Below are 87,338 nucleotides of genomic sequence, written 5' to 3' on the forward strand. Positions count from 1 at the left end.
CGCCAGCGCGGTGCCCAGCGCGGCGTAGGCGACGGTGACCAGCGCCGACGTCGCCAGGAGGCCCAGGAACCCCGCGTCGACGGCGGGGGCGAGCGCGGCCGCGGCGAACCGGCCGAACTGCGCCGTCCCGCCGGGGTTGACCACCTCGCCGGTGAACAACCCGGCGCCGGCCAGTGACCACACGAGCACCGCGGCCGAGCCCAGCGCCCAGGCCCAGCGGCGGCGGTCCCGCCGCAGCCGCGGCGCGGCCGGCCGCACGGGCCGGTCGAGGAGGGTCGTCACGCCGCTGCCCCGTACAGCTCGGCCAGGTCGGCGGGGGACAGGGCCGCGGTGGGCCGGTCGAGCACCACCCGTCCGCCGGCCAGGCCGACCACCCGGTCGCAGTGCCGCAGCACCAGCCCGGGGTCGTGCAGGGCGGCGACCAGTGCGCCGCCGCGGTCGCGCGCCAGTTCGCCCAGCAGCGCCAGCGCCCGGTCGGCGAGCACCGGGTCGAGGGCGGACGCCGGCTCGTCGGCGAGGACGAGGTCGGGCTGCTGGACGAGCAGCCGGGCGATCGCCACCCGCTGCCGCTGGCCGCCGGAGAGGCGCTCGGTGCGCTCGAAGACGCGGTCGGCCAGCCCGACCCGCTCGAGCGCGGCGACGACGTCCGCGACGCCCTGCGGCCGGACCAGCGACCACGCCGCGCGGGCCGCCGACCAGTGGGCCAGCCGCCCGGCGTTCACGTTGTGCACCACCCGCAGCGGACCGACGAGCTCCAGGTGCTGGTGCACGGTGCCGATCCGCGCGCGCAGCCGCCGGCCGGAGTGCGCGGCGGGGTCGGCGTCCAGCACCCGTACCTCGCCCGCCGTCGGCGTCACCGACCCGTTGGCCAGCCCCAGCAGCGTCGACTTCCCCGCGCCGGAGGCGCCGACGAGGGCGACCCGCTCGCCGGGGCCGACCGTGAGGTCGACCCCGGCCAGCGCCGTCGTCCCGCCGAACCGGACCTCGACGCCGGAGAGCCGCAGGACGGCGGTCAGCTGACCAGCCCGAGGTCGCGGCCGATCTCCTCGATCTGGTCGTAGTTGCCGGCCTCGGTCGGGATGAAGGAGCCCGCGCCGAACAGCTCCAGCACCTCGGCGTCGTCCGGGTCGTCGGCCGACAGCCCGGTGAGGTAGCCGGTCAGCCGGTCGCGGAGGTCGTCGGCGCCGAGCCGCTGCGCGGCGCGCGGGCCGAGCAGCCAGTGGTAGTCGTGGTACGGCGGCGTCTCGGTGTACAGGACGACGGCCGGGTCGACGGCGCCCTCCTGCGACCGCGACGTCCAGACCTGCTCGTTCAGCACGCCGGCCTGGTAGCTGCCCGAGGCGACCAGCTCCAGGGTGGCGTCGTGGGAGCCGGAGAAGCCGGGCCCGCCGGGGAAGCCCTGCGGGTCGACGCCGGCCCCGCGGAGGAAGTACGCCGGCATGAGGCGGCCGGAGGTCGAGGTCTCGCTGCCGTAGGTGAACCGCAGCGGCGCCAGCGCGGCGAGGTCGTCGGCCGGGGCGAGGCCGGTGCCGGCGTTGACGACGAACACCGAGGTGAACCGCTCGTCGATGTCGCGCTGCGCGATCGGCTCGGCGCCGGGGGTCTGCAGCCGGGCCTGGACGCCGGTGAGCCCGCCGAACCAGACGAGGTCCAGGTCGCCGGTGCGGAACAGGGAGACCGCCGCGCCGTAGTCGGTGACCGGGTGGTACTCCACGTCGAGGTCCAGCGCGGCCGACATCGAGTCGGCGACGGTGCCGTAGAGGCGCTGGAGGAGCTCGGGGTCCTGGTCGGGGATGGCGCCGATGCGCAGGGGACCGGCCTCGGCGGGGGTGGACGCCGCCACGGGGGAGGAGCGGCTGCAGCCGGTGACCGCGGCGGCCAGCGCGACGCCGGCACCGGCCAGCAGGGTGCGGCGGGAGAGCGGGGGGAGGAGGGACTGGGACTCGAGGACACCCGACCGGGCGACGCGACGGGTGCTCACTACGTCCTCGAGCAGGGGGTGGGGGCGGGCACGGGACACCTCCGGGGGAGGGGGCGGGGACGCCCCATCCTGCACTGCCGGCAGGTCGGGTTCCTGTCGCCCGCCTCGCCCCGGACCCGCTCCCGGACCGGCCGGTCACGTTCTGGGCACGGTGGCCGGGTCGGGCGCGCGGAGTCCCCCACGGGCGTGCTTACTGTGAGCCCGGCAATGCGCCGGCCGGTACCGGCCGGCCGCACGACGACCGCGCCCCGCGGCGACCGGGTCGGCCGCCGGGGGCGGCGCTCGACGCGGGTCCCGTGGGCCCGGTGCGGTGGTCGTGCACGACGAGGGGAGAGACATGCGCGCCAAGCTCCACACCGCCGCCGTCGCGACCGCGGCGGTCTTCGTCCTCGCCTCCTGCGGCTCCGGCGGGGAGGGCGGCGGGTCCGCCGCGTCCGGCGACCTCGCCGGCGAGGGCAGCGGCGACTCCTGCACCATCGAGGGCGAGGTGCCCATCGGGGCCGTCCTCAGCCTGACCGGCGCGGCGGCGAGCTACGGCGAGTCGCAGCAGCGCGGCCTGGAACTGGCCGCCGCGCAGCTCGCCGAGAAGGGCGGGGTCACCTACGACCTGCGGATCGAGGACGACCAGACCGACCCGCGCCAGGGCATCACCGTCTTCGACCAGTTCGTCTCCGACGACGTGAGCCTGATCATCGGGCCGACGCTGTCCAACGCCGCCGTGCAGGCCGACCCGATCGCCCAGGAGGCCGGGGTGCCGGTGCTCGGGATCTCGAACACCGCCGCGGGCATCACCGACATCGGCGACTACGTCTTCCGGAACTCCCTCACCGAGCAGGCGGTCATCCCGCAGACCATCGCCAAGGCCACGGAGGAGTTCGGGCTGCAGAACGTGGTCGTGATGTACAGCAACGACGACGCGTTCACCGAGTCCGGCTACGAGGCCTTCGCGGCCGCGCTGGAGGACGAGGGCGTCGGGGTCGCCGAGACGATCACCTTCTCCAAGTCCGACACCGACTTCCGCGCCCTCCTGACCCAGGCCCAGGCCAGCAACCCCGACGCGCTGGTGGTGTCCGCGCTGATCGAGGCCGCGGTCCCGCTGGTGACCCAGGCCCGGGAGATGGGCATCGACGTGCCGATCATCGGCGGCAACGGGTTCAACAACCCGCGGCTGATGGCCGACGCCGGCGAGGCGGCCGAGGGCGTGGTCGTGGGCGCGGCGTGGAACTCCGCGTCGCAGAACCCGGAGAACACCGCCTTCCTCGAGGCCTTCCACGCGGAGTACGGCACCCAGCCCGACCAGTTCGCCGCGCAGGCGTTCGCCGGCCTGATGCTCGTCGACCAGGCCGTGCGCGCCAACTGCGCGGCCGACCGCGAGAGCATCAAGGAGGCGCTCGGCCAGCTGGAGGGCGTCCCCACCGTGCTCGGCGAGTTCTCCATCGACGAGAACCGCGACGCGGTCCACCCGGCGGTCGTGCAGGTCGTCCGGGACGGCGCGTTCGCCGTCCTGGAGTGACCCGGCAGTCGTCCCCGGCCGGGTGACCCGGCCGGGGGCACTCGGCACCTCCCGCGCGGGGGCCCGTCCCCGGGTCCCCGCGCCGGGCCCCCGCGACCCGGGGCCCGCACTCACGACCAGACAGGAACGGCTGTGCAGCAGCTCCTCAACGGCATCTTCATCGGATCGATCTACGCGCTGTTCGCCATCGGTTTCACACTGGTCTTCGGCATCCTCGACCGGCTGAACCTGGCCCACCCCGCGGTGTTCGCCGCGTCGGCCTTCGTCGGCATCGAGCTGGTGGAGCGGGGCGGGCTGTCCCTGTGGGCGGCGCTGCCGATCGTGTTCGTCTTCGGCGCCGTCCTCGGCCTGCTCATCGAGCGGCTGGCCTTCCGCCCCCTCAAGGGCAGGGCTGACGCCCACTTCGCCGGGCTGATCTCCTCCATCGCCCTGGCCGGCATGGTCGTCGCCCTGCTGCAGTGGCGGTACGGCCCGGACACCCGCCGGTTCCCGGCCGGGTCGTTCCCCGACACGCGCTTCGAGGTGGCCGGCGCCCAGGTGACGCTCGTGCAGGTGGTCATCCTGGCCGTCTCGCTCGCCCTGATGGTCGCGCTGACCTACATGGTCACCAGGACCCGGCTGGGCCGTGGCATGCGCGCCGTCGCGGAGAACCCGACGGCGGCCCGCGTGCTGGGCGTCAACGTCGACCGGATCACCGCGGTCACGTTCGCGATCTCCTCGGCGCTGGGGGCGGTCGCCGGCGTGCTGTTCGCCATCAACGTGAACACCGCGCAGCTCGGCATGGGCTCGGCCATCGAGCTCAAGGGGCTGGCCGTGATCATCGTCGGGGGCATGGGATCGCTGCCCGGCGCGCTCATCGGCGGCCTGGTCCTCGGGCTCGCCGAGGTGTTCGCCGTCCAGTACATCGGCTCGTCCTGGCGCGACGTGATCGCCTTCGGACTGCTGTTCCTCATCCTGCTGCTGCGACCCCAGGGCCTGCTCGGCGCCCGAAGGGTCCGGGAGGTCTGATGCTCGCCGAGTACGCGACCACCCTCACCTTCATCGCCCTCGGGGCGATCTTCGCCTACTCCTTCTACGCGGTCCTCATCGCCGGGCAGCTGAGCCTCGGTCAGGCCGGGTTCGCGTCCGTGGCGGCGTTCACCGCCGTCACCCTCGCCCCCAGCGGGGACGACGTCGGCGACGTACCGGCGCTGCTGGTCGCGGTCGCGATCGGCATGGCGGTCGGCGCCCTCGCCGCCGTCGTGCTGGGCCTGCCGACGATGCACCTGCGCGGGGTCTTCCTGGCCATCGCCACGCTCGGGTTCGCCGAGGCGGTGCGGGTCGTGCTGCTCAACCAGGAGTGGACCGGCGGCGCCCAGGGGCTCGGGGTGCCGCGCATCCTGACCGTCGGGATGGCGTGGACCGCGCTGGCCGTCGTCGCCTACTGGTTCTGGCGGATGGGCCGCTCCCGCTATGGCCGGGCGCTCGAGGCGATCCGTGAGGACGAGCTCGCCGCCCGGTCCATGGGCATCGACGTGGGCCGCCACCGGCTCGCCGCCTTCACCACCGCCGGCGCGGTGGCCGGCCTGTACGGCGTCCTGTTCGCCTACTACGTGCGGCTCATCGCGCCGGGCGACTTCGACTTCTCCGCCGCGGTGGAGGGCCTGGTCACCGCCGTGGTCGGTGGCTCCACGATGTTCCTCGGCCCGCTGCTGGGCAGCGGGTTCCAGACGATGGTCCCCGAGATCCAGCGGGCCGTCGGGGTCGAGGCGGGGTGGATCCGTCCCTTCCTGGCCAGCCTGCTGCTGCTCGTGGTGATCCTCTTCCTGCCGGGTGGGCTGGCCAGCCTGATCCCGCGCCGCACCCGCATGCCGTCGCCGGCCGCCGGCGGCGAGGACGGCGGGACGTCGCACCTCGCCGTCCGCCGCCACCCCGCCCCGGGGGAGACGGTGGTCTCCCTCTCCGGGCTGGGCAAGGAGTACGGCGGGGTGCACGCCGTCCGGGACGTCGACCTGGACATCGGCAGCGGCGAGGTCGTGGGGCTCATCGGCCCCAACGGCGCGGGCAAGACCACCCTGGTCAACATGATCAGCGGCCTGGTGCCGCCCACCTCGGGCTCCGCCACGGTGCTGGGCGTCCCGGTCGGGCGCACCCCGGTGCACCGGGTCGCCGCGGCCGGGGTGAGCCGGACGTTCCAGCACTCCAAGCTGTTCAACCGCCTCTCGGCGCTGGAGAACGTGCTGGTGGGGGCGCACCTGGTCAGCCGGCCCACCTTCCTGCGCCGCCTGTTGTGGCTGCCCTCGGCCCGGCGCGACGAGCGGGCCTCCCTGGAGCACGCGGCCCGGTGCCTGCAGCGGGTGGGGCTGGGGGAGCTCGCCGGCAACCGGGCGTCGTCCCTGTCCTACGGCGACCAGCGGCGACTGGAGATCGCCCGCGCGCTCGCCTCGGACCCCTCCCTGCTGATCCTCGACGAGCCGGCCGCCGGCATGAACCACGTCGAGGCGGCGGGCCTGTCGGACCTGATCCGCTCCCTGGCCGAGGGCGGGCTGACGATCCTGTTCATCGAGCACAACGTCGGGATGGTCCTGGAGACCTGCACCCGGGTGGTCGTGCTCGACTTCGGTCAGGTCATCGCCAGCGGCTCACCGGCGGAGATCGCGGCCGACCCCGCCGTCATCGAGGCGTACCTCGGCACGGCGGAGGACGAGCCGGTCACCGGGTCCATCGCCGAGGGCACCCTCCCCGACCCCACCGGCGGCGACGCCGACGCGGGGCCGCCCGCCGCCGTCACCAACGTCGACCCCGGCGCGGCCGGCACGCTCGACCCACCCGACACCACCCCGAGGAACGCGACATGAGCGACCCCGTCCTCCACGTGGAGGACCTCCGCGTCAGCTACGGCCGGGTCGAGGCCGTCCGGGGCGTCTCCTTCACCGCCGACCGGGGCTCCCTGGTCACGCTGGTCGGGGCCAACGGCGCCGGGAAGTCCTCGGTCATCAACGCCGTGTCCGGGATCCTGCGCCCGGCGGGCGGGCGGATCACGTTCGAGGGCCGCGACGTCACCCGCACCCCGGCGCACCAGCTGGTCGGCCGGGGGCTGGTGCAGGTGCCCGAGGGCCGGCAGATCCTGGCCACGCTGACCATCGAGGAGAACCTGCAGATGGGGGCGTGGCACACCGGCGGTACCGCGCAGCGCGCCATCGACGCGGTGTACGACCGCTTCCCGGTGCTGGCGCAGCGGCGCGCCCTGCCGGCCGGCTCGCTCTCCGGCGGCGAGCAGCAGATGCTCGCCATCGCACGGGCCCTGGTGGCCGCGCCGACGGTCATGCTGATGGACGAGCCCTCGATGGGCCTGGCTCCCAAGATCGTCGACGAGGTCTTCCGGGTGATCGAGGAGATCCGGGCGTCGGGCACCACGGTCGTGCTCGTGGAGCAGAACGCCCGGCGGGCGCTGCGCGCGGCCGACCACGGCTACGTGCTGCAGAGCGGGCAGGTCGTGCACTCGGGTGCGGCGGACCAGCTGCTGGCCGACGAGCGCATCGTGCAGGCCTACCTCGGGGTCGAGGCCCGCCCCGAGCAGCGGTGACGCCGGGGTCCCGCCCCGAGCCTGCGTCCCCGGGGGCCCGCCCCGAGCAGCGGTGACGCCGGGGTCCCGCCCCGAGCCTGCGAGGGGTGGGGAGGACGGGGTCTCCCTCGGCTCTCGGCCCCGTCCCGGGGCCCGCCCCGAGCCTGTGAGGGGTGGGGAGGACGGGGTCTCCCTCGGCTCTCGGCCCCGTCCCGGGGCCCGCCCCGAGCCTGCGAGGGGTGGGGAGGACGGGGTCCTTCTAGGGTCACCCCCGTGACGGACTGCCTCTTCTGCCGCATGGTCGCCGGCGAGGTCCCGGCCACGGTCGTGCACGAGACCGACCGGACCCTCGCCTTCCGGGACATCAACCCGCAGGCGCCGACGCACGTGCTGGTGATCCCCAAGGACCACCACCCCACCGTGGCCGCGCTCGCCGGGGCCGACCCCGAGCTGCTGGCCGCGGTCGTCGGGGCCGCGCACGCGGTGGCGGTGCAGGAGGGGCTGGCCACGGAGCACGACGTCGAGCCCGGCTACCGGGTGGTCACCAACACCGGCCCGGCGGCGGGGCAGACGGTGCACCACGTCCACCTGCACGTCCTCGGCGGCCGGCACCTCACCTGGCCGCCCGGCTGAGGTCCGCCCCCTCCGGGTGAGGACGTGGACCCCGACGCTGCACCGGCGCGCCCCGCGCGCCGATGCCCGTGGCGTGACCGATGACGACCCGGGGGCCCTGGCCGACGCCGAGCTGCACACGATCGTGCGGCTGGCCGCCGCCCTGCTCGAGGCGCCCTGCGCGACGGCGAACATCCTCGGGGTCGAGGAGCAGTGCCAGCTGGCCACCCACGGCTTCGTCGGCGGCTCCTCCCCGCGCACCGAGTCCCTGTGTCACCAGACCCGCGGGCTGACCGAGGGGGTGTTCGCCTGCGCCGACCTGCGCGAGGACCCCCGGTTCGCCACCAACCCGTGGGTGGACGGCCGCCGCGGCCACGTCCGCGGGTACGCGAGCGCCCCGCTGCGGGTGGACGGCGCCGTGATCGGCACGCTGTGCGTCTTCGACCCGGAGCCGCACGAGTTCAGCGCGCTGGACCTGCGGCGGCTGGCCGACCTCGCCGAGGTCGTCGTCGCACTGCTCGAGCGTGTCCGGCAGAGCCGCCTGGTCGGCGAGCTGGCCGCCCAGCTGGCCCGTGCCCGGGCGTTCGACCAGGCGCTCCTGGACGCCCTGCCCGTCGGGGTGGTGGCGGCGGACGCCGAGGGGCGGTTGCAGCTGGTCAACCGGGTCAGCCGCTCGTGGCACGGGGCCGCCGGTCCGGAGGACGTGCTGGGCGCGGGCGTCGCCCGGCACCTCGGCCTGTACGGCCCCGACGCGACCACCCTCCTGCGGGACGAGGAGCTGCCGCTGACCAGGGTGCTGCGGGGCGAGTCGGTGGGGGAGGTGGAGGTGGTCGCCGCGGCGGGGAGCGGACCCGGCCGCCGACTGTCCGTGACCGGTGCCCCCATCCACGGTCCGGACGGCGAACTGCTCGGTGGCGTCGTGACGATGGCCGACATCACCCGCCAGCGACAGCTCGAGGACCAGCTGCGTGCCGAGGCCTTGCACGACACGCTCACCGGCCTGCCGCACCGCGGGCTGCTGGTGGACCGGGTGCGCCACGGCCTGCAGGGGTCGGTGCGCTCGGGGACCCCGGTGGCGGTCCTGTTCTGCGACCTCGACGGGTTCAAGGCGGTCAACGACTCGTGGGGTCACGCGGCCGGTGACGCGGTGCTGCGCGAGACCGCCCGGCGGTTGCAGACCGCGGTGCGACCCGGTGACACGGTGGGCCGGCTGGGCGGGGACGAGTTCCTCGTCGTCTGCCCCGACGTGCCGACCGAGGCGGCCGCCGCCGTGGTGGCCGAGCGCATCGAGCGCGCGGTGGGCGCGCCGCTGGTGGTCGACGGTGGCCCGGCCGGCGGGGTCGAGGTGCGCGTCGGCGTCAGTGTCGGGGCTGCGCTGTCCCGTCCCGGGGACGCGCCGGAGACCCTGCTGACCCGCGCCGACGAGGCGATGTACCGGGTCAAGCGCGACCACCACCTGCGCGTCGTCGGCTGACCCGCGGGAGGGCCGGGTGGCCGTTTCCGGCCCTCGGCGACAGGGTGGCGCCATGACCGAGCCCGTGCGCATCGAGCGGGATGGCGACGTCGCCGTCGTCGTCCTGGACAACCCGCCGCTGAACCTCTTCGACGCCCCGGTCTTCGACGCGATCGAGCGGGTCGCCGGCGAGCTGGTCACGCTCACCGACCCCGGCGACCCCGGCCGGGCCCGCGCGGTGCTCGTCGAGGCCCGGGGGAAGGTCGTCTCCGGCGGTGTGGACGTCACGTTCTTCCGCGACATCGCCGAGGGGCCGGAGCCCACCGAGCGGGGCGCCGAGCTCTGGCGCCGCCTGCTGCGGGTGGCGCAGACCGTGGAGGACCTCCCGGTGCCGACGGTCTTCGCCGCGCACGGGCTGACCCTGACCGCCGCCTTCGAGCTGGCGCTGGCCTGCGACGTGCTGCTGGCCGCGGAGCGGGCGTCGTTCGGGCTGGTCGAGATCGTCGTCGGGCTGACCCCCTCGATGGGCGGGCCGCAGCGCCTGGCCGAGCGCGCCGGGCCGGCCCGCGCGAAGGAGCTGGTCTTCACCGGCGAGCGCTACCCGGCCGCGGTGCTGGAACGGTGGGGCGTGGTCAACCGGGTGCTCCCCGACGACGGGTTCGCCGAGGCCGCGCGCGCCTACGCCCGGCAGGTCGCCGCGGGGCCGACCGTCGCGCACGCGGCCACCAAGACGCTGGTCGCCACCGCCGTCCGCCGGGGCGCCCGGGCCGCCGACGACCTGGTCCCCGAGGTGTCGGGGGCGCTGTTCGGCACCGAGGACCTGCGCGGCGCCGTGCGCTCCTTCCTGACCGAGGGGCCGGGCAGGGCCACGTACTCGGGCCGGTGACCTGCGCCTCGACCGGCGGTTCACGGGGTGCCGCGCGGGTAGACTCGCAGTGTCCGCACCCCCTCCGCAGGAAGGCAGGGTCGAGGGTTCTTGCCCGACTCCTCCTCGAACGTCCCCGCGCCCGGAGCCCTCACGTCCCGTGAGGCCTCGGCGCAGGCCGCAGCGGCGGACGGCCATCTCGGTACGCCCGCCCCGTCCGCCACCGGCCTCGCGGGCGTCCCCGCTGCCGTGCGGACCACGATCACCGTCCCCGAATCCGTCTCCATGGTGGCCCTGCTGGGGTCGGCCGACGAGCTGCTCCGGCTGGTCGAGGACGAGGTCGACACCGACGTCCACGTGCGCGGCAACGAGATCGCCGTGACCGGCCAGCCGGCCGACAACGCCTTCGCCGTCGCCGTGTTCGACGAGCTGATCGCCCTGCTGGGCACCGGCCAGGCGCTGCGGCCGGACTCGGTGCGCCGGGTCATCGGCATGCTGCGCGCCGGCGGCGCCGAGCGCCCGGCCGACGTGCTCAGCCTCGACATCATCAGCCGCCGCGGGCGCACGATCCGGCCCAAGACGCTGAACCAGAAGCGCTACGTGGACGCCATCGACGCGCACACCGTCGTCTTCGGCATCGGCCCGGCCGGCACCGGCAAGACCTACCTGGCCATGGCCAAGGCCGTGCAGGCGCTGCAGACCAAGCAGGTCAACCGGATCATCCTCACCCGCCCCGCGGTGGAGGCCGGCGAGCGGCTGGGCTACCTGCCCGGCACGCTGTCGGAGAAGATCGACCCCTACCTGCGGCCGCTGTACGACGCGCTGCACGACATGGTCGACCCCGAGTCGATCCCGCGGCTGATGCAGTCCGGCACGATCGAGGTCGCCCCGCTGGCCTACATGCGCGGGCGCACGCTCAACGACGCGTTCGTCATCCTCGACGAGGCGCAGAACACCACCGCCGAGCAGATGAAGATGTTCCTCACCCGGCTCGGCTTCGGCTCCAAGATCGTCGTCACCGGCGACGTCACCCAGGTGGACCTGCCCGGCGGCGCGCAGAGCGGGCTGAAGATCGTCCGCGAGATCCTCGACGGGATCGAGGACGTGCACTTCGCCAACCTGACCAGCTCCGACGTCGTCCGTCACCGGCTGGTCGGCGACATCGTCGACGCCTACGAGCGCTGGGACGCCGCCCACCAGCAGAACCGCCCGGCCACGGGCCAGGCGCCGGTGCGCCCGACGCGGCCGCGCCGGCAGGGGAGCTGATCGCGGTGCCCGTCGAGGTCGCCAACGAGTCCGAGATCGCCGTCGACGAGTCCTCCCTCGCCGCGGTCTGCACCTACGTGCTCGGCGAGATGGGGGTCAACCCCATGGCCGAGCTGTCGGTGCTGTGCGTCGACCCGGACTACATGAGCACGCTGCACGAGCGCTGGATGGGGGAGAAGGGGCCGACCGACGTCCTCGCCTTCCCCATGGACGAGCTGGACACCGGCCGCCCCGACGAGCCCGAACCGGGCCCGGCGCTGCTCGGCGACGTCGTGCTGTGCCCGTCGGTCGCCATCCGGCAGGCCCGCGCGGCCGGGCACACGATGGACGACGAGCTGCTCCTGCTCGCCACGCACGGCGTGCTGCACCTGCTCGGCTACGACCACATGGAGCCCGAGGAGGAGAAGGAGATGTTCGGCCTGCAGTCCTCCCTGCTCGAGGGCTGGCGCTCCGCGCCGCGGGCGCCGATGACCGGTGAGGCCGTCGAGCGGGGGCCGGGCCCCCGATGAGCTCCGGCGAGATCACCCTGCTGGTGATCGCCGTCTGCCTCATCCCGCTCGCCGGTGCCTTCGGCGCCATGGACGCCGCCCTCCAGCGGGTCTCCCGGGCCCGGGTCGAGGAGCTGCGGCGCGACGGCGTCAAGCGGGCCGCGGTCCTCGAGGACGTCGTCGGCGAGCGGGCTCGGCACGTCTCGCTGCTCCTGCTGCTGCGGATCGCCTGCGAGATGGTCGCCGCCGTCCTGGGCACCGTCGTGCTCTACCGGATGTGGGGCGGCGGCTGGCAGACGGTGCTCACCGCGGCCGGCGTCATGACCGTCGTCAGCTACGTGCTCGTCGGCGTCGGCCCGCGCACCCTGGGCCGCCAGCACGCCTACGGCTTCGCGCTGCGCACCGCGGGCGTCATCCGGCTGCTGGGGCGGCTGCTCGGGCCGGTGGCCACGCTGCTGATCCTCGTCGGCAACATGATCACCCCCGGCCGCGGCTACCGCGACGGGCCGTTCTCCTCCGAGGTCGAGCTGCGCGAGCTGGTCGACATGGCCGAGGAGCGCGGCGTCGTGGAGTCCGGCGAGCGCAACATGATCCACTCGGTGTTCGAGCTGGGCGACACCATCGCCCGCGAGGTCATGGTGCCGCGCACCGACGTGGTCTGGATCGAGCGCAGCAAGACCGTCCGCCAGGCGTTGGCGCTGGCGCTGCGCAGCGGGTTCAGCCGGCTGCCGGTCATCGGCGAGAACGTCGACGACGTCGTGGGCGTGGTCTACCTCAAGGACCTCGTCCGCCGGTCCCAGGGCGTCCACGACCCGAAGAACGGCCCGCGCGTCGAGGAGCTGATGCGCCCGCCCACGTTCGTGCCGGAGTCCAAGCCCGTCGACGAGCTGCTCCGCGACATGCAGGCCCAGCGCATCCACATCGCGATCGTGGTCGACGAGTACGGCGGCTTCGCCGGCCTGGTGACCATCGAGGACATCCTCGAGGAGATCGTCGGCGAGATCGCCGACGAGCACGACGCCGTCCAGCGACCGCCGGTGGAGCACCTGGCCGACGGCTCGGTGCGGATCACCGCCCGGCTGCCGGTCGGCGACCTCGCCGAGCTGTTCGACGTCGAGCTCCCCGAGGACGACGACGTGGAGACCGTCGGCGGGCTGCTCGCCCGGGAGCTGGGCCTGGTCCCGATCGAGGGCTCGGCCGCGGAGGTCGCCGGGCTGCGGCTGGTCGCCGAGAGCACGGGGGGACGCCGGAACCGGATCGACACCCTCCTGGTCTGCCGGGCCGCCGAGCCCGACACCGAGGACACCCCCGAGTCGGGAGCCACCCGGGCGGACGTGCCGGCCGCCGTGGAAAGCTGACCCGTCGTGATCGATCTGCAGCCCGAGGACGCCAAGCTCGTCACCCTCGCCCGCTCCGCCCGCGGCCGCACCGGCGCGCCCGAGGGAGCGGCCGTGCGTGACACCGACGGCCGCACCTACGTGGCCGCCTCGGTCGTCCTCCCGTCGCTGGAGCTCTCGGCGCTGCAGGCCGCCGTCGCCGCCGCCGTCTCCAGCGGCGTCGAGGGGCTCGAGGCCGCGGCGGTGGTGTCGGGCGCCGCGGCGGTCGAGGAGGCCGGGCTGGCCGCGGTGCGCGACCTCACGCCGTCCGCGCCGGTGTTCCTGGCCGGGCCCGACGGCGCCGTCCGCACCACCGCCTGAGGCCGCACGGCCGGGGCGCCGGGCCGGGTCAGCCCAGCGGCACGCCCAGGGCCCCGGCGAAGGCCGCGGGGTCGCGGACCCACACGGTGAACGCCTTGTCCTCGCCGCCGGCCAGGTGCCGGACGGCGACCCGCGTCCGCCCGGGCCACCACCCGCCCCGCGACCGCGCCTTCGGCCAGCCCTCGGGCGGGGTGCCGCGGCGGACCTCGCGCACCAGGCTGCGGGGCACCACGTGCAGCGACGACGTCCGCCGCAGCCCGGCGACGTCGAAGGAGAGCCCGGAGTCGGAGACGGTCAGCCGGGCGGTGGACAGCACGACGACGGCGCCGCCGAGCACCAGCGCCAGCGGCAGCTCGCCGAGCACCGCCGACGTCCCGCCGGTCCAGGCGAACAGCGCCAGCCAGGCGGCGACGAACAGCGCCGCGGTGAGCAGCAGCCAGGGCCGGGGCGGGTCGTACTGCCAGTAGTGCAGCGGCGCCGGGGTGACCGTCGCCGACCGCCGCGGGCCACGGGCGGGGAAGAAGCCGTACGCCGCGACCTGGGTCGCGTGCCGCTCCTGCTCCCGCAGCGCCCGCACCACCGGGGTCTCGTCCCGCTCCCGCCTCCGACCAGCCACCCCGGCATCCTCCCAGGTCGCCCCGGGCTCGTTCCCCGCGCTCCGGAGGTGCCGCAGGACCCGCGGAGCACCGGCAACACCCCGGGAGCGGCGACCGAGCGGGGGTGTCGGGCCCCGGTGGGAGACTGGACGGCGTGAGCACACCGGACCAGCCGTACCGCAGCGGCTTCGCCTGTCTGGTGGGCCGCCCCAACGCCGGCAAGACCACGCTCACCAACGCGCTGGTCGGCGAGAAGGTCGGCATCGTCAGCAACCGTCCCCAGACCACCCGGCACGCCATCCGCGGCGTCGTCCACCGCCCCGGTGGGCAGCTGGTGCTGGTCGACACCCCCGGCCTGCACAAGCCCAAGAGCCTGCTCGGCCGCCGGCTCAACGACGTCGTCCGCGACACCCTGTCCGAGGTCGACGTCGTCGTGTTCTGCGTGCCGGCCGACCAGCCCGTCGGCACCGGCGACCGGTTCATCGCCCGGCAGCTGCGCGAGGTGGCGGCGCCGGTCGTCGTGGTGGTCACCAAGACCGACGTGGCGAGCAAGAAGCAGGTCGCCGAGCAGCTCGTGGCCGCCAGCGCGCTGGTCGAGGCCGCCGAGGTCGTGCCGGTGAGCGCGGTGGCCGGTGACCAGGTCGAGCTGCTGGAGGACCTCCTGGTCGGCCTGCTGCCCGAGGGGCCGCCGCTGTACCCCGAGGAGCAGACCACCGACGAGGACGTCGAGCGGCAGCTCGCCGAGCTCGTGCGGGAGGCGGCGCTGGAGAAGGTCTTCCAGGAGGTGCCGCACTCCCTCGCGGTCACGATCGAGGAGATGACCCGCCGCCCCGACCCCAAGCGGCCGGACGGCGAGCTGGTCGAGGTGCACGCGCTGCTGCACTGCGAGCGCCCCAGCCAGAAGCCGATGCTGCTCGGCCGCGGCGGGGAGATCATCAAGGCGATCGGCACCGAGGCCCGCCAGGGCATGGAGACCCTGCTCGGCGCCCGGGTGCACCTGGACCTGCACGTCACCGTGCTCGGGGAGTGGCAGGACGACCCCAAGAAGCTCAACCGGCTCGGCTACTGACGTGTCCACCACACCGAAGGCGCTGTACCGGGACGAGGGCGTCGTCCTGCGCACGCAGAAGCTGGGCGAGGCCGACCGGATCGTCACGGTGCTCACCCGCCGCCACGGCAAGGTGCGCGCGGTGGCCAAGGGGGTGCGCCGCACCAAGAGCAAGTTCGGCGCCCGGCTCGAGCCGTTCACCCACGTCGACCTGCAGCTCTACACCGGCCGGAACCTCGACATCGTCAGCCAGGCCGAGACGATCCGCTCCTACGGCCAGCCGATCGCCGGCGACTACCCCGCCTACACCGCCGGCGCCGCGGTCCTGGAGACCGCCGACCGGCTCACCGCGGAGGAGCGGGAGCCGTCGCTGCGGCTGTTCCTCCTCGTCATCGGCGCGCTGCGCTCGCTGGCCGAGCACGCCCACCCCGCCGGTCTGGTGCTCGACGCGTTCCTGCTGCGGGCGATGTCGGTGGCCGGCTGGGAGCCGGCGCTGACCGGCTGCGCCCGCTGCGGCGAGGAGGGGCCACACCGGCACTTCTCCGTGCCGGCCGGTGGCACCGTCTGCCCGCCCTGCCGCCCGGCCGGCTCGGCGATGCCCAACCCGGTCACCATCGAGCTGCTCGAAGCGCTGCTGACCGGCGACTGGGACGCCGCCGAGGCCAGCCAGGGCCCCACCCGGCGGGAGGGCAGCGGCCTGGTGGCCGCGCTGCTGCAGTGGCACCTGGAGCGGGGGCTGCGGTCCCTGCCGCTGGTGGACCGGTCCGAGTCGACGCCCCGGGAAGTGGGTCTGCTGCGTGAGGCGTGAGGTCAAGGCCCCCAACCCGCACCCCTCCGGGGCCCGGCCGCCGCAGATCCCGGCCGGGAAGGTACCCGGCCACGTCGCGATCGTCATGGACGGCAACGGGCGGTGGGCCAAGCAGCGGGGCCTGCCGCGCACCGCCGGGCACGAGGCGGGGGAGTCCTCCCTGTTCGACTGCGTCGAGGGCGCGATCGAGCTCGGCATCACCGCGATCAGCGCCTACGCCTTCTCCACCGAGAACTGGCGGCGCAGCCCGGAGGAGGTCCGCTTCCTCATGGGCTTCAACCGCGACGTCATCCGCCGCCGCCGCGACGAGATGCACGAGCTCGGGGTGCGGGTGCGGTGGGCCGGACGCCGTCCCCGGCTGTGGCGCAGCGTCATCAAGGAGCTCGAGGTCGCCGAGGAGCTCACCCGGGACAACGACGTCCTGACGCTGACCATGTGCGTCAACTACGGGGGACGCGCGGAGATCGCCGACGCCGCCGCGGCGATCGCCCGTGAGGCCGCCGCCGGCCGGCTGGACCCGGACAAGGTCGACGAGCGGACCGTCGCCCGGTTCCTCGACGAGCCCGACATGCCCGACGTGGACCTGTTCGTGCGCAGCTCCGGGGAGAACCGCACCAGCAACTTCCTGCTGTGGCAGTCGGCCTACGCCGAGTTCGTCTTCCTCGACACCCTCTGGCCGGACTTCGACCGGCGGCACCTGTGGGCCGCCTGCGAGGAGTACGCCTCCCGGCAGCGCCGCTTCGGCACCGCGTAGGGGGCGGCGTGTTCGCGGTGACCCGGCTGCGGGTGTCGGAGGGGGACGCCGGCGCCCTGACCGCCGACGTCGGTGCCCTGCTGGCCGCCTTCGCCGCGCGGCCCGGCTTCCGGGACGGTGAGCTGGGCCGCTGCGCCGACGACCCGGGCCTGTGGGCGCTGGTGACCCGCTGGGACGGCGTCGGCGCCTACCGCCGCGCGCTCTCCGCCGCCGAGGTCAAGATCGCCGGGGCGCCGGTGTGGGTGCACGCCCTGGACGAGCCCGGGGTCTACCTGCCCGGCGAGGACGCCGGCCGCCCGGCCTGACCCGGTCCGCGGGAGCTCGTGCTCTGCCCACCGTGGTGGGCAGAGCACGAGCGTCCGCAGGAGGACACCTCCGGCGGTGCCGGGCGGCTCCGCGCGGGCAACTACCGTGGACGGGTCAACCCGCCGACCGCCAGCCGGATGGAGCCTCTCGCCGTGAGCGACAGCACCGCCAAGCACGACCCCGCCCGCCTCGACAAGGTGGTCAACCTCTGCAAGCGACGGGGCTTCGTGTTCCCGTCGGGCGAGATCTACGGCGGCACCCGCTCCGCCTGGGACTACGGGCCCCTGGGCGTCGAGCTCAAGGAGAACATCAAGAAGCAGTGGTGGCGCACCGTCGTCCAGAGCCGCGACGACATCGTCGGCCTGGACTCCTCGGTGATCCTGCCCCGCCAGACCTGGGTGGCCTCCGGTCACGTCGGCGTCTTCACCGACCCGCTGACGGAGTGCCAGAGCTGCCACAAGCGGTTCCGCGCCGACCACCTCGAGGAGGAGTTCGAGGCGCGCAAGGGCCGGGCGCCGGAGAACGGCCTGGCCGACATCTCCTGCCCGAACTGCGGCACGAAGGGCGCGTGGACCGAGCCGCGCGACTTCAACATGATGCTCAAGACCTACCTCGGCCCGGTCGAGGACGAGTCCGGGCTGCACTACCTGCGCCCGGAGACCGCGCAGGGCATCTTCGTGAACTTCGCCAACGTCATGGGCGCCGCGCGCAAGAAGCCGCCGTTCGGCATCGGGCAGATCGGCAAGTCCTTCCGCAACGAGATCACCCCGGGCAACTTCATCTTCCGCACCCGCGAGTTCGAGCAGATGGAGATGGAGTTCTTCGTCGAGCCGGGCACCGACGAGCAGTGGCACCAGTACTGGATCGACGAGCGCACCCGCTGGTACACCGACCTGGGCATCGACCCGGACAACCTGCGGCACTACGAGCACCCCAAGGAGAAGCTGTCCCACTACTCGACGCGCACCGTCGACATCGAGTACCGCTTCGGCTTCCAGGGCTCGGAGTGGGGTGAGCTCGAGGGCATCGCCAACCGCACCGACTTCGACCTGAAGACGCACTCGGAGCACTCCGGCGCCGACCTCACCTACTTCGACCAGGCCAGCAACACCCGCTGGACGCCGTACGTCATCGAGCCCGCGGCCGGCCTCACCCGCTCGCTCATGGCCTTCCTCATCGAGGCCTACACCGAGGACGAGGCGCCCAACGCCAAGGGCGGCGTGGACACCCGCACCGTCCTGCGGCTGGACCCGCGGCTGGCCCCGGTCAAGGCCGCCGTCCTGCCGCTGTCGCGCAACGCCGACCTCTCGCCCAAGGCGCGCGACCTCGCCGCGACGCTGCGGAAGAGCTGGAACGTCGACTTCGACGACGCCGGCGCGATCGGCCGCCGGTACCGCCGGCAGGACGAGATCGGGACGCCGTTCTGCCTCACCGTCGACTTCGACACCCTCACCGACGACGCGGTGACCGTCCGCGAGCGGGACTCGATGAGCCAGGAGCGGATCGCCCTCGACCAGGTCGAGGGCTACCTCAAGGCCAAGCTGCCGGTCTGCTGAGCCCCGGACCCCGCGCTGGGCGGGTGCGCGGCCGCCCGGTTCCTGCCCCGGGAACCGGGCGGCAGCGCACCAGCCCGCGCCGGTGCCCCGCCCTCACCGGTGGCGCGGGACACGCCGGCCCGCCGCCTACCCTGGGAACGTGACCAGCACGCTCCAGCCGGCGACGGCGCCCCCGCCGCTGCGCCTGGGTGCGCTCACCGTCGACCCCGCGGTGGTGCTCGCGCCGATGGCCGGCATCACCAACCCGGCGTTCCGCACGCTGTGCCGCGAGTTCGGCGCCGGCCTCTACGTCTGCGAGATGATCACCACGCGGGCGCTGGTGGAGCGCAACGAGAAGACGTTGGCCATGGTGCGGGCCACCCCCGACGAGAAGGACGCGTTCTCCGTCCAGCTCTACGGTGTCGACCCCGCGACCGTGGGCCGCGCCGTGGAGATGCTCGTCGACGAGGGCGTGGCCGGCACCCGCCCCGCGCACGTCGACCTGAACTTCGGCTGCCCGGTGCCCAAGGTGACCCGCAAGGGCGGCGGGTCGGCGCTGCCGTGGCGCCGGGTCCTGTTCCGCGACATCGTCCGGGCCGCGGTCGCCGCCGCCGGGGACGTGCCGGTCACCGTCAAGACCCGCATCGGCATCGACGCCGACCACGTCACCTACCTCGACGCCGGCCGGATCGCCCAGGACGAGGGCGCCGCGGCGATCACCCTGCACGGGCGCACCGCCGACCAGCTCTACAGCGGCACCGCCGACTGGGCGCCCATCGCCCGGCTGGTGGAGGCCGTCGACATCCCGGTGCTGGGCAACGGCGACGTCTGGGAGGCCGACGACGCCCTGCGCATGGTCGCCGAGACCGGCTGCGCCGGCGTCGTCATCGGGCGGGGCTGCCTGGGCCGCCCGTGGCTGTTCGGCGACCTGGCCGCGGCCTTCGCCGGGCAGCCGCGACGGGCGCTGCCGACCCTGCGCGAGGTCGCCGCCGTCATGCACCGGCACGCCGCGCTGCTGTCGGAGGAGCAGGGCGAGCTGCACGGCTGCACCGACTTCCGCAAGCACGTCGCCTGGTACCTCAAGGGGTTCTCCGTCGGCTCGGACGTCCGGCGGTCGCTGGCCATGGTCAGCTCCCTCGACGAGCTCGCCGAGCTGCTCGCCGGCATCCCCGACCAGCCGTACCCGACCGCCGTCCTCGGCGGGCCACGCGGGCGGACCAGCCCACCCCGCCCGGTGGCGCTGCCCGAGGGCTGGCTGGCCGACCGTGACGACCCCCGGCCCCCGGCCGGGGCAGAACTGATGGTGAGTGGCGGATGAGCCAGACCGAGGGTCCCTACCTCTACGACGACGGCCCCGAGGCGCTGCACACCGGCACCCCCCGCGGGGCGCGCGGGCTGATCCTGGCCGTCCTCGGCGGCACCGTGCTGGTCGCCGTCGCCATGGCCGTCGGCCTGCCGCTGGTGAAGGGCACCCCCGACGAGCAGGCGCGGCAGGTGACCGGCGTCTTCCTCGACGCGCTGGCCGACGGCGACGTCGAGACCGCCCACCAGCTGCTGTGCGAGGAGGAGCGGGCCCGCGTGCCGGCCGGCGAGGTGGCGGCCGAGTACGCCCCGGCCGGCGACGGCGAGATCACCGGCACCTCCGCGGCCGACGTCGACGGCGCGCCCGTGCAGCGCGTGCAGATCGGCTGGGCCGACGGCAGCACCTCGACGGTGACCGTCATCAGCGAGGACGGCCCGCGGGTGTGCGGGGTCGCCGCCGGCTGACCCGCGCCGGGCCCGCGGGTCCGCCGTCGACGTCCGGAGCCCGCCTCCTCCGGTCGTGTGCCGATCGTCACAGGAGACTGGTGCCCGCCCTCCGCGTGGGCCAGGATCGCCCTCCACGGCCTCGACATGACGTATGAGACGTCTATGTCCGGGGACCGTTGCTCGTCGGGGTGGGAGCACCCTGGCGCGCCACCATCCCGGCACGCGGATCGCAGCCGGCGGACGAGCGCGGAGGTGCACGGTGGGCGGATCGGGGCACACGACCTGGGTCTACGACTTCAGCGAGGGCAACAAGGACCAGAAGGACCTCCTCGGCGGCAAGGGCGCCAACCTGGCCGAGATGACCAACCTCGGGCTGCCGGTGCCACCCGGGTTCACCATCACCACCGACGCCTGCCGCTACTACCTCGAGCACGGCAGCACCCCGCCGGAGCTGGCCGACCAGGTGACCGAGCACCTCACGGCGCTGGAGAAGGCGATGGGCAAGACCCTCGGCGACCCGGCCGACCCGCTGCTGGTGTCGGTGCGCTCCGGGGCGGCGGCGTCCATGCCCGGGATGATGGAGACCGTCCTCAACGTCGGGCTCAACGACGACTCGGTCCGCGGGCTGGCCGCCCAGTCCGGCAGCGAGCGCTTCGCCTGGGACTCCTACCGCCGGCTGATCCAGATGTTCGGCAAGACCGTGCTCGGCATCGACGGCGAGCTGTTCGAGCACGCCCTCGACGAGGTCAAGCGCGAGCAGGGCACCGACTCCGACCTCGACCTGGACGCCGCGCACCTGGAGGACGTCGTCGGCCGGTTCAAGGCGATCGTCGCCGAGCAGTGCGGCCGCGACTTCCCGATGGACCCGCGCGAGCAGCTGGACCTCGCCATCACCGCCGTCTTCGACTCGTGGAACTCCGACCGGGCGATCCTCTACCGCCGCCGCGAGCGCATCCCGAGCGACGCCGGCACCGCCGTCAACGTCTGCTCGATGGTGTTCGGCAACCTCGGCCCCGACTCGGGCACCGGGGTGGCGTTCACCCGCGACCCGTCCAGCGGCGCGCAGGGCGTGTACGGCGACTACCTGCAGAACGCGCAGGGGGAGGACGTCGTCGCGGGCATCCGCAACACCGTGCCGCTGCCGGAGCTGGAGCGGATCGACGAGGGCGCCTACCGCGAGCTCATGGAGATCATGGCCCGCCTGGAGTCGCACTACCGCGACCTGTGCGACATCGAGTTCACCGTCGAGCGCAACAAGTTGTGGATGCTGCAGACCCGCGTGGGCAAGCGGACGGCGGCCGCGGCGTTCGTCATCGCCACCCAGCTGGTCGACGAGGGCCTCATCGACATGGACGAGGCGGTCCGGCGGGTGACCGGCGACCAGCTGGCCCAGCTGATGTTCCCGCGCTTCGTCTCCGGCGGGGACGCCCAGCAGCTCACCCAGGGCATGAACGCCTCCCCGGGCGCAGCCGTCGGCCGGGCGGTCTTCTCCTCGGAGACCGCCGTCGAGTGGGCTGACCGGGGGGAGAAGGTGGTGCTGGTCCGGCGGGAGACCAACCCCGACGACCTCTCCGGGATGATCGCCGCCGAGGGCGTGCTCACCAGCCGGGGCGGCAGGACCTCGCACGCCGCCGTCGTCGCCCGGGGCATGGGCAAGACCTGCGTCTGCGGCGCCGAGGAGCTGCAGGTCGACACCACGGCGCGGCGGTTCACCGCACCGGACGGCACGCAGGTCAGCGAGGGCGACGTCATCTCCATCGACGGCTCCACCGGCCGGGTGTGGCTCGGCGAGGTGCCGGTCGAGCCGTCCTCGGTGGTCCGCTACTTCGAGGGCGAGATCGACCCCGACTCCGCCGACGCCGACGACCTCGTGCGCAGCGTGCACCGGATCCTGACCCACGCCGACGCGCGCCGGCGGATGGACGTGCGCACCAACGCCGACACACCGGAGGACTCCGCCCGCGCGCGGCGCTTCGGCGCGCACGGCACTGGCCTGTGCCGCACCGAGCACATGTTCCTCGGCGACCGCCGGCAGCTGGTGGAGAAGCTGATCCTGGCCGAGGACGACGCGGGCAAGCAGGAGGCCCTCGACGCGCTCGCGCCGCTGCAGAAGCAGGACTTCCTGGAGATCTTCGCGGCGATGGACGGGCTGCCGGTGACCGTCCGCCTGCTCGACCCGCCGCTGCACGAGTTCCTGCCCGACCTGACCGACCTGTCGGTGCGGGTGGCCGTCGCCGAGGCCCAGGGGCACCCCGACGAGGCCAACCTGCGGCTGCTCACCGCCGTCCGCCGGCTGCACGAGCAGAACCCCATGCTCGGGCTGCGCGGCGTCCGGCTGGGGCTGGTCGTCCCCGGCCTGTTCGCGATGCAGGTCCGGGCCATCGCCGAGGCGGCCTGCGAGCGCCGGGCGGCCGGCGGCGACCCGCGACCGGAGATCATGATCCCGCTGGTGGGGGCCGTGCAGGAGCTGGAGGCGATCCGCGAGGAGTCCGAGCAGGTGCTGGCCGCGGTGTTCGAGGAGTGCGGCCTGGAGCTCGACGTCCTCATCGGCACGATGATCGAGGTGCCACGGGCCGCGCTGACCGCCGAGGAGATCGCCCGGTCGGCCGAGTTCTTCTCCTTCGGCACTAACGACCTCACCCAGATGACCTGGGGCTTCTCCCGGGACGACGTCGAGGCGGCGTTCTTCCACGCCTACCTGGACAAGGGGATCTTCGGGGTCTCGCCGTTCGAGTCGCTGGACCGGCCCGGCGTCGGCCGGCTGGTGGAGATCGGCGTCGAGGGCGGGCGCCGGGCCCGGCCGGACCTCAAGCTCGGCGTCTGCGGCGAGCACGGCGGCGACCCCGAGTCGGTGCACTTCTTCCACCAGGTCGGGCTGGACTACGTCTCCTGCTCGCCGTTCCGCGTACCCGTGGCCCGCCTCGAGGCCGGTCGCGCCGCACTGGGGGCCGAGCGCACCGGCTCCTGAACGGGGTGGGCCGACGCACGGTCCCCATCCCCCTCACCCGGACGGCCCCGCGTGGTACCCATGACGCGTGGCGGTGCGTGCGGGGAGCCTGGTGGGCCGGGTGGTCGGCGCCGCCGTCCTGGCGTTCTTCCTGCTCGTCGTCTCCACCGCGACCGCGATCTGGTGGACGGCGCGGCAGGACTCCCGGCCGGCGTCGGACGCGATCGTCGTGCTCGGGTCGGCGCAGTACAACGGGGTCCCGTCGTCGATCTTCGAGGCCCGGCTCGAGCACGCGCTGCGGCTGTACGAGGCCGGCGTCGCCCCGGTGGTCGTGACCGTCGGCGGCCGGGCCGCCGGCGACCAGTTCACCGAGGCCGAGGCCGGCGCCGACTACCTGGCCGACTCCGGCGTCCCCGCCGACGCGCTGCTGCCGGTGCAGGAGGGCGTGGACACGCTGGAGAGCATGCGCGCGGTCGGCGCGGCGTTCGACGAGCGCGGCTGGAGCTCCGCGGTCCTGGTGACCGACCCGTGGCACGCCATGCGGGCCGAGCGGATGGCCGAGGACGCCGGCATCACCGCCGACAGCTCGCCGACCCGGCAGGGCCCGGCGGTGCAGACACGCACCACCCAGTTCCGCTACATCCTGCGTGAGACGGCGGCCTACCTGCTCTACCGCGCGACCGGCGAGAGCGTCGCCGGCGCGCCCGGGATCGGCTGAGGAGTAACCGTGCTGGAACTCGGGAAGGCCGGCTCGGCCGGGGTCGAGAAGGGCGTGCTGCCCGTGCTGCGCGACGGCGTCGTCGTCGCGACGCTGCGGGCCTCGAACTGGAAGGAGGCGGCCACGGCCGTCGTCGGCGACCGCGAGTGGGTGCTCGCCAAGCGCAAGAGGGAACTGACCGGCCGCTGGGCGGCCGACCCCGAGGACGCCGCGCGCCTGCGGGCGCGGCAGACGTCGTTCTGGAAGGGCACCTGGACGGCCGACCTGGAGGGGACGCCGGTGCAGGCCGAGGTGGTGTCCCGCTGGAAGGGCGGGCACCGGTACCGCGTCGACGGCCGGGTCGTCGCCGAGGCCGGGACGACGGGCGGCTGGTCACCGCGCCCGACGCTGACCCCCGACGAGTCGCTGACGCTGGACCACCAGGTCTTCCTGCTGTGGCTCGGCCTGGTGATGGCCCGCCGCGACCAGGCCGCGACGACCGCCGCGGTCACCGGCGGCGCCGTGGCGGGAGGCAGCTGATGGCCGGCCGGGGACGCATCCGGGCCGCGGACATCGCGCTGGTCCGCGAGCGCAGCAAGATCGACGAGATCGTCGGCGAGCACCTGCAGCTCAAGCGCGCCGGGGGCGGCAGCCTCAAGGGGCTGTGCCCGTTCCACGACGAGAAGTCGCCGTCCTTCCACGTCACCCCGTCGAGAAATCTCTACCACTGCCTGGCGGGCGAGACCGGCGTCCTGACCGAGGACGGGGTCGTCCCGATCCGCGAGTTGGCGGGGAGGACGGTCCGGGTCCTCAACGGTGACGGCGGCTGGGTCGAGGCACCGTTCCGGTCGTACGGCGTCCAGCGGCTGATGGCCGTGACGCTGACCCGCAACGGCCGGACCAAGGTCATCCACGCGACCGACGAGCACCGCTGGTTCGTCCCCTCGGGGAGGCTGCGGCAGGACCGGCGGGAGAAGCTCACCAGGGACCTGTTCCCGGGCGACCAGTTGTCGCCGTCGTTCCCGATGAGCCGGGTGCTGAACCCGGCGACGAAGCCCTCACCGTTCGGCATCGCGCGAGGTCTGGTCTACGGGGACGGAACGCGAGCCGGGGCCGGTTCCATCGCCGTCCTGTACGGGGAGAAGGACGGTGAACTCGCGTCCTACTTCGAGGGCTGCCGCTCGTGGTCGGACGAGCGGGGCACGCGGTACTACGGACTGCCGGCCTACTTCAAGGACGAGCGCCCCTCACTCGACGAGGACGCGTCGTACCTGCTCGGCTGGCTGGCCGGCTACTTCGCTGCCGACGGGTGCGTCGCGGAGGACGGCGACGCGGTCCTCAACTCGGCGCGCGCCGACGACCTCGAGTACGTCCGCACGCTGTGCACGCGACTCGGGATCGGTACCTACGGGGTGGCCAAGCAGAACCGCCTCGGCATCGACGGCGTCATGAGCGACATCTACAACGTCCGCTTCATGACCAAGGGACTGCCGGATTCCTTCTTCCTCCTCAGCCAGCACCGTGAGCGGATCCTCGCCAACCGCAAGGAGTACGAGCGCAAGCGGTGGGTCGTCCGGTCGGTCGAGTGGTCGGACCGCGTCGAGGAGGTCTACTGCGCCGAGGTGCCCGGCACCCACGCCTTCACACTCGAGGACAACATCCTCACCGGGAACTGCTTCGGCTGCGGGGTCGGCGGGGACGTCATCTCCTTCATCCAGCAGATCGACCACCTGTCCTTCACCGAGGCCGTCGAGCTGCTGGCCGGGCGGGCCAACGTCGAGCTGCACTACGAGGACGACGGCGGCCGGCCCACCGGGGCGCCGTCGCGGGAGCAGGCCGGGCAGCGGGCGCGGCTGGTCGCGGCGAACACCGCGGCGGCGGCCTTCTACGCCGAGCAGCTGGGCACGCCGGAGGCGGCGCCGGCCCGGCAGTTCCTCGCCGACCGCGGCTTCGACCGGCAGGTGGCGCTGGACTTCGGCTGCGGCTACGCCCCCGGCGGCTGGGACACCCTCACCCGCCACCTGCGCGGCAAGGGCTACACCCAGCAGGAGCTGGTGACCGCGGGGCTGGCCAAGGAGTCCTCCCGCGGCACGCTCATCGACCGGTTCCACCGCCGGCTGGTCTGGCCGATCCGCGACATCACCGGCGACGTCATCGGTTTCGGCGCCCGCAAGCTGATGGACGACGACCAGGGGCCGAAGTACCTCAACACCCCGGAGACCCCGCTCTACAAGAAGAGCACCGTCCTCTACGGCGTCGACCGCGCCAAGCGCGACATCGCCCGCAGGTCCCAGGCGGTCGTGGTCGAGGGCTACACCGACGTGATGGCCTGCCACCTCGCCGGCGTCACCACCGCCGTCGCCTCCTGCGGCACCGCGTTCGGGCCCGAGCACATCGGCGTGCTGCGCCGGCTGCTCATGGACCAGGACGAGTTCCGCGGCGAGGTCATCTACACCTTCGACGGCGACGCGGCCGGGCAGAACGCGGCGATGAAGACCTTCGCCGAGGACCAGCGCTTCGTCGGCCAGACGTTCGTCGCCGTGGAGCCCGACGGCCGCGACCCGTGCGAGCTGCGCCAGGCGCACGGGGACGCCGCCGTGCGGGACCTCGTGGCCCGGCGGACGCCGCTGATCGCCTTCGTCCTCAAGACGACGCTGGCCGGGTACGACCTGGACACCGTCGAGGGCCGGGTGGCGGCGCTGGAGAAGACCGTTCCGCTGGTCGCGCAGATCAAGGACCACGCGCTGCGGCCGGCCTACGCCCGCCAGCTGGCCGGGATGATCGGCAACACCGACGAGGCCGAGGTGCTGGAGCGGGTGCGCCGGCTGACGGGCGAGGGGGCGGCGCCGCAGCGGCCCCGGGGCCCACGGACGCCCAGGCGGTCGCCGGACGACATCGCCGTCGCGGTGGAGCGGGAGGCGGTGAAGACGGCGCTGCAGGTGCCCGAGCTCGCCGGCCCGGCGTTCGACGCGATCCCGGTCGAGGCCTACACCGACCCCGACCACGCGGCGGTGGCCGCGGCGGTCGCCGGCGCCGGGGGAGCGGCGGCCACCCGCGTCACCGGCCCGGCCTGGCTGGACGAGGTCGCCGCGCACTGCACCAGCGAGAGCGCCCGGGCCCAGCTCACCGCGCTCGCCGTCGAGCCGCTGCGCTCGGCGCACGAGGCGGACGCCGCCTACGTGAGCGCGGTGCTCGCCCGGCTGGAGGAGATGCACACGGTGCGGCAGGTGACCGCGCTCAAGGGCCGGCTGCAGCGGATGAACCCGGTGGAGGCCGCCGACGAGTACATGAAGGCGTTCAGCCAGCTCATGGCGCTCGAGCAGCAGGCGATCTCGCTGCGGCAGCGGGCGATGGGCGGGCTGGCCCAGTGACCCTCGTGGACCGCGTGCGGCGGCGGTTCGCCCGGCCGCCGGAGCCGGTCCGCGCCGTGGTGCTGGCCTCCGCCGACACCGACGAGCGGGTGCTCGCCTGGGGCGTGCTGGTGCGCGAGGAGGGCTGGCTGGTCGCGACGTCCCGGGGCCTGCGCCGGGTGCCGGCCGACCTGCCCCTGCCCGAGGCCGGGGGGATCGGCGTCCTCCCGTGGCACGAGGTCGCCTCGGCCCGGTGGACGGCGACCGGTGACGGCGGGGGGCGCTTCGAGGTCACCGCGCTCACCGAGGTGGAACCCGGCGTGCAGGCGCGGCTGCCGGTGGAGCGGTACGCGCTCGTCGACGCGGGGGAGCTGCCGGCCGTCGTCCGCCGGCGGGTGGACCAGACGGTGGTCGCCAGCCGCCGGGCGCCGCTGCCCGGCCGGGGCGAGGTCGTCCTGGTCGCCCGGCGGGTGCCTGGTCAGGCCGCCCGCGAGTGGACGGTCGTCTTCGACGACGACGCCGACCGCAGCGACCCGGTCGCGCGGGAGGCCGCGCGGCGGAAGCTGGCCGAGGTCGTCGCCGCCGACCAGGTGGGCTGACTCAGCGCGGCGGGGGCACCGGCCCCGGCGCGGTGGGGCCGGTCGGGCGCTCGGGCCCGCTGTCGCGGCCCATGCGGGCCTTGACCGAGTTGACGACCGCGTCGGCGCGGGCCTGGGCCATGCCGGCCACGCCCTGCAGCTGCGGGTTGTCCTTGGCGTTCGCCCACGCCTTGCGGATCTGCTCGTAACGCTCGCGCCCGGCCTTGGAGCCGAGCACGTACCCGGCACCGAAGCCGGCGAGGAAGGACAGCTTCGCCACGGGGGACCTCCTGCTGACTGGGGAAGCGGGTGATCACCGTAGCCGTGGACGGGTGTGACGCGCGACGCGAAGGCCCCTGCGCGGGGCACCGGACGGCGTCGGGTACTCTCGATCCTGCGCGCGGGTCCGCCCGCCCATCCCCCGTAGCTCAATTGGCAGAGCATGCGACTGTTAATCGCAGGGTTATTGGTTCGAGTCCAATCGGGGGAGCAACGCCGCAGGTCAGCGGCTTCCCGTGGTCGGTGAGCACCCCCGACCACCTGCACCCCCCACGTCCCTCCCGGGCACGGTCAGCCCGCGCAGCACGGGGCTGGGACGGCTAGGGTCGCCTGCGTGCACGTGCCGGACGGCCTGGTCGCGGTCGTGAAGCGGGACTGCCCGACCTGTGTCCTGGTCGAGCCGGTGCTGCGCGAGTTGGGCGCCGCGGTGTGGTGCCAGGACGACCCGGACTGGTTCGACCACGACGACACCGACCTCGAGGTGTCCTACCGGCTGGACGTCGAGACCGTCCCCACCCTGCTGCGGGTCGAGGAGGGGGTGGAGACCGCCCGCGTGGTGGGCTGGAGCCGCGAGCAGTGGGAGGCGCTGACCGGCGTCGCCGGGCTCGGAGCGGACCTGCCCGAGCACCGGCCGGGCTGCGGGTCGCTGTCGGTGGACCCGACCCGGGTCGACGCGCTGGAGGCGCGGTACGGGGCCACCCGGTTGGCCAGCCGCCGGGTGGAGCTGGCCGACCTGGAGGACGAGCACGAGGCGCTGTTCGACCGCGGCTGGACCGACGGCCTGCCGGTCGTGCCCCCGACCCCCGAGCGCGTGCTGCGGATGCTGCGGGGCACGACCCGCGATCCCGGTGAGGTGGTGGCGGTCGTCCCGCCGGACCTGGTCGAGTGCACCGTGGAGAAGGTCGCGGTCAACGCGGTCATGGCCGGCTGCCTGCCCGAGTACCTGCCGGTCGTCCTGGCGGCGCTCGAGGCGGCGTGCGCCGACGAGTTCGCGCTGCACGGCGTGCTCGCCACCACCTACTTCGCGGGGCCGGTCGTCGTCGTCAACGGGCCGGTCGCCGCGCGGATCGGCATGAACAGCGGGGTCAACGCCCTCGGCCAGGGCAACCGGGCCAACGCCACGATCGGTCGGGCGCTGCAGCTGGTGGTGCGCAACGTCGGGGGCGGCCGTCCCGGGGAGGTCGACCGGGCGACCCTGGGCAACCCGGGCAAGGTCACCTTCTGCTTCGCCGAGCGCGAGCACGACAGCCCGTTCGCCCCGCTGGCGGCCGAGCGGGGGGTGCCCGGCAGCGCGGTCACCGTCTTCGCCGGCTCCGGGGTGCAGCCCGTGGTGGACCAGCTCAGCCGGGACCCCGAGTCGCTGGCCCGCACCTTCGCGGCGTGCCTGCGGGTCAACGCCCACCCCAAGCTGGCGATGGGCTTCGACGCGATGCTCGTCGTCTCCCCGGAGCACGGGCGGGTGTTCCGCGAGGCCGGCTGGGACCGGCCCCGGCTGCTGGCCGAGCTGGACGGGTTGCTGCGACTGCCGGCCGGTGAGCTGGTGCGGGGCGCCGGCGGCATGGCCGAGGGCCTGCCGCCCGGCGTCGCCGCGGACGAGCTGCCGAAGTTCCGGCCGGGCGGGCTGCTGGTCGTCTCCGCCGGCGGCGACGCCGGGCTGTTCAGTGCGATCGTCGGTGGTTGGGTGGCCGGGGAGACGGGCAGCGTCCCTGTGACACGGGAGGTACGGGCGTGACGACGGTCCTCGATCCCACCGGTGAACGCCAGGCGCCGGTCCGGGCGCCGCTGCCGCGGCCGTCCTCGCTGCGGGGCCGCACGGTCGGGCTGCTCGACATCAGCAAGGCCCGGGGGGACGTCGTCCTGGACCGGCTCGAGCAGCTGCTCGCCGACGAGGGCGCGACGGTGCGGCGCTACCGCAAGCCGACCTTCGCGCGGACCGCCCCGGTGGACCTGCGGCAGGAGATCACCGAGCAGTGCGAGGTGGTCATCGAGGCCCTGGCCGACTAGGGCTCGTGCACGTCGTGCAGTGTGCACGACATCGCCGACCTCGAGCGCCGGGGCGTGGTCGCGGTCTTCCTCGCCAGCCGGGCGTTCGACGAGGCCGCCCGGCTGCAGGGCGCGGCGCTCGGTTTCCCCGCGCCGTACGTGCTGGTCCCACACCCGGTCCAGGACCGCACGGACGACGAGCTGCGCCGGGTCGCCGAGGAGGCCTTCCCGGCCGTGCTGGCCGCGGTCACCGCGACGGCCTAGCCCGCGCCGACCGACTGCCGAGAGCCCCTGGTGCGACCTCCCCGTGCTCCCGGCGCGGACCGCCGCGGCTCCGCGGTCGGGCCACGGGTCCTCCTCCCGGTGCTGGTGCTGGCCGCCGCCGTGGCCCAGGGCTTCGGGCGCTTCGGATACGCACTCCTGCTGCCGGCCGTCACCGCCGACCTCGTGCACTCCTACGTCGTCGCCGGCCTGCTCGGCACGCTGAACCTCACCGCGTACCTGGCGGGGACGCTCCTGGTCAGCCTCACCGCCGGCCGCATGGCGCCGGCGACCTCGGTGCGCGCGGGTCTGCTGTGCACCACGGCCGGGCTGACGGTCCTCTCCCTCGCGCCGTCGGTGCCGGCCCTGGTGGCGGGCATGGTCCTGGCGGGGTTCGGCGGGGCGCTGATCTGGGTGCCCGCCCCGGGCATCGCCGGGTCCGCCGTCCGCGTGTCGCGCCGGGGCCTGGCCATCGGGATCACCGGCAGCGGGGTGGGCCTCGGGGTGGTGGCGAGCAGTGGTCTCACCGCCCTCGTGCACGCCGTCGGGGACCCGGGTGCGTGGCGCCCGGTGTGGGGCATCCAGGCGGTGCTGGCGGCGCTGGTGGCGGCCGCGGCGCTGCGGTGGCTGCGTCCGCCGGTCGTCCCGGCCGCCGGGCCGGTCCGCATCTCGGCGCTGCGCGCGGTCCCGGGCTGGGTGGGCTCGACCCTCTCCTACGGCGGGTACGGCCTCGCGATCTCGGTCTACATGACCTTCCTGGTCACCGCGTACGAGGACGACGCCGGCTTCGGCACCGGCCACGCCTCCGCGGTGTTCGCGCTGGCGGGGGTGTGCATCGTGTTCGGCGGGGTGGTGGTCGGCCGCTGGTCGGACAGCGTGGGACGGCGGGCGGCCATGACGTGGGCCTACGTGGGGATGACCGTGGCGATCCTGCTGGTCCCGCTCGGCGGCGAGCCCTGGGCCGTCCTCTCCGCGCTCCTGTTCGGCCTGGCGCTGTCCGGGGCCCCGGCCGTGCTGGCCGCCCACCTGGCCGACCGGCTCGACCCCCGGCAGTTCGCCGCCGCCTTCGGCGCCGTCACCCTCGTCTTCGGCGCGGCCCAGCTGGTGGGGCCCCAGCTCGGCGGGTGGATCGCCGACCGGACGGGCAGCTTCACGGCGGCGTTCCTGGTCGCCGCCGCGGCCGCGCTCGTCGCGGCCTGCGCGTCGGCCACCCTGCCCCGGCGGGGCGCTCCCCGGCCCACCCCGGACGGGGGGACGCCGCCGCCGTCGGGCCCGGAGCGGCGTCCCTGACCGGGAGCCGACCCCGTCCTCCGGACGCGTTCCGGTGGAACACTCCCCGCATGCCCGAGCCCTACACGGCCGTGGGCCTCGTCCCCGCGGTGCGCGGCATCCGCACCCGTGCCGACATCGGCCGCAACCTCGAGCACATCGCGCAGCTGTTCAAGGCCGCGTCCTGGCTGTCCAGCCTCGACCTGCCGGTGCGGCTCGTCGCGATCCCCGAGGGCGGCCTGCAGGCGTTCAACGACGAGGTGCTCGACCTGGACCACGTGACCTTCGCCCGGGACTGCGCCATCGACATCCCGGGCCCGGAGACGGAGTTCCTCGGCGAGCTGGCCCGCACCTACGACACCTTCGTCATGGCGCAGGCCAAGGCCCGGCACGAGGCGTTCCCCGACCGGTTCTTCAACGTCGGGTTCGTGCTGGACCGGCAGGGGGAGATCGTCCTCAGGCACCACAAGCTGACCACGCTGTACCCGGTGGAGCACTCGATGACCCCGCACGACGTGTTCGACCGCTGGGTGGAGCTGTACGGCCTGACCCTCGACGCCTTCTTCCCGGTGGCCGACACCGAGATCGGCCGGCTCGGGGTCCTCATGGCGAACGAGGGCTCCTACCCCGAGAACGCCCGCGGGCTGGCCATGAACGGCGCCGAGGTCGTCTACCGGGCGTCCTACCCCCACCCGCACACGGGCAACGAGTTCTTCGAGATCCAGAGCCGGGCGCGCGCCCTGGACAACAACTTCTACGTGGTGGCCCCCAACCTGGCCACCTACCACCTGTACCCGGAGTCGCAGGACGCGATCGACACCTTCGGCGGGCGGTCGATGGTGATCGACTACAAGGGTCGGGTCGTCGGTCAGCACCTGTACGGGGCCGGGTCCTCCTACGTCGCCGGCACCATCGACATCGACGCGCTCCGGCACTTCCGCACCCACGCGCAGTGGGACAACTGGGCCAAGGACCTCCGCACCGAGCTCTACCAGCTGGTCTACCGCGACTCGGTCTACCCGCCGAACCTCTACGCCGACCGGGCGCCGTTCACCCACGCGGAGTTCCGCGAGCAGGTGATCGACAAGCAGATCCAGCTGATGGTGGAGCGCGGCGTGTGGGTGGGCCCGGACCGGCGGGGCTGAGGACAGCCCCGCCGGGCGTCACTTGACCAGGGCGCCGGCGTCCACCGGCAGCGGCACGCCGGTGATGTACCGGGCGTCGTCGGACACCAGGAACACCAGTGCGCGGCTGATGTCGATCGGCTGGACCCACGGGATCGGCAGGGTGTGCATGGCCTGCGACCGCGGCTCGAAGTCCGCCCGGGTGGGGTTCGGGACGTCGGGGACGAAGACCTTCATCGTCTCGTCGTTCATGATCATGTCGGTCTCGACCTGGGTGGGGTGGATGCTGTTCACCCGGATCCGCTCCGGCCCGTACTCCACGGCGAGGGTGCGCATCAGGCCGACCACGCCGTGCTTGGCGGACACGTAGTGGGAGATGTGCGAGTAGGCCTGGAGGCCGGCCGCGGAGCTGGTGAGCACGATGGCGCCGCCCTGGCCGCCGGCGATGATGTGCGGGATCGCGGCCTTGCAGGTCTGCCAGACGCCGGTGAGGTTGACGTCGATCATCTGCTGCCAGACGTCCAGCGGCAGCTCGTGGGAGGCGTGCGGCAGCGAGCCGATCCCGGCGTTGGCGGCCACGATGTCCAGCCGGCCGAGCTGGGCCACCCCGTCGTCGACCGCGGCGGAGAGGGCGTCGTAGTCGCGGACGTCGGCCTTGGCCGCCACGATCCGGCGGTCCAGTGCCTCCACCTCCCGGACGGTCTCCTGCAGCTTCTCCCAGGTGCCCGTCGGGTAGGGCATCCCCGGGACCTGCTCGCAGACGTCGACGGCGATGACGTCGGCGCCCTCCCGGGCGAGCTCGATCGCGTGGCTGCGCCCCTGTCCCTGCGCTGCTCCGGTGACGAACGCGACCTTGCCCTCGAGCCTGCCCATGACGTCTCCCCTCGCCGGTGCGGTTGTGGCGCCCGTCACCCTAGGGGCAGGCCGCCGGTCGTCGCCCGGGAACCGGGCCCGCGCCGCCTGCGAGCACGGTGGTCGTGCCCAGGGTGAGGACGCCGACCACGTCCAGCCGGGGGACCGCAGCGCGGTGGGCGCACCGTCGAGGGCGAGGGCGCTGCAGGAGCTCGGACCGGCGGTGGCCTCCTATGACGCCGTGGTGGTCAGCGCCGCCTCGGGCACCGTCGCCGGCTCGGGCCGGCGCCACGGCCGGACGACGGTCAGGACCAGCACGACCATGAGCGCGCTCGCCGCCACCATCGTCGCGGCCATGACCGTCCCGGTGGTCCCCGCCAGCGAGGCGAGCGGCGGCAGGACCGCCCCGGCGCCGAACACCATCATGCCGAGCAGGGCCGAGGCGGCCCCTGCCGCCGACCCGTGCGGGGTGAGCGCCAGCGCGGTGCTGTTGGCACCCACGCCGCTGAGGCAGGCGACGACGAGGAACAGCGGCACGAGCACCGCGACCAGCTCCCCGCTGAGCGCGCCGGCGAGCAGCGCGGCCGACGCGGTGAGCACGAGCAGCACTGACGCCACGAGCAGCCGGGCCGGGCCCAGGCGCATGACCAGCGCCCCGTTGAGCTGGCCGCCCAGCACCAGGCCCACGGCGTTGGCCGCGAACACCAGGGAGAAGCCCTGTGCGCTGAGGCCGTGCTCCTCCTGCAGCACGAACGAGCTCATCGAGATGTAGGTGAACAGCACGCTGCCCTGCAGCGCGTTGACCGCGAGGTGGCCGGCGAAGGTGCGGTCGGTGAGCAGTCCGCCCATCTGGCGCAGCTGCGCCCCGACCCCGGCGGTGTGCCGCATCACGGCGGGGAGGGTCTCGGGCAGCGCCGCCCGCGAGCCGAGCAGGATGACCGCCCCCACCACCGCCAGGGCCACGAACAGCCCCCGCCAGTCGGCGAACCGCAGGATCTGCGCGCCGAGCACCGGCGCGATGACCGGCGCCAGGCCGAAGACCAGCACCAGGTGGGAGAAGACGCGGGCGGCCTGCCTGCCGTCGAACAGGTCACGGACCACGGCCCGCGCGATGACGATGCCCGCGCCGCCGGCCAGGCCCTGGACGAGGCGCAGGGTCAGCAGCAGCCAGATCGAGGGGGCCAACGCGCACAGCGCCGAGGTCAGCACGAACAGCGCCACCCCGACCAGCAGCGGGCGGCGGCGGCCCAGCCGGTCGCTGAGCGGACCGGTGACCAGCTGCCCCAGGGCCAGGCCGACCAGGCAGGTGGCCATGGTGGCCTGGGCCAGGGACGGAGAGGTGCGCAGCGCCCCGGCCATGTCCGGCAGGCCCGGCAGGTAGAGATCGGTCGCGAGCGGGCCGAAGGCGGTCAGCGCGCCGAGGACCAGGTAGAGGCGGCGGGGGGTCCGCGGCTGCGCCATGGGGCTCCTGACGTCGGTCGGGTCGTTGCTCCGGCCAACGGTTCCCCATCCGCGGGGGTCCGGCGAGGACGTCGTCCCGGGGTGCGGAACGGGGGTTGCCCAGCAGCGCGGACCGGTCCACGGAACGGCACGCGGGTGTTGTCCAGATCACTCCCGTGGCGGTGTCCTGGCGCCCCCCGACACCCCCGGAGGTGCGCGACGCCGGAGTGACGGGCTCGTCCAGCCATCCCGAACACCCAGGTTCCCGCCTGACGCCCGCCACCGGAGCGCGGAGCAGCGTCAGCTACCACAGGAGTACTCATGGCTTCCACTGCGGCGCGACGACGTTCATGGGTCGTCGTCGGCTCCTCCACCTTCGCGTTGACCCTGTCGGTCAACACGCTGGTCCTCGCCCCGTTCGGCATCATGATCACGCCGATCAGCGAGGACTTCGGCTGGTCGCGGTCCACGGTCACCGGTGCGCTGAGCCTCTACGCCCTCACGGCCGCGCTGGTCATGCCCTTCATGGGCGGGCTGCTGGACAGGTACGGCTTCCGCAAGGTGGTCATCTCCGGCGCCCTCATCAGCGGCGTCCTGCTGAGCGTGCTGTCCTTCGCGCCACCGTCGATCGGCATCTGGTTCGTCCTCATGGCCATCCTCGGCGTCACGACGACACCGCAGAACGGCGTGCCGTACTACAAGCTCGCCTCCCAGTGGCTGGACGGCCGCCGGGGCCTGGCCATGGGCATCATCGGGACCGGCGGCGCCATCGGCGGCGCCCTGGTGCCCCAGTACGTCGGCGTGCTGCTCGACAACTTCGACTGGCAGCTGACCTTCCTCGGCCTCGGCGTGCTGCTGGTCATCGTCGTGGTGCCGGTCGCCGCCACCCTGCTGCGTGAGCCGCGCCGCGAGGAGATCCCGGACCTGGGCGTGCGCCACGAGGGCGGCATCCTGCCGGGGCTGAGCTGGCGCGAGGCCGTGCGCACCCGGCAGTTCTGGCAGCTGTTCGTCGTCGTGCTCCTGGTCGGCTCGGCCATCCCGGGCGTGATCGTGCAGATGGCCCCCCTCCTGATGGACCGCGGCGCCACCACCTCGCAGGTGATCGGCGTGGTGTCGGCCATGGGCATCGCGACGCTGGTCGGCCGGCTGCTCGGCGGGTTCCTGCTCGACCGCTTCTTCGCCCCGCTCGTGGCCGGCTTCGTCTTCGCGATGCCGATCGTGGGCTTCCTGCTCATCGCCAACGGCGGGTTCGGCCTCGCGGTGGTCGGCGCCCTGCTGGTCGGGGCGGCGCTCGGCGGTGAGGGCGACCTGGTCTCCTACATGACCTCGCGCTACATGGGCGTCCGGTTCTTCGGCCAGATCTACGGCATCTTCATGGCCGTGCTGGCCCTGGGTTACTCGGTGGGCCCGATCGCCTTCGCCGCGGTGTACGACGCGACCGGCTCCTACAACCCGGCGCTGCTGGCCTTCGGCATCGGGCTGGCCGCCTCGGTCGCCCTGGTGCTCGGGATCGGCAAGTACCGCTACCCGCCGGTCGACGAGCAGGTCGACGCCACGGACGACGCCACGGACGAGGACGACCAGGGGGTGCTCACCGCCCCGGTGGCGTAGCCGTCTGCCGTCCCTCCGTCCCCGTGCCGCCCGGCGTCCCGCCGGGCGGCACGGGGCGCTTTGTGACCCTCGCAGCCGTCGGTTGGATCGAGACGTACGCCACCCCACAGACCACAGGGAGCCGCCGACATGGCCGTCGAGTTGACCGACGAGGGCACGAGCCGCTACGTGCAGACCCGCAGCTGGAAGATCCACTACAACGAGGCCGGCGAGGGCCACCCGGTGGTCCTGCTGCACGGCAGCGGCCCCGGCGCCACCGGCTGGAGCAACTTCCGGCCCAACATCGGCCCGCTGTCCGAGGGCTTCCGGGTGCTGGCGATGGACGCCCCCGGCTGGGGCCGCTCCGACGCCGCGACGCCGGACGTCTACGACCACCCCAACGCGGTGCTCGAGTTCATGGACGCCCTCGGCATCGAGAAGGCGGCGCTGGTCGGCAACTCGATGGGCGGCATGACCGCGCTGACCTTCGCCGCCCGGTACCCCGAGCGGATCAGCCACCTGATCACCATGGGGCCGGGCAGCTTCTTCTCCATCCCCACCCTCTTCGGCGCCGGCGACGGCCCCACCGAGGGGCTGAAGGTCCTGGCCCAGGGCTACCACGACCCCTCGCCGGCGACGATCAAGCGGCTGGTCGAGATCATGACCTTCTCGCCGGAGTTCGCGACCGACGAGCTGGCCCGGGTCCGCTCCGACGCCGCCACCTCCCGCCCGGACCACCTGGCCAACTGGATCACCGGCATGGCCGGCGGCGGCCCGGTGCGCACCATGGCCACCCCCGAGCAGGTCGCCGGCATCGCGACGCCGGCCCTGCTCATCCACGGCCGCGACGACCGCGTGGTGCACTTCGAGCACTCGCTGCGGCTGGTCTCGATGATCAGGAACTCGCGGCTGGTGCTGCTCAACCAGTGCGGGCACTGGGCGCAGATCGAGCACGCCGCCGAGTTCAACCGGCTGGTCGCCGACTTCGTCACCAACGCCTGACGGCGCCGTGAAGCTCGTCTCCTTCGCGCCCGCGGGGACCCCCGGGACGGCCGACGCCGTCCCGGGGGTCCTCGCGGCCGACGACCGCGCCGTCGTCCGCCTGCCGTTCGCCTCGGTGCTCGAGGTGCTGGACCGGTGGGACGAGGTGGCCCCCCGGCTGGCGGAGCTCGCCACCGCGGGGGACGCCGTCCCGCTGGCCGAGGTGCGGCTCACCGCCCCGGTGCCCCGGCCCCGGACGCTGACCGCCGTCGGCCTCAACTACCGCGACCACGCCGCCGAGACCGGTGCCGCGGTACCGGCCGAGCCGATGTTCTTCCTGCTGCACCCGGCCTCGGTCACCGGCCCGGACGAGACCGTCGTCCTGCCGGCGGAGTCACGCGCCGTCGACTACGAGGGCGAGCTCGGCGTCGTCATCGGCCGCGTCGGCGCCCACATCCCGATCGAGCAGGCCGCCGACCACATCGCCGGCTACACCATCTGCAACGACCTCTCCGCGCGCGACGTCCAGCGCCGCATGGGCCAGTGGGGGGCGGCGAAGTCCTTCCCCGGCTTCAGCCCGTGCGGCCCCTGGCTGGTGACCGCCGACGAGGTCGGCGACCCGCAGGCCCTGGGCATCGCCACCACGGTCGACGGGCGCACGCTGCAGAAGTCCACGACCGCCGAGATGGTCTTCTCCTGCGCCGAGCTGGTGAGCCGGATCAGCGCGGTCTGGCCGCTGCAACCCGGTGACCTGATCGCCACCGGGACGCCCGCCGGGGTCGGCATCGGCCGCACGCCACCGGTCCTGCTCGCCGACGGCGACGTGGTGGAGGTGACGATCGAGCGGCTGGGCACCCTGCGCACCACCCTGCGCGCCGCTCCCTGAGCAGCCCGTGCCCGCGCCCGGCACGACCCGCCCCCCGGACGACGACGGCCGCCCTCCCCGCCCGCGCGGGGAGGGCGGCCGTCGCCGTGCCCGCGGTGCGGTCCGCACGCTCTGCGCGTCGGCGGCGCGCGCCTGGACCGCCCGTTCCAGCAGGCGGCACCGCTGCCTTTGTCCCCGCAGTGACCGCCGACACGATCGGGAGCGTCGGTCGCCTTGGCCGTCACCACCCGGATCGGAGGACGAGAGATGCACGAGGTCCAGGAGCGTGTCGAGGAGATCGCCGACTACCTCGAGTCGCACGCCGCGGAGGCGGAGCAGGAGGGACGCCTGCCGGCGGAGACGGCGGACAAGCTCCGCGAGGCCGGGGTGATCCGCATGCTGCAGCCCAAGGACTACGGCGGCTTCGAGTCCACCCCCGACGAGTTCTTCGCGGCCGTGATGGCCGTCGGGGCGCGCAACCCCGCCGCCGGCTGGGTCTCCGGCGTCGTCGGCGTCCACCCCTGGCAGCTGGGCCAGTTCCCGGTGAAGCTGCAGGACGAGTTGTGGGGCCAGGATCCCGACACCTGGATCGCCTCCCCGTACGCGCCGATGGGCCGGGCCAAGCCGGTCGAGGGCGGCTTCGAGTTCACCGGCCGCTGGCCGTTCTCCTCGGGCACGGACAACTGCGACTGGATCATCCTCGGCGGCCTGCTCACCGACCAGGACGGGAACATCGCCAACCCCACGCCGCGGCACTTCGTCCTGCCGCGCGAGGACTACACCATCCACCACGACTCCTGGGACGTCGTGGGCCTGCGCGGCACCGGCTCCAAGGACGTGTCGGTCCACGGCGCCTTCGTGCCCGAGTACCGGGTCGGCCTGCTGGAGAAGTTCGACCACGGCGTCCAGGCCCGCGAGGTCGGCCGGGAGAACCCGCTCTACACGATCCCGTTCGGCTCGATCTTCCCCGCGGCCATCAACGCCGGGACCCTCGGCATGGCCGAGGGCGCGCTGGCCGCCTTCGTCAACTACACCCGCAACCGCAAGACCGTCCACGGTGCGGCGACGAGCACCGACCCCGCCCAGCTCTCCGCGCTCGGCGAGGCGTCGGCCGACATCGCCGCCAGCCGGGTGCACTTCCTCGACGACTGGAAGCGGGTCATGGACGTCGTCGAGCGGGGGGAGACGCTCAGCGACGAGTTCCGCCTGGAACTGCGCCGCAACGGGGTGCGCGCGGTGCGCCGCGCCGTCGACGCCGTCGACCGGCTCTTCGCCCACTCCGGGGGCGGCTCGCTGCGGCTGAGCCAGCCGATGCAGCGCTTCTGGCGGGACTGCCACGCCGGGCTCGTGCACATCTGCAACGTCGCCGACCCGGTGTACCAGGCCTTCGGGCTGAAGACCTTCGGCCACGAGCCGGAGCGCCAGGGCTGGTGACGCGACCCGCCTCCGCGGCCGTGGACCGGCCGCGGAGGCGGTGTACACGGGGGATGGGGAGATCGGGAGGGGACGCGTGAGGGTCGGCCGGGGACGCCGTCGACGGGACACGGCCGGTGCGCCGCGGTCGGCCTGGGCCGTGCTCGCGGTCGTCTTCGTGGCGACGGTGCTGATGTCGCTGTCGGGCACGATGCTCACCATCGCCCTGCCCGCGGTGGTCGACGACCTGCAGGCCAGCACGGTGGAGGCCACCTGGATCTTGCTGGGCTACATGCTGGTCAACACCTCGCTGCTGGTCGTCATGGGCCAGGTCGCCGACTCCGTCGACCGGCGCCGGATGTTCCTCGCCGGGCTGGCCCTCTACACCGCCGCCAGCGCCGGCCTCGGGTCGGCGCCGACCGCCGAGGTGTTCCTGGCGCTGCGGGCGCTGCAGGGCGTGGCCGCCGCCGTGCTGCTGTGCAACGCGGTCACCATCCTCGCCGCGGTCTTCCCCCGGCACCTGCTCAACCGGGCCATGGGGGTCTACCTCGCCGGCTTCTCCGTCGCCCAGGTGGCCGGCCCCAGCCTCGGCGGCCTGGTGACGACGTGGTTCGGCTGGCGGTGGCTGTTCTGGGCCACCGTGCCGATCGGCGTGGCCGCCCTCGCCGGCGGGTGGCGGCTGCTGCGCACCATCCCGGCCGCCCCGCTCGGCACCGGGCGGGTGGACGTCGTCGGCAACGCCATCGTGCTGGTCGGGCTGGCCGCCCTGCTGCTGGGCCTGTCCACGGCCAGCCGCGAGGGGTGGACCGACCCGGTCGTGGTCGGCGGCATCGCCGCGTTCGCCGTCCTGTTCCCGGTCTTCCTGCTCGTCGAGCGCCGCGCCACTCGGCCGGCCATCGACCTGGCGCTGTTCCGTGTCCGGTCGTTCTCCCTGTCCCTGGCCGCCGGGTTCCTGCTGGCCATGCCGCGGATGACCGTCGTGATCGTCATGGGCCTGTACTTCCAGGGGGTGCAGGGCGACACCGCGCTGCGCGCCGCGATCGAGGTGACCCCGCTGGCCGTGGGGCTGACCGTGGGGGCGCTGGTCGCCGACGGGCTCACCCGCTGGGTGGACGAGCGCCGGCTGGTGGTCGCCTCGGCCGTGGTCTGCGTGGCCGGGATGGGCGGGCTGGTGTGGGCGGTCGCCGTCGGGGGCCCGTCGCTGCCGGTGCTGGTGACCCTGGGCCTGATCGGCCTGGGCAACGGCGTCCTGCACCCGCTGAACTCGACCATGCTCATGCGCAGCGCCCCCCTGGAGCGCACCGGGGGGGTCAACGCAATCCGCGTGATGGCCCAGTCGGGGGGCATGACGCTGTCCACTGCCGTGGCCGTGACTGTGGTGGTCGGCGGCGTCTCGGCGGCCACCGCCGACCTGTTCTTCGCCGGCCAGGGGAGCGCCCTCACCGCCGGCCAGTTCGCCGACCTCACCGGCGGCTTCGTCGCGGCCCTCGGCGTCCTCACCGGGATGCTCGTCCTGGGCCTGGTCATCGCCGTCGTCCAGCTGCGGACGCCGGTGGGTCCGGCCCCCGATCCCGCCCCCGGCGCCGGCCCCGTCCCCGATCCGCCGCCGGCGACTCGCGCCGCCGGTGCCCCGCTGACGACCGCGCCCGGTCCCCGGTGACCCGGGTCTCCGGCGAGCGCGTCGACGGGGACGCGGCGGAGCCCTCGGCCGGGGCGGTCGAGCCCCCGGCCGGGGCGGGGGAGGGCGACGACGCCGCGCTGACCCTCGCGCGCACCGGTCCGCCGGTCGAGCCCCCGCCCGTGCCGCCGGCGCCGCGCGGGCTGCGGCACGCCCTGCGTGCCTTCCGCCACCGCGACTACGCGATCTTCTGGTGCGGGGCGCTGGTGTCCAACACCGGCGGCTGGCTGTCCAACCTCACTGTCCCCTATGTGCTGTACCAGCTGACCGGCAGCGCCTTCTGGGTCGGGCTGGCCTCGGTCGCGCAGTTCGCCCCCGGCCTGCTACTGGGCCCGCTCGGCGGGGCGCTGGCCGACCGGCACGACCGGCGGCGGGTGCTGCTGGTGACCCAGAGCTGCATGGCGATGGCCGCGCTGCTGCTGTGGGGCGCCTGGGCCGGCGGCCTGCGCGACCCGGTGCTCGTGCTCGCCCTGCTGGCCGTGGCCGGCTCGCTGGTCGGGGTCAACATGCCCAGCTGGCAGTCGTTCGTGAACGACCTGGTGCCCCGCGAGGACCTCGTCTCGGCCGTCACGCTCAACTCCCTGCAGTTCAACGCGGCGCGCTCGCTGGGGCCGGGGATCGCCGGCGTGCTGCTGGCCGCCTTCGGGCCGGCGTGGGCGTTCCTGCTCAACGGGCTGTCGTTCACCTTCGTGCTCACCGCGCTGGCCGTCGTCCGGCCGGCGCGGCGGGCGGGGCCGCGGCCACCGCGCGAGCCGGTGCTGCGCGCCTTCCGCGCCGCGATCCGCTACACCCGCGGGCAGCCGGGCATCCTCGTCGGCTTCCTCGTCACGGTGGTCGTAGCGGTGCTGGGCAACCCGGTCTTCCAGTTCACCGTCGTCTTCGCCGAGGACGAGCTGGGGGTGGGCCCGGTCGGCCTCGGCCTGCTCAACGTCGCCTTCGGCGTGGGGGCGGTGCTGGCCGCGCCGCTGATCTCGGGAGGACGGCGGAGCACCGCCGCGGGCACCGTGCGGTGGGGGCTGCTGGCCTACGGCCTGGCCGTCGTCGCCTTCGGGCTGGCCCCCACCTTCCCGGTGGCGCTCGTCGCCCTCGTCGTGGTCGGCGGGGCGTTCCTCGCCGTCATCTCGGCGGTCAACACCTCGGTGCAGATGATGGTCGACGACGCCGTCCGGGGTCGGGTGCTCGCGCTGCGGATCATGGTCTTCACCGGCACCACCCCGGTGGGCGCGCTGCTGCAGGGCTGGGTCGCCGACCTCGTGGGCCCCCGCCCGACCGTCGTGGGCGCCGGCGTGCTGCTCCTGGTGGCCTTCGCCGTCCTCGCGCGGTGGCGCGGCCGGCTGCGGCTGGCCCGCCTCGACGACCAGCGCGAGGACCGCGTCCCAGAGCCCGCCTGACCGCCGTCCCGGGCTCTGCCCGACAGCCCGTCGCGGGGCCCCGCCCGGCCGCCCGTCCGGGGTGGGCGTTCCGCAGCGTGGCACCGCTTCGTTCCGTCGTCCGGCGGCGGCGGCCACGCTGCAGGCACCGACAGCACCCCACGAGACGAGGAGACCGACGTGCCCCAGGACCTGACGGCGGAGGCCACGAGCCGCACGGTGCAGACGCCCAGCGGCAAGATCCACTACAACGAGGCCGGCGAGGGCCACCCGATCCTCATGCTGCACGGCAGCGGCCCGGGCGCGACCGGCTGGAGCAACTTCGGGCCCAACATGAAGGCGCTTGCCGACGACTTCCGCGTGATCGCCGCGGACATGCCCGGCTGGGGCCAGTCCGACGCCGTCACCGCGGACGAGCGCGACCACGTGACCGCCGCCCTGCACCTGCTGGACGCCCTGGGCATCGAGAAGGCGGCCTTCGTCGGCAACTCGATGGGCGGCGCCACCACCCTGCGCTTCGCGACCGAGCACCCCGACCGCATGTCCCACCTGATCACCATGGGCGCCGGCTCACCGGGCCCGGTGCTGTTCCAGCCCGGTGACGGCCCCACCGAGGGCCTGAAGATCCTGCAGAAGGGCTACCGCGACCCCTCGCCGGAGGTCATGCGCGAGCTGGTCGACATCATGACCTTCGACCCCGCGTTCGCCAGCGACGAGCTGGTCGCCCAGCGCTCCGAGGCGGCCCGGTCGCGGCCGGACCACCTGGCCAACTTCATCGCCGGCATGGGCGGCCCGCGCCCCTGGGTCGACCCCGCGGCGCTGGTCCGGGTCCGCATCCCCGCGCTGCTCTTCCACGGCCGCGACGACCGGGTCGTGCACTACGAGCACTCCCTGAAGCTGGTCGCGCTCATCCCGGACGCGCGGCTGGTGCTGCTCAACCGCTGCGGCCACTGGGCCCAACTCGAGCACGCCACCGAGTTCAACCGGCTCGTCCGGGACTTCGTCCTGAACCGCTGACCGCCCATCCCACTCCCCGGCACGCGTTCCTGGACCCCTCCCGGGGACCTGCGGAGCATCCGTGCCGGACCCACCCCACATCACCCGAAGAGATCCCGGAGGGAACGCCATGGCCGAAGTCGTCGGCTTGGGATACGCGATCGTCGAGGCGCGTGACCTCGGCGCGTGGAAGGAGTTCGCCTGCGACCTGCTCGGCCTGCAGGCCGTCGTCGCCACCGAGGAGCGCCTGCTCCTGCGGATGGACGACAAGGCCTACCGGGTCGACGTGCGCCGCGGCGACGCCGACGCGGTCACCGTGCTCGGCTGGGAGGTCAAGGGCCCGGAGGAACTCGAGGAGCTGGCCGCCTCGCTGGAGGAGCACGGCTTCGCGGTCAAGCGCGGCGACGCCACGCTGGCCCGGGAGCGGCAGGTCAGCGGGATCGTCTCCTTCGACGACCCGGAGGGGCTGCGGCTGGAGCTGTTCTACGGCCTCAAGAAGGACAAGGAGCGCTTCGTCTCGCCGACCGGGGCGCGCTTCGTCACCGGCACGGGCGGCCTGGGCCACGCGTTCCAGATGGTCCACGACAACGACGCCTACACGAAGCTGTACCTGGACGTCCTGGGCTTCAAGCTGAGCGACTACATCGACTTCGGCCCGGACACGTACGGCACCTTCACCCACGCCAACCCGCGGCACCACTCGTTCGCGTGGGCGCCGATCCCGTTCCTGCCGCAGGGCGTCGGGCACCTCATGTTCGAGGTCGACGAGCTCGACATCGTCGGGCGGGCGTGGGACGAGGTGCAGGCCGGGGCGGCGCCCATCGCCTCGACCTTCGGCAAGCACTCCAACGACGAGATGCTGTCGTTCTACGTGAAGACGCCCTCGGGCTTCCAGGTCGAGTACGGCTACGGCGGCAAGCTCATCGACGACGCCACCTGGACGCCGTCCCGGTACGACGTCCCGAGCTACTGGGGCCACAAGAAGACCGACCCCAACGAGCCCGACGTCTGAGCCGACCCGGTCCACCCGAGATGACCCCGCTGCGGAGCACGGCCCCGGCCGGCTCCGCAGCGGCGTCCCGGGGGTGTGCACGGACCACCCCGCGCACGCGAGGAGGGCCGGGCCCGCAGGTGCGGACCCGGCCCTCCTGGGCGGTTGGCGTGCTGGGGCGGCTCAGGCGGCCTGGGCGGCGGTGTACTCGGCGGCGATCCGGGCCGCGGCGCGACGGACGTGCGCGGCGTTGACGCTCGGGTTGAAGCGGGTGGTCGAGCCGGACACCGAGATGGCGGCCACGGCCCGCCCGTCGACGAGGATCGGCGCCGCGACGCAGGTCAGCCCCAGCGCGGCCTCCTCGCGGTCGAAGGCGATGCCGGTGGTCCGCACCCGGCCGAGCTCGTGGAGGAAGCGGCCGGGCTCGGCGATGGAGTACGGGGTCCGGCGCTCGAGGCCGGCGGAGACCACGCGGCGGACGGTGTCGGGGTCCCGGTAGGCGAGCACCGCCTTGCCCAGGCCCACGCAGGCGGCCGGCATGCGGCTGCCGACGGAGGTGGGGGTCTGGACGGCGCGGAGACCGTGGATCTTCTCCAGGTACACCACGTCGACGCCCTCCAGGACGCCCAGGTGCACCACGTTGCCGGTGCTCACGTACAGCTCGCTGAGGTAGGGCAGGGCGAGGTCGCGCAGCCCGCGGGGCCGGCAGTGGTGCACCCGGTTGCCCAGCTCGAACAGCCGCCAGCCGAGGCGGTAGTCGGTGCCGGTGCGCTCCACGTAGCCACCCTGCTCCAGGTAGGCCAGCAGCCGGAACGCGGTCGACTTCGGGACGCCGGCCCGGCGGGCCAGCTCGCTGACCCCCAGGCTCGGCCCGGCCAGCCGGAAGGCGTCGAGCAGCTGCAGGGCCTTGCTCACCGACGTGGGTGCTCCGGCGCGGTCGGTGCCGCCGGGCCCGGGCCCGACGGGGGACGGCGGGGCGGCGGGGGAGGCGACCTCGGCGGTGAGGGTCATGGCGGAGCCCTTCTGTCGGGGGTACCGGGACCGGTGGGTGATCGCTGTGATCGCGATCACCGGAGACGCCCTCACTGTAGTGATCGGTACAGAGAACGGAAGGGTCATCCGGCACTCGATCGGGTTCCGCTTCTCCGGCCCGCGGCTGACCTGCGCGTCGGCCGACGCCCGGTGGGCCGCCGTGCCGCGGAGTGGAACGCCGTGATGGCCACGGCCGCCCGTCTGGCCTCGGATGCGGGGGCACGGCAGACCGAGGAGGAGCCCATGACGAGCACGATCGCCACCCTGCCCCGCCGGCGGCTGGGCACCAGCAACATCACGGTGTCGGTGTGCGGGCTGGGCGGCAACGTCTTCGGCCCGCCCCGGCTCGACGCAGCCGGCACCCGCGAGGTCCTGGCCGCCGCGCTCGACCTCGGCGTGGACCTCGTCGACACCGCCGACGTGTACGGCCAGGGGCAGTCGGAGAGCCTGGTCGGCCAGGCGCTCGGCACCCGCCGCGACCGGATGGTCATCGCGACCAAGTTCAACCTGCGGCAGCTCGAGGGCGCCTCGGTCGCCGCCCACGTCCGCCGGTCGGCCGAGGCCAGCCTGCGCCGCCTGGGCACCGACCGCATCGACCTCTACCAGCTGCACGCCCCCCGCGACGGGGTGGACACCGCCGAACTCGTCGACGTCCTCGACGACCTGGTGCGCGAGGGCAAGGTGCGGGCCCTGGGGATCTGCAACGCCAGCGCGTGGCGGCTCAGCGATGCCGCCCACCTGGCCGGTGCCCGCGGCCGCCGGACCTTCGCCACCGTGCAGGACTACTACCACCTGCTCGCCCGCGGGCTGGAGGCCGAGGTGCTGCCCTACGCGCAGCGCACCGGCGTCGGCGTGCTGCCCTACCACCCGCTGGCCGGCGGGTTCCTCAGTGGCAAGTACCGCCTCGGTGCCCCGCGCCCGGCCGGCACCCGCGGCGCGGCGGGCAGCGGCATCGTCGACACGATGGACACCCCGGCCAACCACACGGCCCTCGACCGGCTGCGCGGCGTCGCCGACCGGTTGGGCCGCCCGCTCAGCGAGCTGGCCCTGGCCTGGCTGGCCGGCCGCCCCGGCGTCACCTCGGTCATCGCCGGGGTCAGCAGCGTCGAGCAGCTGCGGTCCAACGTCGCCGGCTGCAGCTGGCAGCTCGACCCCGCCGTCGTGGCCGAGCTGGACGAGGTCACCGCCCCCGGCGGGGTGTGGAGCCCCGAGCGGCTGCCGTACGCGGCCGCGCGGCCGGCCGCCTCCTGAGCGCCGTCCCGGACAGCGGCACGCGCCCCGTGCCCGGCGGCTCCGCGGTGCCGAGACTCGGGGCATGACGCTGATCCAGGACGTCGACCCGGCGCGCTTCCGGACGACCCTCGGGCACCACCCGACCGGTGTCGTGCTCGTCACCGCGATCGACGCGGCCGGGGAGCCGGTCGGCATGGTCGTCGGCTCGTTCGCCTCCGTGTCGCTGGACCCGCCGCTGGTCGCGTTCCTGCCCACCCGAGGGTCCGCGCGCTTCGCGCGGCTGCGCACCGCCTCGTCGTTCTGTGTCAACGTGCTGGCGCACGACCAGGACGACCTGTGCCGGGCCTTCGCGACCAAGGGCGCCGACGGCTTCCCGGGTGTCGCCTGGACGCCGTCCCCGTCCGGCGCTCCGGTCCTGGCCGGCGTCGTCGCCTGGGTGGACTGCACCGTCGAGTCGGTCACCGACGCCGGTGACCACCACCTCGTGATGGGCCGGGTGCGGGACCTCGACGTGGTCAACCCGGTTCCGCCGCTGCTGTTCTTCCAGGGCGGGTTCGGCCGGTTCGCCCCGCTGTGACCGCGCCGGCGGCGCCGGGTCAGCAGCCGTCCGCGGCCGCCTCCGTGACCACCGCCGCCACCGTGCCGACGAGCAGGTCGACCAGCTCGGCGGGGTCCCACGGCTCGTCGATCTGTGTCGCCAGGAAGTAGCCGTCGGTGGTGGCGATGAGGAACCGGGCCAGCGTGCGCGCCAACTCGGGGTGGCGGGCCCGCACGTCGTCGCCGAGCCCGTCGCTGAACCAGGCGGTGATGCTCCCCTCCACCTCGACCCGGATCCGCAGGTAGCGGGTGCGGGCGGCCGGCTCGGTCGCCCGGTTCTCCAGCGTGATCATCTGACCGATGCGGAGGAAGTCCGGCGCGTCGGCCAGGCTGCGCACGGAGCGGTCCAGCATGTACCGCAGCCGGTCGGGCAGGGTGTCGCCCGGGGTGGACGGCGACCAGTCCGGCTGGCCGGCCATCCACTGCTCGAAGCTGTGCGCGACCACCTCGGCGAGCAGCTCGTCCTTGTCCTTGAAGAACCAGTAGACCGAGCTGACCGGCAGGCCGGAGCGCTGGGTGACCTTGGAGATCGTGGTGCCTTCGTAGCCGGCCTCGGCGGCGATCGCGGCCGCCGCGGCGAGGATCCGCTCGCGGGACCCCTCGGCCTGCGCCGAGCGCGGGGGGCGGGTCACGCCGGCACCGGCAGGGCGCGGGTGACCGCGGCGTGCACCCCGCTCGCGAGCACGTCGACGATCGCGTCCCGGTCCCAGCTCGGGTCGGCGCGCAGCGCGATGAACATGCCGTCCATGGCGGCCAGCAGGAAGCGGACCAGGCGGGCGGGTAGCCGCGGGTCGGCCGCGAGCGCCTCGGCCGGCAGCAGCGCCTCCCACGCGCGCACGTTGAGTTCGCGGGTCTCGCGGCGCACCTCGAGGAAACGCCGGCGGGCGGCGGGCTCGGCGACCCGCTCCTCCAGGGAGAGCATCAGCCCGAGCCGCCAGAACTCCGGCGAGGCGGCGAGCGCCTGGGCCCCCGCGTGCACCCGGGAGCGCAGCCGCTCGCGCAGGTCGGCCGGCCCCTCGGTGCTCCGCAGCGGCGGCATCGACGCCCGCCACTGGCGGTAGCTGAACTCCAGGGCCTCGGCCAGCAGCTCGTCCTTGCTGCCGAAGTGCCAGTAGATCGAGCTGGCGGGCAGCCCGGCGCGCTCGGTGACCAGGCCGAGGCTGGTGCCGTCGTACCCGCGTTCGGCCGCGATGGCCAGGGTGGCCTCGAGGATCCGCCGGCGTGACTCCTCGCCCTGGCGGTGCCGGCGATCGGTCTTCCTCGGCATGTACTCCCCGTTCGGCGTCCCCGGTCCCGTGCGGACCGGCCCGAGCACGATCATCCCGCGCGCGGGCCGTCGGTGACCCGACCGCCGCCGCGGTCAGCCGAGGACGGCGTCCCCGGTGCCCGTGTAGTCGTGACCCATGCGGTCGCGCTTGGTGCGCAGGTACCGGACGTTGTGGGGCGTCTCGACCACCGGCAGCGCGACCCGGCCGACGATGTCGAGGCCGTAGCCGTCGAGCCCGCCGTACTTGGCCGGGTTGTTGGTGATCAGCCGCAGCCGCCGGACGCCGAGGTCGCCGAGGATCTGCGCGCCGACGCCGTAGCTGCGGGAGTCCACCGGCAGGCCCTGGACGGTGTTGGCGTCGACGGTGTCCAGGCCGGCCTCCTGGAGGGCGTAGGCGCGGATCTTGTGGCCGAGACCGATGCCCCGCCCCTCGTGGCCGCGCAGGTAGACCACCGCGCCGGCGCCCTCGGCGGCGATCTCGGCCAGCGCCTGCTCCAGCTGCGCGCCGCAGTCGCAGCGCAGCGAGCCGAGGATGTCGCCGGTGAGGCACTCGCTGTGCACCCGCACCAGTGCGCCGCGCTCGCTCTGGCCCGCCGCCGCGACGTCCCCCATGACGAGGGCGAGGTGCTCGGTGCCGTCGAGGACGCTGCGGTAGGCGACGGCGCGGAAGGTGCCGAACTCGGTCGGCATCGACGCGGTCGCCACCATCTCCACGAGCTGCTCGGTGGCCCGCCGGTGACGGACCAGGTCGGCGATGTCGAGGACGACGAGGTCGTGCTCCTCGGCGAAGGCGCGCAGGTCGGCGCCGCTGCGCATGGTGCCGTCGTCGGCGGTGATCTCGCCGATGACGCCGACGCCGGACAGCCCGGCCATCGTGAGCAGGTCGACGGTGGCCTCGGTGTGGCCGGCCCGCACCAGGACGCCGCCCGCGCGGGCCCGCAGCGGGAAGACGTGGCCGGGCCGGCGCAGCTCGGCCGGGCCGGTGGCGGGGTCGGCCAGGGCCCGGAAGGTGCGCGTGCGGTCGGCGGCGGAGACCCCCGTGCCGGTGTGCACCGAGTCCACCGTGACGGTGAACGCGGTGCCGTGGGCGTCGGTGTTGTCGGTGACCATCGCCGGGAGCCGCAGCTCGTCGGCGCGCGCGGCGGGCATGGGGGCGCACACGATGCCCGTGCTGTGCCGCACGAGGAACGCCATCTGCTCCTCGGTGACCAGCTCGGCCGCCGCGACGAGGTCGCCCTCGTTCTCCCGGTCGGCGTCGTCGACCACGACCACCATGCGGCCCTCGGCGAGCGCGGCGACGGCGCGCTGCACCGCGGCCGCGGGCATCTGACGCCGGGAGCCAGGGGTACGGGATGCGGTCATGGGGGTCCTTCCGCGGACGGGCGTCGTGGTTCCTGCAGCGATCGCTACGGACGACGGGAACACACAGTGGCGTGGGCCACAAGGGCGTGCGGCGATGCGTCCCGTCCAGTGGACCGGTGGGGTCCGGGACGGTCACCCCCGCCTTCCGCGTGCCGGAAGTCGCCGTCGGATCCGGGGCCGGGGTCCGGGCGCGGGGCCGAGCGGCGCCGGCGGTCCACGGACCGGAACGACCGGATAGGCCCCGGCGCGTGCGGGCGTCATGGTCGGGGTCCCACCGGCTCGTACCGAGGACAGTGATGACACAGGCAACCACCCCACCCGACGTGGCGCGCACCCACCGGGCGGCCGTCGCCGAGGCCGCCGAGCGGCTGGAGGTCGCCGCGCGCACCGGCGTCCCGTGCCGGCCGGTGCGCGACCTGATCGGCACCGACGACGTCGAGCTGGCGTACGCGGTCCAGCAGCGGCTCACCCAGCGCCGGCTGGCCTCCGGTGCCCGCGTCGTGGGCCGCAAGATCGGGCTCACCTCGCCCGCGGTCCAGCGCCAGCTCGGCGTGGACCGTCCCGACTTCGGCGTCCTGTTCGACGACATGGACGTCTCGGCCCTCGCCGCGGTGCCCCCCGGCCGGCTGCTGCAGCCCAGGACGGAGGCGGAGATCGCCTTCGTCCTGGGCGCCGACCTCGACGAGGGTCCGCTGGACGCCGACCAGGTGCGTGGTGCGGTCGCCTACGCCACCGCCGCCCTGGAGATCGTCGACAGCCGGGTCGCCGGCTGGGACATCACCTTCGGTGACACCGTGGCCGACAACGCCTCCAGCGGGCTGTTCGTGCTGGCCCGGGAGCGGGTGTCGCTCGAGGAGTTCGAGCCGGTCGCGGTGGGCATGCGGATGACCCTCGACGGGGAGGTCGTCTCGGAGGGCACCGGCGCGGCCTGCCTGGGCGACCCGCTCAACGCCCTGGCCTGGCTGGCGCGCACCGCGGTGGAGGTCGGCGACCCGCTGCGCGCGGGCCAGGTGGTGCTCTCCGGGGCGCTGGGCCCGATGGTGGCCACCCCGCCCGGGTCGGTGGTGACCGCCGAGATCAGCACGCTGGGCACCGTGACGGCGACGTTCGCGCGCGAGGGGGAGCAGTGACGACGAAGGTGGCGATCATCGGGTCGGGCAACATCGGCACCGACCTGATGATCAAGGTGATCCGGCACTCCGACGTGCTGGAGATGGGGGCGATGGTCGGCATCGACCCCGACTCCGACGGCCTCGCCCGGGCGCGGCGGATGAAGGTGCCCACCACGTCCGACGGCGTCGACGGGCTCATCGCGATGGACGGCTTCGACGACATCGGGATCGTCTTCGACGCCACCTCGGCCAAGGCGCACGTCGCCAACGCGGCGAAGCTGGCGCCGTACGGGAAGAGGCTGGTCGACCTGACCCCGGCGGCGATCGGCCCGTACGTGGTGCCGCCGGTGAACCTCGATGCGCACCTGGCCGAGGACGCGATGAACGTGAACATGGTGACCTGCGGCGGGCAGGCCACCATCCCGATGGTGGCCGCAGTGGCGGCGGTGACCCCGGTGCCGTACGCGGAGATCGTCGCCTCCATCGCGTCGAAGTCGGCCGGGCCGGGGACGCGGGCCAACATCGACGAGTTCACCGAGACCACCGCGCAGGCCATCGAGGCCGTGGGTGGGGCCGGTCGCGGCAAGGCCGTCATCGTGCTCAACCCGGCCGAGCCGCCGCTGATCATGCGGGACACGGTGTTCTGCCTGATCGGCGACGCCGACCACGACGCCATCCGCGCGTCGGTGGCGGAGATGGCCAAGACGGTGGCCGAGTACGTGCCCGGTTACCGGCTCAAGCAGGAGGTGCAGTTCACCCCGGTCCCCGACGGGGAGCCGGTGCACACCCTGCTGCCCGAGGGCGCGCCTCCGGTGACGACGAAGGTGACGGTGTTCCTCGAGGTCGAGGGCGCCGCGCACTACCTGCCGGCCTACGCCGGCAACCTCGACATCATGACCTCGGCGGCCCTGCGGGTCGGCGAGCGTCTCGCGACCCGCACCCCCGCGCAGGTGACCGCATGAACGCTCCGAACCCGCCCCGGCTCTACGTCCAGGACGTCACCCTGCGGGACGGCATGCACGCCGTCCGGCACCGCATCAGCCCCGCCGACGTCGGCCGCATCGTCGCCGCCCTCGACGCCGCGGGCGTGGACGCGATCGAGGTCGCCCACGGCGACGGGCTGGCCGGCGGCAGCCTCAACTACGGCCCCGGCTCGAACACCGACTGGGAGTGGATCGAGGCCGCCGCCGAGCACTGCCGGCGCGCCGTGCTGACCACCCTGCTGCTGCCCGGCATCGGCACCATCGCCGAGCTCGAGCACGCCTACTCCCTCGGGGTCCGGTCGATCCGGATCGCCACGCACTGCACCGAGGCCGACGTCGCCGCCCAGCACATCGCCACCGCCCGCGAGATCGGCATGGACGTGTCGGGCTTCCTCATGCTCAGCCACATGGCCCCGGCCGCCGAGCTCGCGCGGCAGGCCAAGCTCATGGAGTCCTACGGCGCGCACTGCGTCTACGTCACCGATTCCGGCGGCCGGCTGACCATGGACGGCGTCCGGGAGCGGATCCGCGCCTACCGCGACGTGCTCGACCCCGGCACCCAGCTGGGCATCCACGCCCACCAGAACCTCTCCCTGGCGGTGGCCAACTCCGTGGTCGCGGTGGAGGAGGGTGTCACCCGGGTGGACGCCTCCCTGGCCGGGCACGGCGCCGGTGCGGGCAACTGCCCGATCGAGCCGTTCATCGCGGTGGCCGACCTGCAGGAGTGGGAGCACGGCTGCGACCTGTTCGCCCTGCAGGACGCCGCCGACGACCTCGTCCGGCCGCTGCAGGACCGGCCCGTGCAGGTCGACCGGGAGACCCTCACCCTGGGCTACGCCGGGGTCTACTCCAGCTTCCTGCGGCACGCCGAGGCGGCGTCGAAGCAGTACGGCATCGACGTGCGGGCGATCCTGCTGGAGGTCGGCCGCCGCCGGCTGGTGGGCGGGCAGGAGGACATGATCGTCGACATCGCCCTCGACCTGGTGGCGGCGCGGCGGGCGGCCTGAGGGCGCGGCTCCCGCGAAGGCGACGGCGGTCCCACGGTCACGACCGTGGGGCCGCCCTCCGCCGGGGCCGGCGCGGCCTCAGCGGCGCGGCAGGCCGACCGGGACGTCGCCGCCCCGGGGCGCCGGCGTGTGCCGGTGCACGTCGGCGCTGTGCTGGACCGTCCGCCACTGGCCCGGTGCCCAGGCCCTCAGCAGCAGCCCCTCCCCGGACAGCGCGACCAGGGCCCCGCCGTCGGTCGTCAGCAGCTCCGCCTCCACGGTCTCGTCCGCGCCGCTCGCCATCTGCACCGTCCACACCGGCATCCCGCACTCCTCGGGGAAGAGGCGCCCCCTGCAGCGCCCGATGGGGAACCCAAGCCGGACCGGAGAGCACGCGTCAACCACGAGTGGGCGCGCCATGGCTGTCGGTAGTCGGAACGACATAGGCCGGAACTGCGCCCGAGCAGCGGGGGAGCCCCGTCAGCGGAGGCCGGCGCCCACCTTCTGCGCGGCGGCGGTCACGGCGCGCCCGATCCGCTCGACGTCGGCGCCCTCGTCGACGAAGACCACCGCGAGCGCGGCACGGGCTCCGCCGTCGGGACCCAGCACCGGCGCGGCGATCGACCGCATCCCGGGGATCACCTCCCCGTGAGAGCTGGCCCAGCCGACCCGGCGCGCCTCGGTCAGCGCGGCCCGGTCCCCCGGGGACGGCGGGTCGGGCATGAGCAGGGCCAGCCCCGGTGCCCCCCGGCCCACGGGGTGGCGGGTGCCTGGGCGGTAGACGACGTGCGCGGTCGTGTCCTGCGGCTCGACGCTGGTCACGGTGACGGCCTCGTCCCCGGTGCGGACCACCACGAAGGCGGTCATGCCGAGCTCGGCGACGAGCTCGCCCAGCCGCGGGAGGGCGGCGGTCTGGAGGTCGGTCCGGACGCCGCGGGCCAGGCCCGCGACGCCCAGGCCCAGCCAGTAGTGCCCGGCGGCGTCCCGCTCGACGAGCTGGTGGTCCTCCAGCGTCCGGAGCAGCCGGTAGGCGATCGACCGGTGCAGGCCCAGGGCCTGGCCGATGTCGGCGATCGGCTGGGGGGTGCCCACGGCGGCGAGGTGCTCGAGGACCCGGATCCCGCGGTCCAACGTCTGCGACTGGGGCGCGCCCCCGCCGTCCTCTGCCGCCATCGCCGTCCTCCCGGGTCGCCGGTCGTCCACCCTACGGTCGCCCCATCGGCAGCGGCGGAGGCATGGGACCCGGTGGGACCGGCCCCCGGCCGGGGCTGGTCCGGCTCCGCGAGGTGCGACAGTGTGGCTCCCCCCGATCGGCCGGATGACGTGCGTGACCCCGACACAGGAGGAACCCCGACATGGCATTCGACTTCACGGGCCGGACGGCTCTCGTGACCGGCGCGGCGTCGGGCATCGGCAGGGCCGTCGCGCTGCAGCTCGCCGCGGGCGGGGCGAGCATCGTCGCGAGCGACCTGTCGCAGGACGGCGCGGACCGGCTCGTCGAGCGGATCGTCTCCGACGGCGGCCAGGCGGTCGCGGCGGTCGGCGACGTGGGCGATCCCCGGCAGGTGGAGAGCGCGGTCGCCCTCGCGGTGGGGGAGTTCGGCGGACTGCACCTCGCCTTCAACAACGCCGGGATCGGCGGCCCGCGGGGTGACGTCGCCGACATCGACATCGACGGCTACCGCACGCTCATGGCAGTCAACCTCGACTCGGTGTTCTTCGGGCTCAAGTACGAGATCCCCCCGATGCTCGAGGCAGGCGGCGGAGCGATCGTCAACATGTCGTCGATCCTCGGGCTCGTCGGCACCCCGGCGGCCCTGCCGTACGTCGCCGCGAAGCACGGCGTCGCGGGCATGACGAAGGCGGCGGCACTCGGCTACGCCGCTCACGGCATCCGGATCAACTCCGTCCACCCGGGCTACATCGAGACCCCGCTGCTGCGGGCGTTGCCCGCCGAGGCGTACGACGCCCTGGCGGGACGGCACCCGATCGGCAGGCTCGGCACCTCGCAGGAGGTGGCGGAGGTCGTCACGTTCCTGCTGTCGGATGGCGCTGCGTTCGTCACGGGAGCGCAGTACGCCGTCGACGGCGGCTACACGGCGCAGTGACGGCCGGGCACGGCCGGAACGACGCGGCGGCGCCCAGGCACCCGGAGGTGCCTGGGCGCCCAGGCCCGCGGTCGGCCTCAGCCGTCGACCACCTGGGGGACGGCGACCGACGCGAGGCCGGTCACGCCGGACTCCAGCCCGTACCCGGACTCCTCGACCCCGCCCAGGGGGGCCGTCGAGTGCACGCCGCCGTGGGCGTCGACCCAGACGGTGCCGGCCTCGAGCCGGGCCGCCACTCGTACGTGGTCGGTCCGGTGCCACTCGATGCGGTGGGGTGGGGGGAGCTCACGGCGCCGGCTCGATCCGGCCGGACACCTCGCCGAAGCCGATGCGGGTGCCGTCGGGGCCGGGTGCGGTGGCGGTGATGGTGACCTCGTCGCCGTCCTCGAGGAAGGTGCGGGTCGTCCCGTCGGCCAGGGTCAGCGGCTCGGTGCCGCCCCAGGACAGCTCGATGAACGAACCGCGCTGGTCGGGGTCGGGGCCGGAGACGGTGCCCGAGGCGTAGAGGTCGCCGGTGCGCAGGGACGCGCCGTTCACCGTCATGTGCGCGAGCTGCTGGGCGGGGGTCCAGTACATGAGGTCGAACGGCGGGCAGGACACCAGCTGGCCGTTGAGCCGGACCTCGAGGGTGAGGTCCAGGCCCCACGGGCAGCCGCTGTCGTCGAGGTAGGGCAGCAGCGGCACGTCCCGGGCCGGGGCGGCGACCCGCGCGGCCTCCAGCGCGGCCAGCGGCACCACCCACGGGGAGACCGAGGTGAGGAAGGACTTGCCGAGAAAGGGGCCCAGCGGCACGTACTCCCAGGCCTGCAGGTCGCGGGCGGACCAGTCGTTGACCAGGCAGACGCCGAACACGTGGTCGGCGACGGCGGTGAGCGGCACGGGCCGGCCCAGGTCGGAGGGGGTGCCGACGACGAAGCCCACCTCTGCCTCGATGTCCAGCCGCTGCGACGGGCCGAAGGTGGGTGCCGCATCGGTGGGGGCCTTGCGCTGGCCGTTGGGCCGCACGACCGGGGTGCCGGAGACGGCGACCGTGCCGGCGCGGCCGTGGTAGCCGATCGGCAGGTGCTGCCAGTTCGGCGTCAGCGGCGGGGAGTCCGGGCGGAACATCCTCCCCAGGTTCTCCGCGTGGTGCCGGGAGCTGTAGAAGTCGACGTAGTCGGCGACCTCGACCGGCAGGTGCAGCGTCACCTCCGACCGCGGCACCAGGTGCGGCTCCACCCTGGCCCGGTGCGCCGCGGCGGTGAACCAGTCGGTCAGCTGCGCCCGCAGGTCCGCCCACGCCCGCGGCCCGCGCGCCATGAACGCGTTGAGCGAGCCGGTCGCGTGCCCGTCGTCCCCCGTGGCGGCGGCGAGGTCGAGGACGTGCTCGCCGATCGCGACCCCGGTGCGCGGTGCGGTGCCGGGGGTGGAGAAGACGCCGTAGGGCAGGGCGTGGACGCCGAAGCCGGTGCCGGGCGGGAGGTCGAGCCAGGTCATGCCGAGGGTCCCCGGCCGGACCAGGTCCAGGCGTAGGTGCCGTCGTCGGTGGCGGTGCCGGCCTCGCCGAGGTCCAGGGGGCGGAAGGTGTCGACCATGACGGCGGTCTCGTCGAAGAACTCGACGCCCAGGGAGCGCTCGACCGCGCCGGGCTGGGGGCCGTGGGAGTGCCCGCCGGGGTGCAGGCTGATCGAGCCGCGCCCGATGCCCGAGCCCTTGCGGGCCTCGTAGTCGCCGTCGACGTAGAACATGACCTCGTCGGAGTCGACGTTGGAGTGGTAGTAGGGCACCGGCACCGCCAGCGGGTGGTAGTCGACCTTGCGGGGCACGAAGTTGCAGATCACGAAGCCGGTGCCCTCGAACACCTGGTGCACCGGTGGGGGCTGGTGCACCCGGCCGGTGATCGGCTCGAAGTCGGCGATGTTGAAGGCGTAGGGGTAGAGGTGCCCGTCCCAGCCGATGACGTCGAAGGGGTGCTCGGGCACGACGTGGACGGTGCCGGCCAGCCCGCCGGGGCCGGGTCCGCGGTGCTTGACGTAGACCTCCACGTCCGTGCCGTCCTGCAGGAGGGGTTCGGCCGGTGCGCGCAGGTCGCGCTCGCAGTAGGGGGCGTGCTCGAGGAACTGCCCGTACCGGCTCAGGTAGCGGCGGGGTGGGGCGATGTGGCTGTTGGCCTCGATGGCGTAGGTGCGCAGCGGCTCGGTCCCGGTGGGGATCCAGCGGTGGGTGGTGGTGCGCGGGATGACCACGTAGTCCCCGGCGCCCACCTCCAGTGCGCCGAAGACGGTCTCCACCGTGGCGGTGCCGCGTTCGAGGTAGACGCACTCGTCGCCGGTGGCGTTGCGGTAGTACGGGCTGGTGAGGCTGGAGACGGCGTAGGAGATGCGGACGTCGGCGTTGCCCAGCACCAGCCGCCGGCCGGTGACCGGATCGGTGGCCTTGTGCTCCTGGTCGGGGAACAGGTCGTGCAGCCTCAGGTGCCGGGGCACCAGCGGGCTGTTGGGGGTGAGGGTCTGGTCGGGCAGCTGCCAGGGCCGGGCGTCGACGATCGCCGAGGGGATGCCGCGGTGGTAGAGCAGGGCGGAGTCCGAGGAGAAGCCCTCCTCACCGACCAGCTCTTCGGAGTACAGGCCGCCGTCGGGACGCCGGTGCTGGGTGTGCCGCTTGGGCGGGACACTGCCCACCCGCCGGTAGAACGCCATCTGATGCACCTCTCGTGGTCCTGAGGGCCTTTGTGGCCACTGTGGCCGCCCGCGGGGTGGCCACAGTGGCCACGAAGGCCGGGGAGTCGGGTCGGGTCACGCCGGGACGGGGCTGGGGACGGGGCGGGCGAGCAGCCGGGCCACGGCGCGGGTGACGTCGGCGGCGGAGGTGAGGACGGCGGCGACGTGGCCGTCGGGCCGCAGCACCCAGATCTCGTCGGGCCGGACGCCGAGTGCCTCGCGCAGCGTCGGCCCGCGGTCCAGGTCGCGGACGCGGTGCACCGCCAGCGGCAGACGAGGACCTCCCTGCCCCCCGCCACTCGCGAGCTGGCGACGGGACCCTGCACGGAGGTCCTCGGGCAGGGTGGGTGCGTCGGCGTCGTCCCCCACGAGCACGGTGACGCCCTCCCGGGCGAGCTGGCGCAGCCGGACGAGGTCCGGGCGGCCCGGCACGGTGACCGGGCAGTCGGGCACCAGGACGCCGGGCGCGGGGACCGGCACGTCGCCGCGGGCCGGACGGCCCGGGAACGGCCGGCGCTGGTCGGGGGTGGTGAGTGGAGAGTCGACGTACCAGAACGGCTCGGCCAGCCGGCCGGAGTCCACCTGCGCCCGGGCCGCCGGGTCGGTCGCGGCCCGCTCCAGGACGTCGCGCCGGTGCCGGGCCTCGGCCTCACTGCCGGGCACCAGGAACCGCATGGTGGCCCCGGTGACCTCGATGTTCTCCACGGCCGCGGCGTGCCGCTCGGCGTGGTAGCTGTCCAGCAGCGACTCCGGCGCCCACCCGTGCAGGACGAAGGCGATCTTCCAGGCCGCGTTCTCGGCGTCGAGCACCCCGGAGTTCAGGCCGCGGGCGCCGAAGGGGGAGACCAGGTGCGCGGCGTCGCCGGCGACGAGCACGCGGCCGACCCGCATGCGGTCGACCACCCGGGAGTGGAAGCGGTAGACCGACTTCCAGACGACCTCGTAGGGCCGGTCGCCGATGACCTGACGGATCCGCCGGTCCAGCGAGCCCGCGGCCTCCTCCGCGGCGAGGTCGAAGTCCGGCGGCACCTGCCAGTCGATGCGGAACGTGGAGTCCGGGCAGGGGTGGATGAGCACCTGGCGGCCGGGGTTCCACACCGGGTCGAAGTAGAACCGCCGCTCGGTCTCCCAGCCCGGGAGGTCGGTGCGGATGTCGCAGATGAGGAAGTGGTCGTCGAACGACTCGCCCTCGAAGGTGAGCCCGAGGGCCGAGCGCAGCTCGTCGCTGCGCGGGCCGGCGCAGGCGACGACGTAGGAGCCGCGCACCCGCTGCTCGCCGTCCGCCGTCGCGCAGGTGAGGGTCACGCCGTCGGTGTCCTGGTCGACGCCGACCACCCGCGCGCCCCAGCGCACCTCGACCAGCGGCTCCGCGGCGATCCGCGCGTCGAGCAGCCGCTCGGTCTCGCACTGCGAGATGTTCACGAACGGCGGGAACGGGGACCTGCCACGGTCGGCGAACCGGAAGCTGAACAGCTCGGTGTCGCGGTGGAAGGTGCGGGCTGTGGTCCAGGTGACGCCGCGACGGGCGACCTCGGCGCCGACGCCGACGGCGTCCCACACGTCGAGGACGTCGCGCTGCTGGCAGATCGCCTTGCTGCCGACCGCGTCGCGCTCCGGCCGGGCGTCCAGGACGACGACCCGCAGCCCCCAGCGGGCCAGCAGCAGGGCGGCGGTCTGCCCGACCGGGCCGGCGCCGACGACCAGCACGGGGAGGTCGGAGGTCATCGGGGGGCTCATCCCTGCAGCTCGTCCCAGACCTGGCGGTCACGCTCGGCGGTCCAGATGACGGGACGCTCGATGCCGGAGCACTCGTCCCACAGCCGCTGGACGTCGAAGGGCAGGCAGTGCTCGAAGATCGGCCACCTGCCGTACTTCGGGGCCAGGGCGGTGTGGGTGGCGTCGAAGGCCTGCTTGAGGGTGCCGCCGGCGCGGTGCACGTCGCCGACGGTGCGCTGCATGGTGAGCAGGAAGTCGCGGGTCTGCTCGATGGCGGCGTCCACCTCGTCGCGGCCGCGGGCGATGGCGCCGCGCCCACCGATGAGCTGCTGCGCGCCGAGGGCCTTGACCTTGTCGAGGGTGTCGGCGGCCCAGTCGAAGTGGAACGCGTCGCCGGTGTAGAGCGCGGCCTGGGACTCGACCAGGTCGCCGGCGAAGAGGATCTCGTGCTTGGGGATCCAGGCCACGATGTCGCCCTCGGTGTGCCCGCGGCCGAGGAACTCCAGGACCAGCTCGCCGCGGTCGCCGCCCAGTTCGATGGTGAGCTTGTCGCGGAAGGTCATCGTGGGCCAGGTCAGGCCCGGGATGGACTCCGGCTCCTCGAACAGCCGCGGCATCCGGCCGTACTCGCTCTCCCAGTCCTGCTGGCCGCGCTCGGCGATGAGGTGCCTGGTCTGCTCGGAGCTGACGATGATCTCGGCGTCGAACGCGCTGGCGCCCAGCACCCGGACGGCGTGGTAGTGGCTGAGCACCAGGTAGCGGACCGGCTTGTCGGTGTGCTCGCGCAGCCTGGCCAGCCAGCGCCGGGCGGCCACCGGGGTGGCCAGCGCCTCGAAGCAGACGAGGAAGTCCTCGCCCTCGATCGCGCCGACGTTGGGGTCGCCCTCCGCGGTCAGCGCGTACACGCCGTCGGCGAGCACCTCGAGGGTCTGCTCCTTCACGCCCAGGTCGGCGGAGGAGGCGAAGGGCTTCGCGGCCATGGTCGGTCTCCCGAGGATCGGTACTGTCCGATAAACGAATACTGAGTTCTGCTACCGGTCCAAACCGTACGCGGGTGTGGTCGGCGACACAACCCTGCCGAGGGGAGACGACGGCGCCCGGGGCCGCCGGCGGAGTCCTCGGCGACCCCGGGCGCCCGAGCGGTCAGGCGGGTGCGGGCGCCACGTCGGGGCAGCCGGCGCCGGGCGTGGTCAGGGGCGGTGTCCCAGCTCGCCAGCGGCCTCCGGGTGCTCGCGCAGGTACTGCTCGTGGGCCTCGGCCACGCGCAGGTTGTTGCCCCGGGTCTCCCCGGCGATGGTCACCGCGGCGAACGAGACGACGCAGAGCGCCATGATGTAGAGGCCGATCGACCCGGACCAGCCGGTCATCTGGATCAGCAGCTCGGCGATCATCGGGGCGAAGGCGCCGCCGAGGATCGCGCCCAGGGCGTAGCCGATGGAGATCCCCGAGTACCGGACGGCGACCGGGAACATCTCCGCGTACATGGCCGACATCGGGCCGTACGACAGGCCCAGGCCGACGGTCAGCACCAGCAGGGCGATGCCGTAGAGCCAGATGTCGCCGGTGTCGATCAGCAGGAACAGCGGGATCATCCAGACGAAGACCAGCGCGTAGCCGATCTGGAAGGTGCGCACCCGGCCGATCCGGTCGGACAGCGTCCCGCCGTAGAGGGTGAAGACCAGCCAGCCGAACGAGGCCAGCGTGGTCGCCAGCAGCACCGACGTGCGCGCCATCCCCAGCGCCGTGGTCGCGTAGGCGATGAAGAAGGCGATCAGCAGGTACCCCGCGGCGTTGTTCGCCACGAAGATCAGCGCGGTGAGCACGACCTCCTTGGTGTTCTTCCGGAACAGGTCCCGCAGCGGCGCCGAGGACTCCTTCCTCCGCAGCCGCATCTCCGAGAAGACCGGGCTCTCGTCTACCGCCCGCCGGATCAGGTAGCCGATGACGATCAGCACGACCGACAGCAGGAACGGGATGCGCCAGCCCCAGGACGTGAACTGCTCGGGGGTCGTGACCGTGGAGACCAGGTAGAGCACGCCGGTCGCGAGGATCATCCCGATCGGGACGCCGATCTGCGGGTAGGCGCCGAACAGGCCGCGCCGGTTGACCGGCGCGTGCTCGACCGACATCAGGGCCGCGCCGCCCCACTCGCCGCCCGCGGAGAAGCCCTGGAGGACCCGCAGGAGGATGAGCGCCGCCGGGGCGGCCAGGCCGATCTGCCCGTAGGTGGGCAGCAGGCCGATGAGTGCCGTCGAGGCGCCCATCAGCAGCAGCGTGAAGACCAGCATCCGCTTGCGGCCGAGCCGGTCGCCGAACCGGCCGGCGACGATCGCGCCCAGCGGTCGGAACAGGAAGCTGATGCCGATGGTGGCAAGGGAGAGGACGGTGGCCAGGCCCGGGGAGTCCTCGCTGAGCGGTGAGAGGAACAGCGGCGCCAGGACCAGCCCCGCGGCCTGGGCGTAGATGAAGAAGTCGTACCACTCGATGGTGGTCCCGGCGAGGGTGCCCGCGAGGACCTTGCGCTCCTCGGGCGTCATCTTCTCCCGCGGTCGCCGTGCGGTGTCGGTCGTCGCCATGTCGCCGTCCCCCTGGTGCTCGATACTGACCGAGCGGTCAGTTATTTCGCGCGGAACTGTAGCGGCGGTGTGGTCCAGCACACAACGATGCGTTGCCGAACTAAGGGTCGGGCGGTGCCGGCAGGCGGTGGCTCCCGCCGCGCCGACGCCTCCACCCGGCCTGGCCCGGGGGAGCGGCCCGCCGGCCGATCCGGGCCTCGAGGGCCTCCTCGGAGAGCACGACCTGGACCGTCGTGCCGTGGCCGAGCTGCCGGCCGCCGGCGTCGACGGCGGTGCACGCGCAGGTGAGCCGGTTGCCGCGCACCTCGACGCAGCGGGCGGTCACCCGGATCGGGTCACCCACCCAGGCCGGGCCCAGGTGCTCCACCGTCACCGACCGCCCGATGCCGGCCTCGCCGGGGTCGAGGTGGCGCAGCAGCAGCTTGCGCCCGGCCTCCTCGAAGTGCTTGGCCATCGTGTAGGTCGCGTAGACCGGGTGTACGGGGCCCAGCTCGTCGAACCGGACGGTCATCTCCGGTGTCACGACGACGTCGAGCTCCGCGGCGGCCCCGACGGCGACGGGTCTCACGCCGGCACCCAGCGGGCCGGGCGCTTCTCGCGGAAGGCGGCGATCCCCTCCTGCCCCTCGTCGCTGGCGAAGAACCGGGCGGACAGTGCCAGCAGCTCGGGGAACCGCTCGCCCGGCGAGCCCGACCGGGCGCGCAGCAGGCGCTTGGTCTCGGCCAGGGCCAGCGGCGCGCCCCGGCCGAGGGCGTCCACCTGGGCGGCCACGCAGGCGTCGACCTCGCCCTCCGCGACCACCAGGTCCACCAGGCCGCCGGCCAGCGCCGTCGCGGCCTCGAACACCTCACCGGTCAGCATCAGCCGGTGGGCGACGTTGGGCAGCATCCGCGGCAGGCACACCGCGGAGATGACCGCCGGCACGACGCCGACCCGGACCTCGGTGAACGCGAACGTCGCCGAGGTCGCGGCGACCACGACGTCGCAGGCTGCCAGCAGGCCGACGCCGCCGGCCCGGGCCGGCCCGCGGACGGTCGCCACCACGGGCTTCGGGAACTCCCAGATCGTCTCCAGCAGCGCCGGGAACTCGTTGACGCCCTGGTCCGCCGCGGCCCCTCCGGCGGCCTCGGCCAGGTCCATGCCCGAGCAGAACACCCGGCCGGTGTGGTCGAGCACGACGACCCGGACGGCGTCGTCGGCCCGCGCGTCGGTGAGGGCGGTCCGCAGCTGGGCCCGCATCGGCCGGGACAGCGCGTTGCGGTTGGCGGGGGAGTCGAGGATCAGGGTGGCGACGCCGCCGGCGACCTCGACGCGCAGCACCTGCTCGGCGCTCACGCGTCGAAGTCCACGGTGACGGTCTCCGACAGCGGCACCGACTGGCAGGTGAGCACGTAGCCGGCCTCGACCTCCTCGGGCTCGAGGGCGTAGTTGCGCCGCATCTGCACCTCGCCCTCGGTGACCCGTGCCCGGCAGGTGCCGCACACCCCGCCCTTGCAGGCGAAGGGCAGGTCGCCGCGCACCTTCTGCGCCGAGTCGAGGACCGGCACGTCGCGGGGGAGGGCCAGGGTGGTGGTCCGCCCGTCGAGGACGACGGTCACCTCGCTGCTCGGTCCGGTGACGGTCTCCTCGTCACCGCGGACCGGCTCCGGTGGGACGTCGTCGACGTAGAACAGCTCCTGGTGCACCTTCTCGGCCGGGACGCCGAGCTCGGCCAGGAGCTCCCGGGCGTCGCCCACCATCCCGTGCGGGCCGCACAGCCACCAGTGGTCGACGTGCTCGGCGTCCACCAGGTTGTCGACGAGGGTCCGCAGCCGCGCCCGGTCGAGCCGGCCGCTGGTCACCTCGGCGTCCCGGGGTTCGCGGGAGAGGACGTGCACCAGCTGCAGCCGGGTGCCGTAGCGGTCCTTCAGGTCGGCGAGCTCGTCGGCGAACATGACCGTGTTGGTGCGCCGGTTGCCGTAGAAGACGGTGACCGTGGACTCCCCGTCGCGCAGCACGCTGGCGGCCAGCGAGAGCGCCGGGGTGATCCCGGAGCCGGCGACGACGAAGACGTGGTCGGCGGGCACCGAGAGGTCGGCGGTGAAGGTGCCCGACGGCGGCAGCACCTCGATCCGGTCGCCCGGGCGCACCGAGTGCACCAGGTAGGAGGAGAAGAACCCGCCGGGCACCTCCCGGACGCCGACCCGCGGCGGGGCGCCGACCGGGGCGCAGATCGAGTAGGACCGGCGCTCGTCGCGGTCGCCGTCCACCCGGCGCAGGGTGAGCGCCTGGCCGGGCTTGAACGCGTAGTCCTCGGCCAGCTCCGGGGGCACGTCGAAGGTCACCGCGACGGCGTCGTCGGTGAGCTGCTCGACGCGGGCGACCGTCAGCGGGTGGAACTGCGGCCTGCGCCGCGCGGGGGCCTCGGCGGTGGTCACTCAGATCTCCTTGACGTGCTCGAACGGCTCCCGGCAGCTGCGGCAGCGGCGCAGGGCCTTGCAGGCGGTGGCGCTGAACTCGCTGAGCTCCTCGGTGTCGGACGAGCCGCACACCGGGCAGGCCGCGGTGCGGCGGGTCGGCCCCAGCTGCAGCGGCACAGGCCCGGCGGGCCGGGCGGGCGCCCTCCCCGGAGGGGCGATGCCGCCGGCGGCGAGCTTGCGGCGGCCCTCCTCGCTGATCCAGTCGGTGCTCCACGCGGGGGAGAGCACGGTGCGGACCTCGACCTCGGGGAAGCCGGCCCGGTGCAGCGCGTGCAGCAGGTCGGCGCGCATCGTGCCCATCGCCGGGCAGCCGGTGTACGTCGGGGTGAGCTCGACGACGACGGTGCCGTCCTCGACCCTGACGTCGCGGAGGACGCCGAGGTCGGCGAGGGTCAGCATCGGCAGCTCGGGGTCGGTCACCGTCCCGGCCACAGAACGAGCCCGGTCGACCGAGGGGCCATTGTGGCCACTCCGGCCGCCCGCCGAGGGGCCTTCGTGGCCACTTCGGCCCGGCGGGGTGGTCGTGGGCGCGGTCACCAGGTGGCCGCCGGGTGCCGGCGGGCCAGGCCCTGCAGCGTGGCGAGCAGCCCGGGCAGCTCCGCGGTGTGCTTGCCGGTACGGCCCCGGGGGGCCGCGTCGGCCGGCCAGTCCGGCACCCGCAGCGTCGCCCGGTCGAGCACCTGGGTGAGGACGTCGCGGACCTCGTCGCGGACGTCGGCCGGGTCGACGGCCACGCCGGCCGCGGTGAGGCGGGCCTCGAGCTCGGTGGCGGTGAACACCTCGTCCAGCAGCGGCCAGACGGCGTCGGCGCCGGCCTGCGCGCGGCGGTGCGACTCCTCGGTGCCGTCGCCGAGCCGCAGCACCCAGCGGGCGGCGTGGTCGCGGTGGTAGGCGAGCTCGTTGACGCCCTTGGCCGCGATGGCGGCGACCACCGGGTCCCGCGACTCCCGCAGCCGGCTGAAGACCGCGAGCCGCACGGTGGCGGCCACGAGCAGCCGCACCATCGTCTGCGCGAAGTCACCGTTCGGGGCCTCGACCAGGTCGGTGTTGCGGAACTCGTCGGGGTCGCGGAAGTAGGCCAGGGCGTCCTCGTCGGGGATGGTCCCCGTGGCCCTCTCCCGCGAGCGGCCGAGCACGCCCACCGACCCGGCGCGGGCCAGCAGCAGCCGGGCCTGGCCGAGCAGGTCGAGGGCGACGTTGGCGATCGCCACCTCCTCCTCGAGCTCCGGCGCGGCGGTGATCCACTGGGTCAGCCGCTGGGCCAGCACCAGGGCGTCGTCGCCCAGCATGAGGCAGTACCACCCGAGGTCGGCCGGGTCGATGCCGTCGGGGACGGTGGTGTCGACGCCGGCCAGCGGCTCGTCGAACCCGGTGCCGAACGCCCAGTGCCCGTGGTCGTCACCGGCGTTGGCCAGTGAGTCGTAGACCGTCTCTTCGTGCGCCACGCAACGGCTCCTTGCCTGGATGACGGATGGTGGCGGCCCCCTCCCGGGGCCCCGACGCCGCGAGGGACGAGCGGGGGTGGGGAGGGAGGGGCCTCCTACATGTGGGGGACGTCCTCGGGGATCTCGTAGAACGTCGGGTGGCGGTAGACCTTGTCGCCGCTCGGGGCGAACATCGGGTCCTTCTCGTCGGGGCTGGACGCGGTGATGTCGGCGGCCTTGACCACCCAGATGCTCACGCCCTCGTTGCGGCGGGTGTACAGGTCGCGGGCGGCGTGCACGGCCATCTCGTCGTCCGGGGCGTGCAGCGAACCCACGTGCACGTGGTTGATGCCGCGCTTGCCGCGCACGAACACCTCGTAGAGCGGCCAGTCCCGCCGGCTGACCGCCGGCCTCGGCTCGACCGGCACCTCGGGCCCGGTGGGGACGGCGCCGTGGCCGCCCTCGCTGGTGACGTCGGTGGTGCTCACGCGGCCGCTCCCTCGTGCTTGGCGGCGTAGGCGGTGGCGGCCTCCCGGACCCAGGCGTTGTCGTCCCGGGCGGCGCGGCGGCGGGCGATGCGCTCGGCGTTGGCCGGGCCGTTGCCGCTGATGACCCGCTTGAACTCGTCCCAGTCGATGGCGCCGAACCGGTAGTGGCCGCGTTCCTCGTCCCAGGCCAGCTCCGGGTCGGGCAGGGTGACGCCGAGGAACTCCGCCTGCGGCACGCTCATGTCGACGTAGCGCTGGCGCAGCTCGTCGTTGCTGTGCCGCTTGATGCCCCACGCCATCGACTGGGCGGAGTTGGGGCTGTCGTCGTCCGGCGGGCCGAACATCATCAGCGACGGCCACCACCACCGGTCGACGGCGTCCTGGACCATCGCCCGCTGCTCGTCGGTGCCGCGCATCATCGTCATCAGCAGCTCGTAGCCCTGCCGCTGGTGGAAGGACTCCTCCTTGCAGATGCGGATCATCGCCCGCGCGTAGGGGCCGTAGGAGGAGCGGCACAGCGGCACCTGGTTGCAGATCGCCGCGCCGTCGACCAGCCAGCCGATGACACCGACGTCGGCGTAGGTGAGCGTCGGGTAGTTGAAGATGGAGCTGTACTTCTGGCGGCCCTCGATGAGCTTGTCGGTGAGGTCGGCCCGGTCGGCGCCGAGGGTCTCCGCGGCGGAGTACAGGTACATGCCGTGCCCGGCCTCGTCCTGCACCTTGGCCAGCAGGATCGCCTTGCGCCGCAGGCTCGGCGCCGCGAGGAGCCAGTCGCCCTCCGGCTGCATGCCGATGATCTCCGAGTGCGCGTGCTGCGCGATCTGCCGGATGAGCGTCTTGCGGTAGCCCTCGGGCATCCAGTCGCGCGGCTCGATCCGGTGCTCGGCGGCGATCGTGGCGTCGAAGTGCTCCTGCAGCGCGGTCTCGTCAGGGGCGGGCCGTTCCAGGGTGGGTGCCGACATCTCGTTCCCTCGGGTGCGACGCAAGCCAATTACTGACCGGACGGTCGGTAATGAGTCTGCCCGACGGTGAGCGCGGACACAAGCCCGCGCCGCCAGTTCGACCGGAGGGGCTTGACACCGGACCCGTCGAGGGGTTGGTTACCTGACCATCCGGTCGGTATTTCGCTGTCGTGCGGCCCCGACCACCCGGCGACGACGCTCACGACCCACGGAGGCTCCCGCCAATGACCGCCACCAGCGAGACGACCCGGCGCCTCGGGTCGGCGCCCGACCCGGACCTGCTCGACCCCGCCGAGCGCATGGGGGTCGACGAGCTGCGCGCGCTGCAACTCGACCGGCTGCGGTGGAGCCTGCGGCACGCCTACGACAACGTGCCGCACTACCGGCGGGCCTTCGACGCGGCGGGGGTGCATCCCGACGACTGCCGCGACCTGGCCGACCTCGCCCGGTTCCCCACCACCAGCAAGGCCGACCTGCGCGACAACTACCCGTTCGGCATGTTCGCCGTCCCGCAGGAGCAGGTGCGGAGGGTGCACGCCTCCTCCGGCACGACCGGCCGGCCCACCGTCGTCGGCTACACCGAGGGGGACATCGACGTCTGGGCCACGGCCATGGCCCGCTCGATCCGCGCGGCCGGCGGGCGGCCCGGCGACAAGCTGCACAACGCCTACGGCTACGGGTTGTTCACCGGCGGGCTCGGCGCGCACTACGGGGCGGAGAAGCTGGGCTGCACCGTCATCCCCGTCTCCGGCGGCATGACCCCGCGGCAGGTGCAGCTGATCACCGACTTCGAGCCGCGGATCATCATGGTCACGCCGTCCTACATGCTCACCGTCATCGACGAGTTCGAGAAGCAGGGCATCGACCCGAGGACCAGCTCGCTGCAGATCGGCATCTTCGGCGCGGAGCCCTGGACCGAGCAGATGCGCCACGAGATGGAGGAGCGGGCCGGCATCCACGCCGTCGACATCTACGGGCTCTCGGAGGTCATGGGGCCCGGCGTCGCGCAGGAGTGCGTGGAGACCAAGGACGGCCTGCACGTCTGGGAGGACTTCTTCTACCCCGAGGTCATCGACCCGCTGACCGGGGAGGTGCTGCCCGAGGGGGAGCAGGGGGAGCTGGTGTTCACCTCGCTGACCAAGCAGGCCATGCCGGTCATCCGCTACCGCACCCGCGACCTCACCCGGTTGCTGCCGGGGACCGCCCGCCCCGGCATGCGCCGGATGGAGAAGATCACCGGCCGCACCGACGACATGATCATCCTGCGTGGGGTGAACCTCTTCCCGACCCAGATCGAGGAGGTCGTGCTGCGCACACCCGACCTGTCGCCGCACTTCGCCCTCGAGCTGGTCACCCGCGGCCGGATGGACCACCTGGTCTGCCGGGTCGAGGCCCGGCCCGACTGCCCGGCCGAGCGCCGCCCCGCGGCGGCCGCCGAGGTGGCGAAGGGCGTGAAGGACGTCGTGGGCACCAGCATCGAGGTGCTCGTCGTCGACCCCGAGACGCTGCCGCGCTCGGTGGGCAAGCTCAAGCGGCTCACCGACAACCGGGAGCGTGCATGACCTCCACGGCGGATCCGGCCCGGGTCCGGCGCGGCCGGCCCGGCCACTCGCTCGACACGCTGCTGGACACCGCGGTCGCGGTCTTCAACGAGCGCGGCTACGACGCGACGAGCATGGACGAGCTGGCCACCCGGCTGGGCATCACCAAGTCGGCGATCTACCACCACGTGTCGAGCAAGGTCGAGCTGCTGCGGCTGGCCCTCGACCGGGCCCTGGACGCCCTGTTCGCCGTCACGGAGGAGCCCGGTGCGACCACCGGCGCGGCGATCGACCGGCTCGAGCACGTCGTCCGGGGGTCGGTCCGGGTGCTCACCGCGGAGCTGCCCTTCGTCACCCTGCTGCTGCGGGTGCGCGGCAACTCCCCGGTCGAGCAGGAGGCGGTGCAGCGACGTCGCCAGTTCGACCGGATCGTCACCGACCTCGTCCGCGCGGCGGAGGAGGAGGGTGACGTCCGTCCCGACGTGGACCCCGCCGTCACCAGCCGGCTGCTGTTCGGCGCCGTCAACTCCCTCACCGAGTGGTACCGGCCGGACGGCGACCTGTCCGCCGACGCCGTCGCCGACGCCCTCGTCACCACGACCTTCCACGGCCTGCGCGCCAGGCCGTCCTGATCCACCCCGGTGCACCCGTGACCGCCCGCCTGCCTGACAGCCACCTCACCGGGCGGTGGTACGCCGACCACGGCGGGGTCCGCTGGGACGCCGTCGTCGTCGACACCGAGGGCGGGCCGGGGCGACCCACGACGTCCTGAGGATGGTCGCCCGGACTGGCCGCCGTCGGCCGGACCGTGCCGCTCACCCGCGGAGCTCGGCGTTGAGCCGCGCGGCCTGGCGCGTCAGGTGCTCGCGCTCGGGGAGGTCGGGCGCCGCGCGGGCGGCCTCGGCGTAGAGCCGGGCCGCGAGCACCCGGTCCCCGCTCCGCTCGTGCAGGTACGCGGCGGCGGCGGCGTACCGGGGCAGGGCGGGGTCGAGCTCGGCGAGGGCGGCCAGGCCGGCCCGCGGGCCGTCGGCCTCGCCGACCGCGACGGCCCGGTTGAGGCGGGCGACCGGGCTGTCGGTGAGCCGCACCAGCTCGTCGTACCACTCGACGATCTGCACCCAGTCGGTCTCCTCCGCGGTGCGGGCGTCGGCGTGGAGGGCGGCGATGGCGGCCTGGGCCTGGAACTCGCCCAGCCGGTCGCGGGCGAGCGCTGCCTGCAGCACGTCGACGCCCTCGGCGACCAGGCGGGTGTCCCACCGGGTGCGGTCCTGCTCGGCGAGGGGCACCAGGCTGCCGTCGGGGCGGGTCCGCGCCGGGCGCCGTGCGTGGTGCAGCAGCATCAGCGCGAGCAGTCCGTCGACCTCCGCGGAGTCGGTCCGGGCCGCCAGCTGGCGGGTGAGCCGGATCGCCTCGCCGGCGAGGTCGACGTCGCCCGAGTAGCCCTCGTTGAAGACCAGGTAGAGCACCCGCAGCACGGTTGCGACGTCCCCGGGCCGGTCGAGGCGGACGCCGGCGACGGTCCGCTTGGCCCGGCTGATGCGCTGGGCCATGGTCGCCTCCGGCACGAGGTAGGCCTGCGCGATTTGCCGCGTGGTCAGGCCACCGACCGCGCGCAGGGTGAGCGCGACCGCCGAGGCCGGGGAGAGGGAGGGGTGGGCGCACAGGGAGTAGAGCTGGAGCGTGTCGTCCACCTCCCCACCCGGCCCGGGCGCCGGCTCGGCGTCGACGAGCACCTCGCGCCGCCGCCGGGAGGTCTCGGCGCGGGCGGCGTCGAGGAACCGGCGCCAGGCGACGGCCACCAGCCACGCCTTCGGGTCCCGCGGCGGGTCGTCCGGCCACACGCGCACGGCCTCGACCAGGGCCTCCTGCACGGCGTCCTCGGCCGCCGCGAAGTCGGCCCCGCGGCGGCCGAGGACCCCGATCACGGTGGGGATGAGGGCCCGCAGCAGGGCGTCGTCCACCGGGCGTCACTCCGTGATGGTCGGCGGCGCGGCCAGGAACGGGCGCACCTCCAGCCACTCGTGGATCGGCTCGCCGCCCGCCCCCGGGGCCGCGGACAGCTCACCGGCCAGCTCGATCGCCCGCTCTCGCGTCTCGACGTCGATGACCATCCAGCCGGCGATCAGGTCCTTGGTCTCCGCGAACGGGCCGTCGGTGACCGGCGGCCGCCCGCCGCCCTCGGAGCGGACCCACACGCCCTCCGGGGAGAGGGCCTGCCCGTCGACGAACTCACCGGTGCGCTCCAGTCGAGCGGCGAAGTCCTGCATGTACCGGACGTGCGCGGTGACCTCCTCCGGCGTCCACTGGTCCATCGGCACGTCGTTGACCGCCGCCGGCGCGCCCCGGTAGTGCTTGAGCAGCAGGTACTTGGCCATGTCGTCCTCCTGGTGGGGTACGGCCCATCGTGGCCGTGTGCACTGCGGGGACGGAGCCGCGTGCCGGTTCTCGACACCCCGCCGTCGACTTCCTCCGTGGACCGCGCCCGCTACGCCGTCCAGGAGATCGGCAGGCGCTTCACGCCGCGCTGGAAGTTCGACCGGAGCAGGGCCGGCGGTCCGTCGAGCCGCAGGTCGGAGGTCCGCCGCAGCAGCTCCCCGAACAGCGCCCGCATCTGCACCCGTGCCAGCTGGCCGCCGAGGCAGAAGTGCGGGCCGTGGCCGAAGGACAGGTGCGGGTTGGGCGCCCGCCGGACGTCGAAGGCGTCCGGGTCGGGGAACACCGCCTCGTCCCGGTTGGCCGAGGTGAAGGAGACGACCACCTTGTCCCCGGCCCGGATGCGGACGCCGGCGAGGTCGACGTCGACCGTCGCGGTGCGGCGGAACACCATCACCGGCGTCCACCACCGCAGCATCTCGTCGACCGCGCCGGGCAGCAGCGACGGGTCGGCGCGCAGCGCGGCCAGCGCGTCCGGGTGCTGCAGCAGGGCGATGAGCCCGCCCGGCAGGCCGTTGCGCAGCGTCTCGTTCCCGGCGACGGCGAACAGCCAGAACATGTTCTCGAACTCGGCGTCATTGACCGCACCGCCGTCCTCGTCGACCTGGGCGAGCAGGATCGACATGACGTCCGAGCCGGGCGAGCGGCGCTTCTCCTCGGCCAGCAGCCGGGCGTAGGCGTAGAGGTCGGGCATGCCGGCGCGGGTGCGCGGGTCGGGCATCCGCCCGCCCGGGCCGGGCGCCGGGCGCAGGGCGACGGCCGCCCGGGCCATCGCCGTCCCCCCGGTGCCGTCGAAGGCCGACGAGGTGGCGTAGTCGGGGTCCTGCCAGCCGATGACCCGGTTGGACCAGTCGAACATCAGCCAGCGGTCCTCGGCCGGCACCCCGAGGACGTCGGCGAGGGTGAGCAGCGGGAGGTCCGCGGCGACGTCCTTGGCGAAGTCGCACCGGCCCTCGGCCGCGCCGTCGACCATCCGCTCGACCAGCCGCGCCGCCGTCGCCTCGATCGAGGCGGTCAGCGCGGCGACGGCCCGCGGGGTGAACGACCGGGTGAGCAGCCGCCGCAGCCGGGAGTGGTCCGGCGGGTCCATGTTGAGCATCATCCGGCGCACCCAGGCGAGGTCCGCGGCGTCCCGGACCTGGGTGGCGCCCAGCCACGAGGAGAACGTGGCCGGGTCCCGCAGCACCCGCTCGACGTCGGCGTGCCGCAGCACCAGCCAGAAGCCCGGGCCGGCCGGCTGCCCGTGCAGCGCGGGCTCCTCGACCCAGGTCACCGGCGTCTCCGCGCGCAGCCGGCGCAGCAGGTCGAACGGCGGACCGTCCTCGTAGGTCGCCGGGTCGACGAGGACGGCGGGATCCAGTGCCGCTGACGCCATGTCCGCTCCTGGGGGTCGGCTCCTGGAGGGTCAGGAGTAGGTGTGGAAGCCCTTGCCGGTCTTGCGGCCGAGCTCGCCGGCCGCGACCTTGTCCCGCAGCAGCTGCGGCGGGGCGAACCGCTCGCCCAGGGTCCGGTGCAGGTACTCGGCGATCGCCAGCCGGACGTCGAGGCCCACCAGGTCGGTCGAGCGCAGCGGCCCCATCGGGTGCCGGTAGCCCAGCTCCATCGCGGTGTCGATGGCCTCGGCGTCGGCCACGCCCTCCTCGAGCATCCGAATCGCCTCCAGGCCCAGCAGGACGCCGAGCCGGGAGGAGGCGAAGCCGGGGGAGTCCCGCACCACGACGTCGGTCTTGCCCAGCGCCCGCACCCAGCCGCTCGCCGTCCCGACGAGGTCCGGGTCGGTCTCCCGGGCGACCACGACCTCCACCAGCTTCGACGCCGGCACCGGGTTGAAGAAGTGCAGGCCCAGGAACCGGGCGGGACGCTCCAGGGCCGCGGCCAGCTCGGTCACCGACAGGGAGCTGGTGTTGGTGGCCAGGACGGCGTCGGGCCCGACGGCGGTCTCGGCGGTGCGCAGCACCTCGGCCTTGAGGTCGGCCCGCTCGGGAACCGCCTCCACCACGAGGCCGGTGGCCGCGTCGAGCTCGGCGGCGGAGTCGAGCAGGGTCAGCCGGCCGAGGACCGTCGCGACGTCGTCGGTCAGCTTCCCTCGGCGGGCGGCCTCCTCCAGGCCGTCCGCGACGCGCCCGCGCGCGGCCTCCGCGGCCGCGCCGCCGGCCTCCACGACGGCGACCTGCGCGCCGGCGGTGAGGAACGCCTGCGCGATGCCGGCGCCCATGCGCCCACCGCCGACCACGCCCACCCGGGCGGGGACGCCGCTCATGCCCGCTCCACGGACTGGGGGACCTCGGTGGACCGGTGGGACATCGACGCTCCTCGGACGTGGGCGGGCGGCGCCGACCGGCACCGACTTCCCGACCAAACGTTCAGTAAATGAGGTCCGAAAGTCTCGCGCACCCGCCCGGGTCCGTGCAAGCCCCGGCGCCCGGGTGCAGCGGTCGCCCCGGGTGGTCTGTCGGGTCGGCCACACCGCGGCCGGAGCGGCGTGCCGGTGGCCTAGCCTCGGACCGGCCGCAGAACCAGCCCCGGTCCGGGGCGCCCGACGTGGGGAGAGCTCTCATCGCCCGGAGTCGACCCCCGGTCCACCCGCACCGGGTGCGCAGCGCGGACGGGACGGTCCTGCGCGCGTGGTCCAACGACCAGGACGGACTGCCGGTCCTGGTGTGCAACGGTCTCGGCGCCTCACCCGCGGCGTGGGCCGACGTCCTCGCCCCGGGCAGCGGGTTCCGGGTGGTCGGCTGGGACCACCGCGGACTGGGCGGCTCGGAGCGGCCGGCCGACGCCGCCCGGGTCCGGGTCGAGGACCACCTCGCCGACGCCCGTGCCGTCCTGGACGCCTTCGACCTCCCGCCGGCGCTCGTCGTCGGCTGGTCGCTCGGGGTGAACGTCGCGTTCGAGCTGGCCCTGGCCGAGCCGCAGCGGGTCCGCGGCGTGCTGGCCGTGGCCGGCGTGCCCGGCGGCAGCTCCGCCTCGCTGTTCGGGTCGCTCGGGGTGCCGCGGCGGCTGCGGCCCTCCGCCGGCCGGCACGGCAGCCGGCTGCTGCCGGTGGTGGGCCCGCTCCTGCCGCTGGTCACCGCGGGCCTGCAGCAGTGGCAGCCGCTGCTGGCGATGGCCGGCGCCGACCCCGCGGCCCCGGAGGCCACCCGGCTGGCCGGCCTGCTCGAGGTCGCCCACGAGTTCGCCGGTCAGGACTGGTCGTGGTTCCGGCACCTGGCCGTCGCGGCCGCCGACCACGCCCCCCTCGACCTGTCGCCGCTGGACCGGCCCGCCACCTTCCTGGCCGGCCGCTACGACGTGCTCGTCGACGTCGCCGACGTGCGGGCGGCCGCCGCGGCCGTGCCCGGCGCCCGGTACCGCGAGTACCCGGCGTCGCACTTCCTGCCGCTCGAGCGCCCGGACGCGGTGCTGGACGAGCTGCGCCGGCTCGCCGGGGTGTGCGCCGCCCGGGCGTGAGGGCGGCTACCCGAGCCCGGCGGCCAGGACCGGCTCGACCCGGGCGGCCGCCGCGAGCAGCGCGCCGTCGTCCCCGGGCAGGGACTCCAGCGACAGGCCGATCGGCAGCCCGGCGGCGCTCGTGCCGGCCGGCAGCGAGATCGACGGCATGCCGGCGGTCGACCCCGGCCCCGTGTTGCGGATCGTGGTCAGGAAGACCGGCACCTGCCGCCCGTTGAGCTCCGTCGTGTCGTCGTCCCCGACCGGCGGCGCCGGCAGCGGCACCGTCGGGTAGACCAGCGCGTCGAGGCGCGCGCCGTCCGCGGGACGCAGCGCGGCGGCGTAGGCCCCGCGCAGCCGCTCGCGGACGGCCAGCTGCTCCCGGTAGACCTCCTCGGTCACCGAGCCGCCGGCGGCCAGCTCCAGGGCCCCCCGGACGTCGGGGGAGGCCACCTGGGCGAGGACGTCGGCGAGGGTCAGCCGGCTCTCGGGTCCGGGCAGGGTGGCGAGGTAGGCCGGCAGCTCGCGGGCGATCTCGAAGAAGACGATCGGGAACCCGCACTCCGCGTCCAGCTCGTGCGCGTCGGCGACGCAGACCTCGACCAGCTCCACGCCGGCGTCGGCCAGCCGGTCCAGTGCCCGCTGCGTCGTGGCCGCGACGTCCGGGTGGAGGTCGTCGTGGAAGCCGGTCCGGGGGACGCCGAGCCGCAGCGGCCGGTCCAGCGGAGCGGGGGCGGGCTGCCCGGTGACGAGCTCGTCGACCAGCGCGGCGTCGGCGACGGTCGTGGCGAGGACCCCCGCGGTGTCCCGGGTGCCGGAGATCGGCACCGTGCGGCCGCTGCCCCAGCGGCCGACCGTCGGGCGCCAGCCGACCAGGCCGCAGTGCGCCGCCGGCACCCGCACCGAGCCGCCGGTGTCGGTGCCCAGCGCGACCGGGACGACGCCGACGGCGACCGCGACCGCGGACCCGCCGGAGGAGCCGCCGGCCGAGCGGCTGGGGTCGTGCGGGTTGCGGACCGGGCCGAAGGCGGCGTTGTTGCTGGTGACGCCGAGGGCCAGCTCGTGCAGGTTCGTCTTGCCGACCACCGCGGCCCCGGCCGCCCGCAGCCGCCCGACCGCGTGCTGGTCGCGGCCCGGCCGGGAGTCGCGCAACGCCGGCGTCCCGCCGGTGGTGGGCAGGTCGCGGGTGTCGAGGTTGTCCTTCACCGCCACCGGGACGCCGGCCAGCGGGCCCGTCCCGCCGGACAGCGGTCCGGTCCCGCCGGCCAGGGGATCGGCGAGGGAGGTGAAGGCACCCAGGTGGGCGGTCTCCCGTGCCCGGTCCAGGCTCCGGGCGAGCACCTCCTCCGCGGACGTGGTCGCGATGCGCTGCCGGACCTGGTCGATCGTCTCCACGTCGTCCCCTCCCGCCCGAGCCGGTGGACGGCTGCGGTGCGGCGTCATCCTGCCGGTCGCGGAGCTACCGTGGCGCCGTGCGGATCGCCTCCCTGCTGCCGGCCGCGACCGAGATGGTGACGGCGCTGGGGCTGGCCGACCGGCTGGTCGCGGTCACCTTCGAGTGCGCCGCCGAGGCCCGGCGGGGCCGCCCGGTCGTGGTCGACACCGCGCTCCCGCCGGGCCTCCCGCCCGGGGAGGTCGACGCCTGGGTGCGCGGGCGGGTAGCCGCGGGGCTGCCCCTGTACGAGCTCGACCGTGCGGCGCTCGCGGCGACGGACCCGGACGTGGTCCTCACCCAGGACCTCTGCCGGGTCTGCGCGCTCCCGGCCGCGACGGTGGAGGAGGCGTGCCGGGCGATCGGCACCGACGCCGAGGTCGTCTCGATCGACCCGCACACCCTGGACGAGGTGCTGGACGCCCTCGTGGCGGTCGGGCGCGCGGCCGGCGTCCCCGACGTCGCGGCGGGCCTGGTGACGGGACTGCGCGGCCGGTTGGCCGCCGTCGAGCACGCGGTCGCGGGCCGGGCCCGGCCGCGGGTGCTGGTCCTGGAGTGGACCGACCCGCCGTACCTGCCGGGCCACTGGGTGCCCGAGCTCGTCCGCCGGGCGGGGGGTGAGCCGGTGGGCGCCGTCGACGGCGGCCGCAGCGTCGCGGTGGACTGGGCGGACCTGCCGGCGGCCGACCTCGTCGTCGTCGCGCCGTGCGGCCTGGACCTGGCGGCGGCCCTGGAGCAGTGCGCGGCGGTGGCGCAGCGGCTGCCGGGGGTGCCCCTGCTGGCGATCGACTCCGCCGCCCACGTGGTGCAGGCCGGGCCGGGGCTCGTCGACGGGGTCGAGGCCCTCGCCTGGGCGCTGCACCCCGGCGCCGTCCCCGAGCCGCCGGCCGGGCGGGTGGCCCGGCCGGCGGCCTGAGCGCACGTCACCGCCCCCCGGGGGCTGCTCCCTGCAGCGGCGCGACACCGGCGACCGGGACACCGAAGCGGCCCAGTCCGACGGCGTCGCGCGGGTCGTCGGTGAGGACGAGCGCCGAGCCGACACCCAGGTCCCGCAGCACGTGCGCGGCCAGGCGGTGTACCTGGGCCGGTGCGTCCCCGCCGTCCTCGCACCGCGGCCGGCCTCCCCGCAGGTGGACCAGGACGCCGCGCCCCGCCGCGCGCACCGCGGTGAGCGCGGCGTCCAGGTCGCCGGCGCAGCTGCACTGCACCGACCCGAGCAGGTCCCCGGCCAGGCACTCGACGTGCACGCGGACGGGCACCGCGTCCCCGCCGGCGACGTCCCCGGCGACGACGGCCAGGTGCTGGGTGCCGTCGACGGCGTCGACGTAGACGTGCCGACGGAACTCCCCGTGCCGGGTGGTCAGCGCGGCGGTGCCGGCCGGCCGCACCGGGGACTCGACCCGCTCGCGGTGCCGGACGACGTCGGTCACGTCGACGTCGGCGAGGGCGTCCAGGGCCGGGGGCAGCGGTTCGTACCCCGACTCGGGCACCGCCGCCAGCACCGCCGCGGGCACCAGGCCGGCCAGGCGGCAGAGGTCGGTCGCGGCCTCGGGGGGCGCCGGGCGCTCCAGCACGCCACCCGGGCGCACCCGCACCGGCACGACGTGTCCCGGGCGGACCAGGTCGGCCGGGGTCGTCGACGGGTGGGCCAGCGCGCGGGCGGTGCGGGCCCGCTCCAGGGCGGAGATCCCCGTCGTCAGCCCGGCGCAGGCGTCGACGGAGACGGCGAAGGCCTCGCGGCCGGCGTCGTCGGCCTCCATCAGCGGGATGTCCAGGGCGGCCAGGCGTTCGCCCTCCAGGGCCACGCAGGCGAACCCGCTGCTGTAGCGGACCAGCAGGGCCATGGTCTGGCCGGTGACCCGCTCGGCGGCGATCACCAGGTGCCGCTCGCCGGCGCAGGTGAGGACCACCGGCTCGCCCCGTCGCAGCGCGGCCAGGGCGCCGGGCACCCCGTCGACCCGGTCGGGGCACTCCGCCAGCACGGTCATCGCCCGGCCCCCTGCCCGGCAGGCACCGCGACGTCGCGGCGCGCCGACACCAGCTCGGCGAAGCGCACGACCTCGTCCGCGACGGTGTGCAGCTGCTCGAGGACCCGCTGGTCGCTGCACGCGCCGTCGGCGAAGCTGCACTGGGCGGAGTTGATGGCCGCGCCGTAGGGGGTGACCCACCCGCGGAGGGCGTGCACGATCGCCCGCAGGGCGGTCAGCGTGGTCACCGAGGCCTGCCAGCCGTAGGCGGTCACGATGAGCCCGACCGACCGGTCGGCGAGGTAGGGCAGCCGGTCGTCCCGCATGTCCTCGGTGTAGTCCAGGGCGTTCTTCACCAGGCCCGACAGCGAGCCGTGGTAGCCCGGCGAGGCGACGATGACCCCGTCGGCCCGGCGCAGCTCGGCGACGAGGTCCTCGGCCACCGGGCCACCGCTGCCGGACTCCGGGGCGTACATCGGCAGCTGGGCGAGCTCCGCGCCGGAGAAGACGCGGGTCGTGGCGCCGAGGGCCTCCGCGCGGCGCACCGCGGTGCGCAGCGCCTGCTCGCTGGACGAGCCGGGACGCACCGTGCCGCCGAGGCCCACGATGTGCAGTGGCCGTCGCCGGTCGCCGCCCGGTCCGGCGGCGGTCGCCGGGTCCACCTCAGGCCCCCGCCGGCACGGCCGGCCGGCTCGCGGCGGCGACCCGTCGCTGGCTGACCTGCGGTGTCCAGTGGTCGGGCTGGTCGGCCCACAGGTCGCGCAGCTGCGGGATGACCTGGGTGCCGAACAGGTGGGTGTTCTCGGCCGCGGTCTCCTCGGGGAGGTTGCCCATGTGCAGCGACGCGATGAGCTGCCCGACGCGCAGCTCGGTCGCCAGCTCGCGCAGTCGCTGGGCCACCCGGTCGGGCGTGCCGGCGACGATGTAGCCCTTCTCGTCGTACTCCCAGAAGCTCATCTCCCCGCGGACGGCCCGCTCCCGGTCCGCGGCCGCTGCCGGGTTGGTGGTGTGCTTCAGCGTCTGCGCGAGGGACTGGGTCGAGTTGTAGCCGGGCGGGGTCGCGTACCGCATGGCGGGGTTGCGGACCCGCTGGAAGTACTTGACCGCCTCGTAGTACTTCGCCTCGGCCTCGGCGTCGGTGTCGGCCACGCAGACCAGCTGGGTGAAGGCCATGCGGTGCGGGTTCATGTCGCCGTCGTGGGCGGCGACGTAGTCCCAGTAGCCGTCGACCAGCGGCTTGGCCGCCTGCAGCCCGGAGAAGGAGAGGTGGCCGTAGCAGTAGTTCTCCCGCGTCACGAGCTCCCACGTCTCCACGCTGCTGGACCCGGGGATCCAGATGGGCGGGCGCTGCTGGATCGGCCGCGGCCAGACGTTGACGTAGCGCAGCTGGGTGTACTTGCCGTTGAACGCGAACGGCTCCCGCTCCTCCCACGCCCTCAGCACCAGCCGGCGCGCCTCGTGGAAGCGGTCCCGCAGCTCCACGGGGATCCGGGCGTAGGCGAAGGCCGAGTCCATCGGGGTGCCGAAGACGAAGCCGGCGATGAGCCGGCCCTCCGACAGGCAGTCCAGGTAGGCCATCTCCTCGGCGACGCGGGTCGGCGGGTTGTAGAGGGCCAGCGAGTCGCCGATCACCAGGATCGCCGCGTTCTGGGTGCTGCTCGCGAGGCTCGCGGCGAGCAGGTTCGGCGACGGGGTCATCGCGAACGGCGTCTGGTGGTGCTCGTTCACCGCCAGGCCGTCGAAGCCGTCGCGGTCGGCCTGCTGCATGAGGCGGATGAACATCCGGTAGTTCTCGCCCACCCGGCCGGAGTCGGCCATGTCGATGGGGCTGTCCACCCATCCACCTTGGCCGGGCGCCGGGAACTGGTCCGGCAGACCGTCGTACGTCACTTCCGCGAACCAGTGGAACTTCATCGTCGCCTCATCCCGGACTGTCGCGTCCTCGTCGTCCGCTACGAACGGGCCCACTGTCGAACGCCGCGGTGGAGCGGGACAACGGAGGTCCGTCCACTCGTGTCCCGACAACGGTGGGCAGTGTCACACCCACAGGACGGTCGCCCGTGGACGGCGGACGGCGCGGGGCCATGTGGAGAGATGTCCACTCTGCTGGGCTGAGGAGTGTGTGGAACCCCCTGTTGCGGACGTGCGGCTGTTCCCACACTGGGTGAGGACGTGAGGTCGGTCACAGCGCGTACTCGCGCGGGTGGACCCCTCCGACCCGGTGGGCGTCTGTCGTAGCGTGACCGACCACGGAGGTGATCCGGGCCACATGACGCGTGCACCTGTCACGATGACGAACGGACGACCACCCCGCGCGACCGTCCCGGCCGCGCGCACCGGGGCGCCTCCGCGCCCAGGTCCGGCCGGCGCGGTGGCGCACCGGGCCGTCGCCCACCTGCTGCGCCTGCTGGCCGAGGAGGCGCCTGCCGAGGCGTTCGACCGGCTGTCCCGGAGCCTGCTGGACGCGACGGTCCCCGCCGACCGGGACGCCGCGCTGACCGCGCTGGCACGGGCCGGTCGGGTCCGGGAGCTGCTCTCCCACCGGAAGAACCGGGAGAAGGAGACCCAGGCGCTGTACGAGACCGCCCGGGACCTCGCCTCGTTGCGGGACGGCGAGCAGGTCCTGGAGGCGATCCTGCAGCGGACCCGTCAGCTGCTGGGGACCGACGCCGCCTACCTGGCCCTCGTGGACCCCGACACCGGCGAGGCCTACATGCGGCTGACCCTCGGCACGGTCACCACGCCGATCCAGTCGGTGCGCCAGCGCCCGGGGCAGGGCATCGGGGGCCGGATCATCAGCACCGGCCGGCCGTTCGCGACCGCCAACTACCGGCAGGACCGGAGCCTGGACCGTGACCCCTCGGTCGTGGACGCGGTCGTCGAGGACGGGATCGTCGGCATCATCGGTGCCCCGCTGCGGGTCGGCGGGGACGTGGTGGGGGCGCTGTTCGGCGCCAACCGCTACGAGCGCTCGTTCGCGCCGTCGGAGATCGCGCTGCTGTCCTCCCTGGCCGACCACGCGGCGATCGTCATCGAGAACGTCCGGCTCTTCGAACGCGCCGAGCGGACGGCCGAGGAGCTGCGGACGGCCAATGCGCAGCTGCGGGTGCAGGGGCAGGCGCTCGAGCGCGGCACGTCGGCGCACGGGCAGCTGATGCGCACGGTGCTCCGGCGGGCGGACCTGGCGGAGCTGATCGACGCGATCGGCGGCATCCTGGAGGGCGCGGTCGCGCTGGTCGACCCCAACGGTCAGGTGGTGGCCAGCACCCGGCCCGGCGACGGCCTGTCCGTCGGCGAGCTGTCGCCCGCCGCCGGTGCCGAGCCGGCCGCCACCGCCCGGCCCGGCGCCGCCCACCGACTGGACGGGGCGGCCGACGACGGGACCGAGCGGTGGGCGGTGCCCGTCCAGGCCGGGCCGGACTCGTTCGGGCACCTCGTGTTCGCCGCCGGCAAGCCGCTCCTCGAGGCGGACGTGCGCATCCTCGAGCGCTCCGCGCAGACGGCGGCGCTCCTGCTCCTCATGGAGCGCCAGGCGGCGGTGTCCGAGCAGCACGTGCGCGGCGAGGTCATCGCCGACCTGCTCGCCGAGCGCGAACCCCGCTGGGACTCGTTCTCCCGGCGGGCCAAGCGCGCCAGCGGCATCGACTTCGACGTCCCGCACTCGGTGCTCGTGCTGACCGCCGCCGGGGTGTCGCGGCGGCGGCTGCTCCGGGCGGCGGCGGACTACGCGGCGACGCGCCGCGGCCTGGCCAGCGAGCACGCCGGGAAGGTGGTGCTGCTGCTGCCCGGGGTGGACGCGGCCACCGCGGGCCGCGCGGTGAAGCCCCAGCTGGACCGGATGACCGGCGGCGAGGTCACCTGCGGCGTCGCCGGCCCGGCCACCTCGGCGGCGGCCGTGCGCCGGCTGTACCGCAGCGCCGACCGGTGTCACCGGCTGCTCCTGGCTCTGGGGCGGGAGGGCCAGGCCGGCGGCGTCGAGGACCTCGGAGTCATCGGACTGGTGCTCAGCGGCACCTCGCGCGAGCAGTTGGAACAAGTGCTCGCCGAGACCCTCGGCCCGATCGTCCGCTACGACGCGCAGCACGGGACCCCCCTGGTCGAGACGCTGACGGTGTTCTTCGCGGCCGGGCAGAACCCGCGGGCGGCGGCCCGCTCGCTGCGGGTGCACCCCAACACCGTCTACCAGCGCCTCGAGCGGGTCGACGCCGTGCTCGGACACCGGACGTGGCGGGAGCCGGCGGGTGCGCTGACCATGCAGATGGCCCTCCAGCTCCACCGGGTCGTCGAGCAGGTCCCGATCGAGGTGCTGGTCGGCACGTGAGCGGTCCTGGTCCCCGTTCCGGCCGGCCGGCCGCACCGTCCGACGTGCTGGCGCGGCTGCTCGACGTGCTCGCCGAGGAGGGACCGGTCGCGGAGATCGACGCCCTCGCCGCGCGGGTGCGCGACGCCCCTGACGTCCCCGACCGCCAGGTGCTGCTGCTCGCGGCCGAGGACGCCCGCCGCGTCCGGCACCTGCTGGCCCAGCGCGAACGGCGCGAGGCCGAGATGCAGGCCCTGTACGAGACGGCGCGCGACCTGACCTCCCTGCGCGACGTCGACGGCACCCTGCACGCCATCGTGGACCGGGTGCGCCGGCTGCTGGGGGCCGACCTCACCTACATCGCGCTGGTCGACGAAGAGACCGGAGACGCGTACATGCGGGTCACCTCCGGCGCGAGGACGGCACCGATCGAGACGGTCCGCCAGCGCCCGGGCCAGGGCATCGGCGGCCGCGTCATCGAGACGGGGCAGGCCATCGCCACCGACGACTACCTGGCCGACCCCCGCCTCTCGCTCTCACCCGCGGTCGCCGCCGCCGTCCGCGAGGAGGGCATCGTGGGCATCGCCGGCGTCCCGATGAAGCTCGGCTCCCGGGTCGTCGGGGCCCTGTTCGCCGCCGACCGTCGTCGGCGGACGTTCGACCAGGCGGAGATCGCGCTGCTGTCCTCCCTGGCCGACCACGCGACCGTCGTCATCGAGAACGCCCGGCTGTTCGCCGGGATGCGGGCGTCCACCCGTGAGCTGCGGGAGGTCAACAGCCGCCTCTCCGCGCAGCGGCACGTCCTCGAGCGGGCCAGCGCCGCGCACGAGCAGCTCATGCCCCTCGCTCTCACCCGCGCGGACCTCGGCCAGTTCGCCGAGACGGTGAGCCGGATCCTGGGCGGCGCCGTCGAGTTGTCCGACACCGACTCCCGGCTCCTCGCCGCGGCAGACGCCCCCGAGGTCGCCCCCGAGTCACCGGCGTCCGCGGTCGGTGAGGAGGACCCCGATCCCACGCCCAGCTCCGCGGTCGTGCGGGTCCGGGCGGGGAAGGAGACCTTCGGGAGCCTGCGCCTGACCCGCGCCACCCCGATCAGTGACGCGGAGATGCGGACCCTGGAGCGGGCGGCGCAGACGGCGGCCCTGCTGGTGCTGATGGAGCGGCAGACCGCCCTGCTGGAGGAGGAGCTGCGCGCCGAGCTCCTGGACGACCTGCTCGCCGACGGGACCCCGGACCGAGAGGTGGTGCACCGGCGGGCGGAGCGGCTCGGTGTGCTGCGGCCCGGTGAGGCCCAGGTGCTCGTCGTCTGCTCCGCCACAGGGGTGCCGCTGTCGCACCTGCTCAAGGCCGCTGCCGACCTGGCGGCTCGGGCCGGCGGCCTCGCCAGCGAGCACGGCGGGTCGGTGGTCCTGCTGCTGCCCGGCGCGGACGGCGGGGCCGCCGCCCGCACGGTCGCCGCCGAGCTCGGGCAGGCCGTGGGCACCGCGGTGACCGCGGGCGCCTCCGGGCCGGCGGAGACGGGAACCGGCCTGCACGCGTCGCACCGGGAGGCGGCACGCAGCCACCGGCTGCTCCTCGCCCTGGGGCGCGAGGGCGACGGGGCGACGCTGCAGGAGCTGGGCATCGTCGGCCAGATGCTCGAGGGTGCGACGCCCGGGCAGGTGCAGCGGGTGGTCGACCGTGCGCTGGGACCGTTGATCGCCTACGACGCCGAGCACTCGGCAGCCCTCTTCGACACCGTGGAGGCCTTCTTCTCCTGCGGGCAGAGCCCACCGGAGGCGGCGCGCCGGCTGGGGGTGCACGTCAACACCGTCTACCAGCGGCTCGAGCGCGTCGACCGGGTCCTCGGGGGGCCGAGCTGGCGGGAACCGCAAGGAGCACTGGAGATGCAGATGGCGTTGCAGCTCCATCGGGCGTGCGGACCCTCCGCGACGACCGAGCCATCGGCGGCACGCTGAGCGCGGCGGTCCGTCGAGATCGCGCGCTGACCGGTCGCCCCGTCGTCCACCGCGGGATGTGTCGCCCGGCACACACATCCGCCCTGGACAGTGGGCACCTTCCCGTTGTCGCCGATCCGCCGCGGTAGCCACAGTGGTGGTGCCGCCTGCACGGGCGGTGAGGGCAGATGGAGGAGAACGGTCAGCACCCCGGGGTGCGGTCGCACCCGCCACGGGTGGCGACCCCGCCGGTGACCGCGCCGTCGAGCGAGGAGGACAGGATGTTGCTCGGACTCCCGCTCATCACCTGGTTGTTCGTGGTGGTGGGCTTCCTCGCGGCTGTCGTGGCCTCGCTGGTCTTCGCGAAGACCTATCGCTCGGGTACCGACGAGTGGGGCACGCTCGACGACCTCTTCCGCCGGTTCCGCCGGTGACACCCCGCCCGAGCCCCTGAAGCGCGCCACGCGCTCGTGCCGCCCGTCGACGTCACCTCGAAGGCGTGATCCATGAAGTTCGAGCCACTCACCGTCGTAGCGGTCGTCCTCTACGCCTCGATCGTCCTCGGCATCGGCTGGATGTCGATCCGCCGCGTGAAGTCGACGCGTGACTACCTCATCGCCGGAGACGGTTTCGGCAAGTGGGTGGTCTCCTTCGGGGTGGTCGGAGCGGTCCTGAGCGGCGCCAGCCTGCTGGGGAACGCGGGTTCGGGTTACGGCGTGGGCTATGCCCTCTACGTCATGACGCTCGGGCTCAGCTTCCTCGGGCTGACGGCGGCCTACTTCATCCTCGCCAAGCCGATGACGGTCATCGCGAAGCGGCACGAGGTGTACACGCTGCCGGACGTGCTCTCGCTGCGCTATGCCGACAGCCGGGCCGTCCGGGTGCTGTCGGCACTCGCGGTCGTGCTGGGTTGCTACATCTACCTCGTCGTCCAGTTCGTCGCCATCGCCTACGTGGGCGTGACCATCTTCGGGTGGAGCCCGGGCTTCTCCATCCTCGCGGGCGGGCTCTTCGTCGTCCTCTACTCGATCGGCGGCGGCATCGTCGCGACGATGTGGGCGAACCTCTTCCAGATGATCGTGCTGGGGATCTTCGCCATCGGCATCGCGGTCTACGGCGTCTCGCAGGTGGGCGGCTTCACCGAGCTGCACTCGCGCCTGGAGGCCGTCGATCCGGAGCTGATCGCTCCGTGGCACGAGAGCGGCGCCTTCGTCTGGCAGAACGTCCTGGCCTACGCGTTCTTCGTCGGCCTGCTGGCCTACGCCGGCGTGCCCCACATCAACACCAAGTTCCTGACCATCCGGAACGTGGAAGTGGTCCGGTGGTTGCCGTTCATCTCGTGCTTCCTCTACCTCGGTGGCGTCGCGGCCGTGTGGGCCGGGATGTCCTACCGGGTACTGCAGGAACAGGAGGCGCTGCCCGTTCCCTCCGAGCCCGACGCGGTCCTGCCGACCCTCGTGGTCGAGTCGTTCGGCCCGTTCATCGTCGGCGTACTCGTGGCGGCGGTCCTGGCCGCGGTGATGGACACCGCCGCCTCGTTCATGCTCCTGAGCTCCGCTGCGGTGATCCGTGACATCGGCAAGGAAGCGCTCGGCTGGAACCTGTCCGACCGCCAGGAGAAGTGGGCGATCCGCGCGTTCGCGGTCGTGTTCATGGTCCTGGCCGGGCTCCTCGCCCTGAACCCGCCGGACTTCGTCCTGGCGCTGATGGCGGTGGCCTGGGGGGCGCTCGCGGCGATGCTCGGGCCGGTCCTCTACCTCGGCATGCGGTGGAAGCGGGCAACGTCCCAGGGGGCCGTCGCCGCGCTCGTCGTCGGTATCGCGATCGGCGGCGTGGCCGGCGTCCTCAACCAGACGTTGTTCAGCGAGGACCCGCTCTTCTCGCCCTGGAACGTCGCCGCCGTCGGCGTGGCCGCCTCCTATGTCACCCTCATCGTCGTCTCACTCCTGACCAAGCCGCAGTCCAGCAGGGTGTTCGCGCACTTCGGCACGGGGGAGCGACCTGACGGCGCCGACTCCGGTGAGCGAGTGCAGGCAGCTGCCGGTCCGGCGACCCCGGCCGAGCGCCACGCGGGGTAGTCGCCTCGGGCGGTGGTGCCGGGCCCCGACCGCGGGGCTCCGACCGCGGGCCGGCGCGCCGGCCGCTCCGCGCGCGGGTGCCAGGGCCGTCGGCCGAGCCAGGTGGGGGATCCTGAGGACAGCTGGTGCGCGGTCCCGGTCCGGGCGGCGGTGCGGCGACCCTCCTCCCGAGCGTCGGAGCGCGACGATCCCGCCCCGGACCCGGGACGTCCCACACCCGACGGCGCGTGTCGACGACGTGCCACTGCCCTGGGGGGGGGGGGGGGGGGGGGGGGGGGCGGGGGGGGGGGGGGGGGGGGGGGGGGGGGGGGGGGGGGGGGGCGGGGGGGGGGGTTGTG

83 protein-coding genes, 1 tRNA gene and 1 pseudogene (1 of these 85 cut by a window edge) are annotated in these 87,338 nt (G+C 74.3%); 51 read left to right on the top strand and 34 right to left on the bottom strand.

What is annotated here, in order from left to right; all coding sequences use genetic code 11:
• The 3 genes in view from ACI79E_RS03245 to ACI79E_RS03255 are tightly spaced (each overlapping or abutting the next) and all read right to left on the bottom strand, a layout consistent with a single transcriptional unit that may run on beyond the window.
• Positions 1–282: the 5' end (the start) of a PhnE/PtxC family ABC transporter permease gene (locus tag ACI79E_RS03245; protein ID WP_456931103.1), read on the bottom strand. 1,332 nt of this gene lie to the left of the window's left edge; only the first 282 of its 1,614 coding nucleotides appear in the window; it begins with the start codon at positions 280–282; its stop codon lies beyond the left edge, outside the window.
• Positions 279–1,016, bottom strand: a complete 738-nt coding sequence (locus tag ACI79E_RS03250; protein WP_456931188.1) for a phosphonate ABC transporter ATP-binding protein — start codon at positions 1,014–1,016, stop codon at positions 279–281. The genes ACI79E_RS03245 and ACI79E_RS03250 overlap by 4 nt, the downstream gene beginning before the upstream one ends.
• A complete protein-coding gene (locus tag ACI79E_RS03255) occupies positions 1,013–1,981 on the bottom strand; it encodes a putative selenate ABC transporter substrate-binding protein (protein WP_456931104.1) in 969 nt (322 codons plus the stop codon). The genes ACI79E_RS03250 and ACI79E_RS03255 overlap by 4 nt, the downstream gene beginning before the upstream one ends.
• A 337-nt stretch (positions 1,982–2,318) precedes the next feature.
• On the opposite strand from ACI79E_RS03255, the gene ACI79E_RS03260 reads away from it, so the two are divergent.
• The 11 genes from ACI79E_RS03260 to ACI79E_RS03310 all read left to right on the top strand — a co-directional run bounded on the left by ACI79E_RS03260 (position 2,319) and on the right by ACI79E_RS03310 (position 13,419).
• The gene (locus ACI79E_RS03260) at positions 2,319–3,494 is read left to right on the top strand and encodes an ABC transporter substrate-binding protein (RefSeq protein WP_456931105.1); all 1,176 of its coding nucleotides are present in this window, start codon (positions 2,319–2,321) and stop codon (positions 3,492–3,494) included.
• Positions 3,495–3,626: 132 nt separating this feature from the next.
• Entirely contained in the window at positions 3,627–4,502 is an 876-nt protein-coding gene (locus ACI79E_RS03265) for a branched-chain amino acid ABC transporter permease (RefSeq protein ID WP_456931106.1), read from the top strand.
• The gene (locus ACI79E_RS03270) at positions 4,502–6,331 is read left to right on the top strand and encodes a branched-chain amino acid ABC transporter ATP-binding protein/permease (RefSeq protein ID WP_456931107.1); all 1,830 of its coding nucleotides are present in this window, start codon (positions 4,502–4,504) and stop codon (positions 6,329–6,331) included. Before ACI79E_RS03265 ends, ACI79E_RS03270 begins: the two co-directional genes overlap by 1 nt.
• Positions 6,328–7,059 carry an ABC transporter ATP-binding protein gene (locus tag ACI79E_RS03275; RefSeq protein WP_456931108.1) on the top strand — a complete coding sequence of 244 codons (732 nt, stop codon included), beginning with the start codon at positions 6,328–6,330 and terminating at the stop codon, positions 7,057–7,059. The genes ACI79E_RS03270 and ACI79E_RS03275 overlap by 4 nt, the downstream gene beginning before the upstream one ends.
• Positions 7,060–7,311: 252 nt before the next feature.
• Positions 7,312–7,671, top strand: coding sequence for a histidine triad nucleotide-binding protein (locus ACI79E_RS03280; RefSeq protein WP_456931109.1), 360 nt, complete (start codon positions 7,312–7,314; stop codon positions 7,669–7,671).
• Between the two features lie 73 nt (positions 7,672–7,744).
• The gene (locus tag ACI79E_RS03285; RefSeq protein WP_456931110.1) at positions 7,745–9,124 is read left to right on the top strand and encodes a diguanylate cyclase domain-containing protein; all 1,380 of its coding nucleotides are present in this window, start codon (positions 7,745–7,747) and stop codon (positions 9,122–9,124) included.
• 52 nt (positions 9,125–9,176) lie between these two features.
• A complete protein-coding gene (locus ACI79E_RS03290; protein WP_456931111.1) occupies positions 9,177–9,989 on the top strand; it encodes an enoyl-CoA hydratase/isomerase family protein in 813 nt (270 codons plus the stop codon).
• A 228-nt stretch (positions 9,990–10,217) separates the two neighbouring features.
• A complete protein-coding gene (locus ACI79E_RS03295) occupies positions 10,218–11,234 on the top strand; it encodes a PhoH family protein (protein ID WP_456931112.1) in 1,017 nt (338 codons plus the stop codon).
• 5 nt (positions 11,235–11,239) lie between these two features.
• The gene (ybeY, locus tag ACI79E_RS03300; RefSeq protein ID WP_456931113.1) at positions 11,240–11,743 is read left to right on the top strand and encodes an rRNA maturation RNase YbeY; all 504 of its coding nucleotides are present in this window, start codon (positions 11,240–11,242) and stop codon (positions 11,741–11,743) included.
• Positions 11,740–13,080 carry a hemolysin family protein gene (locus ACI79E_RS03305; protein ID WP_456931114.1) on the top strand — a complete coding sequence of 447 codons (1,341 nt, stop codon included), beginning with the start codon at positions 11,740–11,742 and terminating at the stop codon, positions 13,078–13,080. The genes ybeY and ACI79E_RS03305 overlap by 4 nt, the downstream gene beginning before the upstream one ends.
• A gap of 6 nt (positions 13,081–13,086) precedes the next feature.
• The gene (locus ACI79E_RS03310; RefSeq protein ID WP_456931115.1) at positions 13,087–13,419 is read left to right on the top strand and encodes a cytidine deaminase; all 333 of its coding nucleotides are present in this window, start codon (positions 13,087–13,089) and stop codon (positions 13,417–13,419) included.
• Positions 13,420–13,447: 28 nt separating this feature from the next.
• Here ACI79E_RS03310 and ACI79E_RS03315 read toward each other — a convergent pair whose 3' ends face one another.
• A complete protein-coding gene (locus tag ACI79E_RS03315; protein WP_456931116.1) occupies positions 13,448–14,035 on the bottom strand; it encodes a hypothetical protein in 588 nt (195 codons plus the stop codon).
• 134 nt (positions 14,036–14,169) lie between these two features.
• Between ACI79E_RS03315 and era the strand changes: the two genes are divergently transcribed.
• The 12 genes from era (at position 14,170) to ACI79E_RS03375 (ending at position 27,808) form a co-directional block, all read left to right on the top strand.
• Positions 14,170–15,084, top strand: coding sequence for a GTPase Era (gene era, locus ACI79E_RS03320; protein WP_456931117.1), 915 nt, complete (start codon positions 14,170–14,172; stop codon positions 15,082–15,084).
• A gap of 1 nt (position 15,085) precedes the next feature.
• Positions 15,086–15,871, top strand: a complete 786-nt coding sequence (gene recO / locus ACI79E_RS03325) for a DNA repair protein RecO (RefSeq protein WP_456931118.1) — start codon at positions 15,086–15,088, stop codon at positions 15,869–15,871.
• Positions 15,861–16,625 (top strand): isoprenyl transferase, encoded by a 765-nt coding sequence (locus tag ACI79E_RS03330; RefSeq protein WP_456931119.1) that lies wholly within the window; start codon positions 15,861–15,863, stop codon positions 16,623–16,625. The genes recO and ACI79E_RS03330 overlap by 11 nt, the downstream gene beginning before the upstream one ends.
• A gap of 8 nt (positions 16,626–16,633) precedes the next feature.
• Positions 16,634–16,930, top strand: coding sequence for an antibiotic biosynthesis monooxygenase family protein (locus ACI79E_RS03335; RefSeq protein ID WP_456931120.1), 297 nt, complete (start codon positions 16,634–16,636; stop codon positions 16,928–16,930).
• Between the two features lie 153 nt (positions 16,931–17,083).
• Positions 17,084–18,487, top strand: a complete 1,404-nt coding sequence (locus tag ACI79E_RS03340; protein WP_456931121.1) for a glycine--tRNA ligase — start codon at positions 17,084–17,086, stop codon at positions 18,485–18,487.
• Between the two features lie 139 nt (positions 18,488–18,626).
• Complete coding sequence (gene dusB / locus ACI79E_RS03345) at positions 18,627–19,784, top strand: tRNA dihydrouridine synthase DusB (protein WP_456931122.1); 1,158 nt, start codon at positions 18,627–18,629, stop codon at positions 19,782–19,784.
• Complete coding sequence (locus ACI79E_RS03350) at positions 19,781–20,233, top strand: hypothetical protein (protein WP_456931123.1); 453 nt, start codon at positions 19,781–19,783, stop codon at positions 20,231–20,233. The genes dusB and ACI79E_RS03350 overlap by 4 nt, the downstream gene beginning before the upstream one ends.
• Before the next feature lie 241 nt (positions 20,234–20,474).
• Positions 20,475–23,183 (top strand): pyruvate, phosphate dikinase, encoded by a 2,709-nt coding sequence (gene ppdK / locus ACI79E_RS03355; RefSeq protein ID WP_456931124.1) that lies wholly within the window; start codon positions 20,475–20,477, stop codon positions 23,181–23,183.
• A 67-nt stretch (positions 23,184–23,250) separates the two neighbouring features.
• A complete protein-coding gene (locus tag ACI79E_RS03360; protein ID WP_456931125.1) occupies positions 23,251–23,880 on the top strand; it encodes a YdcF family protein in 630 nt (209 codons plus the stop codon).
• A 9-nt stretch (positions 23,881–23,889) separates the two neighbouring features.
• Positions 23,890–24,399, top strand: coding sequence for a hypothetical protein (locus tag ACI79E_RS03365; RefSeq protein ID WP_456931126.1), 510 nt, complete (start codon positions 23,890–23,892; stop codon positions 24,397–24,399).
• Positions 24,399–27,230, top strand: coding sequence for a DNA primase (gene dnaG, locus ACI79E_RS03370; RefSeq protein WP_456931127.1), 2,832 nt, complete (start codon positions 24,399–24,401; stop codon positions 27,228–27,230). The genes ACI79E_RS03365 and dnaG overlap by 1 nt, the downstream gene beginning before the upstream one ends.
• Positions 27,227–27,808 (top strand): hypothetical protein, encoded by a 582-nt coding sequence (locus tag ACI79E_RS03375; protein ID WP_456931128.1) that lies wholly within the window; start codon positions 27,227–27,229, stop codon positions 27,806–27,808. The genes dnaG and ACI79E_RS03375 overlap by 4 nt, the downstream gene beginning before the upstream one ends.
• A gap of 1 nt (position 27,809) precedes the next feature.
• On the opposite strand, the gene ACI79E_RS03380 is transcribed toward ACI79E_RS03375, so the two are convergent.
• Positions 27,810–28,067 (bottom strand): hypothetical protein, encoded by a 258-nt coding sequence (locus ACI79E_RS03380; protein WP_456931129.1) that lies wholly within the window; start codon positions 28,065–28,067, stop codon positions 27,810–27,812.
• Positions 28,068–28,204: 137 nt separating this feature from the next.
• Here ACI79E_RS03380 and ACI79E_RS03385 point away from each other — a divergent pair.
• The 5 genes and pseudogenes from ACI79E_RS03385 to ACI79E_RS03405 all read left to right on the top strand — a co-directional run bounded on the left by ACI79E_RS03385 (position 28,205) and on the right by ACI79E_RS03405 (position 32,724).
• Positions 28,205–28,277, top strand: a tRNA-Asn gene (locus tag ACI79E_RS03385).
• Positions 28,278–28,400: 123 nt separating this feature from the next.
• Positions 28,401–29,798 (top strand): thioredoxin family protein, encoded by a 1,398-nt coding sequence (locus ACI79E_RS03390; RefSeq protein WP_456931130.1) that lies wholly within the window; start codon positions 28,401–28,403, stop codon positions 29,796–29,798.
• Positions 29,795–30,313, top strand: a pseudogene (locus tag ACI79E_RS03395) (UGSC family (seleno)protein). The gene ACI79E_RS03390 and the pseudogene ACI79E_RS03395 overlap by 4 nt, the downstream one beginning before the upstream one ends.
• A 99-nt stretch (positions 30,314–30,412) precedes the next feature.
• The gene (locus ACI79E_RS03400) at positions 30,413–31,600 is read left to right on the top strand and encodes a YbfB/YjiJ family MFS transporter (protein WP_456931131.1); all 1,188 of its coding nucleotides are present in this window, start codon (positions 30,413–30,415) and stop codon (positions 31,598–31,600) included.
• Between the two features lie 50 nt (positions 31,601–31,650).
• Positions 31,651–32,724 carry a nitrilase-related carbon-nitrogen hydrolase gene (locus ACI79E_RS03405; protein WP_456931132.1) on the top strand — a complete coding sequence of 358 codons (1,074 nt, stop codon included), beginning with the start codon at positions 31,651–31,653 and terminating at the stop codon, positions 32,722–32,724.
• An 18-nt stretch (positions 32,725–32,742) separates the two neighbouring features.
• Here the strand turns inward: ACI79E_RS03405 and ACI79E_RS03410 are convergent, their stop codons facing one another.
• Entirely contained in the window at positions 32,743–33,576 is an 834-nt protein-coding gene (locus tag ACI79E_RS03410) for a mycofactocin-coupled SDR family oxidoreductase (protein ID WP_456931133.1), read from the bottom strand.
• A 210-nt stretch (positions 33,577–33,786) separates the two neighbouring features.
• A complete protein-coding gene (locus tag ACI79E_RS03415) occupies positions 33,787–35,016 on the bottom strand; it encodes a multidrug effflux MFS transporter (RefSeq protein ID WP_456931134.1) in 1,230 nt (409 codons plus the stop codon).
• Positions 35,017–35,316: 300 nt separating this feature from the next.
• Between ACI79E_RS03415 and ACI79E_RS03420 the strand changes: the two genes are divergently transcribed.
• The 8 genes from ACI79E_RS03420 (at position 35,317) to ACI79E_RS03455 (ending at position 44,900) form a co-directional block, all read left to right on the top strand.
• Positions 35,317–36,606, top strand: coding sequence for an MFS transporter (locus tag ACI79E_RS03420; RefSeq protein ID WP_456931135.1), 1,290 nt, complete (start codon positions 35,317–35,319; stop codon positions 36,604–36,606).
• 129 nt (positions 36,607–36,735) lie between these two features.
• Positions 36,736–37,587, top strand: a complete 852-nt coding sequence (locus tag ACI79E_RS03425) for an alpha/beta fold hydrolase (RefSeq protein ID WP_456931136.1) — start codon at positions 36,736–36,738, stop codon at positions 37,585–37,587.
• A gap of 7 nt (positions 37,588–37,594) precedes the next feature.
• The gene (locus ACI79E_RS03430) at positions 37,595–38,452 is read left to right on the top strand and encodes a fumarylacetoacetate hydrolase family protein (protein WP_456931137.1); all 858 of its coding nucleotides are present in this window, start codon (positions 37,595–37,597) and stop codon (positions 38,450–38,452) included.
• A gap of 246 nt (positions 38,453–38,698) precedes the next feature.
• Positions 38,699–39,865, top strand: a complete 1,167-nt coding sequence (locus tag ACI79E_RS03435) for an acyl-CoA dehydrogenase family protein (protein WP_456931138.1) — start codon at positions 38,699–38,701, stop codon at positions 39,863–39,865.
• A gap of 139 nt (positions 39,866–40,004) precedes the next feature.
• Positions 40,005–41,504 (top strand): MFS transporter, encoded by a 1,500-nt coding sequence (locus tag ACI79E_RS03440; RefSeq protein ID WP_456931139.1) that lies wholly within the window; start codon positions 40,005–40,007, stop codon positions 41,502–41,504.
• Positions 41,501–42,913: an MFS transporter gene (locus ACI79E_RS03445; protein WP_456931140.1), complete on the top strand. Its 1,413-nt coding sequence runs from the start codon at positions 41,501–41,503 to the stop codon at positions 42,911–42,913. Before ACI79E_RS03440 ends, ACI79E_RS03445 begins: the two co-directional genes overlap by 4 nt.
• Positions 42,914–43,072: 159 nt before the next feature.
• Positions 43,073–43,909: an alpha/beta fold hydrolase gene (locus ACI79E_RS03450; RefSeq protein WP_456931141.1), complete on the top strand. Its 837-nt coding sequence runs from the start codon at positions 43,073–43,075 to the stop codon at positions 43,907–43,909.
• Between the two features lie 109 nt (positions 43,910–44,018).
• The gene (locus ACI79E_RS03455; RefSeq protein ID WP_456931142.1) at positions 44,019–44,900 is read left to right on the top strand and encodes a VOC family protein; all 882 of its coding nucleotides are present in this window, start codon (positions 44,019–44,021) and stop codon (positions 44,898–44,900) included.
• 162 nt (positions 44,901–45,062) lie between these two features.
• On the opposite strand, the gene ACI79E_RS03460 is transcribed toward ACI79E_RS03455, so the two are convergent.
• Positions 45,063–45,890, bottom strand: coding sequence for an IclR family transcriptional regulator (locus ACI79E_RS03460; RefSeq protein ID WP_456931143.1), 828 nt, complete (start codon positions 45,888–45,890; stop codon positions 45,063–45,065).
• A 264-nt stretch (positions 45,891–46,154) separates the two neighbouring features.
• On the opposite strand from ACI79E_RS03460, the gene ACI79E_RS03465 reads away from it, so the two are divergent.
• Both ACI79E_RS03465 and ACI79E_RS03470 read left to right on the top strand, forming a co-directional pair.
• Positions 46,155–47,162, top strand: a complete 1,008-nt coding sequence (locus ACI79E_RS03465; RefSeq protein WP_456931144.1) for an aldo/keto reductase — start codon at positions 46,155–46,157, stop codon at positions 47,160–47,162.
• 64 nt (positions 47,163–47,226) lie between these two features.
• Complete coding sequence (locus tag ACI79E_RS03470) at positions 47,227–47,721, top strand: flavin reductase family protein (protein ID WP_456931145.1); 495 nt, start codon at positions 47,227–47,229, stop codon at positions 47,719–47,721.
• Positions 47,722–47,740: 19 nt separating this feature from the next.
• Here ACI79E_RS03470 and ACI79E_RS03475 read toward each other — a convergent pair whose 3' ends face one another.
• The 3 genes from ACI79E_RS03475 to ACI79E_RS03485 all read right to left on the bottom strand — a co-directional run bounded on the left by ACI79E_RS03475 (position 47,741) and on the right by ACI79E_RS03485 (position 50,370).
• Positions 47,741–48,373, bottom strand: coding sequence for a TetR/AcrR family transcriptional regulator (locus ACI79E_RS03475; RefSeq protein ID WP_456931146.1), 633 nt, complete (start codon positions 48,371–48,373; stop codon positions 47,741–47,743).
• Complete coding sequence (locus ACI79E_RS03480) at positions 48,370–49,008, bottom strand: TetR/AcrR family transcriptional regulator (protein ID WP_456931147.1); 639 nt, start codon at positions 49,006–49,008, stop codon at positions 48,370–48,372. Before ACI79E_RS03480 ends, ACI79E_RS03475 begins: the two co-directional genes overlap by 4 nt.
• Positions 49,009–49,101: 93 nt before the next feature.
• Entirely contained in the window at positions 49,102–50,370 is a 1,269-nt protein-coding gene (locus tag ACI79E_RS03485) for a bifunctional 3,4-dihydroxy-2-butanone-4-phosphate synthase/GTP cyclohydrolase II (RefSeq protein ID WP_456931148.1), read from the bottom strand.
• Between the two features lie 296 nt (positions 50,371–50,666).
• On the opposite strand from ACI79E_RS03485, the gene ACI79E_RS03490 reads away from it, so the two are divergent.
• From ACI79E_RS03490 to dmpG, 3 genes are read left to right on the top strand one after another with little or no spacing between them, the layout of a single operon-like run.
• The gene (locus tag ACI79E_RS03490) at positions 50,667–51,500 is read left to right on the top strand and encodes a 2-keto-4-pentenoate hydratase (RefSeq protein WP_456931149.1); all 834 of its coding nucleotides are present in this window, start codon (positions 50,667–50,669) and stop codon (positions 51,498–51,500) included.
• Positions 51,497–52,444 (top strand): acetaldehyde dehydrogenase (acetylating), encoded by a 948-nt coding sequence (locus ACI79E_RS03495; RefSeq protein ID WP_456931150.1) that lies wholly within the window; start codon positions 51,497–51,499, stop codon positions 52,442–52,444. Before ACI79E_RS03490 ends, ACI79E_RS03495 begins: the two co-directional genes overlap by 4 nt.
• Positions 52,441–53,472: a 4-hydroxy-2-oxovalerate aldolase gene (dmpG, locus tag ACI79E_RS03500; protein ID WP_456931151.1), complete on the top strand. Its 1,032-nt coding sequence runs from the start codon at positions 52,441–52,443 to the stop codon at positions 53,470–53,472. The genes ACI79E_RS03495 and dmpG overlap by 4 nt, the downstream gene beginning before the upstream one ends.
• 78 nt (positions 53,473–53,550) lie before the next feature.
• Here the strand turns inward: dmpG and ACI79E_RS03505 are convergent, their stop codons facing one another.
• Together ACI79E_RS03505 and ACI79E_RS03510 are read right to left on the bottom strand one after the other, a co-directional pair.
• Positions 53,551–53,775: a hypothetical protein gene (locus tag ACI79E_RS03505; RefSeq protein ID WP_456931152.1), complete on the bottom strand. Its 225-nt coding sequence runs from the start codon at positions 53,773–53,775 to the stop codon at positions 53,551–53,553.
• A gap of 156 nt (positions 53,776–53,931) precedes the next feature.
• Positions 53,932–54,624: an IclR family transcriptional regulator gene (locus ACI79E_RS03510; protein WP_456931153.1), complete on the bottom strand. Its 693-nt coding sequence runs from the start codon at positions 54,622–54,624 to the stop codon at positions 53,932–53,934.
• A 182-nt stretch (positions 54,625–54,806) separates the two neighbouring features.
• Between ACI79E_RS03510 and ACI79E_RS03515 the strand changes: the two genes are divergently transcribed.
• Positions 54,807–55,559 carry an SDR family NAD(P)-dependent oxidoreductase gene (locus ACI79E_RS03515; protein WP_456931154.1) on the top strand — a complete coding sequence of 251 codons (753 nt, stop codon included), beginning with the start codon at positions 54,807–54,809 and terminating at the stop codon, positions 55,557–55,559.
• A 77-nt stretch (positions 55,560–55,636) separates the two neighbouring features.
• On the opposite strand, the gene ACI79E_RS03520 is transcribed toward ACI79E_RS03515, so the two are convergent.
• The 13 genes from ACI79E_RS03520 to paaA form a co-directional block, all read right to left on the bottom strand.
• Positions 55,637–55,795 carry an aldehyde dehydrogenase family protein gene (locus tag ACI79E_RS03520; RefSeq protein WP_456931155.1) on the bottom strand — a complete coding sequence of 53 codons (159 nt, stop codon included), beginning with the start codon at positions 55,793–55,795 and terminating at the stop codon, positions 55,637–55,639.
• Positions 55,796–55,844: 49 nt separating this feature from the next.
• Positions 55,845–57,035: a fumarylacetoacetase gene (gene fahA / locus ACI79E_RS03525; RefSeq protein ID WP_456931156.1), complete on the bottom strand. Its 1,191-nt coding sequence runs from the start codon at positions 57,033–57,035 to the stop codon at positions 55,845–55,847.
• Complete coding sequence (locus ACI79E_RS03530; RefSeq protein WP_456931157.1) at positions 57,032–58,237, bottom strand: cupin domain-containing protein; 1,206 nt, start codon at positions 58,235–58,237, stop codon at positions 57,032–57,034. Before ACI79E_RS03530 ends, fahA begins: the two co-directional genes overlap by 4 nt.
• 96 nt (positions 58,238–58,333) lie before the next feature.
• Positions 58,334–59,983, bottom strand: coding sequence for an FAD-dependent monooxygenase (locus tag ACI79E_RS03535; protein WP_456931158.1), 1,650 nt, complete (start codon positions 59,981–59,983; stop codon positions 58,334–58,336).
• An 8-nt stretch (positions 59,984–59,991) separates the two neighbouring features.
• Positions 59,992–60,954, bottom strand: coding sequence for an MBL fold metallo-hydrolase (locus tag ACI79E_RS03540; protein WP_456931159.1), 963 nt, complete (start codon positions 60,952–60,954; stop codon positions 59,992–59,994).
• 210 nt (positions 60,955–61,164) lie between these two features.
• On the bottom strand, positions 61,165–62,550 hold the full coding sequence (locus ACI79E_RS03545; RefSeq protein WP_456931160.1) for an MFS transporter: 1,386 nt from the start codon (positions 62,548–62,550) through the stop codon (positions 61,165–61,167).
• Positions 62,551–62,650: 100 nt separating this feature from the next.
• Positions 62,651–63,118 (bottom strand): thioesterase family protein, encoded by a 468-nt coding sequence (locus ACI79E_RS03550; protein ID WP_456931161.1) that lies wholly within the window; start codon positions 63,116–63,118, stop codon positions 62,651–62,653.
• Positions 63,115–63,885: an enoyl-CoA hydratase-related protein gene (locus ACI79E_RS03555; RefSeq protein ID WP_456931162.1), complete on the bottom strand. Its 771-nt coding sequence runs from the start codon at positions 63,883–63,885 to the stop codon at positions 63,115–63,117. Before ACI79E_RS03555 ends, ACI79E_RS03550 begins: the two co-directional genes overlap by 4 nt.
• Entirely contained in the window at positions 63,882–64,967 is a 1,086-nt protein-coding gene (gene paaE / locus ACI79E_RS03560; protein WP_456931163.1) for a 1,2-phenylacetyl-CoA epoxidase subunit PaaE, read from the bottom strand. Before paaE ends, ACI79E_RS03555 begins: the two co-directional genes overlap by 4 nt.
• Positions 64,968–65,429, bottom strand: a complete 462-nt coding sequence (paaD, locus tag ACI79E_RS03565) for a 1,2-phenylacetyl-CoA epoxidase subunit PaaD (RefSeq protein ID WP_456931164.1) — start codon at positions 65,427–65,429, stop codon at positions 64,968–64,970.
• Positions 65,430–65,542: 113 nt separating this feature from the next.
• Entirely contained in the window at positions 65,543–66,454 is a 912-nt protein-coding gene (gene paaC, locus ACI79E_RS03570; RefSeq protein ID WP_456931165.1) for a 1,2-phenylacetyl-CoA epoxidase subunit PaaC, read from the bottom strand.
• Positions 66,455–66,549: 95 nt separating this feature from the next.
• Positions 66,550–66,921, bottom strand: a complete 372-nt coding sequence (paaB, locus tag ACI79E_RS03575) for a 1,2-phenylacetyl-CoA epoxidase subunit PaaB (RefSeq protein ID WP_456931166.1) — start codon at positions 66,919–66,921, stop codon at positions 66,550–66,552.
• The gene (gene paaA, locus ACI79E_RS03580; RefSeq protein ID WP_456931167.1) at positions 66,918–67,883 is read right to left on the bottom strand and encodes a 1,2-phenylacetyl-CoA epoxidase subunit PaaA; all 966 of its coding nucleotides are present in this window, start codon (positions 67,881–67,883) and stop codon (positions 66,918–66,920) included. The genes paaB and paaA overlap by 4 nt, the downstream gene beginning before the upstream one ends.
• Before the next feature lie 224 nt (positions 67,884–68,107).
• Here paaA and paaK point away from each other — a divergent pair, with 224 nt between their 5' ends.
• The 3 genes from paaK to ACI79E_RS03595 are packed head-to-tail and all read left to right on the top strand — an operon-like array spanning position 68,108 to position 70,196.
• Entirely contained in the window at positions 68,108–69,445 is a 1,338-nt protein-coding gene (gene paaK, locus ACI79E_RS03585) for a phenylacetate--CoA ligase PaaK (RefSeq protein ID WP_456931168.1), read from the top strand.
• Positions 69,442–70,056, top strand: coding sequence for a TetR/AcrR family transcriptional regulator (locus ACI79E_RS03590; RefSeq protein ID WP_456931169.1), 615 nt, complete (start codon positions 69,442–69,444; stop codon positions 70,054–70,056). The genes paaK and ACI79E_RS03590 overlap by 4 nt, the downstream gene beginning before the upstream one ends.
• A 17-nt stretch (positions 70,057–70,073) precedes the next feature.
• The gene (locus ACI79E_RS03595) at positions 70,074–70,196 is read left to right on the top strand and encodes a hypothetical protein (RefSeq protein WP_456931170.1); all 123 of its coding nucleotides are present in this window, start codon (positions 70,074–70,076) and stop codon (positions 70,194–70,196) included.
• A 43-nt stretch (positions 70,197–70,239) separates the two neighbouring features.
• On the opposite strand, the gene ACI79E_RS03600 is transcribed toward ACI79E_RS03595, so the two are convergent.
• The 4 genes from ACI79E_RS03600 to ACI79E_RS03615 form a co-directional block, all read right to left on the bottom strand.
• Complete coding sequence (locus tag ACI79E_RS03600) at positions 70,240–71,385, bottom strand: RNA polymerase sigma factor (protein ID WP_456931171.1); 1,146 nt, start codon at positions 71,383–71,385, stop codon at positions 70,240–70,242.
• A gap of 6 nt (positions 71,386–71,391) precedes the next feature.
• On the bottom strand, positions 71,392–71,799 hold the full coding sequence (locus ACI79E_RS03605) for a YciI family protein (RefSeq protein WP_456931172.1): 408 nt from the start codon (positions 71,797–71,799) through the stop codon (positions 71,392–71,394).
• A gap of 110 nt (positions 71,800–71,909) precedes the next feature.
• Positions 71,910–73,232 (bottom strand): cytochrome P450, encoded by a 1,323-nt coding sequence (locus ACI79E_RS03610; protein WP_456931173.1) that lies wholly within the window; start codon positions 73,230–73,232, stop codon positions 71,910–71,912.
• A gap of 30 nt (positions 73,233–73,262) precedes the next feature.
• Positions 73,263–74,117 (bottom strand): 3-hydroxyacyl-CoA dehydrogenase family protein, encoded by an 855-nt coding sequence (locus ACI79E_RS03615; protein WP_456931174.1) that lies wholly within the window; start codon positions 74,115–74,117, stop codon positions 73,263–73,265.
• A 332-nt stretch (positions 74,118–74,449) separates the two neighbouring features.
• On the opposite strand from ACI79E_RS03615, the gene ACI79E_RS03620 reads away from it, so the two are divergent.
• A complete protein-coding gene (locus tag ACI79E_RS03620) occupies positions 74,450–75,307 on the top strand; it encodes an alpha/beta fold hydrolase (RefSeq protein ID WP_456931175.1) in 858 nt (285 codons plus the stop codon).
• Positions 75,308–75,313: 6 nt separating this feature from the next.
• On the opposite strand, the gene ACI79E_RS03625 is transcribed toward ACI79E_RS03620, so the two are convergent.
• Positions 75,314–76,681, bottom strand: coding sequence for an amidase family protein (locus ACI79E_RS03625; RefSeq protein WP_456931176.1), 1,368 nt, complete (start codon positions 76,679–76,681; stop codon positions 75,314–75,316).
• A 77-nt stretch (positions 76,682–76,758) separates the two neighbouring features.
• Here ACI79E_RS03625 and ACI79E_RS03630 point away from each other — a divergent pair, with 77 nt between their 5' ends.
• Positions 76,759–77,634, top strand: coding sequence for an ABC transporter substrate-binding protein (locus tag ACI79E_RS03630; protein WP_456931177.1), 876 nt, complete (start codon positions 76,759–76,761; stop codon positions 77,632–77,634).
• 7 nt (positions 77,635–77,641) lie between these two features.
• On the opposite strand, the gene ACI79E_RS03635 is transcribed toward ACI79E_RS03630, so the two are convergent.
• Genes ACI79E_RS03635 through ACI79E_RS03645 form a run of 3 tightly spaced genes read right to left on the bottom strand, consistent with a single transcriptional unit; the run spans position 77,642 to position 80,521 of the window.
• Positions 77,642–78,706, bottom strand: a complete 1,065-nt coding sequence (locus ACI79E_RS03635) for a 3,4-dihydroxy-2-butanone-4-phosphate synthase (RefSeq protein ID WP_456931178.1) — start codon at positions 78,704–78,706, stop codon at positions 77,642–77,644.
• Positions 78,703–79,347, bottom strand: a complete 645-nt coding sequence (locus ACI79E_RS03640) for an NADPH-dependent FMN reductase (RefSeq protein WP_456931179.1) — start codon at positions 79,345–79,347, stop codon at positions 78,703–78,705. The genes ACI79E_RS03635 and ACI79E_RS03640 overlap by 4 nt, the downstream gene beginning before the upstream one ends.
• Before the next feature lies 1 nt (position 79,348).
• Entirely contained in the window at positions 79,349–80,521 is a 1,173-nt protein-coding gene (locus ACI79E_RS03645) for an LLM class flavin-dependent oxidoreductase (protein WP_456931180.1), read from the bottom strand.
• A 535-nt stretch (positions 80,522–81,056) separates the two neighbouring features.
• Between ACI79E_RS03645 and ACI79E_RS03650 the strand changes: the two genes are divergently transcribed.
• The 4 genes from ACI79E_RS03650 (at position 81,057) to ACI79E_RS03665 (ending at position 87,000) form a co-directional block, all read left to right on the top strand.
• Positions 81,057–83,006 carry a helix-turn-helix domain-containing protein gene (locus ACI79E_RS03650; RefSeq protein WP_456931181.1) on the top strand — a complete coding sequence of 650 codons (1,950 nt, stop codon included), beginning with the start codon at positions 81,057–81,059 and terminating at the stop codon, positions 83,004–83,006.
• Positions 83,003–84,943, top strand: coding sequence for a helix-turn-helix domain-containing protein (locus ACI79E_RS03655; protein ID WP_456931182.1), 1,941 nt, complete (start codon positions 83,003–83,005; stop codon positions 84,941–84,943). Before ACI79E_RS03650 ends, ACI79E_RS03655 begins: the two co-directional genes overlap by 4 nt.
• A 260-nt stretch (positions 84,944–85,203) precedes the next feature.
• Positions 85,204–85,356 (top strand): hypothetical protein, encoded by a 153-nt coding sequence (locus ACI79E_RS03660; protein WP_456931183.1) that lies wholly within the window; start codon positions 85,204–85,206, stop codon positions 85,354–85,356.
• Positions 85,357–85,428: 72 nt separating this feature from the next.
• A complete protein-coding gene (locus tag ACI79E_RS03665) occupies positions 85,429–87,000 on the top strand; it encodes a sodium:solute symporter family protein (protein WP_456931184.1) in 1,572 nt (523 codons plus the stop codon).
• Positions 87,001–87,338 lie beyond the last annotated feature (338 nt).

The organism is Geodermatophilus sp. SYSU D00079 (assembly GCF_054050635.1).

Excerpts from the sequence above, each read along its gene's own strand:
- ACI79E_RS03590 (WP_456931169.1), top strand. The coding sequence starts at position 69,442 with ATGACCTCCACGGCGGATCCGGCCCGGGTCCGGCGCGGCCGGCCCGGC.
- ACI79E_RS03505 (WP_456931152.1), bottom strand. The coding sequence starts at position 53,775 with ATGCCGGTGTGGACGGTGCAGATGGCGAGCGGCGCGGACGAGACCGTG.
- ACI79E_RS03305 (WP_456931114.1), top strand. The coding sequence starts at position 11,740 with ATGAGCTCCGGCGAGATCACCCTGCTGGTGATCGCCGTCTGCCTCATC.
- ACI79E_RS03420 (WP_456931135.1), top strand. The coding sequence starts at position 35,317 with ATGGCTTCCACTGCGGCGCGACGACGTTCATGGGTCGTCGTCGGCTCC.
- ACI79E_RS03435 (WP_456931138.1), top strand. The coding sequence starts at position 38,699 with ATGCACGAGGTCCAGGAGCGTGTCGAGGAGATCGCCGACTACCTCGAG.
- ACI79E_RS03490 (WP_456931149.1), top strand. The coding sequence starts at position 50,667 with ATGACACAGGCAACCACCCCACCCGACGTGGCGCGCACCCACCGGGCG.
- fahA (WP_456931156.1), bottom strand. The coding sequence starts at position 57,035 with ATGACCTGGCTCGACCTCCCGCCCGGCACCGGCTTCGGCGTCCACGCC.
- ACI79E_RS03530 (WP_456931157.1), bottom strand. The coding sequence starts at position 58,237 with ATGGCGTTCTACCGGCGGGTGGGCAGTGTCCCGCCCAAGCGGCACACC.
- ACI79E_RS03415 (WP_456931134.1), bottom strand. The coding sequence starts at position 35,016 with ATGGCGCAGCCGCGGACCCCCCGCCGCCTCTACCTGGTCCTCGGCGCG.
- ACI79E_RS03535 (WP_456931158.1), bottom strand. The coding sequence starts at position 59,983 with ATGACCTCCGACCTCCCCGTGCTGGTCGTCGGCGCCGGCCCGGTCGGG.
- ACI79E_RS03485 (WP_456931148.1), bottom strand. The coding sequence starts at position 50,370 with ATGACCGCATCCCGTACCCCTGGCTCCCGGCGTCAGATGCCCGCGGCC.
- ACI79E_RS03290 (WP_456931111.1), top strand. The coding sequence starts at position 9,177 with ATGACCGAGCCCGTGCGCATCGAGCGGGATGGCGACGTCGCCGTCGTC.
- ACI79E_RS03275 (WP_456931108.1), top strand. The coding sequence starts at position 6,328 with ATGAGCGACCCCGTCCTCCACGTGGAGGACCTCCGCGTCAGCTACGGC.
- ACI79E_RS03405 (WP_456931132.1), top strand. The coding sequence starts at position 31,651 with ATGCCCGAGCCCTACACGGCCGTGGGCCTCGTCCCCGCGGTGCGCGGC.
- ACI79E_RS03615 (WP_456931174.1), bottom strand. The coding sequence starts at position 74,117 with ATGAGCGGCGTCCCCGCCCGGGTGGGCGTGGTCGGCGGTGGGCGCATG.
- ACI79E_RS03260 (WP_456931105.1), top strand. The coding sequence starts at position 2,319 with ATGCGCGCCAAGCTCCACACCGCCGCCGTCGCGACCGCGGCGGTCTTC.
- ACI79E_RS03610 (WP_456931173.1), bottom strand. The coding sequence starts at position 73,232 with ATGGCGTCAGCGGCACTGGATCCCGCCGTCCTCGTCGACCCGGCGACC.
- ACI79E_RS03455 (WP_456931142.1), top strand. The coding sequence starts at position 44,019 with ATGGCCGAAGTCGTCGGCTTGGGATACGCGATCGTCGAGGCGCGTGAC.
- ACI79E_RS03510 (WP_456931153.1), bottom strand. The coding sequence starts at position 54,624 with ATGGCGGCAGAGGACGGCGGGGGCGCGCCCCAGTCGCAGACGTTGGAC.
- dnaG (WP_456931127.1), top strand. The coding sequence starts at position 24,399 with ATGGCCGGCCGGGGACGCATCCGGGCCGCGGACATCGCGCTGGTCCGC.
- ACI79E_RS03410 (WP_456931133.1), bottom strand. The coding sequence starts at position 33,576 with ATGGGCAGGCTCGAGGGCAAGGTCGCGTTCGTCACCGGAGCAGCGCAG.
- ACI79E_RS03515 (WP_456931154.1), top strand. The coding sequence starts at position 54,807 with ATGGCATTCGACTTCACGGGCCGGACGGCTCTCGTGACCGGCGCGGCG.
- ACI79E_RS03470 (WP_456931145.1), top strand. The coding sequence starts at position 47,227 with ATGACGCTGATCCAGGACGTCGACCCGGCGCGCTTCCGGACGACCCTC.
- ACI79E_RS03425 (WP_456931136.1), top strand. The coding sequence starts at position 36,736 with ATGGCCGTCGAGTTGACCGACGAGGGCACGAGCCGCTACGTGCAGACC.
- ACI79E_RS03350 (WP_456931123.1), top strand. The coding sequence starts at position 19,781 with ATGAGCCAGACCGAGGGTCCCTACCTCTACGACGACGGCCCCGAGGCG.
- ACI79E_RS03465 (WP_456931144.1), top strand. The coding sequence starts at position 46,155 with ATGACGAGCACGATCGCCACCCTGCCCCGCCGGCGGCTGGGCACCAGC.
- paaK (WP_456931168.1), top strand. The coding sequence starts at position 68,108 with ATGACCGCCACCAGCGAGACGACCCGGCGCCTCGGGTCGGCGCCCGAC.
- dmpG (WP_456931151.1), top strand. The coding sequence starts at position 52,441 with ATGAACGCTCCGAACCCGCCCCGGCTCTACGTCCAGGACGTCACCCTG.
- paaA (WP_456931167.1), bottom strand. The coding sequence starts at position 67,883 with ATGTCGGCACCCACCCTGGAACGGCCCGCCCCTGACGAGACCGCGCTG.
- ACI79E_RS03660 (WP_456931183.1), top strand. The coding sequence starts at position 85,204 with ATGTTGCTCGGACTCCCGCTCATCACCTGGTTGTTCGTGGTGGTGGGC.
- ACI79E_RS03480 (WP_456931147.1), bottom strand. The coding sequence starts at position 49,008 with ATGCCGAGGAAGACCGATCGCCGGCACCGCCAGGGCGAGGAGTCACGC.
- ACI79E_RS03605 (WP_456931172.1), bottom strand. The coding sequence starts at position 71,799 with ATGGCCAAGTACCTGCTGCTCAAGCACTACCGGGGCGCGCCGGCGGCG.
- ACI79E_RS03460 (WP_456931143.1), bottom strand. The coding sequence starts at position 45,890 with ATGACCCTCACCGCCGAGGTCGCCTCCCCCGCCGCCCCGCCGTCCCCC.
- ACI79E_RS03665 (WP_456931184.1), top strand. The coding sequence starts at position 85,429 with ATGAAGTTCGAGCCACTCACCGTCGTAGCGGTCGTCCTCTACGCCTCG.
- ACI79E_RS03635 (WP_456931178.1), bottom strand. The coding sequence starts at position 78,706 with ATGACCGTGCTGGCGGAGTGCCCCGACCGGGTCGACGGGGTGCCCGGC.
- ACI79E_RS03270 (WP_456931107.1), top strand. The coding sequence starts at position 4,502 with ATGCTCGCCGAGTACGCGACCACCCTCACCTTCATCGCCCTCGGGGCG.
- ACI79E_RS03545 (WP_456931160.1), bottom strand. The coding sequence starts at position 62,550 with ATGGCGACGACCGACACCGCACGGCGACCGCGGGAGAAGATGACGCCC.
- ACI79E_RS03540 (WP_456931159.1), bottom strand. The coding sequence starts at position 60,954 with ATGGCCGCGAAGCCCTTCGCCTCCTCCGCCGACCTGGGCGTGAAGGAG.